The organism is Microvirga lupini, assembly GCF_014191055.1.
GTDB lineage: Bacteria > Pseudomonadota > Alphaproteobacteria > Rhizobiales > Beijerinckiaceae > Microvirga > Microvirga lupini_A.
Genome location: NZ_JACHWB010000003.1, coordinates 447,626 through 557,965, shown reverse-complemented (window position 1 = coordinate 557,965; position 110,340 = coordinate 447,626). Strand labels below are relative to the sequence as shown.

Below are 110,340 nucleotides of genomic sequence, written 5' to 3'. Positions count from 1 at the left end.
GAGGTGATGATCGCGCCGGGCGGGATCTGCCCCGGTCCGGTGCCGAACAGGTTGGTGAAGGCGAGCAGCGTCTGGTACTCGGCATTGGCGTCGGCATCGACCCTGAGGGTGGTGGCGGCGCCGGCCCCCGCGCCGGGCGCATTCTGCCGGATCATCGTGTCGATCGTGCCCGCGTAGCCGCCAAGACCGTCCCGGAACGTCACGGTCGCAGTGACGGTCTCATCCGGGACATCGTTGACGGTGAGTGCGAACGTGCTTGAGGCACTCGCTTCGCCATCCGAGGCGATGACGGTGATGGTGTACGAGCCGACATCCGCCTGCGCCGGCGTGCCGGTGATCTGCCCGGTGGCGGCATCGATCGACAGCCACGCCGGCAGGCCGGCGGCGCTGTAGGTCAGAGCATCGCCGTGGATCACGTCGGCATCGGCAAAATGCTGAGCGGCATTGTAGCTGTAGGGAGCGTCCTCGTTCGTCGACTGATCCGCAATCTCCGTGGCGACCACCGGCGCGTCGTTGGTGTTGGTGACGGTGAGCACGAACTCGCTTGATGCGCTGCCCTGCGCATCCGAGGCCGTGACGGTGATCGTGTACGGCCCCACATCCGCATTTGCCGGGGTGCCCGAGAGCATGCCAGTAGCCGTGTCGAGGGTGAGCCAGTTCGGCAGGCCGGTGGCGCTGTAGGTGAGCGCATCCCCGTCCGGGTCCGAGAAGTGGATCGAGGCGTCGTAGCTGTAGCCGGCATCCTCCGCGGTGGCCGCATCGGCGATCTCGCTCACCAGCACTGGCGTGTCGTTGGTGGCGCCGACATCAAGCACGAAGGTGTCGGAGACGGATCCCGTACCATCCGAGGCCGTGACCGTGATGCTGATCGTGCCCGTATCCGCCTGCGACGGTGTGCCCGAGAAGGTGCGGGTCATCGGATCGAAGGCGAGCCAAGCCGGCAAGGGATCGCCGTTGGCCAGAGTTGCCGTGTAGGTGAGTGCATCGCCGTCGGCATCCGTGAAGGCATCTTCCGGAACCGTGAAGCTGAACGGTGCATCTTCACTGGCTGCCTGATCCGCAAGCTCGATGCTGACCACCGGCGCATCGTTGGTGCCGCCTACGCTGAGCGCGAACGTACTCGAGGCGCTGGCCTCGCCATCCGAGGCGGTAACCGTGATGGTGTAGGCGCCAACATCCTCGTTCGCCGGCGTGCCGGTGATCTGCCCGGTGGCGGCATCGATCGACAGCCACGCCGGCAAACCCGAGGCGCTGTAGGTCAAGCTGTCGCCATGGATCAAATCGTCATCGGCAAAATGCTGGGCCGCGTCATAGCTGTAGGGAGCATCCTCTTCAGTCGATTGATCCGCAATCTCGGTGGTCACCACTGGCGCGTCGTTGGTATTGTTGACGGTCACTGTATAAGAGATCGAGATCTCTGCGCCGGACGGATCTTCGGCCATGACAGTGACCTGATACTCGCCGACATCGCCGTTGGTAGGCGTACCGAAGAGAATGCCGGTAGCAGCATCGATGCTCAGCCAGCTTGGGCCTGTCACCGTGTAGGCCAGGCTGTCGCCGTCCGGATCGCTGAAGTGGGTCGAAGCGTCATAGCTGTAGATGGCATCTTCCGCCGCGCTCGTATCGACGATGGGCGACACCACCTCCGGGGCATCATTGGTGCCACCGACCGTCAGGTCGAAGGTGTCGCTGGCCGAGGTGGTGCCGTCCGAGGCGGTGACCGTGATGCTGAGCGTGCCGGCATCCGCCTGACTTGGCGTTCCTGAGAACGTGCGGGTGAGCTGATCGAAGGCGAGCCAAGCCGGCAAGGGGTCACCATTGGCAAGGCTCGCCGTGTAGGTGAGCGTGTCGCCGTCGCCATCGCTGAAGGAATCCTCCGGGATGGTGAAGGCAAATGGCTCGTCCTCGCTGGCCGCCTGATCCGCAAGCGCGGTCACAAGGACCGGTTCATCGTTGACGTTGTCGACAGCCAGCGCGAACGTGCTTGAGGCGCTGGCCTCGCCGTCGGAGGCGGTGACGGTGATCGTGTACGAGCCGACATCTGCATTCGCCGGCGTGCCGGTGATCAGGCCGGTGGCCGCATCAATCGAGAGCCAAGCCGGCAACCCTGTGGCGCTGTAGGTCAGGCTGTCGGCGTGGATGAGATCGTCATCAGCAAAGTGCTGGGCCGCATTGTAGCTGTAGGGAGCATCCTCGTTCGTGGACTGATCGGCGATCTCCGTGGCGACCACCGGCGCGTCGTTGGTGTTGGTGACGGTGAGCACGAACTCGCTTGATGCGCTGCCCTGCGCATCCGAGGCTGTAATAGTTATCGTGTATGGCCCCACATCCGCATTTGCCGGGGTGCCCGAGAGCATGCCAGTAGCCGTGTCGAGGGTGAGCCAGTTCGGCAGGCCGGTGGCGCTGTACGTGAGCGCATCCCCGTCCGGATCTGAGAAGTGGATCGAGGCATCATAGCTGTAGCCGGCATCTTCCGCCGTGGCCGCATCGGCGATCTCGCTCACCACCACCGGCGTGTCGTTGGTGGCGCCGACCGCCAGATCGAAGGTGTCGGAGACGGTTGCCGTGCCGTCGGAGGCCGTGACCGTGATGCTGAGCGTGCCGGCATCGGTCTGTGCGGGCGTGCCCGAGAAGGTGCGGGCCATCGGATCGAAGGCGAGCCAGGCTGGCAAGGGATCGCCGTTGGCCAGAGTTGCCGTGTAGGTGAGCGTGTCGCCGTCGGCGTCCGTGAAGGCATTTTCCGGGACCGCAAAGGTGAACGGCTCGTCCTCGCTGGCTGTCTGATCCGCAAGCTCGATGCTGACCACCGGCGCATCGTTGACGTTGTCGACGGTGAGGGTGAAGGAGCTGCTGATGCTGGCACCGGCGTCATCGGTGGCGGTCACCGTGATCGCGTAGGCTCCGACATCGCCGTTCTCCGGGGTTCCGGTCAGCTGGCCCGTGACGACATCGATGGAGAGCCAGGCCGGCAAGCCCGAAGCGCTGTAGGTCAGGCTGTCACCGTAGGCCAGATCATCGTCGGCGAAATGCTGAGCCGCATCGTAGCTGTAGGGAGCATCCTCGGCCGTGCTCTGGTCGGCAATGCCAGAAACGACGACCGGCGCGTCGTTCACGTTGGCGATCGTCAGTGACGCGGTGTCGTCATGCGTGCTGCCGGTGCTGTCGGTGACCCGCACGAGGATCGTGTAGGTCCCGGGATTGAGTCCGATAGCCTCGATCTGGGCCGCGCTGAGCGTCAGTTCCGGCGTCGCGCTCGTTGCATCGAACGCCCCATCGCCGGTGAGATCCCACTCATAGCTAACGATCGTGTCGTCATTGTCGGGATCATAGGAGGCGCCGGCATTCAGCAGCACGGCCTCGCCTTCATCGATCGCGTAAGGCCCGCCCGCGTCCGCAACCGGCGCTTGGTTGGCCAGGGTGCCGGAAAAGACTTTGTTGTAGATACCCCAGCCTGAGCCATCCTGGTTGAGCGACATCCAGGTGACGACGAAACCGCCATCGGCCAGCGCCGTGATCGCGGGCTGTTCCTGAGAGTTGGCCGTAGTCGTATTGATGCGCAGCTCGCCCCCGAGTGGTGTGCCGTCGGCGCCGTAGCGCTGGGCATAGATGCCGTAGGCCGAGCCGTCCTGATTGATCGACATCCAAGTGACGACGTAGCCGCCACCGGCCAAGGCCGTGATCGCTGGGTTTGCTTGATCACTGGCTGTGGTGGAATTGACGCGGATCTCACCGCCGAGCGCGGCGCCATCGGCGCCGTAGCGCTTGGCATAGATGCCGTAGCCGGAGCCATCCTGGCCTGATGACATCCACGTGACGACATAGCCGCCACCAGCCAGAGCCGTGATCGCGGGGAACATTTGATTGCTGAACGTCGTGGTATTGACGCGCAGCTCGCCTCCGAGTGGTGTGCCTTCGGCGCCGTAGCGCTGGGCATAGATGCCCCAGCCTGAGCCGTCCTGGTCCACTGACATCCAGGTGACGGCGAAGCCACCGTCGGCCAGAGCCGTAATCGCGGGCCGTTCCTGAGAGTTAGCTGCAGTCGTATTGACGCGGACCTCACCGCCGAGCGCGCTGCCATCGGCGCCGTAGCACTGGGCATAGATGCCCCAGCCTGAGCCGTCCTGGTTCACTGACATCCAGGTGACGACGTAGCCCCCACCGGCCAGAGCCGTAGTCGCGGGGAAATATTGATCACTGGTCGTAAAAGTGTTGACGCGGACTTCGCCGCCGAGCGTGCCGCCATCGGCGCCGTAGCGCTGGGCATAGACGCCGTAGCCGGAACCATCCTGGCCTGATGACATCCACGTGACGACATAGCCGCCACCAGCCAGAGCCGTGATCGCGGGGTACATCTGCTCACTGGCCGTAGTTGTATTGACGCGGACTTCACCGCCGAGAGCGGTGCCATCGGCGCCGTAGTGCTGAGCATAGATGCCCCAGCTCGAGCCATCTTGGATTGATGACATCCAAGTGACGACATAGCCGCCATCGGCCAGAGCCGTGATATCGGGGTACATCTGATCACTGGCCGTGGTAGTATTGGCGCGGACCTCGAGTCCTTCTACCAGGACTGTGCCATCGGCATAGTAGGCTCTCGATCCCTGCACGACAGATTCAACCCCTTTGTCGAACAGCTGCTGTCTTTGCGTTGCGGTGAATGCCTGAGTGGCATCAATGATCGTGATGTTGCGGTCTGCGGCATCCATCAGCAGAGCGGTCGCGAAGTTGTCCACCGTGAGAGTGAGGCCCTCGGTTCGCCCGGCGACGATGCGCTCGACCCCGGTCAAGGTCTTACCCCTCAGATCGAGGGTCATTTCACCGGCCCGAAGCGTGTCTGTTCCCGTTTGCAGGTCGATGCTGGAGACCTCCGCCAGGCGGGCATCGGAGACGACGAGAACCTCGTCGCCCGCCCCGCCGACGATCCGCTCAACGCCGCTGAGGCCGCTCATGGCTGTCAGGTCCAAAGACACGCCAGCAGTCAGTTGCAGGATATCCGTCCCGCCGCTGCCCTCCAGATCGTCGCCGACGAGGAAAGCAGGGTCGCTGACGGTATAGGTGTCATCCTCTGGTGTGCCGGTGACAAACTCCACAGCGCTGGTGAAGGAGGTAAAGTCGCTGCTGGCAAAGGTTCGGCTATAGACGCCGTAGCTCGAGCCGTCCTGGTTGAATGACATCCAGGTGACGGCGAAGCCGCCATCGGCCAAAGCCGTGATCGCGGGCTGTTCCTGAGAGTTGGCGGTAGTCGTGTTGACGCGGACCTCACCGCCAAGCGCCGTGCCGTCGGCGCCGTAGCGCTGGGCATAGATGCCCCAACTCGAGCCATCTTGGATTGATGACATCCAGGTGACGACATAGCCGCCACCGATCAAAGCCGTAATCACGGGGAAATATTGGTTGTCGGCCGTGGTGGTGTTGACACGGACCTCACCGCCGAGCGCGGTGCCATCGGCACCGTAGCGCTGGGCATAGATGCCGTAGCCCGAGCCGTCCTGGTTCCAGGACATCCAGGTGACGACATAGCCGCCATCGGCCAGTGCCGTGATCGTGGGGTACATCTGATCACTGTCCGTGGTGGAATTGACACGGACCTCACCGCCGAGCGCGGTGCCATCGGCGCCGTAGCGCTGGGCATAGATGCCGTAGCCCGAGCCGTCCTGGCTGGCCGACATCCAGGTGACGACATAGCCGCCGCCAGCCAGAGCCGTGATCGCGGGCTGTTCCTGAGAGTTGGCGGTAGTCGTGTTGACGCGGACCTCACCGCCGAGCGCGCTGCCGTCGGCGCCGTAACGCTGGGCATAGATGCCCCAGCCCGAGCCGTCCTGGTTGAACGACGTCCAGGTGACGACATAGCCGGCGCCTAGCGCCGTGATCGCGGGATACATTTGGCTGTCGACCGTGGTGGTGTTGACGCGGACTTCTCCTCCGAGAGCCGTACCATCGGCGCCGTAGCGCTGGGCATAGATGCCCCAGCCGGGGGCGTCCTGGCTGGCCGACATCCAGGTGACGACGTAGCCGCCATCGGCCAGCGCCGTGATCGCGGGGAGATATTGATCACTGGTCGTAAAAGTGTTGACGCGGACTTCGCCACCGAGCGGGGTGCCATCGGCGCCGTAGCGCTGGGCATAGACGCCGTAGCCTGAGCCGTCCTGGCTGGCCGACATCCAGGTGACGACATAGCCGCCGCCAGCCAGAGCCGTGATTGCGGGCTGTTCCTGAGAATTGGCCGTGAAGGTGTTGACGCGAGTTTCCCCCGCAGCCGTCAGAACAGCCGACATAATCGTCCTCCCTTGTCTTTGGCTTTATTGTGCAGCTTTCACGGTCATATCTGGTTGGAAATTTGAGACTACCACTCAGTCGAACAAGACGATGACTAGCTCTCGCTGTGGTTTCCTCACTCGTTTGAGCTGTTTACTCTGATGAGGTGCGGGAGCCCCAACCACTCACAAAGGGTATGACCATCATCGGGCCGATCATTGCTTGCCGAAACGCCACTTCTGATGAGAAGAGTACTTGGGCTCAGAAGACCCGCATCATCCGTTTAGATAAGATGTTCGGTATTTTCGCCAGACTAATCCCTTTTTGCCAGTCGTGCACGGCACCAGGTCCCGGGGCGTTGTTGTGCCGGCTCCACACCGCGCGAGCTAAGGAGAGCATGTTGCGCAGCGCTATCGCGAGGGCATCCCACCGAGCAGGACTAATCCCTAGGGAATGGTTCATTTGAAGGATGTCAGCCACACAAACCCATGCCAAAATCGTCGCAAGTCCGTCGATAGGAGGCGCTGCATCAGGTGCAGCGGACTCGGGCATGTTTCCAACCGCTGACTGGCAGCCGATCGAGACAGCTCCGTGTGATGGCACCCCGGTGCTGCTGTTCCATCCGGCATGGAATACCTTGGCGGTCGGAATGCACCACGGCGACTGCGCTGTCTGGCAGCATCCAGATGGTGATCTGCTGAGCACGCCCACTCACTGGACCCCGCTGCCCCAGCCTCCGCGGATCATTGCCACTACCCTCTCACGGTAGGATGGACACTCGGGCCAGCAACGCCATCAGGTCAGCCTGCCGGTTCGTACGAGTTTTCGCAAAGATCGAGGCAAGATGCTTGCGGGCTGTTGCAATGCTGATGTTGTAATCCTTGGCGATCTCGTCGAGGCTCTGTCCGCACGCAATATTCAGTGCGAGCTTGGCTTCCGTTGGGGTTAAGCCAAAGATCTTTTGCAGCGCCTCCCCGGTCGGCCGAGGCGTATCATCGAGATCAATCAGGATTATGATCGTACTGGGGCCGGGCTCCACATGGCTCCCGAGAGGGACCGCATGCAGGACGAGCGGCTTCTGCCCCGCCATGTCCCGGCGAACCACGACCCATGCCTGTTCTTGGAGCGTGAGGCGGACTGACGTTTGGGACCGGAGAAGCACCTTGAGGGCCTCTCGCCAGTTGGGGTAGTCGTGCTGATGGTTGTTCGGGAGTTTCTCTTGCAGAAGCCGGATCGCCGCTTGGTTGATCGTCAATACCTCTCCGGCAGCGTCCAACACGATGCCGCCGTAGCACATGCGGTTCAATGCTTCGAGCAGAGGTGTGCCAAGCAGCACGGCGTCTCCTCTTGGAGGGAAGGGAAGGCAAGGTTTGATACCGATGGAGAGCGAAAATCTGCCCACCAGCCCGCCCGTGCTTCTCCGCCAGGTGTGATCCTGGTCCTAAGCCAAGACCAGAATATATGCACATGCAACGTCCATTCAGGATTGCCTCTCCAGGTGAAGCAGCGCTTACGCCTATAGCGTTGTGCGCAAAAGTAGATCCGGTTTTTCGCGCCCAACACTGCACCATGCAAAGCGGCACAATAGAGGGGTTCATTCAAAAAAACCGGAGCTTACGGTTGCTCGCGATCTGGTCGGTTTCGACTTCAACTATGCCGAGATGAGATGTTTCGCTTTCTAGTTGGATTGCTCACATAAAAACCGCCCTATCGGGCGGTTTTTCGTTTCCATCGATCGGTGGGAGGCGGCTTCGTGAGACCACCTTTGAGCACTAGCGGCTTGAGCGCGTGTCTTCGAGACGACGAACTCGGTCCGCTTGGCGCTGACGCCAGACCGAGCCGGTGCTCACCACATCCCGGCGATAGGCACGGACGACCCTTGGACGGTCGCGATCACGATAGACGACTCGCGTGCGGTAGCGCGGCTCGCGATAGACCACACGGGTTGCCACTCTTGGCTGACGGTAGACAACGCGAGTCTGATAGACGGGGGCGGGCCTGTAGACGACCCGGGTTGCGGGTGCCGAGTAGTAGCCATAAGCCGGGTAGCTATAGGCCGGGTAAGCTGCCGGATAGCCATAACCATAGCTGTAACGATAGCCGTAAGCCGGAGCACCGTACGGGTAGTAGCCGTAACCATAACCGGGATAGGCATAGGATGGGGTGGCCGCAGCGGTGAGAAGCCCGCCGATGACAGCACCGCCGATCAAGCCGGCAGCAACCGCACCGCCGTTGTTCCATCCGCCATGGCGGTGATAGTAGCGGTGTTGGGCGTCGGCCGTTCCGACGCTTCCTGCAGTGATAACGGCGACGCCTGCCAGTAATGCTAACTTCTTCATGGTCAACCTCGTGAGAAGCGGCAAATACCCTTCAATGGCAAATCAATTCACAACTTGAAATTTGGTTCGCAACTTGGCCAATAAATGCTTTACTCTGCTTGCGGCGACAGAGATTCCTGAAGATTTGTTCAGAAATCTCCGATCACGGGAGCGCAAGTGACTTGGTTATGCCTCAAGCTTCGAGCCTGGAAACAGTGATTCTGTTGGCCGCCTCACACCAAGCCGCCTTGCGGCGCTTGGCGAGGCTGCAATCCTGGTGGCGTTCGAAGGCCACGGGATCGAGGAAGCTGGCAAGTTCCTCGATGCGCTGAGCCAGGGAATTCGTCTGCACCATCATGCCTCCTCATGGTCGATGGGTTCCCTCGAAAGACCGAGTGAACGGACCGGCCGCTCGGGAGTTCCCGCAGCGCCAGAACCTCAAGAGGCTGCACCATTCATTGTGCATAGACCTGCGAACGAGGAAAAATGGTGTTCCCGGCCACCACCTGGGCGATCACCCCGGCAATCTTGTCGCCGCCCTTCGCCGAGGGCTCGATGGGATTGGCGTAGTCGTCCGGCTCGTCACAGATGAGGCGCAGATCGATCAGATGCAGCCGTCGGGTAAAGGCCTCTCGGGTGATGACATCATTGAAGATCGACAAAGCCGTCACCACAAGGCGCTGTTCCTGGGGATCAGGGAAGCGGGCATCGTAGATCGTGCAGATGGCTGTCGGCAGGCGCAGCGCGAGGATATGGTCCAGCATGGTGCGGTAGTTGCGGGCGAACTCGTCCTGCACGGCTGCAAATCGGCCGACCACCTCGGCAACGGAGCGTGCTTGTTCGCGCAGGATCCCGCTGCTGGCTAGGGCATCGTTGCCGCCGACACTCACGACGAGATGGCTTGCATCCGACGGAACCCGAGACAACCGACTCAGGACCCCGGTCGTGATCGCTCCGTCGACCGCGCAGAGCGTTGCCTTCCAGTCGTTCTGAAGCCTCTCTTGGACCTGCCTGATCACGTCAGGCTCGCCGCGCCGCACATATGCACCATTGTCGAAGATGCTGTCGCCGAGCAGAACAACGTGGGTCATGAGCCTCTTCCGCCCGTTCCTCGTCTCAAGAAGAGAGCGTGCCGCGACAACTGAGGCGGAGCCGCGCTTGTTCCGATGCACTCTGCGCCCAGAATTCCGGAACGGGGTATCGCGGGCGGACGTTGATCCTATGCCCGATATCGGGGCGAGGAGAGATCAGATGATCGAGACGCTCAAGGTTTCCCTGTTGACCATGATGCTCACAGTCTGGAGCGCCATCGCCATGGCCCAGACATCGCCTGGCGGCACACCTGGCACCCCCGGCGGCGGAACCACCTCTCCGTCAGGAACCACCACCGGGGCCAATCCTGGCGGTGCCGCGGGCGAGGGCATGGACTGGGTCTGGATCATCGTTGCGGTCGTGGTCATTGCGGCCCTGCTCTTCTACTTCCTCGGCCGCGGACGCAGCACGCGGGTCTGACGCCTGCAGATTCAACACCGGTCAGGCTGGCGGCGTGCCGTCAGCCTGAAAGAACGGCCGGAAGTTCTCCAGCCAGGATGCAAGCCAGAACTCGAGAGCCGCTCTGGCGGCCTGCTCCGTGGGCCCATAACCCCAAGCGTCCTCCTGCAGCGGAGTCGACCAGATCCAAAACCTGTTGCTGCCGTCATAGGCCACGCTGCCGACCTCAATGCAACCGACAAAGCCGACATGGCGGTTGAGCGGCACACCGGCCACGTGATCCTGCCGCCATTCGATCCTGCTCATGCGCTGCCGCATCCTCCCTCTGACGTCCGGCGAAGTAGAGCGGACTGTAGCCTGCACAAGACCGCCCACAACGGAACAGACCCACGCCCCTGACGTTGGCGAACGGCCTCTGAAAGGACAAAGCCTTGAAGCTTGAACTCATCCACAAATGGGCCTGCCCCTATTCGGCCCGTGTCCGCGACTTCATCGAAGAGCGCGGATTGAAGGACCGGATCGCATATCTGGAAGTCAACGAGATGGATGGCGCGAAGGACAGACTCACGCAGTTGACCGGAAGGACCCAGGTGCCCTGCCTCGTCGCGGATGGCGAGCCGATCCTGGAGAGCCGGGACATCATTCAGTGGCTCGCCCAGAACCTTGGCGGCGCGCAAGGCGCTGCACAGGCGTGAGAGCATCGTCATGCGTTTTCTTCCCACCCGCATGCATGGCGTGATCGACTATGTCTGGGGTCTCGCGCTTCTGGCGAGCCCTTGGCTCTTCGGCTTCGCGGATGTGCCGGCCGCCACCTGGATGGCGATCGTATTCGGTGTGGGGGCTATCCTGTATTCGGCTTTCACGGCCTACGAACTCGGCATCCTGAAAATCCTGCCGATGCCGATGCACCTGATCCTCGACGGCCTCGGCGGGGTCGTGCTGGCAACTTCTCCGTTCCTGTTCGGATTTGCCGACCGGGTGCTCTGGCCGCACGTTCTTTTCGGCCTGTTCTCCGTTGTCGCGTGCTTTGTCACACATCTCGAACCGATGTTGACGACGGGACACCGGGAACCGGCCTGAATACCCAGGAAGCGTCGTTGACGGGCCTGCCGAGGAGGCGCAGCATCCTGGCGCCACAAGGGAGGCGGCCATGTTCGAGAGAATCGTCCAGGCAAGTGAGGCTTACCGTCAAGGCGCCGATCGGATGACAGGATCCCTCAGGATGGCTCTGAAGGGCTGCCCGGAATGCCGCACGACGCAGATGATCGCGTCGCCCAGCCTCGGCATCTGCGACGATTGCGGAACGAACCTCGTGGTCGTGCCGAACGAATAGACCCCTCAGGCCCGGCGCCATTCCCGTAGCCTATCCTGCGAACCATCCTCTATGCTCGGCGCAAGAGCATTAGACCCAAAAATGGCCTCCACTTTTGGGACCCATCCGATGCTCCAGTCTTTGAAGTACGCATCGTTCGGTGTGGACCCGGAGAATCGCATGGCATTGCCTGGGTGGATCGAGCGGGCGATTGAGCGCATCGGCGCGCGAGGCGCGGAGCTGAAGCTGGCGTTGCGGGTGACCATCGCCGGCGTCCTGGCTTATGCGGTGACCCGCTTCTTCAACATGCCGCAGGGCTATTGGGCGGTGATCACCGCCGTTGTCGTGATGCAGGCGAGCGTCGGCGGCTCCCTCAAGGCTGCCATCGAGCGGTTCAGCGGTACGCTCGCGGGAGCGATCTATGGCGGCGTGATTGCCGCCCTCATCCCGCACGGATCGGCAACCACCCTCGGGCTCGCCATCATCGTGGCCCTGTTCCCGCTGGCCCTGCTTGCGGCCGTCAAGCCGGCCTTCCGCGTGGCGCCGATCACGTCGCTCATCATGCTGCTGCCACCCACGGGGCAGGCCATCGGCCCCCTCGCCTCGGCTTTCGACCGGGTACTGGAGATCATGCTGGGCAACATCGTCGGTGTGGCCGTTGCCATGTTCGTGCTGCCGGCGCGGGCCCATACCTTGATGACGGAGGCCGCCGCCAGAGTCGTGTCGCTCAACGCGGAGCTCGTCACCGTGTTCATCGACGAGCTGACCGCCGGCCCATCAGGCCGCTCGGCCCTGCAGTCAATCCATCCGCAGATCCGCTCAGCTCTCAAAAAAGCGGAGGCCGCCGCCGAGGAAGCGGCCCGGGAGCGGCGAACTCACCTCACCGAGGCGCCTGATCCCGAGCCGCTCATCCGCACGCTCTACCGGGTGCGCCACGACCTCGTGATGATCGGTCGCGCGGCGTCCAGCCCCCTGCCCGCTCCGGTTCTGGACAGGCTCGGGCCCTCGCTTACGACCCTGCATCAGGCCACGCGCACCTTGCTCCTGAATCTCGCCGAAGCCCTGCGGCACCGCAGGAAACCGCCGGACCAGGAAGTCTTTCGGGCAGCACTGGAAGCCTTCACCAGCGATGCCGATGCCCTGCGGGCCGATGCGCTCTTCCACCAGCTTTCGAGCAAGGTGTTCGGACAGGTCTTCGCCTTGGGATTCGCATTCGAGCAGTTCCAGAAGAACCTGAGCGATCTGCTCGCGCGAACCGACGACTTGGCCTCTAAAACATCATGAGAATGAGAGAACCAGACTCTAAAAGACGCGCATCAAGAGAGAGTTGCTGGAAAGGACGTGCATGCCCGGGACTAGCCCGGGCATGACGGGGAAACAGCCTTACCCCTCGTACAGCGGCACCAGTTTCATTTCCGGCACCAGCACCAGCCCCTTGTCGGTGATGCGGATCTCCGGGATCACCGAGAGCGGGATCAGGTTGAAGCCCATATAGGGAATCTTGCAGCCGGCCTTCTCCCATGCAGCTTTCAGGGCCCGGGTTTCCTCGGCCACTTCCGTCACCCGCTTGTCGGAGAGAAGGCCCGCGATGGGCAGCGGCACCATGGCGACGACTTGGCCCTGATCGACTACGCAGACGCCGCCCTGGCTTTCGATGAGCGTTTCAAGCGCCAGCCGCATGTCGGCTTCATTGGTGCCGGCCACGATCACGTTGTGGGAGTCGTGTCCGACGCTGCTCGCCACGGCACCGCTCTTCAGGCCGAAATCCTTCAGCAGCCCGTGCGCCACGCCCTTGCCGCCCGTGCGGCCATGGCGTTCGATGACGGTCACGAACGTGAGGCCGTTGTTGGAGAGCAGCGCGTCCCAGCTCTCCTCCTTCTGCAACTGTACCTTGTCATGGAAGAGCACGATGCCCGGCAGCGCCACGCGGATCACGTTGGCCGTGCAACCTTCCGTCGGCAGATCAGGAATCAGCTTCGGCACACTCGGAATGTGGACCGTGCGATAGGCCTTCTCCGGATAGCGGTAGCGATTGGAGAGCGCCTCATCGAGCACAGGCGTGATCTTCTTGCCCTCCACCACGAGTTCACCGCCGTACCAGGTGTTCTGCACGTCGAGATCGTCGTTGAGCAGCACGAGATCGGCGCGGCGTCCGCCGCCGAGGCCGCCGATCTCGCCCTCCATGCCAAAGCGCGTGGCGGGATGGAGCGAGCCCATGCTCCAGGCCTGCTCGCGGCTCATGCCGGCGCGGCGCGCCTCGCGCGTCACCCAATCCATGCCGAACATCATGAGATCGTCAGCGTCGCGGTCGTCGGTGCAGACGCAGATGCGCTTGTGCGACGAGCCGAGCTCCGTGATGGTCTTGATGGCCTCGGGCAGCGAATGCCACGGTGTCGTCGGCGGGCCGCCGCGCAGGAAGATCCACACGCCGGCATCGAGCAGGTCGTCGGCGATATCCCTGTCGATGGCCTCATGCGTGTCGGTAACGCCACTCGCCGCATAGGCCGCCACGAACTCGCGGCCGTAGATATGGCCAGAAACAGGCTTGCCGCGCTCCAGAGCCGCCGCGAGGATCGCGTGGCTGCGCTCGTCGCCCATGGTGACGGGGACGAAATCCATCTTCTCGCCCAGCGCCGCAGCCTCCGGCCAGCGGTCGAAGAGCGCCGCGATCTTTTCGGGCGTCAGGTCGCCGCCCGCGGTCTCGAGCTCCGGCGACGTTGCAGGAACCGTGCTCGGAACCGTGAGGAAGATCGAGAGCGGCGCGTGGCGCGCATCCTCCAGCATCATCTCGATGCCGGCGGCATCCATAACGTTGCCGATCTCATGGCTGTCGCAGAAGATCGTAGTGGTGCCGTTGAGCAGCGCCGCCTCCGCATAGGCGCAGGCCGTGATCATGCTGCTCTCGATATGAATGTGCGGATCGACGAGCCCCGGCGCGATGGTGCCGCCTTTGGCATCATAGACCCGGCCCGGCGTGCCCACGACCTGCCGGTAGGAGCCGGCCGGCTTTACGGCGGCGATGCGTCCGCCGGCGATCCAGACCTCGCGCTCCGGCGCGATGCGCTCGCTGTAGGTGGAGAGCACACGGGCGCCGGTGATCACGAGGTCGGCGGGTGCGCGGCCGGACGCGACATCGGCGAGGCGCCGGGTCATCGTGGACAGGGGGGAGACGGAGAAGCGGGTCAGCGCTGTTTTGGGCGGCAAGGAAGGTGTTCGATGGTCCATGATCCCTCATCCCGTTGGAAAGTGTTGCCCTAAGCTAGCAGGCTCGGATTTGAACCGCACCCCACCTCGCCCGAGGGCGGGACTTACCTAAGGGGATATTTCCTTAAGGCCAAGCTTGGCTTAAACAGATATGTAACTGATTCGCTTGGAGAAACAGGAGGTTCGACCCGAACCCGCCTGAGAGATCCTCTGGCCAAAACAAAAGGCGCCTTGCGGCGCCTTGTTGGAAAAATTGGTGGCCAGCCGGGAGCAGCGTTGAGGAGGCAACGATCTGCTCCCAGGCTGGCCGAGCCCACGAAGTCCCAGGAGATGCGGCGGACCTGAGCATCCGTAGGGCATTTCTTCCGCTCGGGGCGGAAACTATGGACGAACGTATAGGAAACATGGAGCGTTGCAAGCGCCCATGTGGCCAAAAAGCGGCATTTTCCCAAAAATTTTAAAGCGAAGGTATCTCAACGAGATGAATCCGCTTGCTCAGGCATCGGACTCAATCCGGCTAAGGATTTGCTAAAGTCATGCGGGACGGCTGTCTGCCTCAAGGTAAGTCTTCACGGTCGCGATAAACTTGGCCACCGAGATCGGCTTCGACATATAGGCTTCGCAGCCGCCTTCCCGAATCCTCTCCTCATCGCCTTTCATGGCAAACGCCGTGATGGCGATGACGGGAATCGACTTCAGCTCTTCATCGGCTTTGAGCCAACGGGTCACCTCAAGGCCTGAGACCTCGGGCAACTGGATATCCATGAGGATCAGATCCGGCTTGTGAGCCCGGGCCAGTTCCATGGCCTCGATGCCATGGCTGGTCTTGAGGGTCGCATAGCCATGGGCCTCGAGGAGATCGTTGAAGAGCTTCATGTTGAGTTCGTTATCCTCAACAATGAGCACGGTCTTCTTCATTGGCGCTTTCCCGGGGCCCAAAACGCACTTCACCGGCCCGAATTTTCGTCTGATGGTATAGTTAGATCCAAACCTATTGATGAAATGCAAACTGACAGCATGAACACTCCCTTAAAAAGAGTTACCCGCGAGGAGGCCGAAAATGTCGCAGTGCGGGCTTTTGCCTTCATTACAAGCGACGAGGAGCGCCTCGGCCGATTCCTGGCCGTCTCCGGTCTCGGTCCGGATACCATCCGCTCGGCCGCCACATCCCCAGGCTTCTTCGCCGGCATCCTCGATTATGTAGTCTCCGACGAGCCGCTGCTGATCGCGCTCGCCAAGGAGCTGAATACCAAGCCTGAGCACATCATGGGCGCCCAGTGGACCCTCTCTCCCTCCGAGTTCGAATAGCCCCATCGTCCCATGAGCGACGCGCCCTTCTGCCGTGACTGCCTGACCCTGTCCGCCAGCCCCCTGGCGGAACGGTGCAAGGCTTGCGGGTCCCCTCGCCTTCTGCGGCACAAGGAGCGCGACCGCCTCTCCATCGCGCATGTGGATTGCGACGCCTTCTTCGCCGCGGTGGAGAAGCGGGACGACCCGAGCCTTGCCGACAAGCCGGTGATCATCGGCGGCGGCAAGCGTGGTGTCGTCTCGACCGCCTGCTATGTGGCGCGCACCTATGGGGTGCGCTCCGCCATGCCCATGTTCCAAGCCCTGAAGCTCTGCCCGCACGCCACGGTGATCAAGCCGAACGGAGAGAAATACAGCAAAGCGGGCCGCGAGGTGCGCCAGCTCATGCTGGAGCTAACGCCGCTGGTGGAACCCGTCTCCATCGACGAGGCCTTCCTGGATCTCACGGGCACGGAGCGGCTGCATCACGGCAGCCCCGCCCTGACGTTGGCGCGCTTCGCCCGCAAGGTGGAGACCGAGATCGGGATCTCGATCTCGGTTGGTCTGTCCTACAACAAGTTCCTGGCCAAGATCGCCTCCGACCTCCACAAGCCGCGGGGCTTTTCGATCATCGGCCGGGAGGAAGCCGCCGATTTCCTGGCCGACAAGCCGGTCGGCATGATTCCAGGCATCGGCGCCTCAGCTCAGGCCCGGCTCGCGAAGGTGGGGGTGACCCAGATCGCGCATCTGCGGGTCGTGGACTTGAAGACCCTGTTCGAGGCCCTCGGCCGCGACTCGCAGCGCCTCTCCCGGCTCGCCTGGGGCGAGGACCACAGGGCCGTGACGCCGGAGCGGGAGACCAAGAGCATCTCGGCGGAGACTACCTTCGAGACGGACCTGCGGTCCTTCGAGGATCTCGAGCCGATCCTGTGGCGCCTCTCGGAAAAGGTCTCGCGACGGCTCAAGAAAGCGGGTCTGGCAGGGCGCAGCGTCACCCTGAAGCTGAAGGACAAGGAGTTCCGGCTGCTCACCCGCACCCGCTCGGGCCTCGCTCCCACCCAGCTTGCTGCCCGCCTCTTCGACCCCGCCCGACAGCTGCTCAAAGCCTCCTGCGACGGCACCGCCTTCCGCCTCATCGGCATCGGAGCCGCCGATCTGTGCGATGCGGCCGACGCGGACAAGGGCGATCTTGCGGATCAATCCGTGGTGCGGCAGGCCCAAATGGAGGCCGCCATCGACAAGATCCGCGACAAGTTCGGCGCAGGCGCCTTGCAGAAGGGAATCGTGCTGCGCAAAAACTAGCGCTTGCAGGCGGTTGCCTTCTGGACGTCGAGGCTCTTCAGCTCACCCTTGAGGGCAAAGTCGCCGTAATCGAGCCTGAGATCCCGGCTGATGCCGTTCTCGAACAGCTCGAAGGAGATACGGTAGACCGGGGTCCGGTCGCCCTTGCCTTCCTCGAAGTAGCTGATGGTGATCGGCCAGCGCGCCAGGGACGTCAGATCGTCCTTCCGCACGGCCTCTTCCAGGGATGCGAGGGCGGCGCCGGGCTCGATCTTGCGGCCGATCAGCCCGAGGGTGTCGTAGACCTTGTCGCCCTTGTTGGAGCCGTCATAGACCTTGACCGACAGGGTCGTATCGCCCCGTCGGCCGGCCTCGATGAGGCGCTTGAGGTGCTCGGTCGGAAACACCGTTTCGCCGGCAGCGCCAAATGCGGTCTTCCTCGGCTGCTTCAGGTCGACATTGAGCATGCCGTCCGGGCTGATCTTTGCGTCCCCGTCGACCTCGCTGTCTTTGATCAGGCCCTGCCGGAACGACGTGGACTTGAAATGCATGGAACGGCCATCGCCGGTCTCATAGGTGGCGGTCTGGACATCCATGGTGTTGGCGCCGGACTCGCTGCTGTTGAGGATCGTCACCTGACGATATTTCAGCGTATACCCGTCGCAGGCATCGCCGCCGAATTCCATGGCTATGCGGCCCCTCGCACCCTCGACCCCATTGGATCCGCCAGCCCGCAGGAGCGAGAGGTCGTACACGGCGCGGTGGGGCGCGAGTTGAACCGGGGCCTTCGCCGTTTCCGCGAGCGCGGGCATCAGCGAGGCGATGGACAGGCCGAAGGCCACGACGAACAAACGCATATCTTCTCCCGACGCAACGGCAGCCAAGATAGGCCGCTCCTGCCCACAGGGCAATGTTCCCGCTTGCGTCCTTCGGGCTCATCCGCCACTACTCCGTCCGGATGATGTCACACACCGAGGCTTCCAATGAGCGCAGTCGACAAGAAACTTCAGGACCTGGGGATCACCCTGCCGACCCCGGCGGCACCGGTTGCGAATTATGTGCCGTTCGTCAGAACCGGCAACCTTGTCGTCATCTCCGGGCAGCTCTGCCTCGGGCTCGACGGCAAGATGGCCGATGCGCATAAGGGCAAGGTCGGCCAGGAGGTCTCGCCTGAGGTCGCTAAGGAGGCCGCGCGGCTCTGCGCCATCAATCTTCTCGCGCAGCTGAAGGCGGCGGTCGGCGATCTCGACAAGGTCACCCGCTGCGTGCGCCTCGGCGGCTTCATCAACGCGGTGCCAACCTTCGCGGCGCTGGCTCCCGTCATGAACGGCGCCTCGGACCTGATGGTCGAGGTGCTGGGCGATGCCGGCCGGCATGCCCGCTCCACCGTCGGCGTGGCGGAACTGCCGCTCGATGCCTGCGTCGAAGTCGAAGGAATGTTCGAAGTCCAATGAGCATTCCCGGCTGGCTCGTCGCGAAGCCCATCGCCCATCGCGGCCTTCACAACAAAGCCGAAGGCGTCATCGAGAACACTGTCTCGGCCGCGGAAGCCGCCATCAAGCGCGGCTTTCCCATCGAGCTCGACGTTCAGCTGACCGCCGACAACGAGGCTATCGTCTTCCACGATTTCGAGCTCGACCGCCTCACCGGCGAGACCGGAATGGTGGCCGAGCGCAAGCTCTCCGACCTCACCAGGGTCGGCATCACCGGCGCCACAGGCGGAGACAAGATTCCCGCGTTCAAGGATTATCTCGGCACCATCGCCGGGCGCACGCCGCTGGTCATCGAGATCAAGAGCAAGTTCAACAGCGACATGCGGCTGACGAAGCGGGTCATCGAGATCCTCAAGGATTACGATGGTCCCTTCGTGGTGAAATCCTTCGATCCGGATATCGTGGCGCATCTGCGCGAGAACGCACCGGATATCACGCGTGGTTTCATCGGCGAGCTGGAATATGCCTCCAAGGCCGACAGCTTCCTGACGGATGAGCAGAAACACCGGATGGCCAATCTGCTCCATTTCGAGGAAACGCAGCCCCACTTCCTGTCCTGGCGCGTGAAGGACATCCCCTGTGCCTCGACGCATCTCAGCAGGCTCCTGGGCAACCTGCCGGTCATGACCTGGACGGTGCGCAATCCTGAGGATCGCGCCCGCGCCGAGAAGCATGCGGACCAGATGGTGTTCGAGGGCTTCCTGCCCTGATACGACCTCAAGCCTCCTCAGAACGAGGACGGTGTTTGTCGCATATTGTTGATGTTGCAAGGATCCTGCCGAGTGATTAGCTCTTGATCCCTAACGGCGGGGTCCTTCCACCTAGTGAACGTCCAAGTCAAAATCGCCCAGGGCCTGAAGGCGGTTCCTGCCGCCCAGTGGGATGCCTGTGCCTTAGGGGCCAGATCCAGCGACGACGATCCGTTCAACCCCTTCGTGTCTCACGCCTTTCTCTCGGCGCTTGAGGATTCCGGCTGCGTCGGCGCGAAGACCGGCTGGGCGCCCCTCCATGTGCTCGTGGAGGACGAGGACGAGACGCTGCTCGGCGCCGCGCCTTGCTATCTCAAGTCTCACTCCCAGGGCGAATATGTCTTCGATCATTCCTGGGCTGACGCATATGACCGCGCCGGCGGACGCTATTACCCCAAGCTCCAGGTCGCGGTGCCGTTCACGCCGGTAACCGGCCCTCGCCTCCTCGTGCCGAACGGGTCTCGGGCGGCGGAGATCCGCTCCTATCTGATCGCCGGCCTGCGGGCGCTCAGGGATCAGACCGGCGCCTCGTCCATCCACGCGACATTTCTGCAGCAGGGCGATCTCGAAGCGCTCACCTCTGAACAATTCCTGCGGCGGGACGACCAGCAGTTCCACTGGTTCAACGAAGGCTACGGCAGCTTCGACAACTTCCTGGCGGCGCTTGCCTCCCGCAAACGCAAGGCGATCCGCCGCGAGCGGCGCGATGCGCTTAGCCCTGGCATCACCATCGAATGGGTGACCGGCAAGGACATCACGGAGGCGCACTGGGACGCGTTCTTCGCCTTCTACATGGATACGGGCTCCCGCAAATGGGGCCGTCCCTACCTCAACCGCCTCTTCTTCTCGCTCATCGGCGAGCGCATGGCAGACCGGGTCCTGCTCGTCATGGCGAAGCGCAACGGCCGCTATGTCGCAGGCGCCATTAACTTCATCGGCGACAGGCGCCTCTATGGGCGTAACTGGGGCTGCATCGAGGATCACCCGTTCCTGCATTTCGAGGTCTGCTACTATCAAGCGATCTCGTTCGCTATCGCACGCGGTCTCGACCGGGTCGAGGCGGGCGCCCAGGGCGAGCACAAGCTGGCGCGCGGCTACAAGCCGGTGATCACCTCATCGGCCCACGACATCGCCGACCCCGGATTGCGCCGGGCGGTGGCAGCCTATCTCGATCAGGAGCGCCTGTACGTCTCTGAGGCCGCCGAGGAGTTGTCCGGGGCGACTCCATTCCGGCACAGGGAAGAGGACTAGGTTCAGGACGCCTTCACCCGCGAAGCAAAGGCGACGAAGCCTTCGAGGTATTTCCGGAGCTGGTCCTCGATCTTCTGATCGGCAAGAGTGCCGTCCTGATTGAAGACCGTCCCGGCCCGCGACACCATCAGGCGACCGTCGGACCAGAAGTCAGCTTTCAAGGTGCGCAGGACTGGGAGCCATGCATTCTGGGACAGAATGGTGCCGAAACCGCCAGGCGAGGCGCCGATCACGGCCACAGGCTTGTTTCCGAAAACGCGCTTGATGTCCGAGTCAGGGCGGGAAAGCCAGTCGATAGCGTTCTTGAACACGCCCGGAATCGAGTTGTTGTATTCGGGGGTGACAAGCAACAGGCCGTCCGCAGCCGCGATGGTATCCTTCAGAGCGGTCACTTTTTCCGGGATCCCCTCGGATGCCTCCATGTCCGCATCGTAGAGCGGAATGCCCCGGATGGTCTCGACGATGAGTTCCGAACCGGCCGGCATCATGCCGGCGGCGTTGCGCAGAAGCGCGGCGTTGTACGAGGCTTGTCGCAGGCTGCCTGACAGGCCAATCAGTTTCGTCATTGTCACCTCGTGCGGTCGCTCTGATTGCTTATGAGAGGCTAGAATTCAGGAAAGGCAAGTCAAACCCTCTCGCAGACAAGCTTGGCTACCAGACGGTCCGCGTCAGCAGGCCTCAAGCTGCACTCTAGAAAATGCACGACAGTGGTTCATATGTGGACTATGGACCTTCAGTCCTTCTGCGGAATTCTCCGACATTGATGCCCCTCTCGATCAGCTCCCCGCGTGAGAATGCTTGATGCATGACCGTTTCAAGCCACAGCCGGATTTCCTCGCCGATGGTGGAGTCATGGGGGAGCGCATCCGCCATCACGACTGGTCGTCAACCCCGGTCGGACCCATCGAGACTTGGCCGGACTCCCTGCGCACGGCCGTGAGCATGATGCTCCACTCCAAGTTCCCGATCTACATGCTCTGGGGGCAGGAGCTGACGAGCTTCTACAATGATGCCTATGTGCCGGTGCTCGGCTCTAAGTCGGAGGCGCTGGGCCGATCCTTTCGCGATGTCTGGGCAGAGGCCTGGGCAACGGTCGGGCCGATTGCCGAGAAGGCTCTTCTGGGGCAGGCCAGCTACTTCGAGGATCTGCCGATCACTCTGGAGCGCAACGGCTACCCTGAACAAACCTGGTGGACGTTTTCGTACAGCCCGATTCACGACGAGTCCGGCGAGATCGGGGGTATTGTCTGCATCGTCCACGAAACGACGGGTAAGGTGCAGGGCGAGCAGCGCCTCGACTTCCTCGTCCGCCTGAGCGACCGCCTGCGTGGGCTCAACGAGCCGATCGAGGTAATTACCGCCGCCCAGGAGATGCTGGGCGAGCACCTCAGGACGAGCCGGGTCGGCTATGGCGAGGTCGAGGAGACCGCCCGTTATTTCACCACGGAGCGCAATTGGACCGACGGCACCGTCGCACACCAGACCGGCACCCACGACCTTGCCGCCTTCGGCCCGGAGATCCATGGTGCGCTGACCCGCGGCGAAACCCTGGTGGTTCACGATGCGGCGCAGGACCCGCGCACCAACTCCCCGGAGCACCTCGCCGCCTTTGCCGCCTTGGAATTCTGCGCAGTCATTACCTGCAGCCTCATCAAACGCGGGCGCATGGTGGCGGCCCTGTATGTGCACAATCGGACTCCGCGCCTCTGGAGCGAGAGTGAGGTCAAGCTGATCGAGGACGTGGCGGAACGGACCTGGGATGCCGTCGAGCGCGTCCGCACGGAAGCGGCTTTGCGCAAGAGCGAGGAACGGCTGCAGCTCGCTATCCAGGCCTCAAGCGTCGTCGGAACCTGGGATTGGGATGTCCCATCCAATCTCATCTATGCGGATGAACGGTTTGCGAGGCTGTTTGGCATAGATCCCAAAGTCATCGCGACCGGTGTGCCACTGAACAGCTTTACCACAGGGATTCACCCCAAAGACCGCGAGCGCATCGAAGAGCAGATCCGCAAAGCGCTCGAAACAGGGGAGCATTATGCTGCCGAGTACCGCACCATCGGCATCGATGGGCAGGTGCACTGGGTGTCGGCACAGGGGCGCTGCTACTATGTGGCAGGGCAGCCCGTCCGTTTTCCCGGGATCGTCGTGGATATCACCGACCAAAAGCGCGCAGAAGAGCATCAGCAGCTCCTGATCCACGAGCTGAATCATCGGGTGAAGAACACGCTCGCCACTGTGCAATCCATTGCCTCCCAGACCATCCGCAATGCCGGCACCATGGAGGAGGCCCGCTCAGCCATGGAAGCGCGCCTGCTCGCCCTCTCCCGCGCTCATGACGTGCTCACGCGAGAAAACTGGGAGGGTGCAGGCCTGCTGGAGATCGTCCAGGAAGCCATGGCGCCCTATCGGCATGAGCGGGAAGAACGCATCCGCATGGAAGGGCCCGATGTTCGCCTCTCGCCCCGCATGGCGCTGGCCATCGCCATGGCTCTCCAGGAACTCGCCACGAATGCGGTGAAGTATGGTGCCTTGTCGAATGAACGCGGTGAGGTGCGGATAGCATGGTCGGTGAATGATGCCCCGGAGAAGCGCCTGCATTTGACCTGGTCGGAAACCAGCGGGCCGACAGTCAGCATTCCGCAACGCAGAGGCTTCGGCACCCGCCTCATCGAGCGGAGCCTCGCTCAGGATCTCCATGGCAAAGCGACCATCGATTTCGCCCCGACCGGGATCGTCTGCACCGTCGACGCCCCGATAGCCTGAGGGCAAACGAAAAGCCGTACCGGAGGAATATCCGGCACGGCTCAATGTCAATCAGATTGGAGCGTCGGCTCTCAGAGAGTGGCGATGATGGCTTCGATGCCTTCCATGATCGCTGCCGGCGACGTGCCGAGAGCGCCCAAGCCCACCTCCAGGAACCAGTAGCAGCCAAGGACGATTACGGGCACGAGGACCCAGCCGAGGATCTCCTCAAACCAGACGCGCCGGCGACGGCGCTGATAGCGCTTCTCGCGCCAGGACAGCTTCGCCGGAGCGTTGTGGGTGCCGGAGGCCTGAAGCGGCCCCTCGTGGATTTCAGTCGTCATGCTCTAACCAATGGAACCTTCGGAACGGTGCGGACACCTCCGCCCCCATTACCATCGGATCCCTTCGGCTTCACCGACTTTTTCGTCTTCGAAGACGCGGACTTCGCCTTGGGCTTCTTCTTGGCGTTCGTCACGACCTTCTCGGGCTTGGGCTTCACCGGGCCTTCGACATATTCGAAGCCCAGGCTTTGCAGGGCGATCTCGTCGGTCTTGACCACGACCTTGACGGCCCCGCCCTCCTTGAGGCGGCCGAAGAGAACCTCGTCCGCCAAAGGCGTTTTGATAGTCGTCTGAATCAGACGGCCCATCGGGCGGGCGCCCATCGCCTCGTCATAGCCATGCTCGACCAGCCAGTCGCGGGCCTCGTCCGTAAGCTCGATCGACACGTTGCGGTCGGCGAGCTGAGCATCCAGCTGCATGACGAACTTGTCCACGACCTTCTGGACCACTTCCTTCGGCAGATGACCGAACGAGATGATGGCGTCCAGGCGGTTGCGGAACTCCGGCGTGAACAGCTTGTTCACGGCCTCGGTATCGTCGCCCTCCCGCTTGGTGCGGGTGAAGCCGTAGGCCGGGCGGGCCATGTCGGCGGCACCCGCATTCGTGGTCATGATGATGATCACGTTGCGGAAATCGACCTGCTTGCCATTGTGATCCGTCAGCTTCCCGTGGTCCATGACCTGGAGCAGGATGTTGAACAGATCCGGATGCGCCTTCTCGATCTCGTCGAGCAGGAGCACGCAATGCGGATGCTGGTCGATGCCGTCGGTCAGGAGACCGCCCTGATCGAAGCCCACATAGCCGGGAGGCGCACCGATCAGCCGGCTGACCGTGTGACGCTCCATGTACTCCGACATGTCGAAGCGCAGGAGCTCGACACCGAGGGATGCGGCCAGCTGCTTGGCCACCTCGGTCTTGCCGACGCCCGTGGGACCGGCGAAGAGATAGGAGCCGATGGGCTTTTCCGCATCGCGCAGGCCCGCGCGGGCCAGCTTGATCGCCGAGGAGAGCGCCTCAATGGCCTTGTCCTGACCGTAGACGACCCGCTTGAGGGTGTCCTGCAGGTGCGCGAGCACCTCCGCGTCGTCCTTTGATACGGTCTTGGGCGGGATCCGGGCCATGGTGGCGATGGTCGCCTCGATCTCCTTGATGCCGATGGTCTTCTTGCGACGGCCCTCGGGCAGGAGCATCTGCGACGCGCCGGTCTCGTCGATCACGTCAATCGCCTTGTCGGGCAGCTTCCGGTCGTTGATGTAGCGGGCCGACAGCTCCACCGCCGCCTTCACGGCGTCGTTGGTGTACTTGAGCTTGTGGAAGTCCTCGAAATAGGGCTTCAGACCCTTCACGATCTCGATGGCATCCGGCACGGACGGCTCGTTGACGTCGATCTTCTGGAAGCGACGCACAAGAGCGCGGTCCTTCTCGAAATACTGACGGTATTCCTTGTAGGTGGTCGAGCCGATGCACCGCAGCGAGCCCTGCGCCAGTGCCGGCTTCAGGAGGTTCGAGGCATCCATGGCGCCGCCCGAGGTGGCGCCGGCGCCGATCACCGTATGGATCTCATCGATGAACATGATGGCGTTCGGGTGGGCCTCGATCTCCTTCATGACCTGCTTCAGGCGCTCTTCGAAGTCACCGCGGTAGCGGGTGCCGGCGAGCAGCGTGCCCATGTCGAGGGAGAAGACGGTCGCGCCTTTGAGAACCTCCGGCACCTGGCCTTGAACGATCTTGCGGGCAAGGCCTTCCGCGATGGCGGTCTTGCCCACGCCGGGATCGCCGACGAGGAGCGGGTTGTTCTTCTGGCGGCGGCACAGGACCTGGATGGTACGCTGGACCTCCGACTCGCGACCGATCAGCGGATCGATCCGGCCTTCCTTCGCCTTCTTGTTGAGGTTGACGCAGTAAGCTTCGAGAGCATCGCCCTTTTTCTTCTGGCGTGCGTCACCCTCTTCCTGGGTCGGACGCTCGTTCGGCGCCTCCTCCTCGGAACCACGCGGAGAGCGGCTCTCGGTGAGGCCCGGGCGCTTGGCGATGCCATGGCTGATGTAGTTGACCGCGTCGTAGCGGGTCATGTCCTGCTCCTGCAGGAAGTAGGCGGCGTGGCTCTCCCGCTCGGCAAAGATGGCGACCAGCACGTTGGCGCCCGTCACTTCATCCCGCCCCGAGGACTGGACATGGATCACCGCCCGCTGGATCACGCGCTGGAAGCCGGCCGTCGGCTTCGAATCCTGGCGTCCATCGGCGACAAGGTTGGCGAGTTCGCTGTCGACGTAATCCACGAGATTGCGGCGGAGAACGTCGAGATCGACATTGCAGGCCCGCATGACGGCCGCAGCATCCTGGTCGTCGATCAGGGCCAGGAGGAGGTGTTCGAGGGTTGCGTATTCGTGGCGGCGCTCGCCGGCAAGAGCGAGGGCTCGGTGAAGGGCTTGTTCAAGACTGCGAGAAAAGCTCGGCAACGGCTTGTCCTTTATGAGCGGGGCTCGACTAATTCTTTTCCATTACACACTGCAGAGGATGCTGGTGCTTCCGGGCGAAATCCATCACCTGGGTCACCTTGGTCTCGGCAACCTCGTAGGTAAAAACTCCACATTCCCCGACGCCGTTCTGGTGCACATGAAGCATGATCCGGGTCGCATCTTCTCGGTTCTTGTTGAAGAACCGCTCCAGCACATGCACCACGAACTCCATCGGGGTGTAATCATCGTTCAAGAGGAGAACGCGGTAAAGGTTCGGCCGTTTCGTGCGCGGCTTGGTTTTCGTAATGATGGCCGTGTTGGAGCGACCGCCATCATCGCCGCCAGAATCTCCCCCTGGAGGCTGCGACCCGCCGGCAGCCGAAATCGGAGACTGCCCCGACAGAGTCAAAGTACCATAAGCTAACCGCAGCATCGTCGGACGACCGCCCCTTCTTCTCGTCTCGTCTTGGCTCCGGCCCCATCCCGGTTCGGACCAAAGCACACAGCCAAATCTATAGTCGCTCCATTCGGTTCGCCAGATCAACCAGATGGGTGGTCGCAGCGTGGATGAAAAGAGCGACATGTTGGTCACGCCTTCGCGACCAGGGTCCCGCCCCGTTTCACCCGCCCAATGCAAAACGCCCGGCACATGGCCGGGCGCTTCATCCTAAAGGATAGGAGACTTGATTGGTTAGGCAGCGGACTTGGCCAGAAGGCCTTCGTAGGGCTTCAGCGTCTCGGTGGCGAGGCTCGAGTAGAGCGAACCCATCTTAGTCGATTGGCTGACCAGGCTGTCATAGGCGCCCTTCACGTAGGCCGTCTGAATTTCCACCGCCTTGTCCAGGGTCTGAACGCCGAGCAGCTTCTCGACCGTGGAAGAGGTGTGCTCGAACGACTTACGGGCAAAGTCGGCTGCCTCGGTGGCAATCGCCTGAGAATTGCTGGAGAAAGCGCCGAGCGCCTTCATGGTGGCGTCCAGGTTGTCCTGGCCGAACTTCTGAATCTGGGTGAACGGCTGAAGCATTGTGAACCTCGACAATAAGGCGTTTAATGAAGGTCGACGCTGCTGAGCAGCTGACGGAGTTCTATATGTGCAGTGCACAATATTTGTCAAGTTCCATTGTGCATCGCACAATATTTCTCACAACAGAATCATCCCTGTTAACGCCCCCCGTAACCGCAACCTCTTACGGTTAGAGGATGTGTTGCGCCGGCAACGGTTCCTTTCAGAGAGCCGGGCGCAAGGGCCTAAAACCAAACGAAACAGGGAATTTTCAGCATGAATTCGGTTTGGATGGGACACCGAAAGGCATGGGCTCTCGTTGGTATTGCCGCATCATTTGCCATCACCATCACCTCCCCGGCTGAGGCAGCCCGCCGTAAGGCTCCCGCCGGCGGTGGCTACAGCCCTCCGAGCGCCTCCATCGTGGTCGATGCCAAGACGGGCAAGGTCCTGCAGGGCGAAAACATCGATGCGCCCCGCATTCCCGCCTCGATCACGAAGGTCATGAGCCTTTATCTGCTCTTCGAGCAGCTCGAGCGGGGCCGGATGAGCCTCAGCACCCCTCTGACGGTTTCCTCCTATGCGGCCAGTCAGCCGCCGACCAAGCTCGGCCTACGCCCCGGTTCGACCATCGAGGTCGATGACGCCATCAAGGCGATGGTCACCCTTTCGGCCAACGACGTCTCCGTGGTGGTGGCCGAGAACGTCGCCGGGTCGGAAGAGGCCTTTGCCCAGATGATGACCCGTAAGGCGCGGGAACTCGGCATGAGCTCCACGGCCTTCTATAACCCGCATGGCCTGCCGCACGATCCGCCGAACATCACCACGGCGCGCGACCTGTCGATCCTTGGCCGGGCCATCCAGGACCGCTTCCCGAAATACTTCGCCTATTTCGAGACCCGCTCCTTCCAGTACGGTCAGCGCACGATCCGCGGGCACAACCGCCTCCTGGGCAAGGTCGAGGGCGTGGACGGGATCAAGACCGGCTATACACGCCTGTCCGGCTTCAACCTGCTGACCTCGGTCAACACGGCCAGCCGCAGCATCGTCGCGGTGGTTCTCGGTGGCCGCTCCGGCGCCTCCCGCGACCAGAAGATGGCCGGTCTGATCGGGGACCACCTGCCCCGCGCCTATGCCGGTGCCCGTATCGCTCCGCCGGTGGTCGAAGGCTCCGCCCAGCCCACCATGGTGGCCGAAGCGCCCGCCCCACGTCAGGTCGAGCCGGCTCCCGTGCAGGCTCCGGTCAGGGTCGCCTCAGCGACTCCGGAGGCTCCGATGGCCCAGGCGACGACGCCGCAGCCTGCCCCCGAGCGCAAGCCCCTCGATCTGAACACCCTGCGCCCGGTGGTGGCATCCGCAACCGGTGCAAGCTCCACCACGACCCCCTCCTCCACCTCGTCGGTGCGCTGGCAGAAGGGTCAGGAGCCGCTCCCGCTGAACGCCCAGGCCTATGCCGCCCTGCCCCCGCAGGCTGCTCCGGCCCAGATCCCGGCGGCGCAGAGGGCTGCGCTGGTGGCCAAGATCGAGGCGAAGCCCGTCGAGGCGGCCCCAACTGCGGCCGTCATCAAGACCGCCTCGCTCAAGGTCGAAGCCCCCGAGCCGAAGAAGGTCGAGCGCCCGGCGGTGGCCGGCTGGGTGATCCAGCTCGGCGCCACGGATGACGAGTCCAAGGCGAAGGGTATGCTGGATTCGGCCCGCAGCCGCTTCGGCAAGGTGCTCGGCAAGGCCTCGCCGTTTACCGAGAAGGTGACGGTCGATGGCAGCACGCTCTACCGCGCCCGCTTCTCCGGCTTCTCGGAATCGGATGATGCTGCCAAAGCCTGCAAGCAGCTCAAGAAGAGCGGCGTGAACTGCTTCGCCGCCCGCGGCTGAGACAGAATTGAAGGCCCCTGAGACGGTGCGTGTGTTTGCACCGTCTCAGTCTGACGCAACCGGATCGCGCGTGGAGTATCAGCGATGTCGGCCCAGCAGGACTTCTCGCGCCTCGTTCACACGAGCCGCAAGATACGCCGTGCCTCCATGATCGGGATGGAGCCTCTTCATCAAGGTTCGATGCGCTTTTCGGACCTCGTCGAGGCTCGCACCCGGCTGAAGCCCCAGGATTTGATAGGCTTCCTCTTTCGTCATTACGCCCGACTGCGCATGAGTGCGCGTCCGCGTGTCACGATCTCCCTGAGCGTTTTCACGCCAGCCGGAAAACCGGCGATCAAGATACGCCTCTAGAAGGGGGACGCCCTGCGGATCGTGGGCGCTGCATTCGTCATAGAGGCGGCGCAGGCTCCCAGGATCGAGGCTGGACAGGCGCCGTCCCGCGAAGGCCCCGACCAGAACGGTGCCTTCGACGGCACCCGTCGCATGGTCGATCTCCATCTCGATCATGGCCGAGCGGATGCGGGAGAAGCGGCCCGGCTGGGGCTGAAACCGGCTCCACGGCCCGGGCAGGCTGACGACGTTCCATCCCAGCGCCCAGGCTCCCAGTCCGCCGATGAGGAGCGCAAGACCGGGTTGCCCTTTGGCACCTACCCACACGGCAGCACCCAAAGCAGCGACTCCGCCGACCGTCCTGACGGCCTTGGCCAAAACCTTCGCGTCGGCACGCGTGTAGGTCTTGCCGAGCCACCACAGAAGGGCGACTGCGGCGATTCCGAAAAGAAGCATCATAGTTCTATGTCCCCACCCCAACATGTGGGCCGGGATAGGGCGGATGTAAATTGCCGCCTGGACAAATGCGGCAGCCGCAGGGTCACTCCGGGCGTGCCGGAATGGTGAGGCCGCGCTGAACCGCTGGACGGGCCAGCCCCCGCTCCAGCCATGCCGGCACGCGCTTGAGGCTGTCGAACTCGACCAGTTCCCCAGCGCCGTAGAAGCCGATCAGGTTGCGCACCCAGCCCAGCAGGGAGATGTCCGCGATGGTGTAGTCCTCGCCCATGATCCAGTCGCGACCATCGAGCCGAGTTTCGAGCACGCCGAGGAGGCGCTTGGACTCATTGCGGTACCGCTCCAGCGGCCGCTTGTCCTCGATCTCGCGGCCGGCGAACTTATGGAAGAATCCGAGCTGACCGAACATAGGGCCAACCGCGGCCATCTGGAAGAACACCCACTGGATGGTTTCGTAGCGGCGCGCCGGGTCGGACGGCAGGAGCTGCCCGGTCTTCTCGGCCAGATACAGGAGGATGGCGCCCGACTCGAACAGGGCGAGCGGCTTTCCGCCCGGGCCATTCGGATCGATAATGGCCGGGATCTTGCCGTTCGGGTTCAGCGCCAGGTACTCGGGAATCCAAGTCTCGTTCTTGCCGATATCGATGAAGTGCGGCTCGTAAGCGAGCCCGGTCTCCTCCAGCATGATGGAGACCTTCACGCCATTCGGCGTGGGCGTGGAATAGAGCTGAATGCGGTCGGGGTGCTGGGCCGGCCAGCGGGTGGAAATTGGGAAAGCGGATAGATCGGCCATGGGAGCTCCATCATCGACGTGAGTCGTGGTGGAGAGATGCTAGAGGGGCGACAGCGGCTTGCAAACGCGAAGCCGCTGCCGGCCGATCAAGTTTCAGTGCAGAAGGCGCACAGCGCCACGCTGACTTTCGCGCTCCCAAGCCTGAACGACGACTCCATTAATGCCCGAATCGTGCAGCCTGTCGCTCAGATCGATGAAATGACGCTCGGTCGCTTCCACATCGAACTCGATCTGCTCGTCCTCCGACTGCTCCAGCTCGCAGGCCGCATAGCGCTCGTAGGCCGCCGACATCTCGGCATAGGCGAAGGCGACAGGCAGGGTGCGGAAGATGGTGGAGAATTCTTCATCCAGCTCGCCGGTCGTCAGGTCGCGCATTTGGACGAGATAGCCGTCGTCATGCTCGCAGACCTCGTAACGCCAGTGCCGGCCTTCGGATGCGCACATCAGCATCGGAACCTCCACTCAACTAAACTGCTGAGCCAATGCAAATTGCGCCAGCGAGGTTCCAGGAGGATCCCCAGCAAAAAAGTCTAACGGGATATGCCGAATTCCGTCCGGACGCGCCCGCTGATCCGCACCTGGGTTCCGTTGCCGAGATCGATGAAGCCCTGCTCCCCCTTCAGGCCGCCTCGTCTCTCCTCCTTAGAGCCACGGGGCGGGAGGGGCTCCTCGCAGCCAGGCGGCAGCCGGACTTCCATGCCGGGCGGGAGGTGCGGCGTGCGGCAATCCTTCGCAAGCGCTGGACCGGCTGCGCCAATCAGAAGCAGGGACAAGATAATCGGGATCTTCATCACTACGCCTCCGCGGATTCACATAAGTTAGAGAAGACCGAGTTCGGCCAGTTCTCGACGCATGTCCTCGGGCATCTTGGCGAGATCGCCAGCCTTCCCATCAATATCACGCGGGGCGTCCTTCGCAACGAGATAGCGCCAGCCTTGGAATGGCCTGTAGGGCCTTGGCTCCACGGCCACCACCCTAGGGTCAAGCACCAGACGACAGCGTCCGATCCCATCGCCGTCGGTGAAGGGGCGGATATCGAGGAGCGCCTGTCGGGCCGCCACTTGGCCTTTGATGACCCAGTATAGCGAACCGCCGCCCAGAAGCTCTTCCACGCGTTTGGGAACCATGCGGGTCGTGTGCGTCTGCTCGTAGTCGCGTCCGAGCCTGCGATGAAGCGCGCGGTTCTCCTCGATCCATTCCTCGAGATCGGTGATCGAGTCGCAGCCGACGCAGAGTTTGATCAGGTGAAGGGCCATGTTCGCTTTCAACCATGCGCCAGCAGGATCGGAAATCCGGCGATGCGACGCAGGCTATTCCTCTGTCTTGAGCACAATCAGGCGCGCGCCTTCCGCCACCTGCGCACCCGGTTCGGCGGCGATCTCAGCCACCTCGGCATCGGAGGGCGCCAGGAGCACGTGCTCCATCTTCATCGCCTCGACGATGGCAAGCCGCTGCCCCTTTTCGACCCGATCACCGGGCTGCACGAAGACGGCGACAAGTTTGCCGTGCATCGGGGCCTTGACCGAGCCGCCCTCGTCCATGTGCTCGAGATCCACATCGAACGGGTCGTAGGGCTGCACCAGCGTCTGGCGTCCGTTGCGCAGGATGTAGACGCCGTGCGGCGCCTCCACCTCCTGGTCGATCTGCTCATCGGCCCAAGGGTCGCTCTCACCGAAAGCCACCGTGCTCGCGCCGTGATGCTCCGGACTGAAGATCTCGCGTGCATCGACCCGCTCGCCATCGACGAGAAGCGGCACGCCGACGCTGCGGGCTCCCAGCAGCTGGAAGCCATCCGGGTTCGACCAGGGCGAGGACGGCTCATCGCTCTTCTGCAGTTCGGCCATGCGCAGCCGCTCGATTTCCCGCGAGATGAGCGCCGCCGCGCCGAACGACACGGCGACATCGTCGCGGGGCTTAGGCCCGACACCGAGCGCATCAAGATTGCGGTCGATGAAACCGGTGTCGAACCGCCCTGCCCTGAACCCTTCCGCCTCGCAGAGCTTCTTGAGGAAGGCAGCGTTGGTCTTGGGGCCGGCCACGATGGTCTGCCCGAGCGCCTCCGCGAGCTTGTCCAAAGCTTCCTCGCGGGTTGCGCCGTGCGCGATGACCTTGGCGATCATCGGATCGTAATAGGGCGTGACCTCCACTCCGGCTTCCACGCCAGTGTCGATGCGGATGCCCTCGCCTTCCGGGAATTCCAGCGCCCAGAGCTTGCCGGTCGAGGGCAGGAACTCCTTCTCGGGATCCTCGGCGTAGAGACGCGCCTCGACCGCATGGCCGTCGATGGCGAGATCGTCTTGCGAGAACGGCAGCGTCTCACCGGAGGCCGCGCGGAACTGCAGTTCCACCAGGTCGAGCCCCGTGATCGCCTCGGTGACGGGATGCTCCACCTGCAAGCGGGTGTTCATCTCCATGAAGTAGAAGCGGTCCGGGCGCAGGCCTTCGCGGCCATCGGCGATGAACTCGACCGTTCCGGCGCCCACATAGCCGACCGCGCGGGCGGCTTCGACAGCGGCGCGGCCCATCACGTCGCGCATCTCGGGCGGCATGCCGGGAGCCGGTGCCTCCTCGATGACCTTCTGGTGGCGGCGCTGGAGCGAGCAGTCGCGCTCGAACAGATGCACCACGTTGCCGTGCTGGTCGGCGAAAACCTGGATCTCGATGTGACGCGGCGAGAGAATGTATTTCTCCACCAGCACACGTGGATCGCCGAAGGCGCCCGCAGCTTCACGCTGGGCGCTCTCCAGGGCGGCATCGAAATCGGCTGCCTTCTCGACTCGCCGCATGCCCTTGCCGCCGCCGCCCGCGACCGCCTTGATGAGAACCGGATAGCCGATCTCGTAAGCCTTCTGGCGCAGGAAATCCGGATCCTGCTTGGCGCCGTGGTAGCCCGGCACCACCGGCACGCCGGCCTGCTGCACCAGGGCCTTGGCGGCATCCTTCAGGCCCATGGCCTTGATGGCGGAGGCCGGCGGGCCGACGAACACGATGCCATTCGCCGCACAGGCCTCGGCGAACTCGGCCCGCTCGGACAGGAAGCCGTAGCCGGGATGGATGGAAGCGGCCTTCGTGCGCTTGGCGACCTCGATGATCCGGTCGATCTGGAGATAGCTCTCGCGGGCGGGGGGCGGGCCGATGAGATGAGCCTCGTCCGCCATCTGGACGAACAGCGAATCGGCATCCGCTTCCGAATAGACCGCAATGGTGCGCATTCCCAGCCGTTTGGCAGTGTGGATGATGCGGCACGCGATCTCGCCGCGATTGGCAATCAGGACGCTCTCGAGCATGTCCATCCCTTAATCTGAAATCTGTTCAGGTTTTGGGAAACCTAGAGCAAACCTCAAGGGACTTGTCACGCGGGAACCGTCTACAGTCCACCTCCTCCAACAGGCCGGCAGTCCATTGGGGTTAAAGCACCGGTCCCGATGCAACTTTGTGCAACTCTCCTCTTGCCGGAGCGTTTGTTCCACGCTAGCTTCTTATTGCAAATGGTTTGCAACTGCAGAAAGTGACCATGGATCAGCCGGCTCCCGTCTCCCTCGTGCAGAAGGCCGCATGGCGGCGCTCCTCGGACCTGCCCTCCCTGCCGGAGGTCAACCGTTCGATCGCCGTGCGGCCGGGATCGACTTGGCGCCGGGCAGCGGCTTTCCTCGGCCCGGGTTATCTGGTGGCCGTAGGTTACATGGACCCAGGCAACTGGGCGACCTCCCTGGCCGGCGGGTCGAAATACGGATACGCCCTGCTCTCGGTGGCGCTGATCTCCAACATCATGGCGATCGTCCTGCAATCGCTCTGCGCCCGACTTGCAGTGGCCACGGGCCGCGACCTCGCTCAGGCCTGCCGGGACTCGTATCCAAGACCTGTCGCCTGGGGGCTGTGGCTGCTCGCGGAACTCGCCATCTGCGCCACGGACCTCGCCGAGGTCATCGGCACGGCCATCGGCCTGAACCTGCTGTTCGGCATTCCGCTGGAGATCGGCGTCATCATCACGGCGCTCGACGTGTTCCTGATCCTCTATCTTCAGAATCTCGGCTTCCGCTGGGTCGAGGCCTTCATCATCACTCTGCTCGGCGTGATCGCAATCTGCTTCGGCATCCAGATCGCCATGGCCGATCCGGACTGGGCTGGCGTGATCACCGGCTTTGCACCGACGACCGAGATCGTCACCAATCCGGACATGCTCTACCTCGCGCTGGGCATCCTCGGCGCGACGGTGATGCCGCATAACCTCTATCTCCATTCCGGCATCGTGCAGACCCGCGCCTATGGCGACACCCTGAAGGAGCGGCGTGAAGCACTGCGCTTTGCCACGATGGACTCGACCATCGCGCTGATGTTCGCGCTCACCATCAACGCCTCCCTGCTCATCCTGGCGGCTGCAGCCTTTCATGGAACCGGGCGGACGGAGATCGCCGAACTCGGCGAGGCGCACACCCTGCTCCAGCCGATTCTGGGCAGCGCCATCGCGCCGATGCTGTTCGGGCTATCGCTTCTCTGCTGCGGCCTCAACTCCACCGTGACGGCCACCATGGCGGGCCAGATCGTCATGGAGGGCTTCATCAACTTCAAGATGGCGCCGTGGATGCGCCGCCTCATCACCCGTGGCATCGCGATCATCCCGGCGGCTGGCGTCACCATTGCCTATGGCGAGGGCGGCACGGCGAAACTGCTGATCCTGAGTCAGGTGATCCTGAGCCTCCAGCTCCCCTTCGCGGTGATCCCCTTGGTGACCATGACCGCCTCGAAAGCCAAGATGGGCGACCTCGTCACCCCGCGTTGGCTCACCGTCATTGCCGGTGTGATCGCGGCGGTGATCGTGGTTCTGAATGTGAAGCTGCTGGTGGACTTCGTGCTAGGGTAAGAGGCGCCACACTGTCATTCCGGGGCGGCTCGTCAGCTTCGAGCCCGGAATTCATAACCCCGAAACCGACGAAAAAGGGCGCTACGATCACCGTAGCGCCTTTCTTTATTCGATTGGCGGTGATGGATTTCCGCGCCTTCGGCGCGGCCCTTCGGGTCGGGTTCCGCTGCGCGGCCCCGGAATGACAGTGACTGCTACGCGTCCTTCAACCGCCCGAGCGCCTCTTCCATCTTCGCCTTCCGGGTCAGGGCCTCCTCGCGCCGCTCGCGCTGCTCCTCGACGACCTCTTCCGGGGCACGCTTGATGAAATCGGCGTTGCCGAGCTTCGCGTCGATCTTGGCCACCTCCCCATCAAGCTTCTGAATCTCCTTGGCAAGGCGTGCCCGCTCGGCATTGAGGTCGATGACGCCCTCCAGCGGAAGCGACGCCACCTCGCCGCGGATGAGGAGCTGAATCGAGCTCTTCGGAGCCGCGTCAGTGAAGGAAATGTCCGAGATGCGCGCGAGGCGCTTCACGATATCGCCCCAGCGGCCGGCGCGAGCCTGCACGTCGACGGAGGAGGCCACGAGCACGAGCGGAATCTGCGCGCCAGCCGGCACGTTCGTCTCGGAACGGGCGGAGCGGATCTCGTTGACGAGGTCCACCACCCAGCCGATCTCGGCCTCGGCCTGCTCGTCGATAAGGTGATCGAGGTTCGACCAGGCGCTCAGCGCCAGGATAGCCTCACGCCGCGGGCCGTCCTCGCCCTTGATCGCCCACAGCTCTTCCGTGAGGAACGGCATGAACGGGTGCAGAAGCTTGCAGATCTCGTCGAAGATGAACGCGATCGTCGCGCGGGTTTCATTCTTCGCAGCAGAATCGGCGCCTTGCAGGACCGGCTTGGCGAGTTCGAGCGTCCAGTCGCAGAACACGTTCCAGACGAAGCGGTAGGCCGAGAGCGCCGCCTCGTTGAACTTGTAGGCCTTAATGCCCGCAGACACCTCGTTGATCGCCTTGGCGCATTCGCTGAGCGCCCATTTGTTGAGCGTCTCCTTGACGGCCTTCGGATCGAAGCCCTCGACGCGCCGACACTCGTTCATCTCGGCGAAGCGCGCGGCGTTCCAGATCTTGGTGGCGAAGTTGCGGTAGTTCTCGACGCGCTGCACGGACAACTTGATGTCACGTCCCTGCGCGGCCATGGAGGCGAGCGTCATGCGCAGGGCATCGGCGCCGTATTGCTCCACCACGTCGAGCGGGTCGATGACATTGCCCTTGGACTTCGACATCTTGGCGCCCTTCTCGTCGCGGACGAGGGCGTGGATGTAGACCGTGTCGAAGGGCACTTCGTCCATGAAGTGCAGGCCCATCATCATCATGCGGGCGACCCAGAAGAAGATGATGTCGAAGCCCGTCACCAGCGTGTTGGTCGGGTAGTAGCGCTTGAGTTCCGGCGCATCGTCAGGCCAGCCGAGGGTCGAGAACGGCCACAGGGCGGACGAGAACCACGTGTCGAGCACATCCTCGTCGCGCTTGAGGTCGACGTCCTTCCCGTGCTTCGCACGCGCCTCAGCCCGAGCGTGCTCTTCGCTCATGGCAACATAGGCGTTGCCCTGATCGTCGTACCAGGCCGGGATCTGGTGTCCCCACCAGAGCTGGCGCGAGACGCACCAGGGCTCGATGTTCTCAAGCCACTGGAAATAGGTCTTCTCCCAGTTCTCGGGCACGAACTTGGTCTGGCCCTTACGCACCACGTCGAGGGCGCGGTCGGCGAGCGGCTTCACGTTCACGTACCATTGGTCCGTGAGGTAGGGCTCGATCACCACATTCGAGCGGTCGCCATGAGGCACCATGTGCGTGTGCGGCTCGATCTGAACGAGGAGCTCGCGCTCTTCGAGCATCGCGATGATCTGCTTGCGCGCTTCGAACCGACCAAGGCCGTCGAGAGCGAGAACGGCCCTGAGATCATCCGTCTGCGCGACACCTTCGAGGAAGGCCTCATTGCCGGCGAGCGCCAACTGCGCCTCGGTGCCGAAAATGTTGACGAGCGGCAGCTTGTGGCGCTTGCCGACCTCGAAGTCATTGAAGTCGTGCGCAGGCGTGATCTTCACTGCGCCGGTGCCCTTCTCGGGATCGGAGTACTCGTCGGCGACGATCGGGATGCGGCGTCCGACGAGCGGCAGGATCGCGAACTGGCCGATTAGGTCCTTGTAGCGCTCGTCCTCCGGGTGAACCGCCACGGCCACGTCGCCGAGCATCGTCTCGGGACGGGTGGTGGCAACCGTGATCGAGCGATCGGGCTGACCGTCGATGGCATAGCGGATGTGCCAGAGGTTGCCCTTCACCTCGACCTGCATGACCTCCAGGTCCGAGATCGCGGTCTGGAACTTGGGGTCCCAGTTCACGAGACGCTTGTCCTTGTAGATCAGGCCCTGCCTGTAGAGGTCCACGAAGACCTTCAGCACGGCCTGCGACAGGCCCTCGTCCATGGTGAAGCGTTCGCGCGACCAGTCGCAGGAGGCGCCGAGGCGCTTGAGCTGGCGCACGATGGTGCCGCCGGACTCCTCCTTCCACTCCCAGACTCGCTTGACGAATTCCTCACGGCCGAGGTCGCGGCGCTGGATCTGGCGTTCGGCCAGCTGGCGCTCCACGACCATCTGGGTGGCGATGCCCGCGTGGTCCATGCCCGGCTGCCAGAGCACGTCCTTGCCCCGCATGCGCTCGAAGCGGCAAAGGATGTCCTGGATCGTGTTGTTGAGGGCGTGCCCCATATGGAGCGACCCGGTCACGTTCGGCGGCGGGATGACGATCGTGTAGGGTACGGCGTTCTTGCGATCCTCGCGGCCGGCCTTGAAGGCCTCTGCCTCCTCCCAGCGGGTGGAAATGCGTGCTTCGACAGCGGAGGGATCGAACGTCTTGTCCATCATGATAGGTACCGGCCCGTTGGCGCGCAAAACGCGCAAGCAAGTGGGCTACAAACCGGACGGATTGGACGAAGTCAACAGAGGCGAGACAATCTTAACCCCGGCAGCGGGTCACACGCTCGATCTCATCCCGGACAAGACGCTCCACCAGGGAAGGAAGATTGTCGTCGAGCCACGCTTTCAGCATCGGCCGCAGCATCTCCTTCATCAGGTCTTCGACCGTCTGCGGCTGAGCGGGCCTCACCGTCTCGCTCAAGCGGCTGAAAGCGCCTGACACCGAAGCACTGGTCTCGCTGGAGAGGAGCGTGTCTGCCACAGGCTGATGGGACTTGGCCGCGCTTTGAGCGGCCTTGAGGACCGGGCCAGGGACGACGATCGGCGCAGGCGTCGGCTCCTCCGGAGCATCGAAAGACTTCCCGTTCCGGTCGAATTCAGCCTCGCGACGGGAATCGTCGAAGGCCGCATCCCCTCGGCTCCAGGGACCCATTAGCGGCTCATTGGGGCTCGCGCCGATGAGCGGAGACACATGCATTTCCGCAATGTCCAGCACGCTCTTCAGGGGTGAGGACATCGGCTCCTGCGGTTCGGCGGGCGACGGCACCTCCTGGTCGTCGGAGATGATCCGCCTGATGGAAGCCAAAATATCTTCCATCGATGGCTCGTTAACTTTCAGGCTCGATGAACCCATAGCCGCATCCAAATCAAAAACTTCAAGAATCACATTCTTATGAATGTTCGTTAAGTATTTTACTCAAGACTACACAAAACAAGCGGGGCCAGAACTAAAAAGCCCTGGCCCCGAAACTTATCAACGACCATCCGGCGTTGACGTACCGATCCACTTATCCTTGACCTGATCGTAGTGGATCTTCGGGCTATAGTGATTCACCTTCAAGGCCAGAGCACGCGAGTTGAGCCGCCCCATGGCATTGACGAGGCTGTAGGAGGCAACCACACGGTCGCGCTGGGCCTGGATGAGATTCACACGCGCCGTCAGGAGTTCCTGCTGGGCGTTCAGCACGTCGAGGGTCGTGCGCTGGCCGACACGGGCCTCCTCACGTACGCCGCTGAGTGCGGTTTCAGCCGCATCGATCTGCGCCTGAGCAGCCTGGATCTGCGCCCGGGCAGCCTCTAGCCGTCCCCAGGACGACTGCACGGCAGCGCGAACCTGGTCCCGGACCGAGTCAGCCTCAAGGCGGCGCTGTCCGGCCTCTTCCTTGGCCTGCCTGGTGGCCGAATAAACCTGACCGCCCTCGTAGATCGGAACCGTCAGCCGGGCGACTACGGAGGCGGAAAACGTTTGATCTCCAGCCGACTGGCTGGAATAGCGCTGGTCCACGGAGCCTGCGACGCCCAGTTGCGGCGCAAGAGCACCCTGGGCCACCTTCACCTGCAACTCGGCCACATCCACCGCATGCTGGCGTGCCTTGATCGCCGGATGCTCGTTCAGAGCGACCCTTACGGCCGCATCGACCGAACGCGGAGTCAGGCTGTCCAGGGGACGTCCCGGCGCCAGCTGCTGCGGCTCGACACCGACGACCTGACGATAGACGGCAATGCTGTTGCGCAGGTTGGCCTCAGCCAAGCTCGCCTCGGACCGGGACGCTGCAAGGCGTGCCTCCGCCTGAGCCACGTCAGTCCGGGTCACTTCGCCGACATTGAAGCGGTCCCGCGTCTGCCGCAACTGCTCGTCGATGACCTCGACGTTGTTGCGCTGCAGGTCGAGGATGGCCGTATCCCGCAGGACATCCATATAGGCGGTCGCGGCATCGAGCAGCACGCTCTGCTCGGATGTGTTCAGCTGCTCCCTCGAGCCGAGCACCCCGGATTCGGCCGCGCGGACGCGGTTGCTGGTCTGAAACCCATCGAAGATCGACTGATTGATCTCGACCCCGAAGCCCCGTGGGGTGATGATGTTATTGTTTCTCGTGGATCCGCCAAACACGCCCTGCCGGGTGGCATCCGTGTAGGTCTGGCCATAATCCGCCGTTGCATTGATCCGCGGGCGATAACCCGACTTGGCCTGCGCGACGTCCTCGTCACGGACCCGGACGCTGGCCCGCTGGGCGTTCAATTCGGGGTTGTTGCCATAGGCGCGCGCCAGGGCGCTCTCCAGGGTCTCCGCCGACACCCCACCGGCGCCCGCCAGCACGAGGACCGAGGTCATCGCCCCAAAGAGCAAGCGATACGTCCTCTTGGATTTCTTTTCGTTCACGCGCACCTGCCCACCGATTCAAAGCCGCCGACCGCCATCGGCGTCATTTTTAGAAATCGTTCCGACTCAAAGCGCAACAATACCCAAGGGAATCGAGTCGGCAATAACGCGCTGCCCTCAATTCCATTTTTGCGCCTGGGTGGCGCAAAAAAGCGACACCCCAAAACCGGGAAATAAAGGATTTGGAAAGGATTAGAACGTGAAGCCCGGGACCTGAACGAAGGGAGCCAGCAGGGGAGCGGCTGCTTCGAACAAGGCGCGTTCGCCGATCGCATCGCCCGTGCGCACATAGAGGGTCGCACGGGCAGCGCGCCCGCGGCCCTTCACGCAGGCCAGACGTCCACCCTCGGCCAGCTGATGGAGCAGCGCCTCCGGGCGAACCTCCACAGCGCCGTTGATGAGAATGGCATCATAGGGAGCATTGCCCGCATGTCCCTGCTCCAGGGGGCCTGTCACAACAGTGACGTTCCCTGCGCCAGCGGCGCTCAGGCTCTGGCGTGCGGCATTGGCGAGAGCATCGTCGGCCTCAACCGCTGTCACCTGCGCTCCAAGCTCACTGAACACCGCCGAGGCGTAGCCCCGGCCGCAGGCGACGTCGAGAACACGATCCCCTGCTTCGATCCCGAGAGCCTGAATCAGACGTCCCAGGATCATTGGGGAGAGCATGTAGCGCCGCTCGGCACCGTCGCCGACGAGAACATCCTGATCGATATAGGCCAACTCTTCACGGCCCGGCAGCACGAACAGCTCGCGCGGCACTGAATCCATGGCGTCAAGAAGAGGGATGTCGTTCACATCGAAAGTGCGCAGCTGGCCATCAACCATGATACGGCGCGCTTGAGCGAAATCGACCATCGACAGTGCCTTTAGAAATTGTTGGAGGCCTCGCCCGGAATCGAACCGGGGTGCAAGGATTTGCAGTCCTCTGCGTAACCACTCCGCCACGAGGCCATCCGGGGCGTGCCGCGAACGCGACGGCTGCTCCATAGCAAGCGTCCCCTCAAAGAGCAACAGGCCCTTTTGACCTCCGGCGCACCAAGAAGGGGGTTGCAACGCCTGAAACCCGTGCTATATGCCTCCCACCTCGCCGGGGAACGGTCTTTGTAGACGCCGCGGCGCTCAAGAAGCTCTAAAGATTAGCTTCTTTGGAGGTTAGGCTTATTCCGGCGTGGCGCAGCGGTAGCGCAGCGGACTGTTAATCCGTTGGTCGTAGGTTCGAATCCTACCGCCGGAGCCAACCTTCTCTCCTCCCCAATCAAATCTTGGCGATCTCGGCGGTCATCAGTCGCGCGTTTAAAGCGCAGCTGTATTGTGCCCGCATGAGCACCGATTCATCTTCACCGGTCTTGGTCTGGTTTCGCGACGATCATCGCCTGAGTGACAACCCTGCCCTTGCTGCGGCGGCAGCCACCGGGTCGCAGGTTCTATGCTTCTACGTGTTTGATGAGGAGTCGAAGGGAATTCGGCGGCTCGGAGGCGCGGCTCGCTGGTGGCTGCACGGGTCGCTGAAGTCGCTCAATGACGCTTTGGAGCAGGCCGGCTTGAGGCTTCTCCTTCTCAGAGGCTCCGCCCTTGAAGCTGTAGACACTGTCGTGCAGGCAACCGGCGCCTCGGCCATCTACTGGAACCGACGCTATGGCGCGGCCGAGATCGCCGTGGACAGCGCGATCAAGGCGCGTCTGGCGGATCGCGGCATCAAAGCTCACAGCTTTAATGGCCGCCTCCTGCACGAACCCTGGGAGATCACGAACCAGGCCGGCAGGCCTTTCCAGGTCTTCACCCCTTATCTTCGGGCCGTGAATGCCCGGTCCATCCAGCCTCCGCTTCCGGCAGCCCGGCGGCTGCTAGGTGGTGTCTGGGCCCGGTCGATCCTCGATCAGGCCGTTCCGTTGACGGAGCTAGGCCTCGAACCTTCAGCCCCCGATTGGGCCGGTGGGATGAGGCAAGTATGGCAGCGGGGCGAGCATGCGGCTCAAGCCCGTCTCTCCCGGTTCGTCGAGACAGGCCTGAAGGGCTATGCCGAGCGGCGGGATCGGCCCTCGCAGGAAGGGAGCTCGCGCCTGTCCCCGCATCTGCGCTTCGGGGAAATCAGCCCACGACAAGTTTGGCATTCGGTCATGAATGCGGTTGCCGCCGAGCCCAGCCTGGGACTGGATGCGGAGAAGTTCCTGAGCGAGATCGCCTGGCGCGACTTCACCTACCAGCTGCTCCATTATTACCCACACCTGCCGGACAGGCCGCACAGCAGCCGGTTCGACAACTTCCCCTGGAATCAGGATCAAAACGCTCTCAAGGCCTGGCAAAGAGGCCTCACCGGCTACCCGATTGTCGATGCCGGCATGCGCCAGCTCTGGCAGACGGGCTGGATGCACAACCGGGTGCGCATGATCACCGCCTCCTTCCTGGTGAAACACCTGCTGACCGACTGGCGGCAGGGCGAGGCATGGTTCTGGAACACGCTCGTCGATGCGGATCCGGCCAACAACGCCTTCAGCTGGCAGTGGATTTCGGGCTCCGGACCGGACTCAGCCCCCTTCCACCGGATCTTCAACCCGGTAACCCAGGGCGAGAAGTTCGACCCCAAGGGGGATTACATTCGAACCTTCGTGCCGGAACTCTCGCGGTTGCCGCCGGCCTTCATCCACAAGCCCTGGGAGGCCTCGCCTACGATCCTCCGTGAGGCGGGTATCGATCTCGGCGAGACCTATCCGGAACCTATTGTTCCCCATGGACCGGCACGGGGGCGTGCCCTTGAGGCCTTTCGCAGCCTGCGAGACATGGAATCCGAACTCTCCGCCTGACCTCAACGAAGGGAGTGGCTTGACCCGCCGCGCCCGTTGCCGTCAGCATCGCCCCTCGCCTTTTCATCAGTTGAGACGCTCATGACCGCCACTGCACTGCTTTTCCGCGACGATGCCTATGCCACTTCCTGCGAAGCCCGGGTCCTCGGGATCACGCCTGAAGGCGGAGTCATTCTCGATCGTACGGTGTTCTATGCCCAGGGCGGCGGGCAGCCGGGCGATGTTGGTGCCCTCGTGGCGGCCACTGGCGACAGAATCGAGATCACGAACACCGTCTACGCCGCCGACCGTTCGCAGGTGGCGCATCTGGTCGGGACAGAAGTGGCATCACGGCTGGCGGAAGGCGAGACCGTCACCCTGCAGCTCGACTGGCCGCGGCGGCTCAAGCGCATGCGCGTCCACACGGCGCTTCATCTGCTCAGCGTCGTGCTGCCCTACCCGGTCACCGGCGGCTCTATCGGCGATGGCGACGGGCGGCTCGACTTCGACATTCCAGATGCGGGCCTCGACAAAACCGAGATCACGGACAAGCTGAACGCGCTCGTCGCCCGCGATGCTCCCGTGACCGAACGCTGGATCACCGATGAGGAGCTCGATGCCAATCCCGGCCTCGTCAAAACCATGTCGGTGAAGCCCCCGCGCGGGTCCGGGCGGGTGCGTCTGGTGGAGATCGAAGGGATCGATCTTCAGCCCTGCGGCGGCACCCATGTGCGGCGCACGGCTGAGATCGGCAGGGTCGTCATCACCGACATCGAGAAGAAGGGCAAGCAGAACCGCCGCGTCCGCCTGTCCCTCGCCGAATAAACGCATTCACTCGCTTAAGAGGAACGGCCCATGCCTCAACCCTTCGTATCAACCGCCTGGCTGCAGGAGAATCTGAACGATCCGAATCTCGTGGTCGTAGACGGCTCCTGGTACCTGCCGACGCAGAATCGCGATCCGCAGGCCGAGTACGTCGCAGGCCATATCCCCGGCGCGGTGCGCTTCGACATCGACACCGTGAAGGACAGCTCGTCGTCTCTGCCCCACATGCTGCCCGCGCCCGAGGACTTCGCGAAGGCTGTCGGCGCGTTGGGAATCAGCCAGGACATGACCATCGTGGTCTACGATGGCGCCGGCCTCTTCTCGGCCCCGCGCGTCCGCTGGACCTTCCAGGCCTTTGGGGCGCACAACGTCTCGATTCTCGAGGGCGGCTTTCCTGCCTGGAAGGCGGAAGGACGGCCCGTCGAGACCGGACCGGAAAAGCCCCGGGCTCCCCGCACCTTCACGCCCGACTTCAACGCATCCGTCGTTGCAGATGCAGCGGCCGTACAGCAATCCCTGCAATCGAAGACGGCTCAGGTCGTCGATGCGCGCCCGGCCGACCGCTTCAAGGGCGAGGCTCCCGAACCGCGCCCCGGCCTTCGCATGGGACACATCCCGGGCAGCCTCAACCTGCCCTTCGACCGCATCGTCGAGAACGGCCGCCTGAAGGACAAGGCGGGTCTTGAAAAGGCCATCACCGAGGCGGGCGTCGATCCCGACAAACCGGTGATCACGAGCTGCGGCTCCGGCGTTTCGGCCGCCATCCTCGGTGTGGCCTTCGAGGTTGCGGGCCGCCCGATCCAGGGAATCTATGATGGTTCCTGGGCGGAATGGGGCGTACGGGAAGATCTGCCCGTCGCGACAGGGCCGGCGGAGAAGCGTTGAGGCTCTCGATTACAGCCTCGGAAACAAAAAGGCCCCGAGATCGCTCGGGGCCTTTATCATGTTGTGGATTCCGCCTCAGTGCAGGATCTGCGACAGGAAGAGCCTCGTGCGCTCGTGCTGCGGGTTCTTGAAGAACTCGTCGGGCGTGTTCATCTCCACGATCTGTCCGTAATCCATGAAGATCACCCTGTCCGCCACCTGACGGGCAAAACCCATCTCGTGGGTCACGCACAGCATGGTCATGCCCTCGTCGGCCAAGCCCACCATGGTGTCGAGCACTTCCTTCACCATCTCAGGATCCAGCGCCGAGGTCGGCTCGTCGAACAGCATGATCTTCGGGCTCATGCACAGCGAGCGGGCGATGGCGACGCGCTGCTGCTGACCGCCTGAGAGCTGGCCCGGATACTTGTTCGCCTGCTCCGGGATCTTCACCCGGGTCAGGTAGTGCATGGCGACCTCTTCGGCCTCCTTCTTGGGCATCTTCTTCACCCAGATCGGAGCCAGCGTGCAGTTTTCCAAGATCGTCAGATGCGGGAAGAGGTTGAAGTGCTGGAATACCATGCCGACATCCCGACGCACCTCGTCGATGCGCTTGAGATCGTCCAGCAGCTCGACGCCGTCGACGATGATCCGACCCTTCTGATGCTCCTCGAGCCGATTGATGCAGCGGATCATCGTGGACTTGCCCGAGCCCGAGGGCCCGCAGATCACGATGCGCTCGCCGCGCCGTACGTTCAGGTTGATGTCCCGCAGAACATGGAACTCGCCGTACCATTTGTGGACGTCGATCATCTCGATGGCGGGCTGAGCCTTCGGGTCGATCGTGGCGGAGGAAATTTGCTGAGCTGACATTGTCGTTGCCATGAATGTTTACCGTTTCTGACCAGCCGCAAGGCGCCGCTCGACCCCGAGTGAGTATCGCGACATGCCAAAGCAGAAGACGAAGTAGAACAGGGCCGCGAAGGCATACCCCGTGATGCCGATGGTGGGGGCCGCCCAGTTCGGATCGATGCGGGAGGCTTCGATGGTCTTGACCAGATCGAAGATGCCCACGATGGCCACCAGCGACGTGTCCTTGAACAGGCCAATGAAGGTGTTCACGATGCCGGGGATCACGATGCGCAGGGCCTGCGGCAGGATGATGAGGGACATCATCTGCGGGTAGTTGAGGCCCAGCGACATCGCACCTTCGTACTGCCCCTTCGGCATGGCCTGAAGACCACCGCGCACCACCTCGGCCATGTAGGCGGAGGCGAAAAGCGCGGTACCGATGAGAGGCCGCAGCAGGCGGTCCACCGTCATGTCGCCCGGCAGGAAGAGCGGCAGCATGGTGTTGGCCATGATCAGAACCGTGATCAGCGGCACGCCACGCACGAATTCGATGAAGATCACCGAGGCCATCCTGACGATCGGCAGCTTCGAGCGCCGCCCGAGAGCCAGCACGATGCCGAAGGGCAGCGAGACCACGATGCCCACCGTGGCCACCAGCAGGGTCACGAGGACGCCGCCCCACAGGGAGGTCGGCACATGGGCGAGGCCGAAATCGAAATCGACCAGGACCAGCGTTATGCCGATCACCGCCACGATGCCGCCGCCCAGAATGAGGGCTGGACGCATGGAGGCCTTCAGCAGGGCGGCGAAGAAGGCGAAGAGCGCAATCACCAGCGCGGCGAAGATGGCGAATCCGATCCAGAAACGACCGCCGAAGTTTTCGTTGCCGCCGGTGAGCAGGATGTAGGAGACGACCGGGAAAACCCAGAAGAAATAGACCGCCCCCAGGTCCCGGCGCGGCGCTTTCAGCCACAGGAGCCACACGACTCCGACGGCTAGAAGGGCAAAGAAGATGTTCACCCGCCAGCGCTCCGAAATCGTGTAGGAGCCGTAGATGAAGTAGTTGATCTTGTCCCAGATGAAGGCCCAGCAGGCGCCGCTCTCGCTGCCGCCGGCATCGGCCCGGCAGGCAGCCCGGTCGGTGCCGGTCCAGACCGCATCGATGAACAGGAACTTCACCAGAGGTGGGACGCTGACATAGAGGAGGTAGAAGACCACCAGGGTCAGGATCGTGTTGAAGGGACCGGAAAAGAGGTTCTCCCGGATCCACGCGATGGGGCCGCGAGCTAAGTTGGGCGGAGGTAGAGCCTCCACCTGCTTGGCGCGGACGAATCGGGGCATATCGACGGCGGTGCTCATAGGATCTCCTACCGTTCGACGATCGCCACACGGCGGTTGTAGATGTTCATGAGGAACGAGGTCAGCAGGCTGATGGTGAGGTACACGCCCATGGTGATCACCACGACCTCGATGGCCTGGCCCGTCTGGTTGAGCACGGTTCCCATGAAGACCTGCACGAGATCCGGGTAGCCGATGGCAACCGCAAGAGACGAGTTCTTCGTCAGGTTCAGGTACTGGCTCGTCAGTGGCGGGATGATGACGCGCATGGCCTGCGGGATCACCACGAGGCGCAGGGTCTGACCCGGTGTGAGGCCAAGCGAACCCGCAGCTTCCGTCTGTCCCTTCGACACGGCGAGGATGCCCGCGCGGACGACCTCGGCGATGAAGGCGGCCGTGTAGGTGACGAGGCCGAGGAGCAGTGCCACAAATTCAGGCAGGATCTGCATGCCGCCGGTCAGGTTGAACGTGCCCTTGCGCGGCAGCTCGAAGCTGATGGGATTGGCGCCGAACAGGGCCAGAACGATCCAGGTGAGAATCGGCAGGCCAAGGACCAAGGCGAGCGTCACCTTGCCGACAGGGTACTGCCGACCGGTCTGCTCCTGCTGCTTCCTGGCCCAACGGCGATAGATGAAGGTGCCGATCAGGCCCAGAAGCAGGACACCAACAAGGATCCCGATATTGGATGCCCAGAGGGGCTTGGCCATGAAGAGGCCGCGGGAGTTCAGGTAGAAGCCGGCGCCCATCTCGAGAGAATTTCGCGGCTGCGGCAGGGCGCCGAGCACGGCGATGTACCAGAACAGCAGCTGGACCAGCAGTGGAATGTTACGCAGCACCTCGACATAGACCATGGCGACCTTGGCCACCATCCAGTTCTTGGACAGGCGCGCGATGCCGATCAGGAAGCCGAGGAAGGTCGTGAAAAAGATACCGATGGCTGAGACGATCAACGTGTTCAGCAGGCCGACGATGAAGGCGTCGCCATAGGTGCCGCCGGCCGCACTGAACTGGATCAGGGTCTGGCTGATGTCGAAGCCGGCCGTGTTGTTAAGGAAGCCGAAGCCTGAGGCGATCTTGGCGCGCTGCAGGTTCTCGATGGCATTCGTCGCGGCCACATAGAACAGCGCGACGAGCGCGATGACGAGAACGATTTGATAAAAAGCTCCGCGAACCTTCGGATCGTAGAGAAACGATTTCTTGGGGGGCGATGTCTGACTGACAGCGGTCTGCACTGAGTTCATCCTCTGACGGCTCTCGATACCCGGCCGACCTCCCCTGTTCGTGCCCGGGTCAAGAAGCGGCTTTTCTTATTGTTGAGGTGTAGCCTTGAAGGGCGCCCGGAGAATCCGGACGCCCTGTTCTTGGATCGCTTAGCGAACCGGGATGCCGTATTGCAGGCCGCCCTTGGTCCAGAGCGCATTCTGGCCGCGCTTGATCTTCAGGCGCGAACCTTCGCCGACGTTCTTCTCGAACGACTCGGAATAGTTGCCCACGTGCTTGATGATGCGCACAGCCCAGTCGTTGGTCAGGCCGACGGCCTCGCCGAACTTGCCTTCGGTGCCGAGCAGGCGCTTGATCTCCGGGTTGTCGGAGGTCTTCATCTGGTCGACATTGGCCTTGGTCACGCCGAGCTCTTCGGCGTTCAGCATGGCCATGTGGGTCCAGCGGACGATATCGCCCCAGTTGTTGTCGCCGTGGCGGACGGCTGGGCCAAGCGGCTCCTTCGAGATGATCTCGGGCAGAACGATATGATCGTCCGGAGCCGAGGCGCGCAGACGCTCGGCGTAGAGGCCCGAGGCGTCTGTGGTGAACGCGTCGCAGCGGCCGGCGTCATAAGCCTTGAAGGTCTCGTCCGAGGTCGCGAACGCAACCACTTCGTACTTCATGTTGTTGGCACGGAAGTAGTCGGCGAGGTTCAGTTCGGTCGTGGTGCCCTGCTGGGTGCAGATCGAGGCGCCGTTCAGCTCCTTGGCGGAGGAGACGCCGAGCTTCTTGCGGACCATGAAGCCTTGGCCGTCGAAGTAGTTGATGGCCGGGAAGTCGAGGCCGAGCTGCGTGTCGCGCGACATGGTCGCGGTCGAGTTGCGGGACAGGACATCCACCTCGCCCGACTGGAGCGCCGTGAAGCGGTCCTTGGCGGCGAGCGGGATGAAGCGCACCTTGGTCGGATCATCGAAGATCGCGGCCGCAATGGCGCGGCACAGATCGACGTCGAGGCCGGTCCAGTTGCCCTGGGCGTCCGGCTGGCCGAAGCCTGCGAGACCCGTGTTCGAGCCGCAGGTCAGGAAGCCCTTCTGCTTCACGCTGTTGAGCGTCGCCTGGGCCGAAGCCCCCGTGGCGAACAGGCTGGCCGTCAGACCGAAGGCAATCGATACGAGAGCCTTTTTCATGTTGGTATGTTCTCCCAATAGTTCCACATGACTCGACGGATCCTGGATACCCCCCAGCCGAGCCCCGGTTAGACCGTTCCGCGCCGCCTCGGTCGAGACGGCATCGAAATCCATCAAATTCAATGATTGATCACTGGTCAAGTCTTGATGGGAGGCAATTCGTGGCTGACTTGACGTCAAAGGCTGCGCAGTCTCAGATCGAGGCCTCCTCAGCAAGCCCTTGAAGCAATGTCAAAACTCCCCCCAAAGCCTGAAAACGTCTCAGAACGTACCCGCCTCGTCCATGCCGGACGCGAGCCCTTCGAGCAGCACGGATTCGTGAATACGCCGATCTATCGCGGATCCACGGTCCTCTACCCCACCACGGACGACCTGCTGCACCGGCGCGGGCGCTATTCCTATGGGACGAAAGGAACTCCGACGACGAATTCCCTCGAAACCGCCTGGACCCAACTGGCCGGCGCCGCGGGAACGGTCTTGGCGCCCTCGGGCCTCGCGGCTGTCACCGTCGCGCTCATGTCCTGCCTCAAGGCCGGCGACCATCTGCTGGTCACGGACTCGGTCTATCTGCCGACCCGCCATTTCTGTAACGGGATGCTCAAGAAATTTGGTGTGGAAACCACCTATTACGACCCGCAGATCGGCGCCGGAATCGAATCTCTGATCCGTCCGAACACGGCGGCGGTGTTCACGGAGGCCCCGGGATCCCAGTCGTTCGAGATGCAGGATATCCCGGCCATCGCCGAAGTTGCGCACCGGCACGGGGCCGTGGTCCTCATGGACAACACCTGGGCCACGCCCCTGCTCTTCCCGCCCCATGAGCGCGGCGTGGACATCGCCATCGAGGCCGGCACCAAGTATCTCAGCGGCGGATCGGACCTGCTGCTCGGCCTGGTCTCTGCCAACGAGCGCTGCTTCAAGGCCCTGCGGGACACTTATGATTCCTTTGCCATGTGCCCCGGGCCGGAGGACGTGTTCTTAGGGTTGAGAGGCCTGCGCACCATGGCGCTGCGCCTGCGCGAGCACGAGAAGCAGGCCCTGGAGATGGCCCGCTGGCTCGAGGCCCGCTCCGAGGTGGCACGGGTGCTTCACCCGGCGCTCGAAACCTACTCCGGCCACGAGATCTGGAAACGGGACTTCAAGGGTTCGTCGGGCCTGTTCTCGATCATTCTCAAGCCCTGCTCGGACCGGGCGCTGGCCGCCATGCTCGACGGACTTGCCCTCTTCGGCATGGGCTATTCCTGGGGCGGGTTCGAGAGCCTCGTGATTCCCTTCAACTGCGCCAGCTACCGCACCGCGACCCGCTGGGAGCCAGGCGGACACGCGCTTCGCTTCCATATCGGACTGGAAGACCTGGAGGATCTGAAGCGGGATCTGGATGCAGGCTTCACCCGCCTGCGCGAGGCGGATTGACGGTCAAAGGTCGAAGATTGCGGACGCCGGCGCGACAGTAACCATCACGTCGGCATTTCGGCCTCGGCCTTCCGCCGCTTGTCCTTGGCGATGAGCATCAGGTTACGGATATAGATGAAGATCGACAGCGCCTGAGGCAGGATGATGACGATGTCGCGACGGGCAAAGCCGTAGACCATCGTCATCAGACCGCCGGCGATGGACAGGAACCAGAACCCCATCGGGATCACGCTCTTTTCAGCCTTCTCGCTCGCAATCCACTGGACGATGAAGCGTGCGCCGAAGACGAGCTGCGCCAGAACCCCGAAGGCCGCCCAAACATCGAAGCGGGCGACAAGGACGTCGTAGAAGTAGAGCCCCAGATCGTGGGACAGGCGCATCAGCATCAGACGATTTCCATCAGACGATTTCTTGGGCAGCGGGAACGCGGCGGCGGCGGCGGATCAACCACCACACCCCTGCCAAGTCAAGGATGCCGACCCACAGACGGTCGAACATGCCGTAGTTCGAGCGGCCCGCATGGCGGGGCCGGTCAACCACGTCCACATGGGCGATCCTATATCCCTCGCGCTTGACGAGGGCTGGCATGAAGCGGTGCAGGGCATCGAAATACGGCAGGCGCAGGTAGACGTCGCGCCGGAAGGCCTTGAGCCCGCAGCCCGTATCCCGGGTGCCATCCTTCAGAATCCGCCCCCGGACGCCGTTGGCGATACGGGACTGCCACTTCTTATAGGCGCCATCCTTGCGCCCGACCCTCTGCCCGGCCACCAGTGCTACGGCTGGATCCTCAAGGGCAGCGACAAGCTGGGGAATGAAAGCTGGATCGTTCTGCCCGTCGCCATCAAGGGTGATCACGATGGGAGCCTGGGCGGCTTGAACGCCGGTTCGGACGGCCGCGCTCTGGCCGCAGCTCGCCTCGTGACGCATGAGGCGCAGCCAGGGTCGGGTCGTACGGGCGCCCAGGACCTGTTGCCCGGTATCATCCGTCGAGCCGTCATCGACATAGATCACCTCGAAAGGGCCAAGCGCGGCGCAGGCCCGCTCGATCTCCTCCAAGAGGGGGAGGATGTTGAGCGCCTCGTTCTTGACGGGCACCACGACGCTGATGCGCGGGCTTGGGGAAAGATCAGTCATCCGTACTCTAGAATCCGGTCGCGTAGGCCGCGATGTCGACCCGCTTTCCGCTGTTGATATTGAATCCCTGAACCCTGGTCGAGAGCACAGGCTTCTGGCGCAGGCGCGCGTTCTCGGCCTGGAAGTCGCCCTCGAAGCGCTTGTCCACGAAAACGACGCGGCACCCGCCCTGACGCAGGAACCGGGAGGCCTCAGCCCCGCTGTCGAGCATGTCGAGGTTCGTGCCGGTGAGGAAGACGAGGCTGGGCTCCCGGTAGCCGAGGGTCGCGACCTGAGGATTCTCGCAGGGCACGTTGCGGGCCACTTCCGCAAGACGGTCCGAAACCTTGAGGGACCGCAGGTCGAGCTGGGCGAAGCCGAACACCCCTATGGCGAGAAAGGCCGAGGACAGGAAGCTGGCCCAGAGGGTCGGCACCATCCGGTTCTTCACGAAAAGCCACCAGGCCCAGAGGGCCAGGAGCGACGATACGACGAGCGCCGGCAGCGCCCGGAAGGGCGGGAGGCCATCAAAGGACCAGGCGACCGCCGACAGGCCGATGGCGAGGCCGACCGGGATGAACGGGATCAGCAAAGCGGCCAGCTTGGCGGCCGGTCGATGCGGCCCCACGAAGTGCCGGGCGATGGCCATGACCGTGATGATCGCCACTGCTGGCAATAGCGGCATCGTATAATGCGGGAGCTTCGTCGGAACGGCCTCGAAGACGATCCAGGACGGCACGATCCAGGCGAGCGCGAAGGCCACCGGCTCCTCCCGCCGGTGGATCCAGGCGAAGGGGACCGCGATGGCAGCCAGGATGGCGCCGGGCCAGAAGGTCGCGAAGAAGGACAGCAGATAGAAGCCGGGCGGCGCCCAATGGTACTTCTGCGCCGTGCCGACCTTGCCGAGCATGTCCTTCCCGACTGAGGCCGCGAAGAACTCGCCGCCGCTCTTGATGGCGATGGCGACGAACCACGGCAGCACGATAGCAAGCGTGAAGAGAAGGCCGAGCCCGGGTCTTAAGCTCAGCAGCCAGCGGGCGGAACGCTCTTTATAAGAGAGGACCGCCGCAGCAAGGCCGGCGAACATGATGACGAGGGGGCCCTTGATGAGAATTCCTAAGGCAAAGCCGGTCCAGAAGATCAACAGGGCCCGCCGGGGCAGGACGCCGGCACCTCGGCTCAAGTAAGCACGGGCGAGGCCACCCATCACGGCCACCGAGCAGGCCGTCAGCATGGCATCGGTCTTGGCGAGGCGCGCCTCGACCATGAGGATGACGCAGGTCGCCATCAGGGCCGCCGTCAGGAAAGCCCCTCGCCTGCCGAAGAAGGCAAGGGCCGCCCAATAGGTCAGCAGGACCGTGGCGATGGCCCCGAACAGGGATGGAATGCGGTAGAGCGCGACGGTGGTCCGGGCCTCCGGCACGCCGAGAGCCTCGCCGAGAGCCACGCTGGCGCTCTGCAGCCAGTAGATGCCTACCGGCTTCTTGTGCCGGGCCTCGTCCTGGAACCGGATATCGACGAAGTCGCCGGTCTCCAGCATCTGCTTGGAGGCCTGGGCATAGCGCGGCTCATCCCGGTCCATGGGCTGGAGCGTGGTGAAGCCCGGCAGGAAGCAGACGAGCGACAGCAGAACGAGCACGGCGCAGAGGCGCGCATGGCTCCTCTCGACGACGCTCGTCAGCTGGGCCACGGAGACGTGGCGAAAGGACATCCGCTGCTGGGGGACAGAACCGTCCATCAATCACTCCGGAGGCGGGAAAGCATCGTGCCGGCGGGGATTCCCATGGGCACGGGCCGTCAAACCGCGTGATGTCCTCCAAACCCGGCGGGAAGTCAAATTGACGGAAGGTAGCGGCTTGCTGTGCACGGAACACGCACGCTCGAGCGGGCATTGCCTGACAGGTCAGGTTGAAGCTTGGAGGTCTCACCAATGAACAGGTCTGCACGCTGGTGCGCCGCCGCCCTCTTGGTGCTGCCGGCCATGCCGGTGGCGGCCCTCGACAGGCCCGTGGTCTGGCGGGACGAGGATACCGGCTGCGCCTATCTGCTCACTCCGCAGGGCGGAATCACGCCCCGGCACCGTCGGGACGGAACCCTCGACTGCCCGGACGTGGCAGCCGGCACAGGAATGGTCGAGAATATGGGGCGGGACATTGCGCGCGGCCTGGATGCCCTGCAGCGCGAGGTCGAGCGCCTGCGCGAGCGCTACAATAACCGCCCTTGAGCTAAAGGAGAGCAGGAGTGCCGGCGAAGACCTGCATCTATGGCGAGCACGACGAGAAGACCATCAGGCAGCTCGACCGCTGCATGGAGGCCGGCAGCGCCTTCAAGGGTGTGCTCTGCGCCGATGGCCATCTCGGCTATGCCCACCCCATCGGCGGGGTCGTGGCCTATGAGGAGCACATCTCCATCAGCGGCGTCGGCTTCGACATCGCCTGCGGCAACATGGCGGTCCGGCTGGACACCCGCTACGAGGACATCGCAGCCCAGGCCGGCCGGATCCTGTCGGATATCGGGCGCACGATCAGCTTCGGGGTCGGGCAGAAGAACGCTGTCAAAGTCGATCATGAGCTCTTCGACTCAGCGCTCTGGGATGAGGCGGGGGTCAAGGATCTCAAGAGCGTCGCAAGGCAGCAGCTCGGTACCGTCGGCTCGGGCAACCACTACGTGGACCTGTTCGAGGACGAGGAAGGCTTCGTCTGGATCGGTGTGCATTTCGGCTCCCGGGGCCTCGGTCACAAGATCACCACCAAGCACTTAGGGCTCGTCGGCGCCAAGGACGGCATGGAGGTCGAGCCGGCCCTCGTCCACCAGGACAGCGAGGTCGGGCAAAGCTACCTCGCCGGGGTGAAGCTCGGCGGCCTGTATGCCTATGCCGGACGCGAATGGGTGGTGGAGCGTGTCCGCAAGATCATCGGCGGGCACATCACCGATTCCATCCATAACCACCACAACTTCGTCTGGCGGGAAGATCACGGAGGAAAGGAATACTGGGTCGTCCGCAAGGGTGCGACGCCCGCCTTCCCGGGCCAGCGCGGCTTCGTCGGCGGCTCCATGGGCGACAATGCGGTGATCCTGCATGGTGTCGACAGCCCGGGGAGCGCCGACAGCCTCTACTCGACGGTGCACGGCGCTGGCCGCCTCTTCGGCAGGATGGAGGCGAAGGGCAGGAAGAACAAGGCCGGCCAATGGGTCCGTCCTCCTCGCTTCACCCGCGATGAGATGGATGCGTGGCTGCGCGAGAAAGGCATTCTCCTGCGCGGCGGGGACGTGGATGAAAGCCCGATGGTCTATCGGCGCCTGGACGAGGTGCTCGCCTACCACAAGGGCACGGTCGAGGTCGAACACACCCTGCGCCCCTTCGCCGTCGCCATGGCAGGCCCCGGCGAGTTCGATCCCTACAAGGATTGAACTCGGCCAGGGCCTCAGCCTCACCGGAACCAGCCGAAATAGAGCGACCAGAGGCTCGGCGAGCGTATGCCACGCACCCGGCGGGCTGTCTCGTCGGCGCGCATCAGTTCACCGCCATGGCACGAGCACAGGACGATATGAGCGTCGTGTTCGGAGATCTGGAAGAAATCGACCGCATCCCCGAACGTGTCGCTGCGCAGCCCGGCCTGCCGGAGGACGGGATCGGAATAGGCCACCGTAAGGGCGGATCCATCGGCCCGCATGGCGAGGCGCTGGGCCTTGGGCTTCCATTCGATTTCATCGAGGGTTCGGAGTTCCCGGTCGGGCTCCTGCTCGAGGAGGTCGATCCAGCGATCAAGGCGTTCCCGTTTCGACAGGACCGGCACCTTGACGTCTCCAGGGATCTTCAGGTCGGCAACATTACTGAGTTCGGACAGAGGCCTGTGTTCCATGCTCCCCTCCTTGGCGGAAGAGCGATTCGAGCCACCCAGCTACAAGCTCAACCTAGGAGCACAGGGAAAAGTTCGAGGAACAGGCCGTGGGACGCCGCTGATATTTTGGGCAATGACGGCGGAGCCTATCGACATCGCACGCGGAGCTGGGCAGGATGACGGGGCCATGAAAGGCCCGACGCCTGGGAGGCATCGGGCCTGTGGTGTGTCAGACGGTCGCCGAGTGGTCGTGATCGGCGGCTCTGGGTGTTCCCATGAGTTCGGCCAGACGATTGCGGGCGCGGTTCACCCGGCTCTTGATCGTGCCGACCTTTACGCCCAGCGCCTCTGCGGCATCCTCATAGGACATGCCTTCGGCGCCGATGAGGATGATCGCCTCACGCTGCTCCTGGGGCAGCTTTTCAAGCGCGGTGGAGAGATCCTGCAGCGCGAGCTTGTCCTCCTGATCGGGGATCGCGATCATGCTGGCAGCGTGGGTCCCGTCTCCGTCCTCGACCTCACGGCTGGTCTTGCGGTGGGTCGAGTAGAAGCCGTTGCGCAGGATCGTGAAGAGCCAGGCCTGAAGGTTGGTACCGGCCTCGAAGGTATCCTGCTTGGTCAGCGCCTTGAGCACCGTATCCTGTACCAGATCCTCGGCTTGATCGACCTTTCCGGTCAGTGACAGGGCGAAGGCACGCAGGTTCGGCAACGCGTCCATCACGCCGTTGACGAAATCCTGATCCACAGGCTCCGTGTGCGCACGGATGACCTGGGCGACCCGGTCAACGAGCCGCGCGAGATCGCGCGGCAGCTTGTCTTCAGCGGGATCGCCGTAAAGGGCCCGCAATTGCTTTCCGAGATGGAGCCGGACGTTGGCGCTCAGCGCGGCCGCCGGGGACGGCGCATCAGAATGGGTCATGTGAGACTGGTTGTTCGATTTCTCGGGCATGCGGCAGTATTTGGGGCGTGCCCGCGGCATTTAAATATCCAGGTGGCAATTCGACCATGAGATTTTTTCATGGCCGAGCCTCTGGATTTCCCCACACCCGTGCCCAATGGACGCAGGCGAGCGCCAGGCTTACTGCATCACCAATCCGTGAGCCGTCGGCCATGAAGGAGTACGCAGCATGCCTCACTATCTCGGCATCGATGTCGGGACGTCGGCCGTGAAAACGATCCTCGTCAATGAGCGGCAGGCGACGATTGCCGAGGCGGATATCGGCTTACAGATTTCCCGTCCGCAAGACCTCTGGTCGGAGCAAGATCCCGAGGCTTGGTGGCAGGCTGTGCAGAAAGCTCTCGATCAACTTCTCGCCAAGGACGCTGCAGCCCTCACGGATGTGCGCGGCATCGGCTTGTCGGGGCAGATGCACGGTGCGGTGCTGCTCGATGCGGCCAACCGGCCGCTGCGCCCGGCCATCCTCTGGAATGACGGGCGTTCGTTCCAGGAGGCGCAGGAGCTTGGTACCAAGCATCCGGGACTCTCACGCACCATGGGTGTCATCCCGATGCCCGGGTTTACGGCGCCTAAGCTCCTCTGGCTTGCGCGTCACGAGCCCGGGACATTTAGTGCTATTCGCAAGGTGCTTCTGCCGAAGGACTACATCCGCCTCCAACTCACCGGCGACATCATGTCGGAGATGTCGGATGCGGCGGGCACCTGGTGGCTGGATGAGGCCAAGCGGGATTGGTCGGACGAGGCGCTCGCGGCCACGGGGCTGACTCGCGATCACATGGCGAGTCTTGTGGAGGGCTCGCAAGCTTCCGGCACCGTGCGCGCGGCAATTGCCCGGCGATGGAATCTGCGAAGCGATGTCGTTGTGGCCGGCGGTGCGGGCGATGCGGCCGCCGGAGCGGTCGGTCTGGGTGCGATCCAGGATGGATCGGTCTTCGTCTCCCTGGGTACCTCAGGCCAGCTCTTCGTCACCACGGAGATCTTCAGTCCGGCTCCCGAGGCTCTGGTGCATTCCTTCTGTCACGCGCTGCCCGGCCGCTGGTTTCAGATGGCTGCCATGCTGAACGGTGCAGGCTCCCTTGCCTGGGCGGCCAATCTCCTCCAGCGGGACATCGGCGAGCTGTTGCGCGATACGGAAGCCGCCTTTTGCAAGCCATCGGATGTTCTCTTCCTGCCCTATCTCGCCGGCGAGCGGACGCCGCACAACAATCCCCATGCGCGCGGCGTGTTCTTCGGTCTGTCTCCGGACACGCATCAGACCGACTTGGTCCAAGCGGTTCTCGAAGGCGTCGCCTACAGTTTCGCCGATGCGAAGCAGGCCCTCGAGCAGGCCGGCACGCCGCTGGCCCAGGCCGGCATCATCGGGGGCGGGTCGAGAAGCCGTTTATGGACGAGGATCTTCGCCAGCGTTCTGAACGTTCCGATCATGCGTTATGCGGGCAGCGACAAAGGTCCGGCTTTCGGCGCCGCGCGCCTCGCGCGCCTTGCCGTGACAGGGGAAGCACCGGAAGACGTGTGCACCGCGCCAGCCATTCTCGAGACCATCACGCCGGAACCGAGCCTCGTCGAACGCTACGAGCCTCGCATCCAGGCTTTCCGGAGCCTCTACCAAAGTCTCAGACCGGAATTCATGCGTGCTGCGCAGGAACGGATCTGAGGATACCGGCTGCTGGAGGATCGAATCCTCTTGGATTTGCAACCCACCCATGCTGCTTAAATGATAACCGCCTCTCATTTGAATGCTGCCATGACCGCATAGGAGCGCTTCTATGATTTTGGTAACGGGTGAAGCGCTGATCGATCTGTTCATCGGCACCGCCACAACGACAGGCTTTCCCGCCGAGGCGGTGGCCGGCGGCTCGCCTTTCAATGTCGCACTCGGTCTTGGGCGCCTCGGCCGCCCGGCAGCGTTCCTGTCCACCCTGTCGAATGATGTTTTCGGCACCTTCCTGGCTGAAAAACTCGCCGAGTCCGGCGTGAGTTTGGATTACATCCAGCGTCTCCCGAACGTCACGACGCTGAGCGTCGTGGCGACCAGCCCCACGGGGCAGCCGCAATACTCCTTCTACGCGCCGAACAGCGCCGACCGCGCTCTCACGCCTGAGGCACTGCCTGCCGAACTGCCGGCGGATGTGAACGCCATCGCGGCCGGTTCCTATGCACTGGGTGTCGAGCCAATCGCCAGCGCCATCGAGGCCCTGCTGCACCGGGAGGCCAGATCGAGGGTGATCTCGCTCGATCCCAATGTCAGACCGCGTGTCGTGGGCGATCTCACCGCCTACGGCGAGCGCTTCGAACGGCTGCTCGCCTATGCCGACATCGTGAAAGCGAGCGATGAGGATGTCGAACTGCTCTACGGGACGCACGACCTCGCATCTGCAGCAAGGAGCTGGCTTCAGCGCGGCCCCAAGCTCGTGATCATCACGCGTGGCGAAAAGGGACCTCTCGCGGCCTTCGGCGATGGAGTCCTGGAGCGCCCTGCCCCCAGGATCGATGTCGTCGACACAGTCGGTGCGGGCGACACGTTCCAGGCCGGGCTTCTGGCCTGGCTCGATGGCGAAGGCCTGCTGATGCCTCAGGGTATCGCTGGATTGGATGAGGCGCAGGTCACGGACGCCCTCGACTTTTCCGCAGCGGCAGCTGCCATCGTCTGCACCCGGCGCGGCGCCAATCCGCCTTCCTGGGCCGAAGTCGAGCGGTTCATGGCCGAGCGCGCCTGAATAAGAGCGAGGACATCATGACAAGCCAGCCTGTTCTTCCGCCGCTCGGCACGCCCTGGCGCTCCAATCGCTTCCACCGGCAATGGCTGTTCGAGCAGGCCAACAACCTGTTGGACTTCTTTCAGCGCAGCGTCATCAATCCGGCCGGCGGGTTCTTCGATCTCGACGATGCAGGTCATCCCATCGAGACCGCCAATCCGGTTCGGCAGATCCACAGCACCACCCGCATGGTACATTGCTTTGCCATCGGCACCCTGCTCGGCCGGCCGGGGAGCGAAGCTATCATCGATCATGGTATGAGCTACCTCTGGAATGCCCATCGTGACGCGCAGAACGGCGGCTATGTCTGGTCGCTCGATGATGACGGGCCGAAGAACGACACCAAGCAGGCCTATGGCCATGCCTTCGTGCTGCTGGCGGCCTCCAGCGCGAAGGTGGTCGGCCATCCGCTGGCCGACCGGCTGCTGGACGATATCACGCAGATCCTCGAACAGCGCTTCTGGGAGGAGCAGCATGGGGCTGTGACAGAGGAGTTCACGCGCGATTGGCGGTCCTTAAGCCAATATCGCGGCCAGAACTCCAACATGCACCTGACCGAAGCCTTGATGGCCGTTTTCGAAGCGACGGGCAACCGCGCCTATCTCGATAAGGCGGAGCGAATCGCTGGCCTCATCATCGGCCGGCATGCGGCCGCCCTTGGCTACCGGGTGGCCGAGCACTTCCATGCCGACTGGAGTCTCGACAGGGATTACCGCGGCGATGACATGTTCCGCCCTTACGGCACCACGCCCGGCCATTGGCTGGAATGGGCAAGGCTCCTTCTTCAGCTCTGGTCGCTCGGCGGGCAGCGTCATGCCTGGATGCCGGAGGCCGCCTGCGAGTTGTTCCGGCAATCCATTGAGCTCGGATGGGATAAGGACAAGGGCGGCTTCTTCTACGCTCTCGACTGGGACGGAAAGCCGAGGCTGCCCTTGAAGCTCTGGTGGCCCTGCGCGGAAGCCATCGGCGCGGCGGCGTTCCTGGGCGAGCACAGCCCTGGCGACTTCCACGAGCAATGGTACCGCACACTCTGGGGTTTCGCTGACCGCCACCTGATCGACCATCAGAACGGGGGCTGGCGGCCTGAACTGAATGAGGATCTGACGCCGAGCACATCGGTGTTCACTGGCAAGCCGGATCTTTACCACGCGCTCCAGGCCTGCCTGATCCCGCTGTTCCCAGCCACCGGCAGCCTGACCAAGGTCATCCCGGAGAGCAGCGCTCACGCCTGAGAGAGATAGTGCTCCAGGGCTTCTTTCTGAGGCATCCCGGCTTGTGCCCCCGGCGTCAGGCACGACAGGGATGCGGCGGCACAGGCCCGTTCCATGGCAGGGCCGATCCCCAAACCCTCGGCAAGGCCACTCGCCAGCACGCCGACAAAGGTATCGCCGGCGCCTGTGGTGTCGACCGGTGTGATCGGGCGGGCCGGAGCGTGAATCTGGCCGCCATCGCCTGAAACCGCATAGGCCCCCCGGGCACCGGCCGTGACGACGCAGGTTGGACCAAAATCGCGGGCCAGGACAGTGGCGGCAGCGAGATAATCGTCGCCCGTCGAAGCGCCAATGATCTCGGCGATGGACAGCGCCTCGTGCTCGTTGACCACCAGCACATCCGTTGCGCCCAGCAGTTCGGCCATGGCTGAACGCTCTTTGAAAGGTGGGACGGGAGCGAAATTCCAGATGACCTGCACTCCTGCCCGACGGGCGCGTGCAGCGGCATCGAGACTGTCGGCTAAAGGCACCTCCATCTGGAGCACCAGCGCGGAAGCCTTGGACAGCAGGTTGTCCAGAAGATCCGTGGAGCGCAGGGTCATGTTGGCGCCGCTCGCCACCGTGATGGCGTTCTCGCCGGTCTCGTCGACCGTGATGAAGGCACAGCCTGTCGGCTCGTCCGCAATCCGGACGGACTGAACATCGATGCCATTGTCTTCGAGATTCTTCAGGCAGGCGGCCCCGAATGGGTCATTGCCAACCGCGCCGACCATGGTGACCCTGCCCTGCCCGATCCGTGCAGCCGCAACCGCCTGATTGGCTCCCTTGCCGCCAAAGAAACTGTCGGCCCGGCGCGAAAGGACGGTTTCGCCCGGTCTGGCAATGCGCGGCACGCGCGCGACGAGATCCATGTTGATCGAACCGAAGACCACGATCATGCCGCTCTCATCCTTTAGAGTCCTTGCCGACCACCGGGGCCGAATGTGGTGAGGGATAGCCGGACGCCTCTTTGCCAAGCCCCGCGGCAGCCATCCACAGCTATTTCTTCCCCAGCGCCGCAGAGGGGTTATGCCCTGGAACCAAGCAGCCTGCCTCAACATTTGACTCGCAGGTAGGCGTAGCAGCGGTAAACTGTCATCAGAATCAAAGATAGTTTGCCACTGGCAGATAAAGATAGGCTTTGATGGGCAGGCAGGCTGATCCTCTTACTCTGGATCGCGGATATACACCGCCCGCAACGACTCGCTCTCGTATTCCCTCTTCGCTCGCAAGTTATTTCTCCAGACGCCTCTGCGCGGCGCCTGGGTGATTGGTGTGCGCAGTTTCAAACCCCGGAGTTGGTCATTGAGCAAGCATCATGAGAAGCAGAGACGCAAGACCCGCCGCTCCCTTGAAACAGCGCAGGTTTTCGACCTCACGGGATCCAAGTTTCAGGGAGAGCGCAGCCTTCCGCCCATCAAACCGCTCAATGCCACACAGGATGATTATCTCGACGCGTTGAAGACCAATTCCCAGGTCGTGGTTCTCGGGCCAGCCGGCACAGGCAAAACCTGGATTGCGGCGACATACGCGGCAGACCTCTTCCGCCAGCGGCGCATCCGCAAAATCATATTGACCCGCCCCAACGTCCCGAGCGGCCGCTCCCTCGGCTTCTTTCCGGGCACTCTTGAAGAAAAATTCGGTCCATGGGCCGCCCCGGTCATCGAGGCCATCAAGGAGCGCATTGGTACGGCGGCTTACGAGATCGCGGTCAAGAACGGCGATATCGAAATGGTGCCGTTCGAGGTGATGCGCGGCCGCTCCTGGCGCGATGCCTTCATCCTTCTCGACGAGGCGCAGAATGCCACGCCGGCCGAGATGAAGACGTTCCTCACCCGTATCGGGGAGGACTGCAAGGTGGTGATCAACGGGGATGTGAGCCAGTGCGACCTGCGCGAGACATCGGGTCTTCGCACGGTCATTCACCTGATCAAGTCACAGATGCTGCCGGTGCCGATCGTAGAGTTCACCCTCAACGACATCGTTCGGTCCGGCGTCTGCGAGATGTGGGTGCGCGCATTCGAAGAGGTCCACTGCTGACGCAGTGGACCCGGATCTTTTCACTCAACGTGACGTAGGCAGAGCCTCTTAGGCGAGTTCGATAGCGCCGACTTCGGGACCCTTGCGGCCCTCGACAATCGCGACGCGAACCGCCTGGCCCTGATCGAGCTGGCCGAGACCGGCGCGCTCCACGACGGAGATATGCAGGAACAGGTCCTTGCTCTCACCCTCGACGGATACGAAGCCATAGCCCTTCACGGGGTCGAACCATTTCACAGTGGCCGGCACCTCCGGCGGACCGCTGACGGGACGGGCGCTGGGGCCGCCGCTCGGGCGGGAGAACCCGCCAGACTGCCCGGGACCACCCGCACGCGGTGGACGCGGAGGACGCGCACCACGCGGCGGCTCCGGCTCGGCTGTGCTCGTATCGACGCTGACGATTTCCTGGACCTGCGGCCCCTTCTGGCCCGAGCCGACCTTGATGACCAGGGTCGTGCCGGACTCGAGGGCGGAGTAGCCCGCAGCCTCAACCTGCCGGACGTGCAGGAAGGCCTCGCCCGAGCCATCGGTCATCTCGACGAAGCCGAAGCCCTTGTCAGGATTGAACCATTTCACCCGTGCTTCAGTGTCGGGTCCCGCGGCTGAGGAGCCGTAGGATGTCTGCTGCCGCATGGGCCGTTCGTAAGATGTTGGCGGAGCGAAATCGCCCCAGTGATCTTCGGGTTGACCGCCAAATTGACGTCGGCGATCACGGTGATCATTTCCCCGGCCCATCAGGACTGCCTTCTAAAGTCTCAAGTTTCCGAAACGCCCATAGGCGTACAGCCCCCAACCATTGAGAGCAAGGAGATAACTACTCACACCTAAACGTTTCACGCAAGGTCCCAAAAAGGTGGCCCATACGGATTGTGGGCGCTTATGCGATAAATCAGGCCTTTGATCGCTCATTTTTGGAGTTAATGCTCGTTTTCCTGCTGCTCGGGCCAGGGTTGGGGTTAAGCTCTAGGGTGAGCGGCTCCGGGCTCAAATCGGGCGATCCGGCTCATCGGAGGCACTTCAAGGTCGCCATCGGTAGCGTCCAGTCCCTCGTCACTACAATGTCGTCAGGCCGTCATTGCCTATAATTTAGTCTTCTGCATCGTCGCCACTCAATTAATCATCAGTTCGTCGCCGAGCCGCTGGTCGGAACCTTCACCTGAGGATAATGGACTCATGGTGCAGATTGCCAAGCAAGCAACCCAGGATGGTACATTCACTGTTTATGTGGGCGGCAGACCCATCGCCTGGGGCCTGACCAGCCACGCTGCGGATGCCTTGATGGAGAGGCTGCAACGGCGCTGACCGAAAAACCGTTTAGTGTCAGCACACCCCGATGCTGCGGCTGCTATAGCCCTGGTCGCTGATGGCATTCGGGACGGCATTCATGGAACTGGGTGCCTCTCTCCGAACACTTGGTCCATTCCAGCCCCGTTCAGGACCCGCTCCCCATTGGTATTGCCATTGGTGGAACACCCCAATCGGTCGTTTGCGCCGAGGCCTGGGACTGCCTTTTGCTCTGGGCATCATCGGAGGGCAGCCGGAGCGTTTCGCCCCCTCGTGTGCCTCTACCGCGTGGCCGCAAGCTGGACTGGTCACGATCCCGCCCATCTCAATCTTGGAATAAATACCCACACTTACATCACCGACGAGTCACAGCAGGAGGCGATGCGGGATCCACACGGCGCCCTGGTTGCCTAGATTCCGCAGGAAGTCATCGATAAGATTTCCTTCCAATATGGGCTTTTCCGCCATGATCGCTATCTGGCTCAGTTCAGAGTCGGCACCTTGCCGCGTAGTCAGATCATGCGCCCCATCGAGTTGATCGGAACCAAGGTTGCGCCAGTTGTCTGCGCAGAAATCGCCCACAGAGGGGCTGCGTGAGAAGCTTGAACTTCAGGTATTTACTTTGGTTTGCTGGCAGGGTTACGATCTCTTCGGAACTCTTAATAACATAAGATAACGTGCCGTACCGAATTACAGATTAAGGTGACTGCAGCTGATTCGTATCACGACGCCGAAAAGGCGCAGCCTCAGGTGCAATCCGGCCAGGAGGGGCGATGCTCGAAGATCGCAGAAAGCGGGTTCTGATCGTCGAAGACGAAGCCATGATCTCGATGCTGATCGAGGACATGGTTCTGGATTTTGGCTGTCAGGTCGTGGGTCCTGCGGCCCGTCTCGACCATGCTCTCACCCTTGCCCTTCAGGCTGAAATCGACATCGGCCTTCTCGACATCAATGTGGATGGATCGGTCGTTTTCCCTGTCGCGGACGTTCTGCGCTTCCGCAAAATTCCGTTCATCTTCTCGACAGGCTACGATTTCCGCTCGCTCCCGGAGCGATTTCGCGATTGCCCAACCCTGTCGAAGCCTTTTTCTTATCAGAACTTCGCCGACACTCTTCAAACTGCTTTAGCAACTCCTGATCTTCGGGCGGCCGTTTAGTCTCGATGGCACGAAATTCTGAACGGATGTTCATTTAGGAACGTGTTTCTACCAGCATCTCTGCATCTGCCGTGGGCCTTAGCGTCACTTTCATGACGGGCGCCGGCATGGTTGATGATTTCGGCAGAAGGCGGACGGCTTTCAGCAAGACGGCGAGAATGGCGATAGCCTCCATCTGGGCGAAGGCGCTGCCAATGCAGATCCGTGGGCCTGCTCCGAAGGGCATATAGGCATAACGATGCCGCGCCCTCGCCTGCTCCGGCGCAAACCGCTCAGGATCAAACCTCTCGGGCTGTTCCCAGATTGCTGCATGATGGTGCACGGCATGGATGGGAACGACGATAACAGCCCTCTCCGGGACCATGAACCGATCGAGCGGGAAGGCACGCGTTGCCGTTCTGGTGATGATGGGAGCCGGCGGGTAAAGCCTCATGGCCTCCGAGAATACCTGCCGGGTGTAAATCAGCTCCGAAATATGCTCGGAGCGAACGGGACCACCGGCGGTCACCGCGTCGATTTCTGAGAGCACCCTCGCCTCATGCTCCGGATGATGCGCCAGAAGAAGAAGGGTCCAGGCAAGTCCGAGGGCCGTCGTCTCGTGCCCGGCCGTGATGAAGGTCAGTAGATTGTCGGCGATCTCCTCATCGGTCATCATGCGGCCGGTCTCGTGGTCGGCTGCGGCAAGGAGCAACGCCACCAAGTCATCACGAGCCTCCCCGCTGCGGCGGCGCTCAGAAATCATGCCGGTGATTGCAGAGCGAAGATACCGCATCGCCGCCCTCGCCCGACCTCGACCCGGATAGGGAACCCAGTCGGGCGCGTTGAGGATGCTCAGCGCAAAGATCCAACCGGTCGGCTTCAGATAATCCGTGATGCCCCGCTCCACCCGAACCACGTCAATTCCGCCGGGTCCCGACATCATGGTCTCCACGATGATGTCGAAGGTCGTGCGCATCATCTCGTGAGCGATGCGGATTGGCGCACCGGAGCCGGCAGCAAGCCAGCGGTCGCGGGTCCGCTCCGCCGCTGAGATCATCGCGGGAAGCAGACCAACGAGTTTCTCATGCCGGAAGGCAGGCACCACGGACTGGCGCTGCCAGCGCCAATGGGCGCCGTCAGCCGTCAGCAGCCCTTGGCCGAGAGCCGGTCCTAGAGCCCGCCGCACATCCTCCCCCTTGGACAGGGCATCCGCGTTGCGAACCAGGGTCTCTTGGATGAAAGCCGGCTTAAGCAGGAAAACCCTCTGCCGGTTGGCGACCCGTGAATAGACGAGCGGCTCCCGATAGACCTCCGGCGGCAGGGCCTGAAGCGGATCCCGAACGAGCGCAGGCAGGACGGAGAGCGGAGAACGGCGGCTGACCGCGATGCCGGGGCTCTGCTCGGACAGCATGGGAAGGGCATCGATGCTCATGCGATTCCTTTCCGAGACGACTCAAGCACATCCTGGTATGCCGGTGCCGAACATGGGTCTCCTGGCATCGACAAGCGCCAAGAGTCTAACGCAGAAATGCGGCTTTGGATCTGGAGAACATCGCCTGGTGTTCCATTTGATCAATCGATGATTCCCAGTCATGGAACTGACAACCTCTCTCGGATGTCGCGGAGCTTTTGCTGAATATGAGTACCAAACGGCCGGAGGGCCCCTTTCGCATCGGGCGGTCGGAAACAGGCCTCGGACTCTTCGCGACGGATGCCATCGAGAAGGGTAGCTTTATTATTGAGTATATCGGGCCTCGGATTTCGAGCGAAGAGGTCGAGAGACGCAGGAATACGCGCTATCTGTTCGAGATCAACAGTCGATGGACCATCGACGGCTCACCGCGCTGGAACACCGCGCGCTATATCAATCACTCCTGCCGTCCGAATGCCCAGGCGACAATCTCGCGCGGCAAGATTTGCATCAAGGCGATCAAGCGCATCAAGCCCGGCGACGAGATCACCTACAATTACGGCAAGAACTATTTCGAGACTTTCATCAAGCCGATGGGCTGCCGGTGCAGCTCGTGCCAGAAGAAGCGTGAGAGGGAGGCTGCCACTTAGACATCGCAGAGTTCAGCCCACCTTGAACTCGGCCACAGTGCGTCTGGCGCCCGCCTCATAAAGACGCGCCAAATGAGCTGTCGCCGCGCCGGTTAACCGGGAATCCCCTGGCAGATCATCCCCAAAGATCTCACGGATTGCGAACAGGCCGCGGGCCAGATTTTCGGCCGATTGTCCTGCCTGATCCGCCACCTCCCTCAACCGCGCCGCCATGGGATCGCGCACGTCGATGGGCGCACCTTTCTCATCGAGACCGGTGACATAGCGCATCCAGGCCGCAACCCCGAGCGCGAGCCTGCCGATCGGCGCGCCGTTGCGCAGACGGTCGCGGATCGTGCCGAGGAGGCGCTGAGGGAGCTTCTGCGATCCATCCATGGCAATCTGCCATGTGCGGTGCTTCAGGGCGGGGTTCTTGAACCGCTCGATGAGAGCGCTCTTGTATGATTCGAGATCGGCACCGGCGGGCATGTGGAGCGTCGGCGTGATCTCCTCGTCCATGAGGCCGCGGATCAGCCGGACAAAGGCCTCATCGGCCATGGTATCGGCCACGGTTTCGTACCCGGCGAGATAGCCGAGATAGGCAAGCGTCGAGTGACTCCCATTGAGCAGCCTGAGCTTCATGTGCTCGTAAGGCTCGACGTCGCTCACGAACTCGGCGCCAGCCTTCTCCCAGGCCGGGCGGCCTTGCGGGAAGCGATCCTCGATCACCCACTGTGTGAAGGGCTCTGTGACGACAGGCCATGCATCCGCTACGCCGAGCGCCTCACCGATCCGCTCGCGATCCTGATCGGTCGTGGCAGGCACGATGCGATCGACCATGGTTGAGGGACAGGAGAGCTCGTCCGCCACAAACCGGCCGAGTTCCGGATCGACCAGTTCGGCAAAGCGCGTGAGAACGCGCTTCACGGTTCGGCCATTGGAGGGAAGGTTGTCGCAGGTCAGCACGGTGAAGGGCGGCACGCCTTTCAGGTGCCGGCGTCGCAGGGCCTCGATGATGAAGCCGGGAGCGGATTTCGGCGTCCTGAGATAGGCCAGATCATGCACGATATCAGGATGCGCCTCGTTCAGGGCGCCCGTCGCGGGATCGTGGCAATAGCCCTTCTCGGTGACGGTCAAGGTCACGATCCTGGTCTGAGGATCCGCCATCACTTCGAGCAGATCTTCCGACTCACGGGGAGCGACGATGACACGGCGGATCGAGCCGATGATCCGGAGCGCCTCACCTGCCTGCGACCGGACAGCGAGGGTGTAGAGCCCATCCTGTGGCTGAAGCGCATCATAAGTGTCGGGGCTGCGCAGACTTGCGGCCACGATGCCCCAGTGTGGATCCTGCGCCAGGACATCGTCCGTGTAGACTGCCTGATGCGCCCGGTGGAACGCACCCACGCCGAGATGAACGATGCCTGTCCTGATAAACCGTCGGTCATAGACAGGACGTTGAACTCTCCCCGGCAGATCTGCGAGGTTATCGTTGTTCAGGCGATCTGACATCGTATCCTCAATGCGCCGGCTGCTGCTTTGCGCGGGTGACGATCTGCGTCGGATTGACGAAGCGCAGGGCGATAATGAGCCAGACCAAGGTCGTGACCATATAGATGACAGCCATCGCGTCGATGGACTGCACCGCGCGCACGCCGGCCGCGAAGACAGCGTAATAGAGCGCAACCACCAGGGTCTGGCTGGTTGGCCCGGCCACAAGGAAGGTCAGCTCGAACATGGCAATGGTGCGCACCAGAACCAGCAGCAGCGCCGCAAGGATGCCCGGCAGAAGCAGCGGCAGAAGCACATAGATGAAGAGCTTGAAGGTGTTGGCTCCGAATACGCGGGCAGCCGCCTCCACCTTTGGGTCGATCTGCTCGATGAACGGGATCATGACGAGGATCACGAAGGGCACGGTTGGCACGAGATTGGCTGCCACGACACCCCAGAACGTCCCCGCAAGGCCGGTCTGATAGAGAACGGTCGCGAGCGGAATGCCGAAGGTCATCGGCGGAATCAGGAGCGGCAGGAGGAAGAGCAGCACAAGAAGCCGCTTGCCCGGAAAGTCGCGCCGAGCCAGCGCATAGGCGGCGGTGACGCCCAGCGCCCCCGAGATGAAGACCACGGCGCCGATCACCTGAAAGGTGACGATCAGGACGTCCCAGAGCTGAAACTCGCTCCAGGCGGAGGTGTACCAGCGGGTCGTCCAGCCGGCGGGCAGCCATGTGCCGAGCCAGCGGGTAGCAAACGAGCTCGTCACCACGGTTGCGATCATGGCAAGGAGGTTCAGGACGAAGAAGCCGACCGTGGCCCAAACGGCTGCGGCCCAGAGCTTGGCTCCGACAGTAGTATCGCGGATCATCGGCTTATCCTTTCGCCCCGGAGGCAGGACCGCGGTAGAAAAGCCCGCGCGAGGCAAGCACCGCAACGACGATGCCGAGCTGGACGAAGCCCATGATCATCGCGATCGCGGAACCCATGGAATAATCATACTCCTCAAAGGCTGCCTGGGCGGCGGCAATCGAGATGACGCGGGTTGATCCCGCCGGCTCGCCGAGCAGCACTGCGGAGGGGAACACCGAGAAGGCCTGCACGAAGGAGAGGCAGAAAGTGATGGCGAGGCCAGGCATCAGCAGCGGCAGATAAACATGGCGGAATCGCTGCCACGCGCTGGCTCCAAGGGTCGCGGCCGCCTGCTCCAGCGCGGGATCGATGCCGGTCACATAGGACAGGGTCAGGAGGAATGTGAACGGAAAGCCGGTGATCACGAGAGACGCGAAGACGCCCCAGTAGTTGTGAACGAGCTTCAGCGGCTGTGAGATCAAGCCGAATGTCATCAGCGTGCGATTGAACCAGCCCTGTGGACCGAGATAGTTCAACAGGCCCTCCGCGACCAGCACCGTGCCGAGTGTGATCGGGAGCACGAGGAGGGTCGTCAGCAAGCGCTGATTGCGCATGAGACGGACGCGGAAGGCGATCGGGATTGCCAGCAGCAGGTTGACGAGCGTGACCGGGATCGCAAGCCAGAGCGTATTGGCGATCGTGTCGTAGAGAAATGCGTCCGAGAAGAAGCGTCGATAATTGGCAAGCCAGTCTCCCCCGGCTTTCGGCTCGAAAGAAAGAACGAAACCGAAGGCAAAAGGATAGACGAACAGCAACAGGCTGAAGATGGCGGCAGGAACGACCAGGAGGGTCACCGCATCGAAACCGCGAGCGGCAAGGCGCTGGCGCAGGCTGGGTCCGTGTTCAACGGGAGGCGCGTGAGCAACGGCGTCCATCATTGTCTCCCCTGAACCGGCTCCGCAAACACGAGAATCCGTTCATCCTCCGTGCGCAGATGAACCTGGGATCCCAACTCCACCGGCACGTGGGAGCGGAACACGAAATCCAAGCCTCCGGCTGAATGAGCGGTGCCGACGAATTCGCGGCCGCGGTACTCGATGGTGTCGACGGTAGCCGCGATGGCGTTCGGCCCAGCCTCGCCGACCTCAAGATCATCGGATCGGATAGCCGCATAGGCCGTCGAGCCGACCGAAACCCGCTCGCGGGCGACGCCGCTGATCCGAGCCCCCTCCACGTCGAGGACGGTACGATCGCCCTCGATGGCAATGACACGCCCTTTCAGCTTGTTGCGGAAGCCCATGAAGTCCGCCACGTCGAAATGGGCCGGCGCCTCATAGAGTTCCTTTGGCGCACCGACCTGCCGGACCACGCCGTCGCGCAGCACGACGATCCGGTCGGCGAGAGACAGGGCCTCGTCCTGGTCGTGCGTCACGTAGATGGTGGTGGCCCCAAGCTCGTTGTGAATACGCCGGATCTCCGCCCGCATCTCGAGGCGCAGCTTGGCGTCGAGATTGGAGAGCGGCTCGTCCATCAGAACGAGCGGCGGCTCGATGACGATGGCACGAGCAATCGCCACGCGCTGCTGCTGGCCGCCCGAAAGCTGGCCCGGCAGCTTATTCTCCTGCCCCTGGAGGCGGACGAGGTTCAGCGCCTCATCGACCTTGCGGTCGATCTCAGACTTCGAGCGCCCGCGCATCTTCAAGCCGAAGCCGATGTTCTGGCGGACATTGAGATGGGGGAAGAGCGCGTAGTTCTGGAACACCATGCCGAAGCCGCGCTCCTCGGGGCGCAGCGTGTCGACCCGGTTCTTGTCGAGCCAGATCGCTCCGCCGGTCACAGGGAGAAGACCCGCGATGCAGTTCAATGTCGTCGACTTTCCGCAACCCGAGGGTCCGAGCAGGGCGATGAACTCGCCCCTTCGGATGGTGAGGGAGACGTCGCGCAAGGCATTGAGCGCCCCGAAATCGCGGCTGACGCGGTCGAGCCGGACTTCGTCGAATTGAGAGAGGGCTATGGTCATCGCGGGTCCTTGGTTTCGATTTACTTGCGCTTGCCGCCGGCGACCTGCTCATCCCACATGCGGAAGGCGACGACCATCTGCTCGGGCTGAAGCGGCAATTCGATCGGGTTTTCGGCGATCCACTTCTCGTATTCCGGACGGCCGAATTCCTTGATGGCGGCTTGGCTCTCCGGGGGCGCCATGTCGAGGGTCACCCCCTTCACGGCCGGACCCGGATAGAAGTAGCCTTCATCGTAGGTATAGGCCTGCTGCTCCTTGGTGAGCAGGAAGTTCATGAGGTCGATCAGCACCGCGACTTTTTCGTTGGGCAGACCCTTGGGCACGCACATGTAGTGAGCATCCGCCACCCAGTGGAAACCCTTGAGCGCTGCCACTTTGGCTTCCTTCGGCACGACGCCGAGGACGCGCGGGTTGATATCCCAGCCGGTGGTCGACACGGTCATGTCGCGGGAACCTTCCCCCAGCTCCTTCATCACCGCACCGGTGCCGGACGGATAATACTCGATGTTCTGTCCCAGCTCCTTCAGATAAGACCAGGTCTTGTCCCAGCCCTTGGCGGGATCCTGCGGATTGCTGTCGCCCAGGATGTAGGGCAGCCCCATGATGAAGGTGCGGCCCGGGCCGGAATTGGCAGGGCGTGCATAGATGAAGCGTCCCGGATTGGCTTTGGTATAGGCGAGCAGCTCCTCCGCCGTGGTCGGAACGGCCTTGACTTTGTCCGGCATGTATTCGAGCAGCGGACCTGACGGGTAGTAGGTCACGACGACGCCCTGCCCCTTGGCCAGCCCCTGCATCTTGGCGGCAGCAGGCAGGTAAATGTCGTCGAGCTTCGGCAGCGCATTCGCATGACCGGGGATCAGATCGACCCAGAGCTTCTGCTCGATGCCGGCGGAGAGCGCATCGGTGCCGGTGAGCACGAGGTCGATATCGACCCGTCCAGCATCTTGCTGCGCCTTGATCTTGCCGGCGAGCTCAGGAGCGGTCGCCTTGGTGAAAGTGATGCGCGAGACGAGGTTCGGCTTGGCCTTGCGGTAGTTCTCGATGGCCTTCTGCGTCAGCGCGAGGTTGCCAGCCACGTCGATGATGTTGAGAGTCACAGGGCTCGTCGGCAGATTGGCTTGGGCAAAGCTCGCGCCCCCGAGAGCGGCAACGCCTGCGGCGCCGGCGACACTGCCGACGAAGGTCCGCCTGGTGATCAGGTTCGTCATGTTCTTCCTCCCGTTCTGTGCGACATGGCTCTTTTCTCCATGTCCCGTATCACAGCTTGTAGGCCTCCTTTGCGAGGCGATAGGCGAGATCGTAAGCCACCTCGTGCGCTTCATCCTCGTCGAGGCGGTGCGTCACCACGAGATTGGCGAGGTAGGCGCAATCGACCCGACGGGCCACATCGTGCCGGGCCGGGATGGAGAGATAGGCCCGGGTGTCGTCATTGAAGCCGACGGTGTTGTAGAAGCCTGCAGTCTCTGTCGTGAGCTCGCGGAAGCGGCGCATCCCCTCAGGTGCATCGAAGAACCACCAAGCCGGGCCCAGCTTCAGAGCCGGATAGTGCCCGGCCAGCGGCGCCAGCTCGCGGGAATAGCTCGTCTCGTCCAGGGTGAAGACGATAATCGTCAGGTTCGGCTCGTTGCCGAAGCGGTCGAGAAGCGGCTTGAGTGCTCGAACGTAGTCGGTCTGCGAGGGAATGTCGGCGCCCATATCACGGCCGAAGCGGCGGAACAGTGCCTCGTTGTGGTTGCGGAAGGAGCCGGGATGGATCTGCAAGACCATGCCGTCTTCCACGCTCATGGCCGCCATCTCGGTCAGCATCTGCGCACGGAAAAGCTCAGCATCCTCAGCGCTCGCGCTTCCTGACGAAACGCGGCGGAACAGGGCTTCCGCCTCCCCTTGCGAGAGATTGGCCGTCCGGGCCGTCGGGTGACCGTGATCGGTCGATGTCGCGCCATACTCCCGGAAGAAGGCACGCCGCCTGCGATGCGCCTCAAGGTAGCCGCTCCATGTGGAGGTGTCGCAACCCGTGAGCTCGCCGAAGCGGGCAAGGTTCTGCCGGAAGCCCTCGAACTCGGGATCAACGACAGGGTCGGGACGATAGGCCGTGACCACCCTGCCCTTCCAGCCCGATTGCCGGATGGCCTCATGATGTTTCAGCGGATCGAGAGGGCTTTCCGTCGTGGCAATGGCTTCAATTCGAAATCTTTCGAAGAGCGCCCTGGGCCGAAACTCGGGTGTACGTAGGGCCTCGTCGATTCTGTCATAATAGGCATCTGCATTCGAAGACGAGAGGCGCTCCGTGAAGCCGAACAGCGTAGCGAAGGTGTGATCGAGCCATGCGCGTGTCGGCGTGCCGCGGAAGAGATGATAGTGAGCGGCGAACCGACGCCAGATCGCACGCGGATCGCGCTCAACCGCACCGCCATCCTTCACCGGTATCCCAAGATCTTCCAGCCGCATGCCCTGGCTGTAGAGCATGCGGAAGATGTAATGGTCCGGAATCACGAACAGCGTCGCCGGATCCGGAAACGGCTCATTCTCTGCATACCAGCGCGGATCCGTGTGGCCGTGCGGCGAGATGATGGGCAGGTCCTTGATCCTTGCGTAAAGCCTGCGCGCCACATCGCGGGCAGCGGGCTCTGCCGGAAAAAGCCGGTCCTGATGGATCAGCATCGCGTTCTCCCTCGGCGTCGGTCCGGCGATTACCTACCGTTTCCGGACACCTCATTGAGCAGACCTTAAAGCCATCCCGGGCCATTTGCAATGGTCTACTAGTATGGTAGTGTGCCAATCATGGATGAGAGAAGCACCCTCGCAAAGCTCGATGCCAGCCGTGAGCCCATGGCTCGGCAGGTCACCCGTGCCCTGCGTCAAGCTATTGTCAGCATGAGGATTTCTCCTGGCGAAATGCTGTCGGAGCAGGATCTTGCACAACGATTCGGTGTCAGCCGCTCACCTGTGCGGGAAGCTCTGATCAAGCTGAGCGAAGCGGGGCTGGTTCGGGTTCTGCCCCAGCGTGGCACCCAGGTTGTCAAGATCTCACGAGCTGCCGTTGAGGACGCTCGCTTCATTCGGCAGGCCGTCGAATGTGCTGTTGTGCGTGAGGCCGCGCTGAAAGCAACGCCGGTCATGCTCGCAGAATTGAATGCAAGCCTGACCCGGCAGCGCCGCGCCCAGCGCGCCACCTCGTCGGACGATTTCATGGCTCTTGACGAAGAGTTTCATCGCCTGCTGGCAGAAGCTGCCGGCAGGCCGGCAGCCTGGCGAATGATCGAAGACGTGAAGCCACAGATGGACAGGGTGAGATATCTGGACGTGAAGCAGGCAACCCCGCGCCATACCATCGTGGCCCAGCACGCTTTGATCGTCGACGCCATCAAGTCTTGCGATCCCGTCGCGGCGGAAAAAGCCATGCATCAGCACCTCAGCGAGATCCTTCGCTCCCTGCCGGAACTTGCTGCGCAATACCCTGACTTGTTCGAACAGGAAAACGACGCTGTGGCAGAGGCGCTCAGCGCGTGAGATCGACGAACACCTAATCGACTCGAATTTGAAGAGGCACATTCATGGAACAGGCTTGGCGCTGGTTTGGCCCTGAAGACGTCATCAAGCTGTCCCACGTCTGCCAGACCGGCGCGACCGGGATCGTCACGGCGTTGCACCACATTCCATACGGCGTCGTATGGAGCATCGAGGAGATCGAGAAGCGTAAGGCGCTGATCGCTGCCGATCCGTCGCTTGGCCTGCGCTGGAGCGTGGTCGAGAGCCTACCGGTCCACGAGAGCATCAAAATCGGCGAAGGCGACCTGACGCCCCTGTTCGATAATTACCGGCAATCGCTGCGCAATCTGGCACAATGCGGCATCACCACTGTCTGCTACAACTTCATGCCGGTGGTGGACTGGACCCGCACCGAGCTCGCCTATCCTCTTCCGGGCGGCGGCACGGCCCTGCGGTTCAACGCGCATGAATTTGCCGCTTTCGACTGCTTCATGCTCGAACGCCCCGGCGCAGAGGCGAATCATCTGCCTGACGTCCTGAGACGGGCGAAGGATTGGTACGACCACTCATCGGAAGCGGACCGGCGTCAGCTTCTGTCGAACATCATGGCCGGCTTGCCCGGCGCTTATGACCGTTATGACATCCCCGGCTTGCGCGTCATGCTCGACCGCTATCGAGACATCGACGCCACTGCGCTGCGCGAGAATCTCGCCCGCTTCCTGCGCGAGGTGATCCCGACGGCGCAAGAAGTTGGTGTGCGGATGTGCATCCACCCAGACGACCCACCGCGTTCCCTTATGGGCCTGCCGCGCATCGTCTCCAACGCGGACGACATCGCGTTCATCCTTGAGGCCGTCGACTCCCCTGCGAACGGGCTCACCCTCTGCAGCGGCTCCCTCGGGGCCAATCCCGTCAATGACGTTCCAGCGATTGCCAAGCACTTCGCGGATCGTATCTGGTTTGCCCACTTGCGCAACGTGGCCAAGGAGCCGGATGGCTCCTTCATGGAGGCGGATCATCTCGGCGGCGATACCGACATGGTGGCTCTGGTCACGGTGCTGCTCGAGGAGCAGAAGCGCCGCAAGACTGCCGGAGACGCGGATTGGCGCATTCCCATGCGCCCAGACCACGGACATGAACTTCTGGACGATGTGGGCAAGCCGACGCATCCCGGTTACCCAGCGATCGGCCGCTTGCGTGGTCTCGCCGAGCTTCGCGGCGTGATGAAAGCCGTCTCGGCTCTGCGCAACCTGCCGCTCTGAGAGCGAGAGCGCCTATCCAAGCAGGTTGCGCAGGGTCCGCATGAACACGCGGGCGCCAATGGGGATCAGGTCATCGGGAAAATCGTAATCCGGATTGTGCAGGCTGGGATGCTTCTCGCCGGCACCGAGAAAGAACATGGCCGCAGGCGCCTTCTGGCCGAAGCGGCCGAAATCCTCCGACGCCCGCATCGGCAGGTCACCCCGGTCATAGGGAACATTCTCAGCGTCAAGCGCCTGGCGCAGATGCGCGACCGCTTCCGGCGCATTCTCGCAATGGTGGAAGATGTCGTCATAGGACACCTCCACGCCCAGCCCTTGCTCTCGTGCAACGCTCAGCACCAACTGCTCGGCGCTCGCGCAGAGTTCCTCCATCCCCGCGTCGGTGAGTGTGCGCAGGGTCGCCCAAATCTCTCCATGAGCAGGGGCCACACCGAAGGCCGGCTCGCCGATCTTGGCATGCGTCACCGTCACCATCGAGAAGTCTTCCTCAAGCAATCCTCCCTTGCCGAGCGCCGTGAGCTTGGGCATCAAATCAGCCACGACGCTCACGGGCGAAAGACCGGTCTCGGGCATGGAAGCATGAGCGGTCTTGCCCGTGAGCACGATCCGCATTCCGCGTGAAGCGCAGTTGACCGGCCCCTCGGTGAGAGCCACCCGACCGAAGGGCAAGCCGGGTACGTTGTGCAGGGCGAAAGCGTAGTCTGGCGCAATCTGGCGGAAGCGCGGGTCGGCTACGACGGCGGCGGCCCCTGAGCCATCCTCCTCCGCCGGCTGGAACATCAGGATGGCACGACCGCGCTGCGGCCGCTGCCGACCGAGTTCCCGCGCCAGTGCCGCGAGAATGGCCATGTGGCCGTCATGCCCGCACAGATGCCCCTTGCCGGGGGTGGCGGACCGATGAGGCGCATCGGAGATTTCCTGAATCGGCAGCCCATCAAGTTCCGCTCGCACCATGACGGTCGGCCCTGGCTCCCGGCCTTCGTAGACCGCCGCAATGCCATGGCCGCCAAGATCCGTGAGAGTCCAATCGGGGTGGGTTGCCTTGAGAAAAGCCTGAACCTCGCGAGCGGTCTGCGCCTCCTCCCGGGAGAGTTCCGGCATGCTGTGCAGCTTGCGCCGGAAAGCTACCAGATCGACCATGTCTTGGTTGGTCAGGACCATGCATCACCTCCAGGGCCCGCTATTTGAGAGGCAAACTACAGGCCTCACGGCACTAAGCTCACTTCAGTGTGGATTTATGGCGGGAGTCCAGGGCACGATCAACCCAATCAAATCCATCTCTGAAGGATGAGAGATCTATACGCGCCTTGATTGCTGCGCCGCCTCCATGCCGCTAAGTTACCGGCAGTTTCTTCAACACTCCGCGATCTCATGAACCTGTTCGTTTTCGGCCTGGGTTACACCGCCCTTCAGTTCATCCACCTTTACGGTCATCGATTCACCGGCGTCTGCGGAACTGTTCGCTCAGCGGAGAAAGAAAAGACCATCGAAGCAAAGGGAATTCAAGCCTTCCGCTTTGCTGGGAAAGACTTCGATCCCGCCATTCTTCAGAAGCTCGAACGGACGGACGCTCTCCTCATTTCCGTACCGCCGGCAGAAGGGCGAGATCCGGTGCTGGAGCAGTTTTCCGAAGCGATCGCCGCGGCCCCTCGCCTGCGATGGGTCGGTTATCTTTCAACGGTGGGCGTCTACGGCGATGCAGGCGGCGACTGGGTCGATGAGACGACAGCACCCAATCCGGCATCAACCCGGGCACGCCAGCGGATTGCGGCCGAGCAGGAATGGCTCGAACTCGGCGCGAGCGCGCCTTTTGCGGTGCAGATCTTTCGGCTCTCAGGCATCTATGGCCCCGGTCGGAACGCCCTGGTGAAGGTTACTGACGGCACCGCCAAGCGCATCGTCAAGCCCGGCCAGGTCTTCAACCGGATCCACACGGAGGATATCGCCCAGGTCCTGATGGCGTCCATCGAGCAGCCGAGCCGGAATACCATCTACAACGTTGCAGACGATGAGCCCGGCCCACCTCAGGATGTAATCAATTATGCGGCAGAGCTTCTCGGCCAGGAGCCCCCACCCGAGATCCCCTTCGCGGAAGCCGATCAGACGCCCATGGCACGTGCTTTCTATGAGGATAACAAGCGCGTCCGCAATAGGCGGATCAAGTCAGAGCTTGGCGTGACGCTCCGATATCCAACATTCCGGGACGGTCTTCGTGGGCTGATCCAAGCGGGTGAAGCCGCTTCAGTGCGCAAACCTTAGGCACGTGACCAAGGCTCTCTCTCAGCGTAGCATTAGGTTCGAACGATCCGCCGATCATCGAAGCGGCAATATCGACTAACGAACCATCACTGAACCACTTGCAAATTGGTTCAGGATCGAGATAGCCTTGTTTCGTTGAGACGCCCACAGCCGCAACAAGGCTTCGCGGCTGCTGGTCCAGCAGCAAGATTGGTTCACAGGGAGCTGGATCTCTATGTCCAACCCGAATCCTTCAGCAGACAGCTCCAACTTCGCTCTCGGGCGGTTGCGGGCTCTACTGGACGATACTGCCTCCGACGGGGAGCAGCGGCTCCCGCCTGAGCGGGTCCTGGCGGCGCAGATCGGGATCGGACGCCGCGCCCTGCGGCGAGCGCTTGAGGTGCTGGAAGCGGAAGGGCGGATCTGGCGGCATCAAGGCAAGGGAACCTTTGTAGGGTCGCGCCCGGACCATACGCCAACCAACCTCGAGGAACTGTCGAAACGTACCCACCCGCTTGAAGTGATGGATGTGCGGTTGGAGATCGAACCGGCCCTTGCCCGATTGGCAGCCATGCGGGCGACGAACGGCGACATCGAGCGCCTTCTGCGCCTAGCCGAGAAGACGGCCTCCTCGTCGGATGCGGACGGTCGCGAACTCTGGGACAGTGCCCTGCACCGGACGATTGCGGAGGCAGCGGGCAACTCCTTGCTTCTTGCGATCTTCGATATGGTCGACCGTATCCGTCAGGACACGACATGGCGGCTCCTGAGGGAGCGTGCACGCTCCGGTGAGCGTCAGCAGATCTATGTCGAGCAGCACCGCCGCGTCATCGCGGCTATTGCGCAACGCGAGGCGCATGCGGCCGAGCATGCCATGCGTGAGCATCTCGAGCTCGTGCGCGAGGGCCTTCTCAAAGTTATGACTACCCCCCTGCCCGACCGTATGGACGGACAGATTTCGGAAGCACCCGTGACAGCAAACACCAAAAAAGAGAGACGCCATGGGACATGAGGCCGTCCGACAGTCGAGTGCAGAGGCGCATCAGATCGGCAATGCCGCTGTGGCCTTTGAACCGCCGCTTCTCAATGTTCAAGGACTGTCCATCCGCTTCGACGGCGCCCCAAAGGGCGTGAACGTCGTGGATGATGTCAGCTTCTCCGTTCGCAAGGGTAAGACCCTTTGCATTGTCGGCGAATCCGGTTGCGGCAAGAGTGTGACATCGCTCGCCCTCATGGGTCTTCTGCCGACCCCTCCGGCAAGGATTGTCGCGGGCTCTGCCACATTCGATGGACAGGATCTGCTGACGCTGTCCGAACGGGAACGGGCGGATCTGCGTGGCGACCGGATGGCCATGATCTTTCAGGAGCCGATGACCTCCTTGAATCCAGCCTTCACTATCGGCGACCAGATCGCAGAGGGCATCGTCCGGCACCGCAAAGTGTCCAAGGGCGAGGCCATGGATCGGGCACTCGACATGCTCAAGAAGGTGCGCATCCCTGCACCGGAAAAGCGTTTGCGCGCCTATCCGCACGAGATGTCCGGCGGCATGCGCCAGCGCGTGATGATCGCGATGGCGCTCGCAAACAATCCGGAACTCCTGATCGCCGACGAACCGACCACCGCGCTCGACGTAACCATTCAGGCTCAGATCCTCGCCCTCATCCAGCGCCTGCAGGAGGAGACCGGCACGGCAATGATCCTCATCACGCACGATCTCGGTGTCGTGGCTGAAGTCGCCGATGAGGTGGCCGTGATGTATGCAGGTCACGTTGTGGAAAGCGGACCGGTCGAGGCCATTTTCGAGGACCCGCAGCATCCCTATACCATCGGCCTCATGGGTTCCGTTCCGTCACTCGGTCGTCGTCAGGGGCGCCTCGCCACCATCCGAGGCACCGTGCCTCCGGCGGAACTGATGCCGAAGGGCTGCCGCTTCACGCCGCGCTGTCCATTCTCGGACGCCCGTTGCGCCAATGAGCTGCCACCCCTTGGTGAGATCCGACCCGGCCATCTTGCCCGGTGCTGGTATGCCCCCCTCGAACAGAAGCGTGGAGCGGCCGCATGAGCGCGATGGCAACCACCGGCGACGTCATCCTTGAAGGCGTGGACCTCAAGAAGCACTTCGGCAGCGGGGGCTTGCTCTCCTCTCCGACTGTCGTCCGCGCAGTCGATGGAGTATCCCTCGACATCCGGCGCGGCGAGACCTTCGCGATCGTCGGCGAATCCGGTTGCGGCAAGTCCACCCTGGGCCGCCTCCTCCTCCGACTGATCGAGCCGACCGCCGGTGACGTGCGCTATGAAGGCCGCTCGATCCTGAAGCTCAGCAAGAGCGAGTTGCGCAGGTTACGTCGTGAGCTCCAGATCATCTTCCAGGATCCTTATGCCTCGCTGAACCCGCGCATGAATGTAGGTGATATCATCGCGGAACCGATCTGGCTGCACAACTTGGCCAGAGGGAGCGAGAAGCGCGACCGCGTTGCAGATCTCATGCGCACGGTCGGCCTCCTACCCACACACGCGGACCGCTACCCACACGAGTTTTCCGGCGGTCAGCGCCAGCGCATCGGCATCGCCCGGGCGCTCGCGGGAGACCCAAAGCTGATCGTGGGCGATGAGCCGGTCTCGGCCCTCGACGTGTCGATCCAGGCACAAATTATCAACCTGCTCGAGGATCTGAAGGATCGCTTTGGGCTTACGCTCGTCATCGTAGCGCATGATCTTGCCGTGATCCGGCACATGAGCGACCGGGTGGCCGTCATGTATCTCGGCGAGATCATGGAATTGTCGGAGACAGATGCGCTCTTCGACAATCCCCTGCACCCCTACACCCAGGCGCTACTGGCAGCGATCCCTATTCCAAGCCCTTCGAGCCGGCAGCCGAAGGCGCTCCTGCAAGGCGACGTGCCGAGCCCGGCCGCCCCGCCTTCGGGATGTCGCTTCCATACTCGCTGCCCTCATGCGCGCCCTGTCTGCAAAGAGCAGCATCCTGCCCTTGAGGCTGCACCAGACGGGCGGCGCGTAGCCTGCCATTTCTGGCGCGAAATCCAGGGAGCGGGCGCTGGTTCCATAAGTGCGCCGCCCCTGAGCGCAGCGCTCTCCAAGCGCTTGGCGCTCTACCAAACTTGGCGTGAACGGCAGGATAAGCCCGTCACGACGAGCCCCTGACAGAGGAATGATCCAGAGGACTATTGGAGGACGATGTAAATGAAGAAAAGACTGCTCCTAGCCATGGCTGCCGGGCTCCTGGTGAGCACCGCCGCCTCCGCGCAGACCCTGCGCATCGGCCTGAACGAAGATCCGGACGTGCTCGATCCCCATCGCGCGCGCACCTTCGTCGGTCGTATCGTGTTCACATCGCTGTGCAACAAGCTTGTCGACATCACACCGGACCTGAAGTTCACCCCCGAGCTCGCCACCGAGTGGAGCTGGAGCGATGACGGCAAGTCGCTGACCTTCAAGCTGCGCCCGGGTGTCAAGTTCCACGACGGCGAGCCCATGAACGCCGCCGCCGTGAAGGCCAATATCGATCGTGCCCGCACGCTTCCGGACAGTCTTCGCAAGAGCGAGCTGACCTCCGTGGACAATGTTGAGGCCGTCGACGATCTGACCGTGAAGGTCAATCTCTCCCGCGCCGACGCGACCCTGCTGTCGCAACTCTCGGACCGTGCTGGCATGATCATGTCGCCGAAGGCGTTGGCCTCCGCCGATTTCGGCCAGAAGCCTGTCTGCTCGGGTCCGTACAAGTTCGTCGAGCGCGTGCAGAACGATCGCATCGTGCTGGAGAAGTTCGCCGATCACTGGGACGCCAAGAACTTCAACTTCGAACGCGTCATTTTCCAGCCTATTCCGGACACCACCGTTCGCCTCGCGAACCTGCGCTCAGGCAACCTCGATCTTCTCGAACGCCTCGCCCCAAGCGACGTCCCGGCCGTTAAAAGCGACTCGAGCCTGGTTTTCGCTCCCGTCACTGGCATCGGTTACCAGGGCCTGACCATCAACACCAACAACGGCGAACGCGCAAAGTCTAAGCTTGGCCAGGATAAGCGTGTCCGGCAAGCACTCGAACTCTCCATTGATCGCAACGTGATCAATGAGGTGGTCGGCGCGGGCATCTATCCGCCCGCCGGCCAGCCTTTCCCGGTGGCGAGCCCGTACAATAACCCGAAGTTCAAGGCCAATCAGCGTGATGTCGCCAAGGCGAAGCAGCTTCTCAAGGAGGCTGGCGTTGATCGGGTGAAGTTCGAACTCACCTTCGGCACCGGGACCACGGCTCAGCAAATCGCTGAGATCATCCAGGCCATGGCGGCTGAAACAGGCTTTGATATCACGCTGCGCCCGACCGAGTTCGCGGCCATGCAGAAGGAAGCCCAGGCGGGCAACTTCGACGTCAACGTGATCGGCTGGTCCGGCCGCGTCGATCCCGACGGCAATATCCACCCGTTCGTCACCTGCAAGGGTGCCCTGAACGATGGCAAGTACTGCAATGAGCAGGTCGACAAGCTCTTGAATGATGCCCGAATCATTAACGACGAGGCCAAGCGCAAGCAGCTTTACGATCAGGCTCAGGAGATCCTGAAGCAGGACCTTCCGATCATCTACACCTACTATCAGCCCTGGCCCTTCGTTCACACGAAGAAGGTGCAAAATTTCAAGCCCTATCCGGATGGCATGATCCGCCTGAAGGGCGTGAAGTTCGCCTCCTGATCGTATGAGAACCGCGTGCCCGGTCACGAACCGGGCACGCCCTTCCTTCCTCTGATGCAGGTTTCCTGGGCTGATGCTGCGCTACATCGGACGACGAATACTGATTGCCATCCCGACGCTGATCATCGTGTCGCTGCTGGTCTTCGCCCTGCAGAAGCTCCTGCCCGGCGATCCGGTCCTCACCATGGCGGGCGAGGAGCGTGATCCGCAGGTGCTGGAATATCTGCGCCAGAAGTACCGCCTGGATGATCCGATCCCGGTTCAATACTTCGCCTGGATCGGCTCGGCCCTGACAGGTAATCTGGGCATCTCACTACGTACCGACATTCCGGTTCTTGATCTGATCATGAGCAAGCTCCCGGTCACCCTCGAGCTCGCCATCATGGCCATGATCGTGGCGCTGGCCATCGGCATCCCCGCCGGCATCATCTCGGCGGTGAGGAAGGGAACGGCTGTCGACTATACCGCCAACGTCATCGCACTGTCCGGCTTATCGATCCCGAACTTCTGGCTTGGCATCATGCTCATCATGCTGATCTCAGTGCGCTGGAAGCTCCTGCCGGCATCCGGATACGTGCCGCCGACCGAGGATCTCTGGCTCAACATCAAGACCATGCTCATGCCAGCCTTCGTGCTCGGCACGGGACTTGCGGCAAGCCTCATGCGGCACACCCGCAGCGCCATGCTCGGGGTCATGCGCTCTGACTATATTCGAACCGCACGCGCCAAGGGGCTCCTGTCGCGCAAGGTCATCCTGAAGCATGCCCTGCGCAACGCGCTCGTACCCATCGTGACCCTTTCGACCCTGTTGTTCGGCGAACTGCTCGCAGGTGCGGTTTTGACCGAGCAGATCTTCACTATTCCAGGCTTCGGCAAGCTCATCGTGGATGCGGTGTTCAACCGCGACTATGCCGTCGTGCAGGGCGTGGTTCTTTGCACGGCCGTCGGGTTCATCTTCATGAACCTTCTGGCCGATGTCCTTTACGTTCTCGTTAATCCCCGCCTGAGGCACTCAGCATGACCGCTACAGCCGTTGTCGCCGACGAGGTCGCTCTGCCGAAGAAGCGCAGCCGTGTGCTCGCCAAATTCCTGAAGAACAAGAGTGCCGTCGTCGGAGGCGCCATCGTGTTGTTCTTCATCCTGGCTGCCATCGTGGGCCCCTATCTTGCGCCCTACGATCCGGTTAAGCCGAGCTTCACGAGCATCCGCAAGCCGCCGTCAGAACTGTTCTGGTTCGGCACCGACGAACTCGGACGCGACATGCTCTCCCGCATGCTCTGGGGCGCGCGCGCCTCCATCATGGCTGGCGTGATCTCCGTCTTCATCGCCATTGTCCTCGGCGTTCCTTTCGGTCTCATCGCCGGCTATTTCGGCGGCTGGATCGATGCCGCCATCTCCCGCGCCACGGATGCCATGCTGGCGATCCCCTTCCTGATCTTCGCCATAGCACTCGCGGCTTTCCTGGGCCCCAGCCTCACCAATGCGATGATCGCCATCGGTTTGTCAGCCATGCCGATCTTCATCCGCCTGACCCGCGGACAGGTGCTGACGGTGAAGGCCGAGGATTATGTGGAGGGGGCACGAGCCATCGGGCTTCCGGACTTCTGGATCATGGTGCGCTACGTTCTTCCCAACGTGCTGCCGCCGATCCTCGTCCAGGGCACGCTGACCATCGCCACGGCCATCATCGCGGAGGCGAGCCTCTCCTTCCTCGGATTGGGCCAACAGCCGCCGAACCCCTCCTGGGGCTCCATGCTGAACACCGCCAAGAACTTCATGGATCAGGCGCCCTGGATGTCGATCTTCCCAGGCTCGGCGATCTTCTTGATCGTTCTAGGCTTCAACCTTCTCGGCGACGGCTTGCGCGACGCGCTCGATCCCCGCGAACAGTAACAACGAAAAGCAACCTTCGGATATAGCATCATGTTCACGACACGGCCCGAGATTCTCGGCACCTTCGGCATCGTCACCTCGACCCATTGGCTGGCTTCGGCTGCCGGCATGGCCATGCTGGAAAAGGGCGGCAATGCCTTCGATGCCTGCGTCGCCTCCGCCTTCGTGCTCCAGGTGGTCGAGCCGCACTTGGTGGGCCCGTCCGGCGAGGTTCCAGCCGTATTTTACTCCGCCAAGACCAAGAAGGTCGAAGTCCTCTGCGGCCAAGGGACAGCACCGGCTGGCGCCACCATCGAGCATTATAAGCGCGAAGGTCTCAAGCTCATTCCTGGCAATGGCATGCTCGCCACCGTTGTGCCTGGCGCCTTCGACGCCTGGATGCTGCTGCTGCGCGATCATGGCCTCCTCTCGCTCAGGGAGGTGCTGGAGCCTGCTATCTACTATGCCGAGCAGGGTCATCCCCTGCTGCCGCGAGTGTCGGACACCATCAAAGGCCTCAAGGAGTTCTTCGAAACCGAGTGGCCAACCTCCGCTGAAGTGTTCCTGCCCGGTGGTGAGGTGCCGAAACCCCGCCAGCTCTTCCGTAACCCGCAGCTCGCCGATACCTGGAAGCGCATCATCCGCGAAGGAGAAGCCAAGGGCAGCGACCGCGAAGCGCAGATCGAGGGTGCGCGCAACGCCTTCTACAAGGGCTTCGTGGCAGAGGCCATCGATGCCTTCGTGCGCAAGACCGAGGTGATGGATCAAAGCGGCTCGCGCCACCGAGGCGTGCTGACCGCCGGCGACATGGCGAAGTGGCAGGCATCATATGATGTGCCGCAGACCTATGAGTATCACAATTTCCGCGTCAACAAGATCAGGCCCTGGGGCCAGGGACCCGTCTTCCTGCAAACGCTGGCGTTGCTGAAGGGGTTCGATCTTGCTGCCATGGGACCGACCAGCGGCGAGTTCGTCCATACTGTGGTCGAGGCGATGAAACTAGCCTTCGCCGACCGCGAGGCCTATTACGGCGACCCTGATTTCGTTGACGTTCCGATCCAGACGCTGCTGTCGGATGCCTATAACGATGAGCGCCGCAAGCTCATCACCGACAAGGCCTCCCTTGAGCTCCTCCCCGGGCGCCTTGAAGGTTATGAAGCTCAGGTGGAGCGTACCCTGAAGGCGCTTCGAGATCTCTCGACCACGGACAAGAAGGTGTCCGGAGGCGAGCCGACGCTTCAATCCATGCGCTCCGCACGGCGCGGCGACACAGTGCATATCGATGCGGTCGACCGGTTTGGGAACATGATCGCGGCCATGCCCTCCGGCGGCTGGCTGCAGTCTTCGCCCGTCATTCCTGAGCTCGGCTTCATGCTCAATTCCCGCGCCCAGATGTTCTGGCTGGAGGAGAACCTGCCGGCAAGCCTCGCGCCGGGCAAGCGCCCGCGCACCACGCTCACCCCGACCCTCGCGGAGAAGGACGGCGAGCCCTACATGGTCTTCGGCTCGCCCGGCGGCGACCAGCAGGAGCAGTGGCAGATGCTCCTCTTCCTGCGCCATGCCCATCACGGGCTGAACCTGCAGGAAACCATCGACCTCCCAATGTCGCATACAGCGCATTTCCCCTCCTCGTTCTATCCGCGCGAGCAGAAGCCCGGTCACCTCATGGCCGAGGAGACCTATGGTGCGGAGGTCCTCGACGATCTGCGCGCCCGCGGTCACGAGGTCGAGGTGGCGCCGGCCTGGACGGTCGGACGCCTCGTAGCGGCAAGCCGTGACAAGGACGGCCTGCTGCATGGTGCCGCCACGCCGCGCCTCATGCAGGCCTACGCTGTCGGGCGGTAAGGAGCACGGATCATGACATGGTCGATCATCGCCAAGGATCCCGAAACCGGCTCGTTCGGGGTTGCCGTCACTACCAAGTTCTTCGCCGTGGGGGCGCTTTGCCCCCATGGCACGGCCAAGATCGGAGCTCTTGCCACCCAGGCGCTCGTCAACCCGCTCTATGGCACAGACGGCATGCGGCTTCTGGCCGAGGGACGGAGCGCTGAAGAGATTGTGGCAGTACTCACCGCCCAGGATCCCGGACGCGAGTCGCGCCAGCTTCACGTCATCGACCGCGACGGCAGAACAGCGGCCCATACGGGGCGGGAGTGCGTCGACTGGTGCGGACACCTTACCGACGAGGGTGTATCGGTGGCCGGCAACATGCTCGCGGGTTCAATGGTAATCGAAGCGAGCCTCAAGACTTACAAAAGCCGCATGGATTTGCCCTTTGCCGACCGTCTCCTCGCGGCCCTCGATGCGGGACAGGCCGAGGGTGGCGACAAGCGCGGTAGGCAGTCGGCGGCCATCAAGATTTGGCGCGACGAGCCTTACCCCATGCTCGACCTGCGCGTTGACGATCATCCCAAGCCCCTGGAGGAGCTACGCCGGCTTTATGGGGTTGCCCATGAACGCTTTCTGGCCTTCATGGACGCCATGGCGACTCGGGCCAATCCTGGAGGCGTCACGGACCGCTCCTGGATCGACCAGAGGGCACGCGAATACCAGGAACGTCTTGCAGCAAAAGCGTCTTAAGGCGTCTATGTAACTGTATTTTGCCGTAGGGACGAAACGATCCTACGGCCGTTCTGCTTTCTACGGTGGATCTCCCGATGTTCGGCATACCTCTCTTCGACTTGGCTTGGCTCGTGGTGGCGCTTCTGGCGGCCGGGGCCGTTACCGGCCTGCTCGCGGGTGTCTTCGGCGTCGGTGGCGGTGCCGTCGCGGTGCCAATCCTCTACGAGCTGTTCAGGTTCCTCGGAGTTCCTGACGATGTGCGGATGCCGCTCTGCGTCGGCACGTCGCTTGCGATCATCATCCCAACCTCGATCCGCTCGTTCAATGCCCATCGTGCCAAGGGCGCCGTTGATATGACCATCCTGCGGGTCTGGGCCGTGCCTGTGGTGGTCGGCGTGGTTATGGGCAGCGTGGTTGCACGCTATGCCCCGGCCGACCTTTTCAAAGGCGTCTTCGTGGTTGTGGCTGGCATTTCCGCCATCCGTCTTCTGTTCGGCAAAGATACTTGGCGCTTCGGTCTGGACATGCCGGCCAAGCCGATCATGGTGGTCTATGGCTGGCTCATCGGCGTTTTGTCCGCCCTCATGGGCATCGGTGGCGGACAGCTTTCGAACCTATTCATGACCTTCTACAACCGCCCGATCCATCAGGCGGTCGCGACCTCGTCCGGTCTCGGCATCCTGATCTCCATTCCGGGCGCCATAGGGTACATCTATGCCGGCTGGCCGCACATGGCCGACTACCCAGACGTCATTGCTTTCCAGCCACCTTTGGCACTCGGCTATATATCGCTCCTGGGCTTTGTGCTGTTCATCCCGACCAGCACCTGGATGGCGCCCGTTGGCGCTCGCCTTGCCCATCGCCTGTCCAAACGTCGACTTGAGGTGGCATTCGGCATCTTCCTCCTGCTCGTCTGCGCCCGCTTCGCGGCAAGCCTCCTCGCCTGAGCCATAAACCATCGCTAGTTTGCAATGCATAATCAGCAACGGGATAATGGCTAAGCCAACGGCAGGGCCCTTGCACGCCTTTCTCGCTGGTGTGGGCCGCGACGGCCGGGAACGTCTGGCCGCCGATGTGCTAGGCTTTTCCGATCAGGAGCTGGAAGCTGTACACGACTACATCCAGTGGCTGTTTGCCTTACCGACTCGCAGCGCGGCGCAGCCGCACTCGCCGGTCCTGACACCAGCTGAGATAGGCGCAATCAGAGCCGATCCAAGCTCTGTGGAGACACTTAGAAAGGCGAGCGAACGCATGCTCCGCTTTTACAGGAGCACGCGTTGGTGGCTCACCTCACATGACCATAACCACCTGCGCATCACACGGATTCTGCAGAGCCTGTGGCTGCTCGTCGGGCCAGCGGAAGCCAGGGCATTTTACGAGGCGGTCCTTGCCCTGCACAAGGCGGCGGGAGCCCCGGTCAACGCCCGCAGCCTTCACTATTGGACGGAGGCTGCTGGAGATGCTGCTTCATGAATGATCAGGCTTCTCTAAAACGCGTATTTGTTCTGGAGATACGCCAAGTAAGGTGCAGGATCGAGACGGCGGCCAGTCTCGCGCTCTAGCAGCTCGTCGCGCATGAATCGACGCCCATGCTGCCAGATCCTAGTGCGGAGCTCCTCCGCCAGAACGCCGTAATCGCCCGCGCCGATGGAGGCATTCAGGGATGGGTTCTGCTGCCGCAGGGTCTCCATGACCTGCGCCCCCATGACGTTGCCGATGGTGTAGGTCGGAAACGAGCCGATGTAGCCCGTCGACCAGTGGACGTCCTGCAGCACGCCCTTGGCGTCATTGGGAACGGTCAGGCCCAGATCGCGCTTCATCGCAGCGTTCCAGGCACCGGGGAGCTCGGACACCGGGAGGGAACCGTCCATCAGCGCACATTCGATATCGGCACGCAGCATGATGTGGAAATCGTAAGTCAGCTCATCCGCCTCGACGCGGATGAGACCGGGCTCTACGCGCGTGACAGCGCGATAGAACTCCTCGGCGCTCACATCGCCGAGTTGGTCCGGGAAGTGGCGCTGCAGGTCGGAGAAATGCCGCTGCCAGAAGGTGAGGCTGCGGACGATGTGGTTCTCCCAGAGTCGAGACTGGGATTCGTGAGCCCCGAAGCTGGTGCCACCCACTGCGTAGAGACCCACGAGATCCGTTGCAAGGGTCGTGCGGGTATAGGCTGGATCGACGCCCTGCTCGTAGAGGCCATGGCCGATCTCGTGAGCCGTGCCGAACATCGACGCGGGAAGATAGTTGCGGTTATAGCGGGTGGTGATCCGCACGTCGTTGCGGGTGAAGGAGACCTCGAAAGGATGCACTGTTGTGTCGAGACGCCCGCGCTGCAAGTCGTAGCCGAGCTTCTCCGTCAGTGTCAGGCCGAAAGCACGCTGCCCTTCCTCGGGAAAATCGCGGAACAGGAAATCGGATCGCGGCTGCGGCCGAGAGCGGGCGGTATCGAGGATCGGCAGCAATCCTTCACGCAGCTTAGAGAATAACGACTTGAGGCTCGCTGCCGTTTCGCCAGGCTCGTAGATCGACACCATGGCGTCATAAGGATGCTCAGACCAGCCGATGCAATCGGCATAGGCGCGGGAAAGCGCGACGGTCTTTGCGAGATGAGGCTCGTAGATCGAGAAATCGCTCTTCGACCGCGCCTCGATCCAGGCGGACTGAGCCACTGTACGAAGAGCCGCCCGTTCCTGGATCAAAGACGCCGGCACGCTACGGTGATGCTCGACAGCATGCCGCGTCTGCTCGACCATGCGCCGCTCGGCTGCGTCGGCTGGCAGTCCTTCGACGGCCCGTTCAGCTTCCTCGAGAGCCCCCTCAGTCTCAGGCGCCAGAAGAAGGTCTCGTGCGATGCGGGTCAGGGTCGCGATTTGATGGCCGCGGGTTTCCGCACCGCCGGCCGGCATCATTGTCCGCGAGTCCCATGTCAGCAGGGAGGTCGCATTCAACACGTCATTGACCGCGGCAATGCGCTCCTGGAGCGCTGCAAAGGAGGCTTGCTGGTTCATTGTTGATCTCTGATCTTAGTCGGTACCACCGGTATTAAGATGGCAAGCGGAGAAGCGGCCGGGTCCGATGGCAGCCAGCGGCGGCGCCTCCCGCTTGCAGCGTGGGCCTGCGAAGGGGCAGCGGGGATGAAAATGGCATCCGCTCGGCGGATTGAGCGGAGATGGAATTTCGCCCGCGATGGGGCGGAAGTTCTTTCGGCCCACGCCTACTCTGGGAACGCTCTCGAAGAGAGCGCGGGTGTAGGGATGGTTCGGCTGAGCATAAAGCCCAGTCGTTGGGGCCAATTCGACGATACGGCCGAGATACATGATCGCGACCCGGTCAGAGACGTGGCGCACGACGCCGAGATCATGGCTAATGAAGATGCCCGTCAGGTCGAGATCCCGGCGCAGATCCATGAACAAGTTGAGCACCTGAGCCTGAATGGAAACATCGAGGGATGCCACCGGCTCATCGAGAACCAGAAGATCCGGCTTCATGGCAAGCGCGCGCGCAATGGCGATGCGCTGCCGCTGCCCACCGGAGAACTGGTGCGGGAAGCGCCGGCGGTAGCTCGGATCGAGGCCGACGCGGCCGAGCAGGTCGGCCACATAGGAATCTGCTTCGCGCCCTTTGACGATGTTGTGCGCCACTGGTCCCTCGGAAACCGTATCGCCGATCCGGATACGTGGATTGAGGCTGGCGAAGGGATCCTGGTGGATCATCTGAACGCGGGTGGTCAGCTTCTGCGTCCGCCTTCCCTGCTCTTTCGCAACAGGCGCATTGGCGAACAGGATCTTGCCGTCACTCGGTGTATAGATTCCGGCAATCATGCGCCCGAGCGTCGACTTTCCGCACCCGGATTCGCCGACGAGGCCCACGACCTCGCCTTTGCCGACACTGAGGCTGACATCCGTCACCGCGCGCACGGTCTCGGTCGACCGGCCTGCGCCGAGAAGACCCGCGATCCGCTCCCCGAGATTGGGGTGCTTTACGAAGCGCTTCGATACGTGGTCGATGTCAAGGAGAGCGGCTGGCATGAAACGGGCTCGATTGGATAATGGCAGAGGGCAGTGCGTCCGTCCTCGAACTGCTGGACAGGCGGCGTAGTGGTGCAGGCAGGTCCCGCCTTGGCGCAGCGGGGTGCAAAGGCACAGCCTTGCGGCAGGTTCGCCAAAGACGGCGTCGATCCTGGAACCTGAGGGAGCTTGGTTCCAGGCTCGTGCTCGGCCGGAACGGAGGCCAGAAGCCCTGCCGTGTAGGGATGACGCGGTGACGCGATGACATCAGCAGCAGGTCCGCTTTCGACCACACGTCCCGCATACATGACGCAGATGTCATCGGCGAGGCTCGACACTACGGCAAGATCGTGCGTCACCCACACGAAGGCGGTGCCAGTCTCGTCTGCGAGGCGCCGCACTTCGGCGAGGATTTGCCCCTGGATCGAGACGTCGAGAGCCGTGGTCGGCTCATCGGCGATGATGACCGCCGGGCTGTGCAGGAGCGCGATCGCAATGGCCACACGCTGGCGCATGCCACCGGAGAGCTGATGCGGATAGGCATCAAGGCGCTCTTCCGGGCTCGGGATGCCGACCTTGGCCAAGGCATCGCGTGCTCTCGCACGAGCAGCCTTGCGGGACACCTTGTCGTGCGCCCGTACCGCAGCGATCATCTGCGTCCCGATCTTCAAAACCGGGTTCAGCGTCATCATTGGGTCCTGGAATACCATGGCGATCTGGGCGCCACGGACCTGGCGCATGGCATCGCCCCTGAGGCGGGTGATGTCCTTGCCGTTCAGGAGAACCTCGCCGCCGGCGATCCTGCCGGGCGCCTCGATCAGGCCGAGGATCGAATAGCCTGTAACGCTCTTGCCGGAACCGGACTCACCCACGAGGCCGAGGATGCGACCACGACCAACTTCGAAGCTGACACCGTCCACGGCCTTGAGAACGCCCCCGCGGGTTTCGAACTGGGTCTGAAGGTTATTGACTCGAAGAACCGCATCGCTCATCGGCTGCGCCTCGGGTTCAGAACGTTGCGAACCTGATCGCCCACAAGGTTGATGGCGACAACCGTCAGCATCAGGGCGATGCCCGGATAGATCGAAATCCAGTAGCGGCCTGACAGCAGGAATTGGAAGCCGTTGGAGATCAGGGAGCCGAGAGACGGTTGTGTGAGCGGCAGTCCCAGTCCCAGGAAGGATAGGGTTGCCTCAAGAGCAATGGAGTTTGCCACCTGCACTGTTGCCACTACGATCAGAGGCGGCAGTGCGTTGGGAAGCAGGTGCCGGAACAACACATGGCGCGCCGGAAGCGGTGTCGAGAGCGCGGCCTCGATATAGTCCTTGCGTCGCTCCGCGCTCGCCGCCCCGTGAGTCGTGCGGGCGAAGTAGGCGTATTGCGCAGCGACCAGAGCGGCAACAAGCTGCATAAGCCCCTGGCCCAACATCGCAACGAGGACAAGCGCAAGGAGAATCGCCGGCAGCGACAGCTGCAGGTCGATGATGCGCATGATAAGCGCCTCGACGCGACCACCGTAATAGGCCGCAATCAGTCCGACCGTCGTGCCGAGGATCAGCGCCAAGGTACCGGCCATGACACCGACGATCAAACTGGTGCGCAATCCGTAGAGGATGGCGGAGAAGATGTCTCGGCCGGCGGCGTCGGTACCGAGCCAATGGACATAACCACCGGAACCCACCTCACCGGGTTCAAGCCTGGCATCGAACAGGTCGAGGGCTTCCTGATTGTAGGGATCCTGAGGCGCCACGTACGGCGCGAGAACCGCCATGAGCACCACGACGACCACCACGGTCAGTGCAGCCACGGCGACGGGGCTCTGGCGAAAATCCGACCAAAAGTTCGAGAAACGGGTCCAGCCGGTTTCTGCTGGCAATGCGAGGACTGGAGAATGACTCATGACGCGGCCTTTACGCGGATGCGCGGATCGAGCTGGCCGTAGATGAGGTCGACCACGAGGTTGATCATGACAAAGAGGAACACCACAAGAATAAGGTAAGCGACCATCACGGGGCGATCGAGCACGGTGATGGAATCGATGATCAGTTTGCCCATGCCGGGCCAGTTGAAGACCGTTTCCGTCACGACCGCAAAAGCAAGGGTCGAGCCAAGCTCAAGGCCGAAGACCGTCACAATCGGGATCGAGATGTTCTTCAGCACATGCAGCCCCACGACCTTACCCTCTGAGAGACCCTGGGCACGAGCAAAGCGCACATAGTCGGAGCCCATCACCTCGACGGTGCCGGCCCGTGTCAGACGGATGAGGAGGCCGAGCTTGAACAGCGCGAGATTGAATGCCGGCAACAGGATATAACTCCAGCCTTCCAGCGATGTGATCGACAGGTTCATGCCGAGCACTTCTGTCGTCGGACCACGACCACCCGAAGGAAACCAGCCGAGTTCGACCGCAAACACCATGATCAGGAGCAGCCCCACCCAGAAGCTCGGCACGCTGAAACCGAGCACCGAGAAGCCCATGATGGCTTTGGCCGACAGTGAATCCGGCTTGTACCCGGCCCACAGGCCCAGCGGAATTCCCAGCAGCGTGGCAATCAGCATCGCCGTCAGCGCGAGTTCCAGCGTCGCCGGAAGACGCGACAGGATCAGGTTGAGCACCGGCAGCCGATAGATGAACGATTCGCCCAGATCCCCATGGAGCATGTTGTTCATGAAGATGAAGTACTGCTCGAACAGGGGACGATCGAACCCGTATCTCTGGATCAGCGCTTCGCGAAGCGCCTGGTCTGAGGCGGGATCGATCATGACGTCGATGGGATTGCCGATGGCATAGACGCCCAGGAATACAATGATCGACATGGCGATCACGACCATGAGAGCCTGCAGAACGCGTTGAATGAGAAAACCGATCATGCTGTCTCGTGAATGGACTTCAACCTTGGGAGCCGGACAGCTGAGGCCCGGCATTTAACGGATGTCATCAATGAAAAGCCGGAGGGAAATACCCTTTCCCTCCGGAAGAGATCAGCCGGATCTCTCCGGCTGACAGTATCAGGATCAGCTCTTCGGCTTGATCTCGTAGGCCAGCGTCTCCTGATCGACGCGGGCCGGAATGGTCAACATTCCCTTCTTGGCTGCCCAGACCGTCTGGATTTGCACGGTCGGGATCAGGGCTCGGTCGTTCATGGAGATTTCCGTCACCTTCTCGAAGAGGGCGCGACGCTTCGTGTCGTCCATGGTGCGAGCGCCTTCCTGGAGCAGTTTGTCCACTTCAGGGTTCGAGTAGCCCTGCTTGTTGAAGGCCCCGAGACCAACCTGGGGATCTGCCGTGTGCACCAGAGAGCCATAGGTGTAGCTCGCCTCGCCGGTCAGCGTGCCCCAGCCGCTCATCCAGAGGGAGAACTCACCCTTCTGCTGAGCCGGGAAGAACACGGTGCCGTTCAGAGCGTTGGCATTCACCTTCAAGCCGGCACGGGCCCACATCTGCGAGAGCGCCTCGCACACCGCTGCATCGCCCGGGAGGCGATTGTTGGTGCAGTGGAAGTCGATCTCGAAGCCCTTCGGGTAGCCAGCATCCGCAAGAAGCTGCTTCGCCTTCGCCAGATCGTAGGGCTTCTCCGGAAGGTTCTTGTTGCCACCGAAGAAGTTGGACGGCATCAGCTGGTTGGCCGGACGACCCAGGCCCTCAAGCACAACGCGCACAAGCGTCTTACGGTCGATGGCAAGGTCCATGGCTTCACGGACCTTAGGATCGCGCAGCGGGTTGGCCTCGATTTCCTTACCGTCGACCTTTACTTTCTTCGGAAGCGTCTCCTTCACGTTGGGCGTGAGATTCAGGAAGTAGACCGAGTCGGCCACGAAGGTGTCGACAGATTTGTCCTTCTGCATCGCGGCGTAGTCGGTGGCGGGCACATAGTTGACGAGGTCCACCTGACCGGACTTCATCGCCGCCATGCGGGCTGGATCGCTCGGGATCTCCTTGCGGATCACCTTCTGCCAGGGCTGCTTGCCACCCCAGTAGTTGTCATTGCGCTCCAGGACGAGGTCGCCCTTCGGCTCCCAGGAGACGAACTTGTAAGGACCCGTGCCGATGGCAGCCTTGCCAGAATTGAACTGCTCATTGCGGGCTTCCATGCCGACATTCTTCGACACCACGAAGAGGCGGATGAAATCGTTGGGCAGGGTCGGCGCCGGAGCCTTCGTCTTGACGTGCAGGGTGTACTTGTCGGCGACTTTCGTCTCCGCCACCTGCTTCGTGTAGATGGTCATGCTCATGGGTCCCGTCACGACCGGAATACGATCGATCGAGAACTTCACGTCCTCGGCCGTCAGTTCGGACCCGTCATGGAATTTGACGCCCTCACGGATCTTGAATTCCCAGGTCGTGTCGTCGATCGGCTTCCACGAAGTCGCGAGACCGGGCTTCAGGCCCAGGTTCTCGTCTGACATGACGACCGTATCAAAGATATGACGCAGAGCCTCCGCTTGGCTGCCCAGGGTCGACCAGTGCGGATCGATGGAATCCGGACCGGCACGCAGACCCATGGTCAGCGTTTGCGCCGATACGCCGCCACTGAGCACAGTGCCAAGGACGAGAGCTGCTGCGAGTGTTCCACCCAGCTTGAAGTTTTGTTTCAATTCACTTCCCCTCTTGCTAAGACCCTGGCTTTTCGTCCAAGGTGTTCTTATCGATTAGAACGGTAGGTCACTCGAACTAGAAAAGTCAACAGCACCTTGCCTAAACCCCAGACAGCATCTGACGCTTATGAAGGCATCCGTTATAGTGACACGGAACAGAGCCCGGATGAGCGCATCCTTGCCAATCTCGCGGGCGCGCTCGACCGCACGCTCCCCGTGCCGCTTGGCACGCAGCTGCGTGGGCTGATCGAGTTCGGAATCGCACTGGGTGAACTGCCCACCGGCCAACGCCTGCCATCCGTTCGTGAATTGGCAGAGCGGGCTGGCATCGCGCACATGACTGTCGCGACTGTCTACAGAGAACTCCGCGAGACGGGACTTATCGAGGCAAAGCCGGGAGCGGGTACCTATGTGGGGGACGGGCACAACAGCGACGGCCTGCGCTCCCATGCCATCCGCAAGATCCAGCGCCGGGTCGAGATGCTCTTCAACGAGGCCGAACAGCTGGGGCTCGCAGCCTCCGTTGTCTCGTCGCTTGTTAACGCCCGTGCCGCGCGCGGTCCGACACCGACGCGACCGCTGCGTCTCGTGATGGTAGGCAATTTCGTCCAAACAACCCAGCAATATGCCAATCGCATTCAAGACCATCTGGGTTCTGACGACGCCATTGTGGTCACGACCGTGGATGCACTCCATGCAGGTGAGGCCTTTCCCCTTCCCTGCGATATCTGCGTGACGCTGGCGCATCGCCGCGGTGAGGTCGAGCATCTCGTACCCAGTGGCATTCCGGTTGTCGGCCTGAGCTTCATCCCGGCTGAGGAGACGCGGGCTCAACTGGCGATGCTAGATCCGATGTCGCGGGTTGGCCTCGTGTCGATCTTCCCTGAATTTGCCGCCTTGATGAAGCCTGGCGTCCTGCGGTTTGCGCCTCACGTGTCGGCGGTTGATGTCCGGCTGATCACGGCACCCGATCTCGCAGCCTTTCTCGGTCAGGTCGACGTGGCGATCTACGCCAGCGGCGCCGAATCGACTGTGAAGAAGCTTTTGCCGCCCGGTCGGCAGGCCCTGGAATTCCGCTATGTGCCGGACCCACATGCGATCCGCGCCACGTTGCTGCCCGTGATCGAGCGCCTGCGCTCGTCAATCGTTTCTCAAGAGGAAGAGCCTTCATGAAAATCAGTGAGATGAACTGGCTTCAGGTGGAAGAGTACCTGAAGACGGATGATCGCGCCGTCGTCCCGCTGGGCTGCACTGAGCAGCACGCCTACCTGAGTCTCTCCGTCGACAGCATCCTGGCCGAACATGTGGCCGCCGAGGCCGCCGAGCCGACCGGCGTTCCCGTCTTTCCGGTTCAGGCCTACGGTATCACCCCTTATTTCATGGCCTACCCTGGCACGGTCTCCCTGAAGGCCGATACCTACCTGAGGATCATTACGGACATTCTCGATTCGCTGAAGCGCACCGGTTTTCGTCGCATCCTCTTCGTCAACGGACATGGCGGCAATACGCCGGGACATACGGCAGCGATCGAGTGGATGGGCGCTAATTCCGAATGCCGTGTGAAATTTCACAACTGGTGGAACGCTCCTCGCACCTTCGAAAAGGTGAAGGAGATCGACCCCATCGCATCGCATGCCTCCTGGATGGAGAATTTCCCTTGGACGCGCCTGCCCGGCATTGAGCAGCCCTCCCACCAGAAGCCCATGGTCGATCTGGACCGCATGCGGACCTTCGGTCCTGAGGGTGTCCGCGAGATCCTGCAGGACGGGAATTTCGGCGGGTACTTCCAACGCTCTGATGAAGACATGAACGCCATCTGGTCGGTAGCCATCGACGAGACCCGCGCCCTGATCGAGAACTGGTAAATGAGCGAGAACACGATTCTGATCTGGGGAGCCGGCGCGATCGGCGGCACCCTTGGCGCCTATCTCGCTCGTGCCGGCGAGGATGTGCTGCTCGTCGACATCGTTGAGCCACATGTGGAAGCGATGAAGCGCCACGGCCTTCTCATCGAGGGCCCCGTGGAAACCTTCCGCCAGTCTGTGAAAGCCGCCTTGCCGGGCGAGGTGACGGGGCAGTTCAAGCGCATCATCCTTGCCGTCAAAGCTCACCACACTCGCGATGCTGTGCGTGCTCTGAAACCGCACCTGGCGGAGGATGGTACCGTCCTCTCCGCCCAGAATGGGTTGAACGAGATCACCATCGCCGAGGAGATCGGTGCCGAGCGCACGGTGGGATGCTTCGTCAATTTCGGAGCCGACTGGCTCGAGCCCGGCCGGATTCTCTTTGGCAATCGGGCAGCCGTGGCCGTCGGCGGCCTCGACGGGCAGGCGACAGACGCGGTGCGCGACTATCACCGCCTGCTCTCGATCTTCGAGCCAAAGGCGGTGCTAACCGACAACATCTGGGGTTATCTCTGGGGCAAGCTCGGCTACGGCTCCCTGCTCTTCGCAACCGCGCTGACGAATGCCTCGATGTCGGAAAACCTGGCGTCGGAGCGTCACTTCCCCGTCTACCATCGGCTTGGACAGGAAGTGATGGCGGTGGCGAAAGCCCGCGGCGTGAAGCCCTTGGGCTTCAATGGTTTTGATCCTGATGCCTTCATGCCGGGGGCGGACGAGGCAGCCGCAAGGCACTCTGTTGCCGAGATGGCAGAGTTTAACCTCCATACCGCGAAGACCCATTCCGGCATCTGGCGTGATCTTGCCGTGCGCAAGCGCAAGACCGAGGTCGACGCTCAGATCGCCATCATCGGATCCCTCGGCCAGGAAGCCGGCATCCCTACGCCTGCGATCAATAAGCTGGTCTCCCTGATCCATGACATCGAGGATGGCCGCCGCGAACAATCCTGGTCCACGCTCGACGAGATGCTGACCCTATGAAACTCGACTTTACCAACCGCCGCGTCGCCGTCACGGGAGCCGCACAGGGCATCGGGCGCAGCATCGTCCGGTCGTTAGCCGCCGAGGGCGCACATGTGTGGGCTCTTGATCTGGACGAGAATGGTCTGCGCGTCGCAACCGAGGCCGGGGCCAAGGCAACCCGCGCCCTCGACCTCGCAGATCGATCCGCTGTTGCCACTGTCTTCGCCGACATGGCCGAGACGCTCGGCGGCATCGACATCCTCGTCAACTGCGCTGGGGGTGTTCGCGGACAGGTCGCAAAGCCCATCGAGGAGGTCAGCGAGCAGGACTGGCTGGTCCTCTTCGAAGCCAATGTGCATGGCGCCTTCTGGTGCTCGCAGGCAGCAGCGCCGCACATGAAGCGAGGGCAGTTCGGGCGCATCGTCAATATCTCGTCAGGAGCCGGGCTGCGCCCGAGCCTCACCGGTATTCAGGCTTATACGGCCTCCAAGCACGCACTGGTTGGACTGACGAAGCAACTCAGCTTCGAACTCGGCCCCTTCGGCATTACCGTGAACAGCGTGGCGCCCGGCTTCGTGCTGTCGAACCCTGCCACGCAACGCCAGTGGGAGAGCTACGGACCCGACGGTCAGGCTCGCCTGGTGGAAAGCATTCACACCCGCCGCCTTGGGCACCCGCAGGACATTGCCGACACCGTGATGTTCCTGGCGTCCGATGCGGCCGCCTGGATTTCCGGGCAAATCATCTCCGTGGATGGTGGGCGCTCCTGAGCCGTTGCTACCTTCAGACTGTGCCAGACAAGGAATTGAGACCATTATGGACGATATGAGCAGCCAGCCCTGGACTTGGGATGAGCAGACCTGGCGCGGCAAGGTGGATCATGTGCGCGCCGGGCGCTCGTTGAAACCTGCCCGGTGGAAGAACGGTGCCCGTTGCGCCGTCGCCCTCTCATTCGATTCCGACCATGAGACGAATGAGCTGCGCGATGGCGGGAAGTCCATCGGGCGCATGTCGCAGGGCCAGTACGGCAACCGCCAGGGCGTGCCGCGCATTCTGAACGCTCTTGCCAAGTATGATGCCAAAGCCACGTTCTTTGTTCCTGCCGTGGCCGCACTCCTTTATGAGGATGAACAGCGACGGGTTGCGGCGGAAGGCCATGAAATCGGTATCCATGGCTGGATTCACGAACTCAACAGTCAGCTGCCTTATGAGATCGAACGCGACCTGATGTTCCGGGCGACCGATACCCTGGAAAGGATCACAGGCGTGCGTCCGGTTGGACTGCGCACTCCCTCCTGGGACTTCAGCCCAAGCACCTTGCGCATCGAGCGCGAACTCGGTCTCCTATACGATTCGTCGCTCATGGCTGACGATGACCCTTATGAACTCATGGAGCAGGGCGAGCCCACCGGCATCGTGGAGCTTCCGGTTGAATGGATCCGGGATGATGCCGTCTATTTCAACATGCATCGCTTCAACGGGCTACGTCCACACACGCCGCCGACTGCTGTCTACGATATTTTCTTCCGTGAATTCGAGCGCGCATACGAGGAAGGTGGCCTCTTTCTGCTCACCATGCACCCCCATGTGACCGGCTACCGCTCGCGCATTTGGATCCTGGAAAGGCTCCTGGAGGAGATCACCAGGCGTTCGGACGTATGGGTGGCAACCCACGCGGAGATCGCAGCTTTCGTGAAAGAGGAATGCCTGAGATGAAACGTCCCGCTCGTGCCCGCGATGCTGACCTTGCCTGCGGCGGCCTGCCGACGGGCGAGTTGAACAGCATTGCGGACGTGCCGGGTGTTCGTGTCGGTCATCGTACGCTCGTGCATGGGGAGATCCGCACGGGAGTCACGGCCATTATCCCCCATAGCGGAAATCTCTATCGCGAGAAGCCTATAGCGGCTGTTCATGTCCTGAACGGGTTCGGAAAAAGCGCCGGCTTGGTGCAGGTGGAGGAACTGGGTACGATTGAGACGCCTATTCTTCTGACAAACACCCTCTCCGTCGGCACCTGCTGTACAGCTCTGGTGCGTCACGCAATCGAGCATAACACGGATATCGGCCGCGAGACCGCCACGGTGAACCCCGTCGTGTTCGAGTGCAACGACGGCTATCTGAATGATATCCAGGCCCTTGCCGTAACTGAGGATGATGCGCGAGCCGCCATGACGGATGCCTCCTCTGAGTTTGAGGTCGGCTCGGTGGGGGCAGGCTGCGGCATGAGCACCTTCGGCTTCAAGGGCGGCATAGGCACCTCATCCCGGCGCCTCGATCTCGACGGCCATAGCTATCAACTGGGTGTGCTCGTTCTCTCGAACTTCGGCCGATCCGGCGACCTGCGCCTGCCCGACGGCGAGGTGATCGCACCACCCAGGGCTCGTGCGGAGAGAGAGGCCACGGAGAAGGGCTCTATCATCATTATTGCGGCGACAGACATCCCCTTAAGCGACCGGCAGCTCAAGCGCGTCATTCGTCGCCCCGGAGTGGGCCTTGCTCGCCTCGGATCCTTCTGGGGGCACGGCAGCGGCGACATCGCCCTCGGCTTCACAACGGCCAATGTTCTCTCGCATGACGAGAAGTCGGCTCTGGTCGAAATCCGCATCCTCAACGAGGATCGGATCGACCTGCTCTTCGAGGCCATGGCTGATGCCACACAGGAGGCCGTTCTCGATGCACTCGTCGCCGCTGGGTCCATGACCGGCCGGGACGGGCGTCACCGTCCTGCCCTGACCGATACCCTTTTCGCTCTTTCTTCGGATACCTGACCTCATGACCAGCACCACAACCAGCAATGATTTTGCTCTCGCCGTCCACGGCGGCGCGGGAACGATCCTGCGCAGCAAGATGACGCCGGAGCGGGAAGCCGCCTACCACGCTGGCTTGCGCCGCGCCCTCGAAGCGGGACGCGTCGTCCTTGCCGATGGCGGAAGCGCTCTTGATGCCGTCACTGCCGCCGTGATGGCGCTCGAGGATGAGTCGCTTTTCAATGCTGGGCGCGGTGCGGTCTATACTTCCGCCGGTAGGCAGGAGATGGACGCGGCAGTCATGAACGGCAGAGACCGCTCCGCAGGAGCCGTTGCCGGAATCTGCGGCCCGCGCAATCCGGTTCTCGCCGCCCGGGCTGTGATGGAGCATTCAGGCCACGTGGTGCTGATCGGCGAGAGCGCTCTGGAATTTTGCCGCAGGCAGGGTTTGACGTTCGAAGAGCCTTCCTATTTCTACACCGATCAGCGCTGGCAGGCCCTGCAGGAGACGCTTGCCATGCGCCAGAGCGGCGCGGACGATCAGGACGAGTCGCGAAAGCACGGCACGGTCGGTGCGGTGGCCCGCGACAGGCATGGCAACATTGCAGCGGCCACTTCTACCGGAGGCATGACGGCGAAAGCACCCGGGCGAGTGGGCGACAGCCCCGTCATCGGTGCCGGAACATGGGCCGACAACGAGACCTGCGCTGTGTCGGCGACCGGCCATGGTGAGATCTTCATTCGCTATGCGGCTGCGCACGAGATCGCATCCCGTATGCGTTATGCGGGTCAGACCTTGGATCAGGCCTCGCGTGCCGTGGTGATCGATATGCTTGCTCCAGCGGGTGGCTCGGGCGGGATCATTGCCGTGGATCGCGACGGCAATGTATCCCTGCCCTTCAACTGCTCCGGCATGTATCGCGGCGTCGTCAGGAGGGACGGCAGGCTCCTTACCGGGATCTATGACGAACCCCTCGTGGATTTCCAGAAACCCTAGCTTCTTCTGGAGATCAAACCGAGGGAACCGGTTCACCCTCACAGATCAGGCCCTATATGCCCTTCCCGCATCCGTCCAAGCAGAGGAGACCGCGCATGGCATTGAACGACAATCCCGTCTGGTTCATAACAGGCTGCTCCACCGGATTTGGCCGCGAGCTTGCTCAAATCGTGCTGCGCCGGGGCTGGCGTGCGGTGGTGACCGCCCGCGATGTCGGCCGCGTACAGGATCTGACACAGGGAAATGAGAGGAACGCCCTCGCTCTGTCGCTCGACGTCACCAAGCCAGATCAGATCGCCGCAGCCGTGAAAGCAGCGGAGGAGCGCTTCGGGTCCATCGACGTGCTGGTGAACAACGCCGGTTACGGATACCAGTCCTCTATCGAGGAAGGCGATGATGCCGAGATCCGTGCCCAGTTCGAGACGAACGTATTCGGCCTTGCGGCCATGACCCGTGCTGTGCTGCCCGGCATGCGGGCCCGCCGTCGCGGCCATATCGTCAACATCTCGTCCCAGGCGGGTTTTATCGGGTTCGAAGGGTCCGGCTACTATGCAGCGACCAAGCATGCGGTCGAGGGCTTGTCGGATTCCCTCTCCAGGGAAGTCGCGCCGCTCGGCATAAGGGTGACCTGCGTCGAGCCGGGGCCATTCCGCACCGATTGGGCCGGGCGATCCCTGCAGCAGCGGCGGCCGACGATTGCCGATTACCAGAATACGGTCGGAGCTCGGCTTGACGCGACAGCCAATTACAGTGGCAAGCAGCCAGGGGATCCTGTGCGAGCCGTTGAAGCCATCGTCAAAGCTGTCGAGGCGGAAAGCCCCCCGAAGCACTTGGTGCTGGGCTCGATCGCTCTCGAAGGCGTTAAGAACAAGCTCAAGGAAACCTTGGCCGAGATCGATACCTGGGCCGAGACGAGCCGTAACGCGGACTACCCGGAGGCCGAGGGGTAAGACCGAGTTTGCACTCTCTGCAAGGTGGCGGCTATGATGAGCGTAGTCGTCATTCGATGAGATGCATGTCCTTGGGACGGGCTCTCATGATCCTCGTCAGCTTGCAGGAGGTCACCGGCCATGAGCCTTGAGTCCGTTCGCGCTTTCTTCGCCCAGAAGGCCCCGGACATCGAGATCATCGAGATGGATACCAGCACTGCCACCGTAGCCCAGGCGGCAGAAGCGCATGGCGTCGGCCCAGAGAAAATCGCCAAGACCCTCTCCCTCTGTGTTGGAGGGAAAAGCTTTCTTGTGGTCACGAGCGGGACTGCTCGACTCGACAACAAGAAGGTGAAGGCGACCTTCGGAGGCAAGGCCTCCATGCTCGATGCGGAGCAGGTCAAGACCCTGACTGGTCATCCCGTGGGTGGGGTTTGCCCCTTTGGACTTGCAACGCCCCTGCCCGTCTACTGCGATATCTCGCTGCAGGCTTTCGACGAGGTCGTGCCGGCTGCGGGCTCCATCCATACGGCCGTTCGCATCCATCCACAGCGCATGGCCGATCTAGTGGGTGCCGATTGGGTGGACGTGTGCCAATAACTCCTTACACATAAACCCGGCATCAGGTGATGCCGGGTTTCTCAGGAGATTGTGACGATCAGCGCGCCTTCACGGCAGTGTCAGGGAAGTCGCTGAAAAGCCCATCGACGCCGAGAGCATAGAAAGCCTTGTACTCGGCCGCCGGATCGCCCTTGAAGGTCGAGGCCAGTCGCTTGGGCTCATTGCGGAATGTCCAGGTGAAGACCTGAAGGCCCGCAGCATGAGCGTCCTTCACGACACTGGAAGGCCCGGCAAGAACACGATCCTGCTCATCGGACTTGCCGTCGCCGTTGATGTCGTCCGCCTTGCCGTCGCTGTTCTGGTCCACCTGCTTGGTGGGAAGGATGTAAGGCTTCCACGGCGCCAAAATGTCGGCATAGGACTTGACCTCGGCCAGACCCTCCTTCGTCAGAAGGTCCTTGTAGGTGCGCTTGTCGCCGACCACCACGAAATCATAAGGTTGGGCATAGGGTGCACTGAGGACGATGTTCCCGTCCTTGTCCACGTCCTCTGCATCCAATAGTTGCGCCAGCTTCACGTCGATCCGTGTGTTCAGGTACTTCAGGTTCGCCACTTCGAAGCTCTGGATCACCACTGGCGCGGAGGCATCGGACCAGCCGGCCTCTTTGAGCACGTTCACCAGACGATCCTCGATCGGGAGGCCGAGAGCCGCATGGAAGGTCGGGTGCTTGGTTTCCGGAGCGATGCCGACAATCTTACCCCTTGCAGCGCTTTCCTTCTTGGCGAGATCGATCACCTCCTGAAGGGTTGGGACCTGGAACTGCCCATTTTTCGACTGGTCGCGATCGGCCATGGCCTGCTTGGCACGCAACTGCTTGATTTCCGCAAGGGTGAAGTCACTGGCGAACCAGTCGCTCGTGTCCACTCCATCGACTTTGCGTGTGATCTTGCGAGAGGCGAACTCGGGCCTGTTCGCCACATCGGTCGTGCCACTCAACATCGGCTCATGCCGGGCGATGAGCACGCCATCCTTTGTCACGACAAGATCCGGCTCGATGTAGTCCGCTCACATGTCGATCGCCATCTTGTAGGCTTCAAGCGTGTGTTCGGGCAGATAACCGCTGGCGCCGCGATGGGCGACCACGATTGTAGTTGCGCCGGTCTGCGTCTTCTCCTGAGCCATGGATGATCCGATCATCGCAGGCACAAGGGCGGTCATAGATGAGAGAAGTGCGAGATAGTTCATGGTCCTTCCTCCTGGACAGGTCTCTACTGGCGCTTCTATGACGCCGTGATGACCATCGCATCCATGCAACTATTGCAGTCATCTCTCAGTGCAAGACGCACCGTCAGTTATCCGATGGAAAGGTCGACCTGACGAATTCCCACGCTGCAACCAGATGCCGCCGCATGGCTTCTTCTGCATTGTCAGGATCACGGGCGAGGATGGCCTCAAGAATGGCTTCGTGGCCGGCGTAGTTCATCTGATCAATGCCGGCACCCCGCTTCATCGAACGCCAGTGCTGGGTCAACCACTCCACATAAGCCTTGTGGATGGCCGGATAGATCGGATTGCCCGGTATCTGATACAGCACTGCATGAAAGGCAGCATCGGTTTCATCGAACAGGACAGAGTTGCCGATGGCCTCTCGGTTGCCATCGAGCGCCGCACGCAATTCCTCAAGGTCGTCACGCCGCGCATGCTTGGCGGCCCAGCGTGCCAGCCCGACCTCCATGAAGATCCGGGTTTCGAAGAGATTCCAGACACCCTTTCTGTCGACCATGAGATGGCCGACGAGGTTGCCGACTTTATCGACGGCGATCTCATAGTCGGGCTTCCGGACGATAGGACGATGACCGAGGCGCGTCTCAATAAGACCCCGGTTCGCGAGCGAGACGATTGCCTCTCGAACAGCCGCCCGACTCACTCCATAGCGCTGCATCAGGTCTCTCTCTGCCGGAAGTCGCTCGCCCTCCTGAAGACCACCCGTCTCGATCATCCGTACAAGTTCGGCTGCCACAGCATCCGACCGCCGTGACCCTGCCCCAACCGTCCCGTGGCCATGCAGCTTCTCGCTCTGGTCCATGGTCACCTCGCTCCTGTTATTCAGTTTTTGCCCATGCTCTAGCACGGGCAAAAGCTAATCTGCAGGCTGCTGACAAGTACCATATGGTCCGACCAAAATCCACCGCCTGATGATCAGCGCGTCCTATATCTGCAGAAATCCAGCAGCAGAACCGTCATTCTTGCCCTACATGGCTTTAATTAAGAGGTCTTGACAGCGGTTGACGGGCTGACCATCCTAGTTCCGGTCGAACCAAATAGATCGCTAAATGACGTTTGGTTTGACACTGCTCCGCTTGAGCGAAACAGGGAGAGAGACTGGTGACGCCATCACAAGGCAACCTTCTGTCGAACTCTGACCCGCAGCTCCCCTGGGAGGGACCTGGCGAGGGCCGAGCATGACGAATTCAGTTCAGGCTGGCCGCCCTGAGGCCATTACCCACTACCAGATGTATATCGACGGCGCATGGACCAACGGCCGATCCGAAGAACGGTCCGATGTTGAGAACCCCGCGAACGAGATTGTATTTGCCTCTGTTCCGGCTGGAACTGTCGAGGATGCAACGGCTGCCCTGGAAGCGGCGCGGCGAGCACAGCCGGCTTGGGCTGCACTGCCGCCGATCGTCCGCGCCGGCTATGTGAGCGATCTTGCTGCCGCGGTGAAACAGAACAAGGCCCACCTCGCCCGTATCGTCGTTCTGGAACAAGGCAAGCCTCTGAACCAGGCCGAAGGCGAGATCGACGCCGTCGTCACCTTCCTGACATTCGCCGCCGAGAGCGCACGTCGTATCGAGGGCGACATTCTCCCGTCCGACTTCCAGAATGAGGAGGTCTGGATCCGTCGCGTTCCGTTCGGTGTGGTCGTCGGCCTGACTGCCTGGAACTATCCAGCCGCTTTGGCCGCGCGAAAGATCGGGCCTGCCCTCGTTGCCGGCAACACCATGGTGGTCAAGGGACACGAATCCACGCCCCTCTCGGCTCTTGAGATTGCTCGCCTCGCTCATGACGTTGGAATTCCGAAAGGCGTTCTGAACGTGGTCACAGGTGACGGCCGAACGGTTGGTGATGCGCTGGTGCGCTCGCCCATCAGCGCCATGATCACCATGACGGGGAGTGTCCGCGCAGGACGCGAGATCTACGCAGCAGGCGCTCATGAATTGAAGGTCGTGCGCTTGGAACTTGGCGGAAAAGCACCGTTCATCGTCCTCGACGACGCAGATATCGACGCCGCCGTAGAAGCTGCCATCGTGTCCCGCTTTACCAATTGCGGCCAGATCTGCACCTGTAATGAGCGCATGTACCTGCACCGCAACATCGCGGAGCCCTTTCTCGACAGGTTTGTATCCCGCGTGAAGCAGATGCGGCTCGGCGACCCCATGACCAACCCTGACATAGGGCCTAAGGTGAACCGGCCCGAGGTCGACAAGGTTGAGGAGATCGTGAACAGTGCCATAGCGGCCGGCGCCGAGGTCCTCGCGGGAGGACGCCGCCTCAAGGAAGGCGAGTTCGCCCGCGGCCATTGGTTCGAGCCGACAGTTCTGCGCGTCGACAGCAACGAAGCGTCCGTCATGCAGCGGGAGATTTTCGGCCCGGTTGCCCCGGTCATGACCGTGGACAGCTTCGAGCAGGCGCTGAGCTTCGCCAACGACAGCAGCTACGGCCTGTCCGCCTATGTCTACACGAATGATCTGCGCCGGGTGATGCGTCTCTCACGCGAGCTTTCATTCGGGGAGCTCTATGTCAACCGACCCTGTGGTGAATTGGTTCAAGGATTCCACACCGGCTGGAAGCACTCAGGCCTCGGCGGGGAAGACGGCAAATACGGCTTCGACGGATACCTGCGGAAGCAGACGACTTATGTCCGTTGGTGAGGACCTGCAGCCTTAAAGGGCTGCGGCAATGGTTCAAGAACCCCGAAACGGGGCATAAAAAACTTCATGGAGGAAGACGATGCTGAGAAGGACTTTCCTTGCACTTGCAACGGGCGTCGCGGCCATCGGGCTGGGACTTGGTGGAGTGTCGGCACAGGAACTGCCCAAGCTGAAGCAGAAAGAAAAATACAAGGTCGGCTTCGCGCAGACCGAGTCGAACAACCCGTGGCGCATTGCGCAGACGGAGAGCATGAAGGCTGAAGCCGCCAAGCTTGGACATCAGCTCGTCTACACCGATGCGGCCGGCTCCGCCGCCAAGCAGGTGGCCGACGTCAACTCGATGATTGCTCAGGGGGTTGATCTGATCTTCCTTGCCCCCCGTGAGGAGAAGCCCCTGATCCCGGCTGTCATGGCCGCCAAGCGCGCCGGCATTCCGGTCATTCTGCTTGATCGCAATGTGGATCAGAGCCTTGCGAAGGCAGGCCGTGACTATGTGACCTTCATCGGCTCGGACTTCGTGGACGAAGGCAAGCGCGCGGCTGAGGCGTTGACCAAGGCGATGAACGGCAATGCCAAGATCATCCAGCTTGAAGGTACCACGGGCTCCTCCCCGGCCAATGACCGCCGCAAGGGCTTTGAGGACTACATCAAGGCGCATTCGGGCATGAAGGTTGTCGCGTCACAGTCCGGTGACTTCGCCCGTGACAAGGGCCGCCAAGTGGCGGAGACCCTGCTACAGGCACATCCGGACGCGACAGCCATCTACGCGCACAATGACGAAATGGCCATCGGGGCCATTGCGGCCCTTGAAGCGGCTGGCAAGAAACCGGGCAAGGACGTGATTGTCGTATCCATTGATGGCACCCGCGACGCATTGCAGGCCATCATCGACAGCAAGATGCTTGCCACCGTGGAGTGTAATCCGAAGTTTGGTCCGAAAGCCTTCGAGACCTTGGCCCGCTACGCCAAGGGCGAGCAGATCGAGCCATGGGTGGTGAACACTGATCGGTTCTTCGACAAATCGAACGCGACCCAGCTCATCGCGGACGCCTACTGAACCCCAAAGGCGCTGCTCATAACATCGGGCAGCGCCTTTCTCGTATGGCTGAACCTGGGGACGGAGCTTCCATGGCGCCGCTTCTTACCATGCACGGCATCGACAAGCGCTTCGCCGGCATTCCGGCCCTGCGCTCGGCCGATCTCGTGGTGGAGAGGGGCGAAGTTCATGCGCTGATCGGCCAGAACGGCGCCGGCAAGTCCACCATCATCAAGATCCTGACCGGTTACTACAGGAAGGATGCCGGCGAGATCCTTTTCGATGGCAGGCCGGTGGAGTTCTCCTCACCGCAGGAAGCGCAGCGGGCCGGCATCAGCACGATCTATCAGGAGATCAATCTGGTGCCATATCGGTCCGTGACGGAGAACATCTGTCTCGGCCGCGAGAAGCGCCGGTTCGGTCTCCTTAATTGGTCGGCCATGCACGCGGAGGCCCGGGCTCTACTAGCCCGGTTCAAGATCGACATCGACGTGCGCCGCCCGCTCATGGCTTATCCGACTGCCATTCAGCAGATGGTCGCCATCGCCCGCGCCATCGGTTTCGAAGCCAAGCTCGTCATCATGGACGAGCCAACCTCCTCTCTCGACGAACGGGAGGTCGAGGTGCTGTTCAACGTGATCCGTCAGCTCAGGCAGGCAGACGTCTCGGTGATTTTCGT

103 protein-coding genes and 2 tRNA genes (1 of these 105 running past the window's edge) are annotated in these 110,340 nt (G+C 62.4%); 52 read left to right on the top strand and 53 right to left on the bottom strand.

Translation table 11 applies throughout. From position 1 onward, the window contains the following. From FHR70_RS14175 to FHR70_RS14155, 5 genes are all read right to left on the bottom strand, one after another. On the bottom strand, window positions 1-6,275 hold a 6,275-nt coding region (locus FHR70_RS14175), incomplete at its 3' end, for a putative Ig domain-containing protein (protein ID WP_183451189.1). Window positions 6,276-7,015: 740 nt separating this feature from the next. Beyond that, complete coding sequence (locus FHR70_RS14170) at window positions 7,016-7,591, bottom strand: helix-turn-helix transcriptional regulator (protein WP_183451187.1); 576 nt, start codon at window positions 7,589-7,591, stop codon at window positions 7,016-7,018. A 436-nt stretch (window positions 7,592-8,027) separates the two neighbouring features. Beyond that, the gene (locus FHR70_RS14165) at window positions 8,028-8,594 is read right to left on the bottom strand and encodes a hypothetical protein (protein WP_183451185.1); all 567 of its coding nucleotides are present in this window, start codon (window positions 8,592-8,594) and stop codon (window positions 8,028-8,030) included. Window positions 8,595-8,766: 172 nt separating this feature from the next. After that, the gene (locus tag FHR70_RS14160) at window positions 8,767-8,928 is read right to left on the bottom strand and encodes a hypothetical protein (RefSeq protein ID WP_210277615.1); all 162 of its coding nucleotides are present in this window, start codon (window positions 8,926-8,928) and stop codon (window positions 8,767-8,769) included. Window positions 8,929-9,028: 100 nt separating this feature from the next. Continuing rightward, window positions 9,029-9,664, bottom strand: coding sequence for an SGNH/GDSL hydrolase family protein (locus FHR70_RS14155; RefSeq protein ID WP_183451181.1), 636 nt, complete (start codon window positions 9,662-9,664; stop codon window positions 9,029-9,031). Window positions 9,665-9,824: 160 nt separating this feature from the next. Between FHR70_RS14155 and FHR70_RS14150 the strand changes: the two genes are divergently transcribed. Then, the gene (locus tag FHR70_RS14150; protein ID WP_183451179.1) at window positions 9,825-10,085 is read left to right on the top strand and encodes a hypothetical protein; all 261 of its coding nucleotides are present in this window, start codon (window positions 9,825-9,827) and stop codon (window positions 10,083-10,085) included. A 21-nt stretch (window positions 10,086-10,106) separates the two neighbouring features. On the opposite strand, the gene FHR70_RS14145 is transcribed toward FHR70_RS14150, so the two are convergent. Next, window positions 10,107-10,370: a hypothetical protein gene (locus FHR70_RS14145; RefSeq protein WP_183451177.1), complete on the bottom strand. Its 264-nt coding sequence runs from the start codon at window positions 10,368-10,370 to the stop codon at window positions 10,107-10,109. A 125-nt stretch (window positions 10,371-10,495) separates the two neighbouring features. Here FHR70_RS14145 and FHR70_RS14140 point away from each other — a divergent pair, with 125 nt between their 5' ends. The 4 genes from FHR70_RS14140 (at window position 10,496) to FHR70_RS14125 (ending at window position 12,660) form a co-directional block, all read left to right on the top strand. After that, window positions 10,496-10,759: a glutaredoxin family protein gene (locus FHR70_RS14140; protein ID WP_183451175.1), complete on the top strand. Its 264-nt coding sequence runs from the start codon at window positions 10,496-10,498 to the stop codon at window positions 10,757-10,759. A gap of 10 nt (window positions 10,760-10,769) precedes the next feature. Beyond that, complete coding sequence (locus tag FHR70_RS14135) at window positions 10,770-11,144, top strand: SPW repeat domain-containing protein (protein WP_183451173.1); 375 nt, start codon at window positions 10,770-10,772, stop codon at window positions 11,142-11,144. 70 nt (window positions 11,145-11,214) lie between these two features. After that, on the top strand, window positions 11,215-11,397 hold the full coding sequence (locus FHR70_RS14130) for a hypothetical protein (protein ID WP_183451172.1): 183 nt from the start codon (window positions 11,215-11,217) through the stop codon (window positions 11,395-11,397). 159 nt (window positions 11,398-11,556) lie between these two features. Continuing rightward, window positions 11,557-12,660 (top strand): FUSC family protein, encoded by a 1,104-nt coding sequence (locus tag FHR70_RS14125; RefSeq protein WP_183451170.1) that lies wholly within the window; start codon window positions 11,557-11,559, stop codon window positions 12,658-12,660. 99 nt (window positions 12,661-12,759) lie between these two features. On the opposite strand, the gene FHR70_RS14120 is transcribed toward FHR70_RS14125, so the two are convergent. Then, on the bottom strand, window positions 12,760-14,601 hold the full coding sequence (locus tag FHR70_RS14120) for an adenine deaminase (RefSeq protein WP_183451168.1): 1,842 nt from the start codon (window positions 14,599-14,601) through the stop codon (window positions 12,760-12,762). A 513-nt stretch (window positions 14,602-15,114) separates the two neighbouring features. Continuing rightward, window positions 15,115-15,498, bottom strand: coding sequence for a response regulator (locus tag FHR70_RS14115; protein ID WP_183451166.1), 384 nt, complete (start codon window positions 15,496-15,498; stop codon window positions 15,115-15,117). 99 nt (window positions 15,499-15,597) lie between these two features. On the opposite strand from FHR70_RS14115, the gene FHR70_RS14110 reads away from it, so the two are divergent. Both FHR70_RS14110 and FHR70_RS14105 read left to right on the top strand, forming a co-directional pair. Continuing rightward, entirely contained in the window at window positions 15,598-15,888 is a 291-nt protein-coding gene (locus FHR70_RS14110) for a DUF3572 domain-containing protein (protein ID WP_183451164.1), read from the top strand. A 12-nt stretch (window positions 15,889-15,900) separates the two neighbouring features. Continuing rightward, window positions 15,901-17,169: a DNA polymerase IV gene (locus tag FHR70_RS14105; RefSeq protein WP_183451162.1), complete on the top strand. Its 1,269-nt coding sequence runs from the start codon at window positions 15,901-15,903 to the stop codon at window positions 17,167-17,169. Here FHR70_RS14105 and FHR70_RS14100 read toward each other — a convergent pair. Continuing rightward, a complete protein-coding gene (locus tag FHR70_RS14100) occupies window positions 17,166-18,005 on the bottom strand; it encodes a cell envelope integrity EipB family protein (protein ID WP_183451160.1) in 840 nt (279 codons plus the stop codon). The two genes, FHR70_RS14105 and FHR70_RS14100, sit on opposite strands and share 4 nt — an antisense overlap. Window positions 18,006-18,131: 126 nt before the next feature. Here FHR70_RS14100 and FHR70_RS14095 point away from each other — a divergent pair, with 126 nt between their 5' ends. From FHR70_RS14095 to FHR70_RS14085, 3 genes are all read left to right on the top strand, one after another. After that, window positions 18,132-18,602: a RidA family protein gene (locus tag FHR70_RS14095; protein ID WP_183451158.1), complete on the top strand. Its 471-nt coding sequence runs from the start codon at window positions 18,132-18,134 to the stop codon at window positions 18,600-18,602. Continuing rightward, window positions 18,599-19,351 (top strand): glycerophosphodiester phosphodiesterase family protein, encoded by a 753-nt coding sequence (locus tag FHR70_RS14090; RefSeq protein WP_183451156.1) that lies wholly within the window; start codon window positions 18,599-18,601, stop codon window positions 19,349-19,351. The genes FHR70_RS14095 and FHR70_RS14090 overlap by 4 nt, the downstream gene beginning before the upstream one ends. Before the next feature lie 114 nt (window positions 19,352-19,465). Further along, a complete protein-coding gene (locus FHR70_RS14085) occupies window positions 19,466-20,641 on the top strand; it encodes a GNAT family N-acetyltransferase (RefSeq protein WP_183451155.1) in 1,176 nt (391 codons plus the stop codon). A gap of 2 nt (window positions 20,642-20,643) precedes the next feature. Here the strand turns inward: FHR70_RS14085 and FHR70_RS14080 are convergent, their stop codons facing one another. Continuing rightward, entirely contained in the window at window positions 20,644-21,207 is a 564-nt protein-coding gene (locus tag FHR70_RS14080) for an NADPH-dependent FMN reductase (RefSeq protein ID WP_183451154.1), read from the bottom strand. 235 nt (window positions 21,208-21,442) lie between these two features. Here FHR70_RS14080 and FHR70_RS14075 point away from each other — a divergent pair, with 235 nt between their 5' ends. Continuing rightward, window positions 21,443-23,404, top strand: a complete 1,962-nt coding sequence (locus FHR70_RS14075; protein WP_183451153.1) for an HWE histidine kinase domain-containing protein — start codon at window positions 21,443-21,445, stop codon at window positions 23,402-23,404. Window positions 23,405-23,475: 71 nt separating this feature from the next. On the opposite strand, the gene FHR70_RS14070 is transcribed toward FHR70_RS14075, so the two are convergent. From FHR70_RS14070 to FHR70_RS14055, 4 genes are all read right to left on the bottom strand, one after another. Beyond that, entirely contained in the window at window positions 23,476-23,727 is a 252-nt protein-coding gene (locus tag FHR70_RS14070; RefSeq protein WP_183451152.1) for a hypothetical protein, read from the bottom strand. Next, a complete protein-coding gene (clpA, locus tag FHR70_RS14065; RefSeq protein ID WP_183451151.1) occupies window positions 23,724-26,186 on the bottom strand; it encodes an ATP-dependent Clp protease ATP-binding subunit ClpA in 2,463 nt (820 codons plus the stop codon). Before clpA ends, FHR70_RS14070 begins: the two co-directional genes overlap by 4 nt. A gap of 28 nt (window positions 26,187-26,214) precedes the next feature. Continuing rightward, window positions 26,215-26,619, bottom strand: coding sequence for an ATP-dependent Clp protease adapter ClpS (gene clpS / locus FHR70_RS14060; RefSeq protein ID WP_210277614.1), 405 nt, complete (start codon window positions 26,617-26,619; stop codon window positions 26,215-26,217). Between the two features lie 258 nt (window positions 26,620-26,877). Beyond that, window positions 26,878-27,210 (bottom strand): phasin family protein, encoded by a 333-nt coding sequence (locus tag FHR70_RS14055; RefSeq protein WP_183451150.1) that lies wholly within the window; start codon window positions 27,208-27,210, stop codon window positions 26,878-26,880. Window positions 27,211-27,465: 255 nt separating this feature from the next. Here FHR70_RS14055 and FHR70_RS14050 point away from each other — a divergent pair, with 255 nt between their 5' ends. Beyond that, window positions 27,466-29,061: an SPOR domain-containing protein gene (locus FHR70_RS14050; RefSeq protein ID WP_183451149.1), complete on the top strand. Its 1,596-nt coding sequence runs from the start codon at window positions 27,466-27,468 to the stop codon at window positions 29,059-29,061. Window positions 29,062-29,139: 78 nt separating this feature from the next. On the opposite strand, the gene FHR70_RS14045 is transcribed toward FHR70_RS14050, so the two are convergent. The 6 genes from FHR70_RS14045 to FHR70_RS14020 all read right to left on the bottom strand — a co-directional run bounded on the left by FHR70_RS14045 (window position 29,140) and on the right by FHR70_RS14020 (window position 33,927). Continuing rightward, window positions 29,140-29,850 (bottom strand): DnaJ domain-containing protein, encoded by a 711-nt coding sequence (locus tag FHR70_RS14045; RefSeq protein WP_183451148.1) that lies wholly within the window; start codon window positions 29,848-29,850, stop codon window positions 29,140-29,142. An 82-nt stretch (window positions 29,851-29,932) separates the two neighbouring features. Beyond that, window positions 29,933-30,640, bottom strand: coding sequence for a glutathione S-transferase N-terminal domain-containing protein (locus FHR70_RS14040; protein ID WP_183451147.1), 708 nt, complete (start codon window positions 30,638-30,640; stop codon window positions 29,933-29,935). A 93-nt stretch (window positions 30,641-30,733) separates the two neighbouring features. After that, complete coding sequence (locus tag FHR70_RS14035) at window positions 30,734-31,090, bottom strand: hypothetical protein (RefSeq protein ID WP_183451146.1); 357 nt, start codon at window positions 31,088-31,090, stop codon at window positions 30,734-30,736. 80 nt (window positions 31,091-31,170) lie between these two features. Continuing rightward, window positions 31,171-31,431 carry a hypothetical protein gene (locus FHR70_RS14030; RefSeq protein WP_183451145.1) on the bottom strand — a complete coding sequence of 87 codons (261 nt, stop codon included), beginning with the start codon at window positions 31,429-31,431 and terminating at the stop codon, window positions 31,171-31,173. Window positions 31,432-31,458: 27 nt separating this feature from the next. Further along, entirely contained in the window at window positions 31,459-31,896 is a 438-nt protein-coding gene (locus tag FHR70_RS14025) for a DUF1489 family protein (RefSeq protein ID WP_183451144.1), read from the bottom strand. 54 nt (window positions 31,897-31,950) lie between these two features. Further along, entirely contained in the window at window positions 31,951-33,927 is a 1,977-nt protein-coding gene (locus FHR70_RS14020; protein WP_183451143.1) for an acetyl/propionyl/methylcrotonyl-CoA carboxylase subunit alpha, read from the bottom strand. Window positions 33,928-34,154: 227 nt separating this feature from the next. Here FHR70_RS14020 and FHR70_RS14015 point away from each other — a divergent pair, with 227 nt between their 5' ends. Beyond that, window positions 34,155-35,501, top strand: a complete 1,347-nt coding sequence (locus FHR70_RS14015) for an Nramp family divalent metal transporter (protein ID WP_183451142.1) — start codon at window positions 34,155-34,157, stop codon at window positions 35,499-35,501. 194 nt (window positions 35,502-35,695) lie between these two features. Here FHR70_RS14015 and FHR70_RS14010 read toward each other — a convergent pair whose 3' ends face one another. The 5 genes from FHR70_RS14010 to FHR70_RS13990 all read right to left on the bottom strand — a co-directional run bounded on the left by FHR70_RS14010 (window position 35,696) and on the right by FHR70_RS13990 (window position 41,567). Continuing rightward, entirely contained in the window at window positions 35,696-38,404 is a 2,709-nt protein-coding gene (locus tag FHR70_RS14010; protein ID WP_183451141.1) for a valine--tRNA ligase, read from the bottom strand. A gap of 91 nt (window positions 38,405-38,495) precedes the next feature. Further along, a complete protein-coding gene (locus FHR70_RS14005) occupies window positions 38,496-39,053 on the bottom strand; it encodes a PopZ family protein (protein WP_246408157.1) in 558 nt (185 codons plus the stop codon). A 156-nt stretch (window positions 39,054-39,209) separates the two neighbouring features. Continuing rightward, window positions 39,210-40,568 carry a TolC family outer membrane protein gene (locus tag FHR70_RS14000; protein ID WP_183451131.1) on the bottom strand — a complete coding sequence of 453 codons (1,359 nt, stop codon included), beginning with the start codon at window positions 40,566-40,568 and terminating at the stop codon, window positions 39,210-39,212. Between the two features lie 240 nt (window positions 40,569-40,808). After that, on the bottom strand, window positions 40,809-41,471 hold the full coding sequence (locus FHR70_RS13995; RefSeq protein ID WP_183451129.1) for a protein-L-isoaspartate O-methyltransferase family protein: 663 nt from the start codon (window positions 41,469-41,471) through the stop codon (window positions 40,809-40,811). A gap of 22 nt (window positions 41,472-41,493) precedes the next feature. After that, window positions 41,494-41,567 (bottom strand) — tRNA-Cys (locus FHR70_RS13990). 211 nt (window positions 41,568-41,778) lie between these two features. On the opposite strand from FHR70_RS13990, the gene FHR70_RS13985 reads away from it, so the two are divergent. The 4 genes from FHR70_RS13985 to sseA all read left to right on the top strand — a co-directional run bounded on the left by FHR70_RS13985 (window position 41,779) and on the right by sseA (window position 45,106). Next, a tRNA-Asn gene (locus FHR70_RS13985) sits at window positions 41,779-41,853 on the top strand. Between the two features lie 82 nt (window positions 41,854-41,935). Then, window positions 41,936-43,417 carry a cryptochrome/photolyase family protein gene (locus tag FHR70_RS13980; protein ID WP_183451127.1) on the top strand — a complete coding sequence of 494 codons (1,482 nt, stop codon included), beginning with the start codon at window positions 41,936-41,938 and terminating at the stop codon, window positions 43,415-43,417. Between the two features lie 81 nt (window positions 43,418-43,498). Then, on the top strand, window positions 43,499-44,221 hold the full coding sequence (locus FHR70_RS13975) for an alanyl-tRNA editing protein (RefSeq protein ID WP_183451125.1): 723 nt from the start codon (window positions 43,499-43,501) through the stop codon (window positions 44,219-44,221). Between the two features lie 30 nt (window positions 44,222-44,251). Beyond that, on the top strand, window positions 44,252-45,106 hold the full coding sequence (gene sseA, locus FHR70_RS13970; RefSeq protein ID WP_183451123.1) for a 3-mercaptopyruvate sulfurtransferase: 855 nt from the start codon (window positions 44,252-44,254) through the stop codon (window positions 45,104-45,106). Between the two features lie 75 nt (window positions 45,107-45,181). Here sseA and FHR70_RS13965 read toward each other — a convergent pair whose 3' ends face one another. From FHR70_RS13965 to FHR70_RS13950, 4 genes are all read right to left on the bottom strand, one after another. Beyond that, a complete protein-coding gene (locus FHR70_RS13965; RefSeq protein WP_425487865.1) occupies window positions 45,182-45,970 on the bottom strand; it encodes an amino acid ABC transporter ATP-binding protein in 789 nt (262 codons plus the stop codon). 6 nt (window positions 45,971-45,976) lie between these two features. Further along, entirely contained in the window at window positions 45,977-47,296 is a 1,320-nt protein-coding gene (locus FHR70_RS13960) for an amino acid ABC transporter permease (protein ID WP_183451119.1), read from the bottom strand. 8 nt (window positions 47,297-47,304) lie between these two features. Beyond that, the gene (locus FHR70_RS13955) at window positions 47,305-48,516 is read right to left on the bottom strand and encodes an amino acid ABC transporter permease (protein WP_183451117.1); all 1,212 of its coding nucleotides are present in this window, start codon (window positions 48,514-48,516) and stop codon (window positions 47,305-47,307) included. 129 nt (window positions 48,517-48,645) lie between these two features. Next, window positions 48,646-49,665 (bottom strand): amino acid ABC transporter substrate-binding protein, encoded by a 1,020-nt coding sequence (locus tag FHR70_RS13950; protein ID WP_183451115.1) that lies wholly within the window; start codon window positions 49,663-49,665, stop codon window positions 48,646-48,648. A gap of 228 nt (window positions 49,666-49,893) precedes the next feature. Here FHR70_RS13950 and metC point away from each other — a divergent pair, with 228 nt between their 5' ends. Next, window positions 49,894-51,078: a cystathionine beta-lyase gene (gene metC, locus FHR70_RS13945; protein WP_183451113.1), complete on the top strand. Its 1,185-nt coding sequence runs from the start codon at window positions 49,894-49,896 to the stop codon at window positions 51,076-51,078. Between the two features lie 44 nt (window positions 51,079-51,122). On the opposite strand, the gene FHR70_RS13940 is transcribed toward metC, so the two are convergent. From FHR70_RS13940 to FHR70_RS13930, 3 genes are read right to left on the bottom strand one after another with little or no spacing between them, the layout of a single operon-like run. Beyond that, the gene (locus FHR70_RS13940) at window positions 51,123-51,464 is read right to left on the bottom strand and encodes a lipid-A-disaccharide synthase N-terminal domain-containing protein (RefSeq protein ID WP_183451111.1); all 342 of its coding nucleotides are present in this window, start codon (window positions 51,462-51,464) and stop codon (window positions 51,123-51,125) included. A 13-nt stretch (window positions 51,465-51,477) separates the two neighbouring features. Then, window positions 51,478-52,212: a glycosyltransferase family 2 protein gene (locus tag FHR70_RS13935; protein WP_183451109.1), complete on the bottom strand. Its 735-nt coding sequence runs from the start codon at window positions 52,210-52,212 to the stop codon at window positions 51,478-51,480. A gap of 7 nt (window positions 52,213-52,219) precedes the next feature. Beyond that, complete coding sequence (locus FHR70_RS13930) at window positions 52,220-53,929, bottom strand: ArnT family glycosyltransferase (RefSeq protein ID WP_183451107.1); 1,710 nt, start codon at window positions 53,927-53,929, stop codon at window positions 52,220-52,222. 192 nt (window positions 53,930-54,121) lie between these two features. On the opposite strand from FHR70_RS13930, the gene FHR70_RS13925 reads away from it, so the two are divergent. Both FHR70_RS13925 and FHR70_RS13920 read left to right on the top strand, forming a co-directional pair. Then, window positions 54,122-54,415, top strand: a complete 294-nt coding sequence (locus FHR70_RS13925; RefSeq protein ID WP_183451105.1) for a hypothetical protein — start codon at window positions 54,122-54,124, stop codon at window positions 54,413-54,415. A 17-nt stretch (window positions 54,416-54,432) separates the two neighbouring features. Continuing rightward, window positions 54,433-55,602: an RtcB family protein gene (locus FHR70_RS13920; RefSeq protein ID WP_343058807.1), complete on the top strand. Its 1,170-nt coding sequence runs from the start codon at window positions 54,433-54,435 to the stop codon at window positions 55,600-55,602. 20 nt (window positions 55,603-55,622) lie between these two features. On the opposite strand, the gene FHR70_RS13915 is transcribed toward FHR70_RS13920, so the two are convergent. Both FHR70_RS13915 and FHR70_RS13910 read right to left on the bottom strand, forming a co-directional pair. After that, complete coding sequence (locus FHR70_RS13915) at window positions 55,623-56,054, bottom strand: hypothetical protein (protein WP_183451103.1); 432 nt, start codon at window positions 56,052-56,054, stop codon at window positions 55,623-55,625. 208 nt (window positions 56,055-56,262) lie between these two features. Beyond that, the gene (locus FHR70_RS13910; protein ID WP_246408155.1) at window positions 56,263-57,012 is read right to left on the bottom strand and encodes a sigma-70 family RNA polymerase sigma factor; all 750 of its coding nucleotides are present in this window, start codon (window positions 57,010-57,012) and stop codon (window positions 56,263-56,265) included. A 148-nt stretch (window positions 57,013-57,160) separates the two neighbouring features. On the opposite strand from FHR70_RS13910, the gene xylB reads away from it, so the two are divergent. From xylB to FHR70_RS13895, 3 genes are all read left to right on the top strand, one after another. Beyond that, window positions 57,161-58,645 carry a xylulokinase gene (gene xylB / locus FHR70_RS13905; protein ID WP_183451101.1) on the top strand — a complete coding sequence of 495 codons (1,485 nt, stop codon included), beginning with the start codon at window positions 57,161-57,163 and terminating at the stop codon, window positions 58,643-58,645. Window positions 58,646-58,757: 112 nt separating this feature from the next. After that, window positions 58,758-59,708, top strand: coding sequence for a carbohydrate kinase family protein (locus FHR70_RS13900; protein WP_183451100.1), 951 nt, complete (start codon window positions 58,758-58,760; stop codon window positions 59,706-59,708). A gap of 17 nt (window positions 59,709-59,725) precedes the next feature. Beyond that, window positions 59,726-60,979: an AGE family epimerase/isomerase gene (locus FHR70_RS13895; protein ID WP_183451098.1), complete on the top strand. Its 1,254-nt coding sequence runs from the start codon at window positions 59,726-59,728 to the stop codon at window positions 60,977-60,979. Here the strand turns inward: FHR70_RS13895 and FHR70_RS13890 are convergent. After that, window positions 60,970-61,896, bottom strand: a complete 927-nt coding sequence (locus tag FHR70_RS13890; RefSeq protein WP_183451096.1) for a ribokinase — start codon at window positions 61,894-61,896, stop codon at window positions 60,970-60,972. The two genes, FHR70_RS13895 and FHR70_RS13890, sit on opposite strands and share 10 nt — an antisense overlap. 406 nt (window positions 61,897-62,302) lie before the next feature. Between FHR70_RS13890 and FHR70_RS13885 the strand changes: the two genes are divergently transcribed. Continuing rightward, entirely contained in the window at window positions 62,303-63,037 is a 735-nt protein-coding gene (locus tag FHR70_RS13885; RefSeq protein ID WP_210277613.1) for a PhoH family protein, read from the top strand. A gap of 48 nt (window positions 63,038-63,085) precedes the next feature. On the opposite strand, the gene FHR70_RS13880 is transcribed toward FHR70_RS13885, so the two are convergent. Further along, window positions 63,086-63,670 carry a cold-shock protein gene (locus tag FHR70_RS13880; RefSeq protein ID WP_183451094.1) on the bottom strand — a complete coding sequence of 195 codons (585 nt, stop codon included), beginning with the start codon at window positions 63,668-63,670 and terminating at the stop codon, window positions 63,086-63,088. Between the two features lie 540 nt (window positions 63,671-64,210). Between FHR70_RS13880 and FHR70_RS24350 the strand changes: the two genes are divergently transcribed. Further along, window positions 64,211-64,339: a hypothetical protein gene (locus FHR70_RS24350; protein ID WP_281381340.1), complete on the top strand. Its 129-nt coding sequence runs from the start codon at window positions 64,211-64,213 to the stop codon at window positions 64,337-64,339. 755 nt (window positions 64,340-65,094) lie between these two features. Continuing rightward, window positions 65,095-65,478, top strand: a complete 384-nt coding sequence (locus FHR70_RS13875) for a response regulator (protein WP_183451092.1) — start codon at window positions 65,095-65,097, stop codon at window positions 65,476-65,478. Between the two features lie 34 nt (window positions 65,479-65,512). Here FHR70_RS13875 and FHR70_RS13870 read toward each other — a convergent pair whose 3' ends face one another. Beyond that, window positions 65,513-66,889: a cytochrome P450 gene (locus FHR70_RS13870; RefSeq protein ID WP_183451090.1), complete on the bottom strand. Its 1,377-nt coding sequence runs from the start codon at window positions 66,887-66,889 to the stop codon at window positions 65,513-65,515. 206 nt (window positions 66,890-67,095) lie between these two features. On the opposite strand from FHR70_RS13870, the gene FHR70_RS13865 reads away from it, so the two are divergent. Then, entirely contained in the window at window positions 67,096-67,518 is a 423-nt protein-coding gene (locus FHR70_RS13865) for an SET domain-containing protein (protein WP_183451080.1), read from the top strand. Between the two features lie 12 nt (window positions 67,519-67,530). Here FHR70_RS13865 and FHR70_RS13860 read toward each other — a convergent pair whose 3' ends face one another. Genes FHR70_RS13860 through uxaC form a run of 6 tightly spaced genes read right to left on the bottom strand, consistent with a single transcriptional unit; the run spans window position 67,531 to window position 74,521 of the window. After that, a complete protein-coding gene (locus tag FHR70_RS13860; RefSeq protein ID WP_183451078.1) occupies window positions 67,531-69,009 on the bottom strand; it encodes a mannitol dehydrogenase family protein in 1,479 nt (492 codons plus the stop codon). Between the two features lie 7 nt (window positions 69,010-69,016). Next, window positions 69,017-69,859: an ABC transporter permease gene (locus tag FHR70_RS13855; RefSeq protein WP_183451076.1), complete on the bottom strand. Its 843-nt coding sequence runs from the start codon at window positions 69,857-69,859 to the stop codon at window positions 69,017-69,019. Window positions 69,860-69,863: 4 nt separating this feature from the next. Continuing rightward, entirely contained in the window at window positions 69,864-70,775 is a 912-nt protein-coding gene (locus FHR70_RS13850) for an ABC transporter permease (protein ID WP_183451661.1), read from the bottom strand. Next, window positions 70,775-71,860, bottom strand: coding sequence for an ABC transporter ATP-binding protein (locus tag FHR70_RS13845; RefSeq protein ID WP_183451074.1), 1,086 nt, complete (start codon window positions 71,858-71,860; stop codon window positions 70,775-70,777). Before FHR70_RS13845 ends, FHR70_RS13850 begins: the two co-directional genes overlap by 1 nt. 20 nt (window positions 71,861-71,880) lie before the next feature. Next, window positions 71,881-73,068 carry an ABC transporter substrate-binding protein gene (locus FHR70_RS13840; RefSeq protein ID WP_183451072.1) on the bottom strand — a complete coding sequence of 396 codons (1,188 nt, stop codon included), beginning with the start codon at window positions 73,066-73,068 and terminating at the stop codon, window positions 71,881-71,883. 49 nt (window positions 73,069-73,117) lie between these two features. Beyond that, a complete protein-coding gene (gene uxaC / locus FHR70_RS13835; RefSeq protein WP_183451070.1) occupies window positions 73,118-74,521 on the bottom strand; it encodes a glucuronate isomerase in 1,404 nt (467 codons plus the stop codon). Between the two features lie 168 nt (window positions 74,522-74,689). Between uxaC and FHR70_RS13830 the strand changes: the two genes are divergently transcribed. Both FHR70_RS13830 and uxuA read left to right on the top strand, forming a co-directional pair. Continuing rightward, window positions 74,690-75,370 carry a GntR family transcriptional regulator gene (locus tag FHR70_RS13830; RefSeq protein ID WP_246408153.1) on the top strand — a complete coding sequence of 227 codons (681 nt, stop codon included), beginning with the start codon at window positions 74,690-74,692 and terminating at the stop codon, window positions 75,368-75,370. A gap of 44 nt (window positions 75,371-75,414) precedes the next feature. Beyond that, window positions 75,415-76,611, top strand: coding sequence for a mannonate dehydratase (gene uxuA, locus FHR70_RS13825; protein ID WP_183451065.1), 1,197 nt, complete (start codon window positions 75,415-75,417; stop codon window positions 76,609-76,611). Window positions 76,612-76,623: 12 nt separating this feature from the next. Here the strand turns inward: uxuA and FHR70_RS13820 are convergent, their stop codons facing one another. Continuing rightward, window positions 76,624-77,772, bottom strand: coding sequence for an amidohydrolase (locus tag FHR70_RS13820; protein WP_183451063.1), 1,149 nt, complete (start codon window positions 77,770-77,772; stop codon window positions 76,624-76,626). A gap of 210 nt (window positions 77,773-77,982) precedes the next feature. Between FHR70_RS13820 and FHR70_RS13815 the strand changes: the two genes are divergently transcribed. The 11 genes from FHR70_RS13815 to FHR70_RS13765 all read left to right on the top strand — a co-directional run bounded on the left by FHR70_RS13815 (window position 77,983) and on the right by FHR70_RS13765 (window position 89,458). After that, window positions 77,983-78,870, top strand: coding sequence for an SDR family oxidoreductase (locus FHR70_RS13815; RefSeq protein ID WP_183451061.1), 888 nt, complete (start codon window positions 77,983-77,985; stop codon window positions 78,868-78,870). Window positions 78,871-79,084: 214 nt separating this feature from the next. Next, complete coding sequence (locus FHR70_RS13810) at window positions 79,085-79,861, top strand: FadR/GntR family transcriptional regulator (protein WP_183451059.1); 777 nt, start codon at window positions 79,085-79,087, stop codon at window positions 79,859-79,861. Beyond that, window positions 79,851-80,912: an ABC transporter ATP-binding protein gene (locus FHR70_RS13805; protein WP_183451057.1), complete on the top strand. Its 1,062-nt coding sequence runs from the start codon at window positions 79,851-79,853 to the stop codon at window positions 80,910-80,912. Before FHR70_RS13810 ends, FHR70_RS13805 begins: the two co-directional genes overlap by 11 nt. Window positions 80,913-80,917: 5 nt before the next feature. Beyond that, window positions 80,918-82,012 carry an ABC transporter ATP-binding protein gene (locus FHR70_RS13800; protein ID WP_425487869.1) on the top strand — a complete coding sequence of 365 codons (1,095 nt, stop codon included), beginning with the start codon at window positions 80,918-80,920 and terminating at the stop codon, window positions 82,010-82,012. A 39-nt stretch (window positions 82,013-82,051) separates the two neighbouring features. Then, window positions 82,052-83,551 (top strand): ABC transporter substrate-binding protein, encoded by a 1,500-nt coding sequence (locus FHR70_RS13795; RefSeq protein WP_183451053.1) that lies wholly within the window; start codon window positions 82,052-82,054, stop codon window positions 83,549-83,551. 73 nt (window positions 83,552-83,624) lie between these two features. Beyond that, window positions 83,625-84,572, top strand: coding sequence for an ABC transporter permease (locus FHR70_RS13790; RefSeq protein WP_183451050.1), 948 nt, complete (start codon window positions 83,625-83,627; stop codon window positions 84,570-84,572). Beyond that, the gene (locus FHR70_RS13785; RefSeq protein WP_183451048.1) at window positions 84,569-85,444 is read left to right on the top strand and encodes an ABC transporter permease; all 876 of its coding nucleotides are present in this window, start codon (window positions 84,569-84,571) and stop codon (window positions 85,442-85,444) included. The genes FHR70_RS13790 and FHR70_RS13785 overlap by 4 nt, the downstream gene beginning before the upstream one ends. A gap of 30 nt (window positions 85,445-85,474) precedes the next feature. Continuing rightward, window positions 85,475-87,268 (top strand): gamma-glutamyltransferase family protein, encoded by a 1,794-nt coding sequence (locus tag FHR70_RS13780; RefSeq protein ID WP_183451046.1) that lies wholly within the window; start codon window positions 85,475-85,477, stop codon window positions 87,266-87,268. A gap of 12 nt (window positions 87,269-87,280) precedes the next feature. Then, window positions 87,281-88,003: a DUF1028 domain-containing protein gene (locus tag FHR70_RS13775; protein WP_183451044.1), complete on the top strand. Its 723-nt coding sequence runs from the start codon at window positions 87,281-87,283 to the stop codon at window positions 88,001-88,003. A gap of 77 nt (window positions 88,004-88,080) precedes the next feature. Continuing rightward, window positions 88,081-88,932 carry a sulfite exporter TauE/SafE family protein gene (locus FHR70_RS13770; protein WP_183451042.1) on the top strand — a complete coding sequence of 284 codons (852 nt, stop codon included), beginning with the start codon at window positions 88,081-88,083 and terminating at the stop codon, window positions 88,930-88,932. 70 nt (window positions 88,933-89,002) lie between these two features. Then, window positions 89,003-89,458 carry an opioid growth factor receptor-related protein gene (locus FHR70_RS13765; RefSeq protein WP_246408151.1) on the top strand — a complete coding sequence of 152 codons (456 nt, stop codon included), beginning with the start codon at window positions 89,003-89,005 and terminating at the stop codon, window positions 89,456-89,458. Between the two features lie 14 nt (window positions 89,459-89,472). On the opposite strand, the gene FHR70_RS13760 is transcribed toward FHR70_RS13765, so the two are convergent. The 6 genes from FHR70_RS13760 to FHR70_RS13735 all read right to left on the bottom strand — a co-directional run bounded on the left by FHR70_RS13760 (window position 89,473) and on the right by FHR70_RS13735 (window position 96,591). Further along, window positions 89,473-90,996, bottom strand: a complete 1,524-nt coding sequence (locus FHR70_RS13760; RefSeq protein ID WP_183451038.1) for a carboxypeptidase M32 — start codon at window positions 90,994-90,996, stop codon at window positions 89,473-89,475. Window positions 90,997-91,011: 15 nt separating this feature from the next. Continuing rightward, window positions 91,012-92,016 carry an ABC transporter ATP-binding protein gene (locus tag FHR70_RS13755; protein WP_183451036.1) on the bottom strand — a complete coding sequence of 335 codons (1,005 nt, stop codon included), beginning with the start codon at window positions 92,014-92,016 and terminating at the stop codon, window positions 91,012-91,014. Next, complete coding sequence (locus FHR70_RS13750) at window positions 91,968-92,987, bottom strand: ABC transporter ATP-binding protein (RefSeq protein ID WP_183451034.1); 1,020 nt, start codon at window positions 92,985-92,987, stop codon at window positions 91,968-91,970. Before FHR70_RS13750 ends, FHR70_RS13755 begins: the two co-directional genes overlap by 49 nt. Then, entirely contained in the window at window positions 92,984-93,895 is a 912-nt protein-coding gene (locus FHR70_RS13745) for an ABC transporter permease (RefSeq protein ID WP_183451032.1), read from the bottom strand. Before FHR70_RS13745 ends, FHR70_RS13750 begins: the two co-directional genes overlap by 4 nt. Continuing rightward, window positions 93,892-94,866 (bottom strand): ABC transporter permease, encoded by a 975-nt coding sequence (locus FHR70_RS13740; protein ID WP_183451030.1) that lies wholly within the window; start codon window positions 94,864-94,866, stop codon window positions 93,892-93,894. Before FHR70_RS13740 ends, FHR70_RS13745 begins: the two co-directional genes overlap by 4 nt. A 144-nt stretch (window positions 94,867-95,010) precedes the next feature. Continuing rightward, window positions 95,011-96,591, bottom strand: a complete 1,581-nt coding sequence (locus FHR70_RS13735; protein ID WP_183451028.1) for an ABC transporter substrate-binding protein — start codon at window positions 96,589-96,591, stop codon at window positions 95,011-95,013. Between the two features lie 96 nt (window positions 96,592-96,687). Here FHR70_RS13735 and FHR70_RS13730 point away from each other — a divergent pair, with 96 nt between their 5' ends. The 9 genes from FHR70_RS13730 (at window position 96,688) to FHR70_RS13690 (ending at window position 104,728) form a co-directional block, all read left to right on the top strand. Further along, on the top strand, window positions 96,688-97,764 hold the full coding sequence (locus FHR70_RS13730; protein ID WP_183451026.1) for a GntR family transcriptional regulator: 1,077 nt from the start codon (window positions 96,688-96,690) through the stop codon (window positions 97,762-97,764). Further along, window positions 97,761-98,456 (top strand): creatininase family protein, encoded by a 696-nt coding sequence (locus FHR70_RS13725; protein WP_183451024.1) that lies wholly within the window; start codon window positions 97,761-97,763, stop codon window positions 98,454-98,456. The genes FHR70_RS13730 and FHR70_RS13725 overlap by 4 nt, the downstream gene beginning before the upstream one ends. Continuing rightward, on the top strand, window positions 98,457-99,473 hold the full coding sequence (locus FHR70_RS13720; protein ID WP_183451022.1) for a ketopantoate reductase family protein: 1,017 nt from the start codon (window positions 98,457-98,459) through the stop codon (window positions 99,471-99,473). It abuts the gene before it with no gap. Then, window positions 99,470-100,225: an SDR family NAD(P)-dependent oxidoreductase gene (locus FHR70_RS13715; RefSeq protein WP_183451021.1), complete on the top strand. Its 756-nt coding sequence runs from the start codon at window positions 99,470-99,472 to the stop codon at window positions 100,223-100,225. The genes FHR70_RS13720 and FHR70_RS13715 overlap by 4 nt, the downstream gene beginning before the upstream one ends. A 46-nt stretch (window positions 100,226-100,271) precedes the next feature. Then, on the top strand, window positions 100,272-101,171 hold the full coding sequence (locus tag FHR70_RS13710) for a polysaccharide deacetylase family protein (protein WP_183451019.1): 900 nt from the start codon (window positions 100,272-100,274) through the stop codon (window positions 101,169-101,171). Further along, complete coding sequence (locus FHR70_RS13705; RefSeq protein ID WP_183451017.1) at window positions 101,168-102,223, top strand: DmpA family aminopeptidase; 1,056 nt, start codon at window positions 101,168-101,170, stop codon at window positions 102,221-102,223. The genes FHR70_RS13710 and FHR70_RS13705 overlap by 4 nt, the downstream gene beginning before the upstream one ends. A gap of 4 nt (window positions 102,224-102,227) precedes the next feature. Continuing rightward, window positions 102,228-103,199 carry an isoaspartyl peptidase/L-asparaginase family protein gene (locus FHR70_RS13700; protein ID WP_183451015.1) on the top strand — a complete coding sequence of 324 codons (972 nt, stop codon included), beginning with the start codon at window positions 102,228-102,230 and terminating at the stop codon, window positions 103,197-103,199. Between the two features lie 95 nt (window positions 103,200-103,294). Beyond that, complete coding sequence (locus tag FHR70_RS13695; protein ID WP_183451013.1) at window positions 103,295-104,149, top strand: oxidoreductase; 855 nt, start codon at window positions 103,295-103,297, stop codon at window positions 104,147-104,149. A 120-nt stretch (window positions 104,150-104,269) separates the two neighbouring features. Further along, window positions 104,270-104,728, top strand: a complete 459-nt coding sequence (locus tag FHR70_RS13690) for a YbaK/EbsC family protein (protein ID WP_183451011.1) — start codon at window positions 104,270-104,272, stop codon at window positions 104,726-104,728. Window positions 104,729-104,786: 58 nt separating this feature from the next. Here FHR70_RS13690 and FHR70_RS13685 read toward each other — a convergent pair whose 3' ends face one another. The 3 genes from FHR70_RS13685 to FHR70_RS13680 all read right to left on the bottom strand — a co-directional run bounded on the left by FHR70_RS13685 (window position 104,787) and on the right by FHR70_RS13680 (window position 106,776). Further along, the gene (locus FHR70_RS13685; protein ID WP_343058827.1) at window positions 104,787-105,746 is read right to left on the bottom strand and encodes a glycerophosphodiester phosphodiesterase family protein; all 960 of its coding nucleotides are present in this window, start codon (window positions 105,744-105,746) and stop codon (window positions 104,787-104,789) included. 9 nt (window positions 105,747-105,755) lie between these two features. Further along, a complete protein-coding gene (locus tag FHR70_RS24530; RefSeq protein WP_210277612.1) occupies window positions 105,756-105,935 on the bottom strand; it encodes a glycerophosphodiester phosphodiesterase family protein in 180 nt (59 codons plus the stop codon). Window positions 105,936-106,038: 103 nt separating this feature from the next. Beyond that, a complete protein-coding gene (locus FHR70_RS13680; protein ID WP_183451009.1) occupies window positions 106,039-106,776 on the bottom strand; it encodes an FCD domain-containing protein in 738 nt (245 codons plus the stop codon). A 376-nt stretch (window positions 106,777-107,152) separates the two neighbouring features. On the opposite strand from FHR70_RS13680, the gene aldA reads away from it, so the two are divergent. The 3 genes from aldA to FHR70_RS13665 form a co-directional block, all read left to right on the top strand. Continuing rightward, window positions 107,153-108,625 (top strand): aldehyde dehydrogenase, encoded by a 1,473-nt coding sequence (gene aldA, locus FHR70_RS13675; protein WP_210277611.1) that lies wholly within the window; start codon window positions 107,153-107,155, stop codon window positions 108,623-108,625. 79 nt (window positions 108,626-108,704) lie between these two features. Further along, complete coding sequence (locus FHR70_RS13670) at window positions 108,705-109,682, top strand: ABC transporter substrate-binding protein (protein ID WP_183451007.1); 978 nt, start codon at window positions 108,705-108,707, stop codon at window positions 109,680-109,682. A 71-nt stretch (window positions 109,683-109,753) separates the two neighbouring features. After that, a protein-coding gene (locus FHR70_RS13665) for a sugar ABC transporter ATP-binding protein (protein ID WP_183451005.1) crosses the window boundary here: on the top strand, window positions 109,754-110,340 show its beginning. Its footprint extends 943 nt past the window's final position; the window shows 587 of its 1,530 coding nt (coding positions 1-587); its start codon is at window positions 109,754-109,756; its stop codon lies beyond the right edge, outside the window.

Excerpts from the sequence above, each read along its gene's own strand:
- FHR70_RS14165 (WP_183451185.1), bottom strand. The coding sequence starts at position 8,594 with ATGAAGAAGTTAGCATTACTGGCAGGCGTCGCCGTTATCACTGCAGGA.
- FHR70_RS14160 (WP_210277615.1), bottom strand. The coding sequence starts at position 8,928 with ATGGTGCAGACGAATTCCCTGGCTCAGCGCATCGAGGAACTTGCCAGC.
- FHR70_RS14155 (WP_183451181.1), bottom strand. The coding sequence starts at position 9,664 with ATGACCCACGTTGTTCTGCTCGGCGACAGCATCTTCGACAATGGTGCA.
- FHR70_RS14150 (WP_183451179.1), top strand. The coding sequence starts at position 9,825 with ATGATCGAGACGCTCAAGGTTTCCCTGTTGACCATGATGCTCACAGTC.
- FHR70_RS14145 (WP_183451177.1), bottom strand. The coding sequence starts at position 10,370 with ATGAGCAGGATCGAATGGCGGCAGGATCACGTGGCCGGTGTGCCGCTC.
- FHR70_RS14135 (WP_183451173.1), top strand. The coding sequence starts at position 10,770 with ATGCGTTTTCTTCCCACCCGCATGCATGGCGTGATCGACTATGTCTGG.
- FHR70_RS14130 (WP_183451172.1), top strand. The coding sequence starts at position 11,215 with ATGTTCGAGAGAATCGTCCAGGCAAGTGAGGCTTACCGTCAAGGCGCC.
- FHR70_RS14125 (WP_183451170.1), top strand. The coding sequence starts at position 11,557 with ATGGCATTGCCTGGGTGGATCGAGCGGGCGATTGAGCGCATCGGCGCG.
- FHR70_RS14120 (WP_183451168.1), bottom strand. The coding sequence starts at position 14,601 with ATGGACCATCGAACACCTTCCTTGCCGCCCAAAACAGCGCTGACCCGC.
- FHR70_RS14115 (WP_183451166.1), bottom strand. The coding sequence starts at position 15,498 with ATGAAGAAGACCGTGCTCATTGTTGAGGATAACGAACTCAACATGAAG.
- FHR70_RS14110 (WP_183451164.1), top strand. The coding sequence starts at position 15,598 with ATGAACACTCCCTTAAAAAGAGTTACCCGCGAGGAGGCCGAAAATGTC.
- FHR70_RS14105 (WP_183451162.1), top strand. The coding sequence starts at position 15,901 with ATGAGCGACGCGCCCTTCTGCCGTGACTGCCTGACCCTGTCCGCCAGC.
- FHR70_RS14100 (WP_183451160.1), bottom strand. The coding sequence starts at position 18,005 with ATGCGTTTGTTCGTCGTGGCCTTCGGCCTGTCCATCGCCTCGCTGATG.
- FHR70_RS14095 (WP_183451158.1), top strand. The coding sequence starts at position 18,132 with ATGAGCGCAGTCGACAAGAAACTTCAGGACCTGGGGATCACCCTGCCG.
- FHR70_RS14090 (WP_183451156.1), top strand. The coding sequence starts at position 18,599 with ATGAGCATTCCCGGCTGGCTCGTCGCGAAGCCCATCGCCCATCGCGGC.
- FHR70_RS14080 (WP_183451154.1), bottom strand. The coding sequence starts at position 21,207 with ATGACGAAACTGATTGGCCTGTCAGGCAGCCTGCGACAAGCCTCGTAC.
- FHR70_RS14075 (WP_183451153.1), top strand. The coding sequence starts at position 21,443 with ATGCATGACCGTTTCAAGCCACAGCCGGATTTCCTCGCCGATGGTGGA.
- FHR70_RS14070 (WP_183451152.1), bottom strand. The coding sequence starts at position 23,727 with ATGACGACTGAAATCCACGAGGGGCCGCTTCAGGCCTCCGGCACCCAC.
- clpS (WP_210277614.1), bottom strand. The coding sequence starts at position 26,619 with ATGCTGCGGTTAGCTTATGGTACTTTGACTCTGTCGGGGCAGTCTCCG.
- FHR70_RS14055 (WP_183451150.1), bottom strand. The coding sequence starts at position 27,210 with ATGCTTCAGCCGTTCACCCAGATTCAGAAGTTCGGCCAGGACAACCTG.
- FHR70_RS14050 (WP_183451149.1), top strand. The coding sequence starts at position 27,466 with ATGAATTCGGTTTGGATGGGACACCGAAAGGCATGGGCTCTCGTTGGT.
- FHR70_RS14045 (WP_183451148.1), bottom strand. The coding sequence starts at position 29,850 with ATGATGCTTCTTTTCGGAATCGCCGCAGTCGCCCTTCTGTGGTGGCTC.
- FHR70_RS14040 (WP_183451147.1), bottom strand. The coding sequence starts at position 30,640 with ATGGCCGATCTATCCGCTTTCCCAATTTCCACCCGCTGGCCGGCCCAG.
- FHR70_RS14035 (WP_183451146.1), bottom strand. The coding sequence starts at position 31,090 with ATGCTGATGTGCGCATCCGAAGGCCGGCACTGGCGTTACGAGGTCTGC.
- FHR70_RS14030 (WP_183451145.1), bottom strand. The coding sequence starts at position 31,431 with ATGAAGATCCCGATTATCTTGTCCCTGCTTCTGATTGGCGCAGCCGGT.
- FHR70_RS14025 (WP_183451144.1), bottom strand. The coding sequence starts at position 31,896 with ATGGCCCTTCACCTGATCAAACTCTGCGTCGGCTGCGACTCGATCACC.
- FHR70_RS14020 (WP_183451143.1), bottom strand. The coding sequence starts at position 33,927 with ATGCTCGAGAGCGTCCTGATTGCCAATCGCGGCGAGATCGCGTGCCGC.
- FHR70_RS14015 (WP_183451142.1), top strand. The coding sequence starts at position 34,155 with ATGGATCAGCCGGCTCCCGTCTCCCTCGTGCAGAAGGCCGCATGGCGG.
- FHR70_RS14010 (WP_183451141.1), bottom strand. The coding sequence starts at position 38,404 with ATGATGGACAAGACGTTCGATCCCTCCGCTGTCGAAGCACGCATTTCC.
- FHR70_RS14005 (WP_246408157.1), bottom strand. The coding sequence starts at position 39,053 with ATGGAAGATATTTTGGCTTCCATCAGGCGGATCATCTCCGACGACCAG.
- FHR70_RS14000 (WP_183451131.1), bottom strand. The coding sequence starts at position 40,568 with ATGACCTCGGTCCTCGTGCTGGCGGGCGCCGGTGGGGTGTCGGCGGAG.
- FHR70_RS13995 (WP_183451129.1), bottom strand. The coding sequence starts at position 41,471 with ATGGTCGATTTCGCTCAAGCGCGCCGTATCATGGTTGATGGCCAGCTG.
- FHR70_RS13980 (WP_183451127.1), top strand. The coding sequence starts at position 41,936 with ATGAGCACCGATTCATCTTCACCGGTCTTGGTCTGGTTTCGCGACGAT.
- FHR70_RS13975 (WP_183451125.1), top strand. The coding sequence starts at position 43,499 with ATGACCGCCACTGCACTGCTTTTCCGCGACGATGCCTATGCCACTTCC.
- sseA (WP_183451123.1), top strand. The coding sequence starts at position 44,252 with ATGCCTCAACCCTTCGTATCAACCGCCTGGCTGCAGGAGAATCTGAAC.
- FHR70_RS13965 (WP_425487865.1), bottom strand. The coding sequence starts at position 45,970 with ATGGCAACGACAATGTCAGCTCAGCAAATTTCCTCCGCCACGATCGAC.
- FHR70_RS13960 (WP_183451119.1), bottom strand. The coding sequence starts at position 47,296 with ATGAGCACCGCCGTCGATATGCCCCGATTCGTCCGCGCCAAGCAGGTG.
- FHR70_RS13955 (WP_183451117.1), bottom strand. The coding sequence starts at position 48,516 with ATGAACTCAGTGCAGACCGCTGTCAGTCAGACATCGCCCCCCAAGAAA.
- FHR70_RS13950 (WP_183451115.1), bottom strand. The coding sequence starts at position 49,665 with ATGAAAAAGGCTCTCGTATCGATTGCCTTCGGTCTGACGGCCAGCCTG.
- metC (WP_183451113.1), top strand. The coding sequence starts at position 49,894 with ATGTCAAAACTCCCCCCAAAGCCTGAAAACGTCTCAGAACGTACCCGC.
- FHR70_RS13940 (WP_183451111.1), bottom strand. The coding sequence starts at position 51,464 with ATGCTGATGCGCCTGTCCCACGATCTGGGGCTCTACTTCTACGACGTC.
- FHR70_RS13935 (WP_183451109.1), bottom strand. The coding sequence starts at position 52,212 with ATGACTGATCTTTCCCCAAGCCCGCGCATCAGCGTCGTGGTGCCCGTC.
- FHR70_RS13930 (WP_183451107.1), bottom strand. The coding sequence starts at position 53,929 with ATGGACGGTTCTGTCCCCCAGCAGCGGATGTCCTTTCGCCACGTCTCC.
- FHR70_RS13925 (WP_183451105.1), top strand. The coding sequence starts at position 54,122 with ATGAACAGGTCTGCACGCTGGTGCGCCGCCGCCCTCTTGGTGCTGCCG.
- FHR70_RS13915 (WP_183451103.1), bottom strand. The coding sequence starts at position 56,054 with ATGGAACACAGGCCTCTGTCCGAACTCAGTAATGTTGCCGACCTGAAG.
- FHR70_RS13910 (WP_246408155.1), bottom strand. The coding sequence starts at position 57,012 with ATGCCGCGGGCACGCCCCAAATACTGCCGCATGCCCGAGAAATCGAAC.
- xylB (WP_183451101.1), top strand. The coding sequence starts at position 57,161 with ATGCCTCACTATCTCGGCATCGATGTCGGGACGTCGGCCGTGAAAACG.
- FHR70_RS13900 (WP_183451100.1), top strand. The coding sequence starts at position 58,758 with ATGATTTTGGTAACGGGTGAAGCGCTGATCGATCTGTTCATCGGCACC.
- FHR70_RS13895 (WP_183451098.1), top strand. The coding sequence starts at position 59,726 with ATGACAAGCCAGCCTGTTCTTCCGCCGCTCGGCACGCCCTGGCGCTCC.
- FHR70_RS13890 (WP_183451096.1), bottom strand. The coding sequence starts at position 61,896 with ATGATCGTGGTCTTCGGTTCGATCAACATGGATCTCGTCGCGCGCGTG.
- FHR70_RS13880 (WP_183451094.1), bottom strand. The coding sequence starts at position 63,670 with ATGCGGCAGCAGACATCCTACGGCTCCTCAGCCGCGGGACCCGACACT.
- FHR70_RS24350 (WP_281381340.1), top strand. The coding sequence starts at position 64,211 with ATGGTGCAGATTGCCAAGCAAGCAACCCAGGATGGTACATTCACTGTT.
- FHR70_RS13875 (WP_183451092.1), top strand. The coding sequence starts at position 65,095 with ATGCTCGAAGATCGCAGAAAGCGGGTTCTGATCGTCGAAGACGAAGCC.
- FHR70_RS13870 (WP_183451090.1), bottom strand. The coding sequence starts at position 66,889 with ATGAGCATCGATGCCCTTCCCATGCTGTCCGAGCAGAGCCCCGGCATC.
- FHR70_RS13865 (WP_183451080.1), top strand. The coding sequence starts at position 67,096 with ATGAGTACCAAACGGCCGGAGGGCCCCTTTCGCATCGGGCGGTCGGAA.
- FHR70_RS13860 (WP_183451078.1), bottom strand. The coding sequence starts at position 69,009 with ATGTCAGATCGCCTGAACAACGATAACCTCGCAGATCTGCCGGGGAGA.
- FHR70_RS13855 (WP_183451076.1), bottom strand. The coding sequence starts at position 69,859 with ATGATCCGCGATACTACTGTCGGAGCCAAGCTCTGGGCCGCAGCCGTT.
- FHR70_RS13850 (WP_183451661.1), bottom strand. The coding sequence starts at position 70,775 with ATGGACGCCGTTGCTCACGCGCCTCCCGTTGAACACGGACCCAGCCTG.
- FHR70_RS13845 (WP_183451074.1), bottom strand. The coding sequence starts at position 71,860 with ATGACCATAGCCCTCTCTCAATTCGACGAAGTCCGGCTCGACCGCGTC.
- FHR70_RS13840 (WP_183451072.1), bottom strand. The coding sequence starts at position 73,068 with ATGACGAACCTGATCACCAGGCGGACCTTCGTCGGCAGTGTCGCCGGC.
- uxaC (WP_183451070.1), bottom strand. The coding sequence starts at position 74,521 with ATGCTGATCCATCAGGACCGGCTTTTTCCGGCAGAGCCCGCTGCCCGC.
- FHR70_RS13830 (WP_246408153.1), top strand. The coding sequence starts at position 74,690 with ATGGCTCGGCAGGTCACCCGTGCCCTGCGTCAAGCTATTGTCAGCATG.
- uxuA (WP_183451065.1), top strand. The coding sequence starts at position 75,415 with ATGGAACAGGCTTGGCGCTGGTTTGGCCCTGAAGACGTCATCAAGCTG.
- FHR70_RS13820 (WP_183451063.1), bottom strand. The coding sequence starts at position 77,772 with ATGGTCCTGACCAACCAAGACATGGTCGATCTGGTAGCTTTCCGGCGC.
- FHR70_RS13815 (WP_183451061.1), top strand. The coding sequence starts at position 77,983 with ATGAACCTGTTCGTTTTCGGCCTGGGTTACACCGCCCTTCAGTTCATC.
- FHR70_RS13810 (WP_183451059.1), top strand. The coding sequence starts at position 79,085 with ATGTCCAACCCGAATCCTTCAGCAGACAGCTCCAACTTCGCTCTCGGG.
- FHR70_RS13805 (WP_183451057.1), top strand. The coding sequence starts at position 79,851 with ATGGGACATGAGGCCGTCCGACAGTCGAGTGCAGAGGCGCATCAGATC.
- FHR70_RS13800 (WP_425487869.1), top strand. The coding sequence starts at position 80,918 with ATGGCAACCACCGGCGACGTCATCCTTGAAGGCGTGGACCTCAAGAAG.
- FHR70_RS13795 (WP_183451053.1), top strand. The coding sequence starts at position 82,052 with ATGAAGAAAAGACTGCTCCTAGCCATGGCTGCCGGGCTCCTGGTGAGC.
- FHR70_RS13790 (WP_183451050.1), top strand. The coding sequence starts at position 83,625 with ATGCTGCGCTACATCGGACGACGAATACTGATTGCCATCCCGACGCTG.
- FHR70_RS13785 (WP_183451048.1), top strand. The coding sequence starts at position 84,569 with ATGACCGCTACAGCCGTTGTCGCCGACGAGGTCGCTCTGCCGAAGAAG.
- FHR70_RS13780 (WP_183451046.1), top strand. The coding sequence starts at position 85,475 with ATGTTCACGACACGGCCCGAGATTCTCGGCACCTTCGGCATCGTCACC.
- FHR70_RS13775 (WP_183451044.1), top strand. The coding sequence starts at position 87,281 with ATGACATGGTCGATCATCGCCAAGGATCCCGAAACCGGCTCGTTCGGG.
- FHR70_RS13770 (WP_183451042.1), top strand. The coding sequence starts at position 88,081 with ATGTTCGGCATACCTCTCTTCGACTTGGCTTGGCTCGTGGTGGCGCTT.
- FHR70_RS13760 (WP_183451038.1), bottom strand. The coding sequence starts at position 90,996 with ATGAACCAGCAAGCCTCCTTTGCAGCGCTCCAGGAGCGCATTGCCGCG.
- FHR70_RS13755 (WP_183451036.1), bottom strand. The coding sequence starts at position 92,016 with ATGCCAGCCGCTCTCCTTGACATCGACCACGTATCGAAGCGCTTCGTA.
- FHR70_RS13750 (WP_183451034.1), bottom strand. The coding sequence starts at position 92,987 with ATGAGCGATGCGGTTCTTCGAGTCAATAACCTTCAGACCCAGTTCGAA.
- FHR70_RS13745 (WP_183451032.1), bottom strand. The coding sequence starts at position 93,895 with ATGAGTCATTCTCCAGTCCTCGCATTGCCAGCAGAAACCGGCTGGACC.
- FHR70_RS13740 (WP_183451030.1), bottom strand. The coding sequence starts at position 94,866 with ATGATCGGTTTTCTCATTCAACGCGTTCTGCAGGCTCTCATGGTCGTG.
- FHR70_RS13725 (WP_183451024.1), top strand. The coding sequence starts at position 97,761 with ATGAAAATCAGTGAGATGAACTGGCTTCAGGTGGAAGAGTACCTGAAG.
- FHR70_RS13720 (WP_183451022.1), top strand. The coding sequence starts at position 98,457 with ATGAGCGAGAACACGATTCTGATCTGGGGAGCCGGCGCGATCGGCGGC.
- FHR70_RS13715 (WP_183451021.1), top strand. The coding sequence starts at position 99,470 with ATGAAACTCGACTTTACCAACCGCCGCGTCGCCGTCACGGGAGCCGCA.
- FHR70_RS13710 (WP_183451019.1), top strand. The coding sequence starts at position 100,272 with ATGGACGATATGAGCAGCCAGCCCTGGACTTGGGATGAGCAGACCTGG.
- FHR70_RS13705 (WP_183451017.1), top strand. The coding sequence starts at position 101,168 with ATGAAACGTCCCGCTCGTGCCCGCGATGCTGACCTTGCCTGCGGCGGC.
- FHR70_RS13700 (WP_183451015.1), top strand. The coding sequence starts at position 102,228 with ATGACCAGCACCACAACCAGCAATGATTTTGCTCTCGCCGTCCACGGC.
- FHR70_RS13695 (WP_183451013.1), top strand. The coding sequence starts at position 103,295 with ATGGCATTGAACGACAATCCCGTCTGGTTCATAACAGGCTGCTCCACC.
- FHR70_RS13690 (WP_183451011.1), top strand. The coding sequence starts at position 104,270 with ATGAGCCTTGAGTCCGTTCGCGCTTTCTTCGCCCAGAAGGCCCCGGAC.
- FHR70_RS24530 (WP_210277612.1), bottom strand. The coding sequence starts at position 105,935 with ATGAACTATCTCGCACTTCTCTCATCTATGACCGCCCTTGTGCCTGCG.
- FHR70_RS13680 (WP_183451009.1), bottom strand. The coding sequence starts at position 106,776 with ATGGACCAGAGCGAGAAGCTGCATGGCCACGGGACGGTTGGGGCAGGG.
- aldA (WP_210277611.1), top strand. The coding sequence starts at position 107,153 with ATGACGAATTCAGTTCAGGCTGGCCGCCCTGAGGCCATTACCCACTAC.
- FHR70_RS13670 (WP_183451007.1), top strand. The coding sequence starts at position 108,705 with ATGCTGAGAAGGACTTTCCTTGCACTTGCAACGGGCGTCGCGGCCATC.